This is a genomic window from Streptomyces melanosporofaciens (genome assembly GCF_900105695.1).
GTDB lineage: Bacteria > Actinomycetota > Actinomycetes > Streptomycetales > Streptomycetaceae > Streptomyces > Streptomyces antimycoticus.
Genome location: NZ_FNST01000002.1, coordinates 2,346,974 through 2,462,316, shown reverse-complemented (window position 1 = coordinate 2,462,316; position 115,343 = coordinate 2,346,974). Strand labels below are relative to the sequence as shown.

79 protein-coding genes, 3 rRNA genes and 2 pseudogenes are annotated in these 115,343 nt (G+C 70.8%); 54 read left to right on the top strand and 30 right to left on the bottom strand.

Going from position 1 to position 115,343, the window contains the following annotated elements; translation table 11 throughout:
* The first annotated feature begins 70 nt into the window (after positions 1-70).
* From hutU to hutI, 4 genes and pseudogenes are all read left to right on the top strand, one after another.
* The gene (gene hutU, locus BLV72_RS13035) at positions 71-1,729 is read left to right on the top strand and encodes a urocanate hydratase (protein WP_093462362.1); all 1,659 of its coding nucleotides are present in this window, start codon (positions 71-73) and stop codon (positions 1,727-1,729) included.
* Between the two features lie 158 nt (positions 1,730-1,887).
* On the top strand, positions 1,888-3,099 hold the full coding sequence (locus BLV72_RS13030; protein WP_093470320.1) for an allantoate amidohydrolase: 1,212 nt from the start codon (positions 1,888-1,890) through the stop codon (positions 3,097-3,099).
* Positions 3,096-4,495 (top strand): annotated as a pseudogene (locus BLV72_RS13025) (formimidoylglutamate deiminase). The gene BLV72_RS13030 and the pseudogene BLV72_RS13025 overlap by 4 nt, the downstream one beginning before the upstream one ends.
* Before the next feature lie 44 nt (positions 4,496-4,539).
* A complete protein-coding gene (hutI, locus tag BLV72_RS13020; protein ID WP_093462361.1) occupies positions 4,540-5,727 on the top strand; it encodes an imidazolonepropionase in 1,188 nt (395 codons plus the stop codon).
* A 96-nt stretch (positions 5,728-5,823) separates the two neighbouring features.
* On the opposite strand, the gene BLV72_RS13015 is transcribed toward hutI, so the two are convergent.
* Entirely contained in the window at positions 5,824-6,768 is a 945-nt protein-coding gene (locus BLV72_RS13015) for an RNA polymerase sigma factor SigF (RefSeq protein ID WP_059145144.1), read from the bottom strand.
* A gap of 252 nt (positions 6,769-7,020) precedes the next feature.
* Between BLV72_RS13015 and BLV72_RS13010 the strand changes: the two genes are divergently transcribed.
* From BLV72_RS13010 to BLV72_RS12985, 6 genes are all read left to right on the top strand, one after another.
* Positions 7,021-7,389, top strand: a complete 369-nt coding sequence (locus BLV72_RS13010; protein ID WP_069873351.1) for an STAS domain-containing protein — start codon at positions 7,021-7,023, stop codon at positions 7,387-7,389.
* 183 nt (positions 7,390-7,572) lie between these two features.
* On the top strand, positions 7,573-8,082 hold the full coding sequence (locus BLV72_RS13005) for an ATP-binding protein (protein WP_093462359.1): 510 nt from the start codon (positions 7,573-7,575) through the stop codon (positions 8,080-8,082).
* A 356-nt stretch (positions 8,083-8,438) separates the two neighbouring features.
* Positions 8,439-9,194, top strand: coding sequence for an LPXTG cell wall anchor domain-containing protein (locus tag BLV72_RS13000; protein ID WP_093462358.1), 756 nt, complete (start codon positions 8,439-8,441; stop codon positions 9,192-9,194).
* 26 nt (positions 9,195-9,220) lie between these two features.
* The gene (locus tag BLV72_RS12995; protein ID WP_093462356.1) at positions 9,221-10,201 is read left to right on the top strand and encodes a COG1470 family protein; all 981 of its coding nucleotides are present in this window, start codon (positions 9,221-9,223) and stop codon (positions 10,199-10,201) included.
* Entirely contained in the window at positions 10,198-11,256 is a 1,059-nt protein-coding gene (locus BLV72_RS12990; RefSeq protein ID WP_093462355.1) for a hypothetical protein, read from the top strand. The genes BLV72_RS12995 and BLV72_RS12990 overlap by 4 nt, the downstream gene beginning before the upstream one ends.
* Before the next feature lies 1 nt (position 11,257).
* Positions 11,258-12,652, top strand: a complete 1,395-nt coding sequence (locus BLV72_RS12985; protein ID WP_093462353.1) for a hypothetical protein — start codon at positions 11,258-11,260, stop codon at positions 12,650-12,652.
* A 94-nt stretch (positions 12,653-12,746) separates the two neighbouring features.
* Here BLV72_RS12985 and BLV72_RS12980 read toward each other — a convergent pair whose 3' ends face one another.
* On the bottom strand, positions 12,747-14,273 hold the full coding sequence (locus BLV72_RS12980; RefSeq protein ID WP_093462352.1) for a peptide MFS transporter: 1,527 nt from the start codon (positions 14,271-14,273) through the stop codon (positions 12,747-12,749).
* Between the two features lie 325 nt (positions 14,274-14,598).
* On the opposite strand from BLV72_RS12980, the gene BLV72_RS12975 reads away from it, so the two are divergent.
* Together BLV72_RS12975 and BLV72_RS12970 are read left to right on the top strand one after the other, a co-directional pair.
* Complete coding sequence (locus BLV72_RS12975; RefSeq protein WP_014061218.1) at positions 14,599-15,279, top strand: response regulator transcription factor; 681 nt, start codon at positions 14,599-14,601, stop codon at positions 15,277-15,279.
* A 31-nt stretch (positions 15,280-15,310) separates the two neighbouring features.
* Positions 15,311-16,561: an ATP-binding protein gene (locus tag BLV72_RS12970; RefSeq protein WP_093462350.1), complete on the top strand. Its 1,251-nt coding sequence runs from the start codon at positions 15,311-15,313 to the stop codon at positions 16,559-16,561.
* 24 nt (positions 16,562-16,585) lie between these two features.
* Here BLV72_RS12970 and BLV72_RS12965 read toward each other — a convergent pair whose 3' ends face one another.
* Positions 16,586-17,113: a GtrA family protein gene (locus BLV72_RS12965; protein WP_059145136.1), complete on the bottom strand. Its 528-nt coding sequence runs from the start codon at positions 17,111-17,113 to the stop codon at positions 16,586-16,588.
* Positions 17,114-17,276: 163 nt separating this feature from the next.
* Here BLV72_RS12965 and BLV72_RS12960 point away from each other — a divergent pair, with 163 nt between their 5' ends.
* From BLV72_RS12960 to BLV72_RS49775, 5 genes and pseudogenes are all read left to right on the top strand, one after another.
* Positions 17,277-18,425 (top strand): 5-(carboxyamino)imidazole ribonucleotide synthase, encoded by a 1,149-nt coding sequence (locus BLV72_RS12960; protein ID WP_093462349.1) that lies wholly within the window; start codon positions 17,277-17,279, stop codon positions 18,423-18,425.
* Positions 18,422-18,946, top strand: coding sequence for a 5-(carboxyamino)imidazole ribonucleotide mutase (purE, locus tag BLV72_RS12955; RefSeq protein WP_093462347.1), 525 nt, complete (start codon positions 18,422-18,424; stop codon positions 18,944-18,946). The genes BLV72_RS12960 and purE overlap by 4 nt, the downstream gene beginning before the upstream one ends.
* Before the next feature lie 202 nt (positions 18,947-19,148).
* Positions 19,149-20,348 (top strand): dipeptidase, encoded by a 1,200-nt coding sequence (locus tag BLV72_RS12950; RefSeq protein WP_093462346.1) that lies wholly within the window; start codon positions 19,149-19,151, stop codon positions 20,346-20,348.
* 32 nt (positions 20,349-20,380) lie between these two features.
* Positions 20,381-20,826, top strand: a pseudogene (locus BLV72_RS52005) (alkaline phosphatase family protein); the annotation flags it as partial.
* On the top strand, positions 20,826-21,068 hold the full coding sequence (locus tag BLV72_RS49775; protein WP_244320744.1) for a hypothetical protein: 243 nt from the start codon (positions 20,826-20,828) through the stop codon (positions 21,066-21,068). The pseudogene BLV72_RS52005 and the gene BLV72_RS49775, both read left to right, overlap by 1 nt.
* A gap of 61 nt (positions 21,069-21,129) precedes the next feature.
* Here BLV72_RS49775 and BLV72_RS12940 read toward each other — a convergent pair whose 3' ends face one another.
* Positions 21,130-22,470 carry a UDP-glucose dehydrogenase family protein gene (locus BLV72_RS12940; RefSeq protein ID WP_093462344.1) on the bottom strand — a complete coding sequence of 447 codons (1,341 nt, stop codon included), beginning with the start codon at positions 22,468-22,470 and terminating at the stop codon, positions 21,130-21,132.
* 164 nt (positions 22,471-22,634) lie between these two features.
* Here BLV72_RS12940 and BLV72_RS12935 point away from each other — a divergent pair, with 164 nt between their 5' ends.
* Positions 22,635-23,810, top strand: a complete 1,176-nt coding sequence (locus BLV72_RS12935) for an acyl-CoA dehydrogenase family protein (protein ID WP_280143056.1) — start codon at positions 22,635-22,637, stop codon at positions 23,808-23,810.
* 73 nt (positions 23,811-23,883) lie between these two features.
* Here BLV72_RS12935 and BLV72_RS12930 read toward each other — a convergent pair whose 3' ends face one another.
* Positions 23,884-25,203: an LCP family protein gene (locus BLV72_RS12930; RefSeq protein WP_167746346.1), complete on the bottom strand. Its 1,320-nt coding sequence runs from the start codon at positions 25,201-25,203 to the stop codon at positions 23,884-23,886.
* Between the two features lie 107 nt (positions 25,204-25,310).
* Between BLV72_RS12930 and BLV72_RS12925 the strand changes: the two genes are divergently transcribed.
* Positions 25,311-25,883 carry an acyl-CoA thioesterase gene (locus BLV72_RS12925; protein ID WP_093462341.1) on the top strand — a complete coding sequence of 191 codons (573 nt, stop codon included), beginning with the start codon at positions 25,311-25,313 and terminating at the stop codon, positions 25,881-25,883.
* Positions 25,884-25,889: 6 nt separating this feature from the next.
* On the opposite strand, the gene BLV72_RS12920 is transcribed toward BLV72_RS12925, so the two are convergent.
* Positions 25,890-27,344, bottom strand: coding sequence for an LCP family protein (locus BLV72_RS12920; protein WP_093462340.1), 1,455 nt, complete (start codon positions 27,342-27,344; stop codon positions 25,890-25,892).
* Positions 27,345-27,563: 219 nt separating this feature from the next.
* Here BLV72_RS12920 and BLV72_RS12915 point away from each other — a divergent pair, with 219 nt between their 5' ends.
* The gene (locus BLV72_RS12915; RefSeq protein WP_093462338.1) at positions 27,564-28,580 is read left to right on the top strand and encodes a glycosyltransferase family 2 protein; all 1,017 of its coding nucleotides are present in this window, start codon (positions 27,564-27,566) and stop codon (positions 28,578-28,580) included.
* Between the two features lie 89 nt (positions 28,581-28,669).
* Here the strand turns inward: BLV72_RS12915 and BLV72_RS12910 are convergent, their stop codons facing one another.
* From BLV72_RS12910 to BLV72_RS12895, 4 genes are all read right to left on the bottom strand, one after another.
* Entirely contained in the window at positions 28,670-30,325 is a 1,656-nt protein-coding gene (locus BLV72_RS12910) for an LCP family protein (protein ID WP_093462337.1), read from the bottom strand.
* 78 nt (positions 30,326-30,403) lie between these two features.
* The gene (locus BLV72_RS12905; protein ID WP_093462335.1) at positions 30,404-32,092 is read right to left on the bottom strand and encodes an LCP family protein; all 1,689 of its coding nucleotides are present in this window, start codon (positions 32,090-32,092) and stop codon (positions 30,404-30,406) included.
* Between the two features lie 227 nt (positions 32,093-32,319).
* Positions 32,320-33,438 carry an LCP family protein gene (locus BLV72_RS12900; protein ID WP_093462333.1) on the bottom strand — a complete coding sequence of 373 codons (1,119 nt, stop codon included), beginning with the start codon at positions 33,436-33,438 and terminating at the stop codon, positions 32,320-32,322.
* A 223-nt stretch (positions 33,439-33,661) separates the two neighbouring features.
* Positions 33,662-34,414, bottom strand: a complete 753-nt coding sequence (locus BLV72_RS12895; RefSeq protein ID WP_093462332.1) for a TIGR03089 family protein — start codon at positions 34,412-34,414, stop codon at positions 33,662-33,664.
* Positions 34,415-34,542: 128 nt separating this feature from the next.
* Here BLV72_RS12895 and BLV72_RS12890 point away from each other — a divergent pair, with 128 nt between their 5' ends.
* Both BLV72_RS12890 and manB read left to right on the top strand, forming a co-directional pair.
* Positions 34,543-36,213: a peptidoglycan recognition protein family protein gene (locus BLV72_RS12890; protein ID WP_093462330.1), complete on the top strand. Its 1,671-nt coding sequence runs from the start codon at positions 34,543-34,545 to the stop codon at positions 36,211-36,213.
* 72 nt (positions 36,214-36,285) lie between these two features.
* Complete coding sequence (gene manB / locus BLV72_RS12885; RefSeq protein WP_093462329.1) at positions 36,286-37,392, top strand: mannose-1-phosphate guanylyltransferase; 1,107 nt, start codon at positions 36,286-36,288, stop codon at positions 37,390-37,392.
* 388 nt (positions 37,393-37,780) lie between these two features.
* On the opposite strand, the gene BLV72_RS12880 is transcribed toward manB, so the two are convergent.
* From BLV72_RS12880 to BLV72_RS12865, 4 genes are all read right to left on the bottom strand, one after another.
* Positions 37,781-38,692, bottom strand: a complete 912-nt coding sequence (locus BLV72_RS12880; protein WP_093462327.1) for a DNA-3-methyladenine glycosylase family protein — start codon at positions 38,690-38,692, stop codon at positions 37,781-37,783.
* Positions 38,693-39,604: 912 nt separating this feature from the next.
* Entirely contained in the window at positions 39,605-41,080 is a 1,476-nt protein-coding gene (locus BLV72_RS12875) for a coenzyme F420-0:L-glutamate ligase (protein ID WP_425288372.1), read from the bottom strand.
* Positions 41,077-42,048 (bottom strand): 2-phospho-L-lactate transferase, encoded by a 972-nt coding sequence (cofD, locus tag BLV72_RS12870; protein ID WP_093462323.1) that lies wholly within the window; start codon positions 42,046-42,048, stop codon positions 41,077-41,079. The genes BLV72_RS12875 and cofD overlap by 4 nt, the downstream gene beginning before the upstream one ends.
* 49 nt (positions 42,049-42,097) lie before the next feature.
* Complete coding sequence (locus BLV72_RS12865) at positions 42,098-42,631, bottom strand: cysteine dioxygenase (protein ID WP_093462321.1); 534 nt, start codon at positions 42,629-42,631, stop codon at positions 42,098-42,100.
* A gap of 710 nt (positions 42,632-43,341) precedes the next feature.
* On the opposite strand from BLV72_RS12865, the gene BLV72_RS12860 reads away from it, so the two are divergent.
* The 3 genes from BLV72_RS12860 (at position 43,342) to BLV72_RS12850 (ending at position 49,625) form a co-directional block, all read left to right on the top strand.
* Positions 43,342-43,605: a WhiB family transcriptional regulator gene (locus BLV72_RS12860; protein ID WP_004952403.1), complete on the top strand. Its 264-nt coding sequence runs from the start codon at positions 43,342-43,344 to the stop codon at positions 43,603-43,605.
* A gap of 405 nt (positions 43,606-44,010) precedes the next feature.
* Positions 44,011-48,060 carry a glycosyltransferase gene (locus tag BLV72_RS12855; protein WP_093462319.1) on the top strand — a complete coding sequence of 1,350 codons (4,050 nt, stop codon included), beginning with the start codon at positions 44,011-44,013 and terminating at the stop codon, positions 48,058-48,060.
* On the top strand, positions 48,057-49,625 hold the full coding sequence (locus tag BLV72_RS12850) for a DUF5719 family protein (RefSeq protein ID WP_093462317.1): 1,569 nt from the start codon (positions 48,057-48,059) through the stop codon (positions 49,623-49,625). Before BLV72_RS12855 ends, BLV72_RS12850 begins: the two co-directional genes overlap by 4 nt.
* A gap of 198 nt (positions 49,626-49,823) precedes the next feature.
* On the opposite strand, the gene BLV72_RS12845 is transcribed toward BLV72_RS12850, so the two are convergent.
* The gene (locus BLV72_RS12845; RefSeq protein ID WP_059149238.1) at positions 49,824-50,243 is read right to left on the bottom strand and encodes a metallopeptidase family protein; all 420 of its coding nucleotides are present in this window, start codon (positions 50,241-50,243) and stop codon (positions 49,824-49,826) included.
* Between the two features lie 341 nt (positions 50,244-50,584).
* Between BLV72_RS12845 and BLV72_RS12840 the strand changes: the two genes are divergently transcribed.
* The 7 genes from BLV72_RS12840 (at position 50,585) to BLV72_RS12810 (ending at position 58,640) form a co-directional block, all read left to right on the top strand.
* On the top strand, positions 50,585-51,040 hold the full coding sequence (locus BLV72_RS12840) for a DUF3499 domain-containing protein (RefSeq protein ID WP_093462316.1): 456 nt from the start codon (positions 50,585-50,587) through the stop codon (positions 51,038-51,040).
* Positions 51,041-51,279: 239 nt separating this feature from the next.
* Positions 51,280-52,896 carry an L-lactate permease gene (locus BLV72_RS12835; RefSeq protein ID WP_093462314.1) on the top strand — a complete coding sequence of 539 codons (1,617 nt, stop codon included), beginning with the start codon at positions 51,280-51,282 and terminating at the stop codon, positions 52,894-52,896.
* Positions 52,897-53,082: 186 nt separating this feature from the next.
* Positions 53,083-54,441 carry a phosphomannomutase/phosphoglucomutase gene (locus tag BLV72_RS12830; RefSeq protein ID WP_093462313.1) on the top strand — a complete coding sequence of 453 codons (1,359 nt, stop codon included), beginning with the start codon at positions 53,083-53,085 and terminating at the stop codon, positions 54,439-54,441.
* A gap of 200 nt (positions 54,442-54,641) precedes the next feature.
* Positions 54,642-54,824, top strand: a complete 183-nt coding sequence (locus BLV72_RS12825) for a Trm112 family protein (protein WP_093462311.1) — start codon at positions 54,642-54,644, stop codon at positions 54,822-54,824.
* Between the two features lie 78 nt (positions 54,825-54,902).
* On the top strand, positions 54,903-56,210 hold the full coding sequence (locus BLV72_RS12820; protein WP_093462310.1) for an SIS domain-containing protein: 1,308 nt from the start codon (positions 54,903-54,905) through the stop codon (positions 56,208-56,210).
* Positions 56,211-56,414: 204 nt separating this feature from the next.
* Complete coding sequence (manA, locus tag BLV72_RS12815) at positions 56,415-57,611, top strand: mannose-6-phosphate isomerase, class I (protein ID WP_093462309.1); 1,197 nt, start codon at positions 56,415-56,417, stop codon at positions 57,609-57,611.
* A 105-nt stretch (positions 57,612-57,716) separates the two neighbouring features.
* On the top strand, positions 57,717-58,640 hold the full coding sequence (locus tag BLV72_RS12810) for a cation diffusion facilitator family transporter (RefSeq protein WP_093462307.1): 924 nt from the start codon (positions 57,717-57,719) through the stop codon (positions 58,638-58,640).
* A gap of 351 nt (positions 58,641-58,991) precedes the next feature.
* On the opposite strand, the gene BLV72_RS12805 is transcribed toward BLV72_RS12810, so the two are convergent.
* Positions 58,992-61,142, bottom strand: coding sequence for a fructose-specific PTS transporter subunit EIIC (locus BLV72_RS12805; RefSeq protein ID WP_093462306.1), 2,151 nt, complete (start codon positions 61,140-61,142; stop codon positions 58,992-58,994).
* Between the two features lie 411 nt (positions 61,143-61,553).
* On the opposite strand from BLV72_RS12805, the gene ahcY reads away from it, so the two are divergent.
* The 5 genes from ahcY to rrf all read left to right on the top strand — a co-directional run bounded on the left by ahcY (position 61,554) and on the right by rrf (position 69,557).
* Positions 61,554-63,011, top strand: a complete 1,458-nt coding sequence (gene ahcY / locus BLV72_RS12800) for an adenosylhomocysteinase (protein WP_093462304.1) — start codon at positions 61,554-61,556, stop codon at positions 63,009-63,011.
* A 135-nt stretch (positions 63,012-63,146) separates the two neighbouring features.
* Positions 63,147-63,764: a hypothetical protein gene (locus tag BLV72_RS12795; protein ID WP_093462302.1), complete on the top strand. Its 618-nt coding sequence runs from the start codon at positions 63,147-63,149 to the stop codon at positions 63,762-63,764.
* 650 nt (positions 63,765-64,414) lie between these two features.
* Positions 64,415-65,941: ribosomal RNA gene (locus tag BLV72_RS12785) — 16S ribosomal RNA — on the top strand.
* Positions 65,942-66,229: 288 nt separating this feature from the next.
* Positions 66,230-69,349, top strand: a 23S ribosomal RNA gene (locus BLV72_RS12780).
* 91 nt (positions 69,350-69,440) lie between these two features.
* A 5S ribosomal RNA gene (gene rrf, locus BLV72_RS12775) occupies positions 69,441-69,557 on the top strand.
* Together the 16S, 23S and 5S rRNA genes form the textbook arrangement of a ribosomal RNA operon.
* A 300-nt stretch (positions 69,558-69,857) precedes the next feature.
* Here the strand turns inward: rrf and BLV72_RS12770 are convergent.
* Positions 69,858-71,123 (bottom strand): DUF7544 domain-containing protein, encoded by a 1,266-nt coding sequence (locus BLV72_RS12770; RefSeq protein WP_093462299.1) that lies wholly within the window; start codon positions 71,121-71,123, stop codon positions 69,858-69,860.
* A 149-nt stretch (positions 71,124-71,272) separates the two neighbouring features.
* Here BLV72_RS12770 and mtnA point away from each other — a divergent pair, with 149 nt between their 5' ends.
* The 7 genes from mtnA to BLV72_RS12735 all read left to right on the top strand — a co-directional run bounded on the left by mtnA (position 71,273) and on the right by BLV72_RS12735 (position 79,903).
* Positions 71,273-72,430, top strand: coding sequence for an S-methyl-5-thioribose-1-phosphate isomerase (mtnA, locus tag BLV72_RS12765; protein ID WP_093462298.1), 1,158 nt, complete (start codon positions 71,273-71,275; stop codon positions 72,428-72,430).
* On the top strand, positions 72,427-73,104 hold the full coding sequence (gene mtrA / locus BLV72_RS12760; RefSeq protein ID WP_014061181.1) for a two-component system response regulator MtrA: 678 nt from the start codon (positions 72,427-72,429) through the stop codon (positions 73,102-73,104). Before mtnA ends, mtrA begins: the two co-directional genes overlap by 4 nt.
* Before the next feature lie 64 nt (positions 73,105-73,168).
* Entirely contained in the window at positions 73,169-75,142 is a 1,974-nt protein-coding gene (gene mtrB, locus BLV72_RS12755; protein WP_093462296.1) for an MtrAB system histidine kinase MtrB, read from the top strand.
* Positions 75,132-77,009 carry an LpqB family beta-propeller domain-containing protein gene (locus BLV72_RS12750; RefSeq protein ID WP_208905621.1) on the top strand — a complete coding sequence of 626 codons (1,878 nt, stop codon included), beginning with the start codon at positions 75,132-75,134 and terminating at the stop codon, positions 77,007-77,009. Before mtrB ends, BLV72_RS12750 begins: the two co-directional genes overlap by 11 nt.
* Positions 77,010-77,128: 119 nt before the next feature.
* The gene (locus BLV72_RS12745; protein WP_093470317.1) at positions 77,129-77,926 is read left to right on the top strand and encodes a ComF family protein; all 798 of its coding nucleotides are present in this window, start codon (positions 77,129-77,131) and stop codon (positions 77,924-77,926) included.
* Positions 77,927-78,241: 315 nt separating this feature from the next.
* Positions 78,242-78,931, top strand: a complete 690-nt coding sequence (gene hpf, locus BLV72_RS12740; RefSeq protein ID WP_093462295.1) for a ribosome hibernation-promoting factor, HPF/YfiA family — start codon at positions 78,242-78,244, stop codon at positions 78,929-78,931.
* Between the two features lie 222 nt (positions 78,932-79,153).
* Positions 79,154-79,903: a response regulator gene (locus BLV72_RS12735; protein WP_093462293.1), complete on the top strand. Its 750-nt coding sequence runs from the start codon at positions 79,154-79,156 to the stop codon at positions 79,901-79,903.
* Positions 79,904-79,961: 58 nt separating this feature from the next.
* Here BLV72_RS12735 and BLV72_RS12730 read toward each other — a convergent pair whose 3' ends face one another.
* Positions 79,962-81,146, bottom strand: coding sequence for a winged helix-turn-helix domain-containing protein (locus BLV72_RS12730; RefSeq protein ID WP_093462292.1), 1,185 nt, complete (start codon positions 81,144-81,146; stop codon positions 79,962-79,964).
* Positions 81,147-81,229: 83 nt separating this feature from the next.
* Entirely contained in the window at positions 81,230-81,886 is a 657-nt protein-coding gene (locus BLV72_RS12725) for a GNAT family N-acetyltransferase (protein ID WP_093470316.1), read from the bottom strand.
* 242 nt (positions 81,887-82,128) lie between these two features.
* Between BLV72_RS12725 and secA the strand changes: the two genes are divergently transcribed.
* On the top strand, positions 82,129-84,981 hold the full coding sequence (secA, locus tag BLV72_RS12720; protein WP_093462290.1) for a preprotein translocase subunit SecA: 2,853 nt from the start codon (positions 82,129-82,131) through the stop codon (positions 84,979-84,981).
* Positions 84,982-85,776: 795 nt separating this feature from the next.
* On the opposite strand, the gene BLV72_RS12715 is transcribed toward secA, so the two are convergent.
* Entirely contained in the window at positions 85,777-86,091 is a 315-nt protein-coding gene (locus tag BLV72_RS12715; RefSeq protein ID WP_244320742.1) for an Rv3235 family protein, read from the bottom strand.
* A 695-nt stretch (positions 86,092-86,786) separates the two neighbouring features.
* On the opposite strand from BLV72_RS12715, the gene BLV72_RS12710 reads away from it, so the two are divergent.
* On the top strand, positions 86,787-87,293 hold the full coding sequence (locus BLV72_RS12710) for a DUF6912 family protein (RefSeq protein WP_093462289.1): 507 nt from the start codon (positions 86,787-86,789) through the stop codon (positions 87,291-87,293).
* A 35-nt stretch (positions 87,294-87,328) separates the two neighbouring features.
* The gene (locus BLV72_RS12705) at positions 87,329-87,997 is read left to right on the top strand and encodes an HAD family hydrolase (RefSeq protein WP_093462287.1); all 669 of its coding nucleotides are present in this window, start codon (positions 87,329-87,331) and stop codon (positions 87,995-87,997) included.
* 185 nt (positions 87,998-88,182) lie between these two features.
* Here BLV72_RS12705 and BLV72_RS12700 read toward each other — a convergent pair whose 3' ends face one another.
* Positions 88,183-88,749 (bottom strand): DJ-1/PfpI family protein, encoded by a 567-nt coding sequence (locus BLV72_RS12700; protein ID WP_093470314.1) that lies wholly within the window; start codon positions 88,747-88,749, stop codon positions 88,183-88,185.
* Between the two features lie 481 nt (positions 88,750-89,230).
* Here BLV72_RS12700 and BLV72_RS12695 point away from each other — a divergent pair, with 481 nt between their 5' ends.
* The 3 genes from BLV72_RS12695 (at position 89,231) to BLV72_RS12685 (ending at position 98,692) form a co-directional block, all read left to right on the top strand.
* Positions 89,231-94,192 (top strand): NAD-glutamate dehydrogenase, encoded by a 4,962-nt coding sequence (locus BLV72_RS12695; protein ID WP_093462285.1) that lies wholly within the window; start codon positions 89,231-89,233, stop codon positions 94,190-94,192.
* Positions 94,193-94,369: 177 nt separating this feature from the next.
* A complete protein-coding gene (locus tag BLV72_RS12690) occupies positions 94,370-96,631 on the top strand; it encodes a bifunctional glycosyltransferase/CDP-glycerol:glycerophosphate glycerophosphotransferase (RefSeq protein WP_093462284.1) in 2,262 nt (753 codons plus the stop codon).
* 51 nt (positions 96,632-96,682) lie between these two features.
* Complete coding sequence (locus BLV72_RS12685) at positions 96,683-98,692, top strand: glycosyltransferase family 2 protein (protein ID WP_093462282.1); 2,010 nt, start codon at positions 96,683-96,685, stop codon at positions 98,690-98,692.
* A gap of 16 nt (positions 98,693-98,708) precedes the next feature.
* Here the strand turns inward: BLV72_RS12685 and BLV72_RS12680 are convergent, their stop codons facing one another.
* Together BLV72_RS12680 and BLV72_RS12675 are read right to left on the bottom strand one after the other, a co-directional pair.
* Positions 98,709-100,712 carry a glycosyltransferase gene (locus tag BLV72_RS12680; protein WP_093462281.1) on the bottom strand — a complete coding sequence of 668 codons (2,004 nt, stop codon included), beginning with the start codon at positions 100,710-100,712 and terminating at the stop codon, positions 98,709-98,711.
* Positions 100,713-100,943: 231 nt separating this feature from the next.
* The gene (locus BLV72_RS12675; RefSeq protein ID WP_093462279.1) at positions 100,944-103,007 is read right to left on the bottom strand and encodes a hypothetical protein; all 2,064 of its coding nucleotides are present in this window, start codon (positions 103,005-103,007) and stop codon (positions 100,944-100,946) included.
* Positions 103,008-103,163: 156 nt separating this feature from the next.
* Here BLV72_RS12675 and BLV72_RS49770 point away from each other — a divergent pair, with 156 nt between their 5' ends.
* Positions 103,164-104,876, top strand: a complete 1,713-nt coding sequence (locus BLV72_RS49770) for a glycosyltransferase family 39 protein (RefSeq protein ID WP_244321400.1) — start codon at positions 103,164-103,166, stop codon at positions 104,874-104,876.
* 352 nt (positions 104,877-105,228) lie between these two features.
* On the opposite strand, the gene BLV72_RS12665 is transcribed toward BLV72_RS49770, so the two are convergent.
* From BLV72_RS12665 to BLV72_RS12655, 3 genes are all read right to left on the bottom strand, one after another.
* Complete coding sequence (locus tag BLV72_RS12665; protein ID WP_093462278.1) at positions 105,229-106,284, bottom strand: FkbM family methyltransferase; 1,056 nt, start codon at positions 106,282-106,284, stop codon at positions 105,229-105,231.
* A complete protein-coding gene (locus tag BLV72_RS12660) occupies positions 106,257-108,098 on the bottom strand; it encodes a stealth family protein (protein WP_167746345.1) in 1,842 nt (613 codons plus the stop codon). The genes BLV72_RS12665 and BLV72_RS12660 overlap by 28 nt, the downstream gene beginning before the upstream one ends.
* A gap of 86 nt (positions 108,099-108,184) precedes the next feature.
* On the bottom strand, positions 108,185-110,650 hold the full coding sequence (locus BLV72_RS12655; protein ID WP_244320741.1) for a bifunctional glycosyltransferase/CDP-glycerol:glycerophosphate glycerophosphotransferase: 2,466 nt from the start codon (positions 110,648-110,650) through the stop codon (positions 108,185-108,187).
* Between the two features lie 296 nt (positions 110,651-110,946).
* On the opposite strand from BLV72_RS12655, the gene BLV72_RS12650 reads away from it, so the two are divergent.
* Both BLV72_RS12650 and BLV72_RS12645 read left to right on the top strand, forming a co-directional pair.
* On the top strand, positions 110,947-111,471 hold the full coding sequence (locus tag BLV72_RS12650) for a hypothetical protein (protein WP_093462275.1): 525 nt from the start codon (positions 110,947-110,949) through the stop codon (positions 111,469-111,471).
* The gene (locus BLV72_RS12645; RefSeq protein WP_093462273.1) at positions 111,458-111,778 is read left to right on the top strand and encodes a winged helix-turn-helix domain-containing protein; all 321 of its coding nucleotides are present in this window, start codon (positions 111,458-111,460) and stop codon (positions 111,776-111,778) included. Before BLV72_RS12650 ends, BLV72_RS12645 begins: the two co-directional genes overlap by 14 nt.
* Positions 111,779-111,804: 26 nt before the next feature.
* On the opposite strand, the gene BLV72_RS12640 is transcribed toward BLV72_RS12645, so the two are convergent.
* Positions 111,805-112,770 carry a DMT family transporter gene (locus tag BLV72_RS12640; protein WP_167746344.1) on the bottom strand — a complete coding sequence of 322 codons (966 nt, stop codon included), beginning with the start codon at positions 112,768-112,770 and terminating at the stop codon, positions 111,805-111,807.
* Positions 112,771-112,810: 40 nt separating this feature from the next.
* On the opposite strand from BLV72_RS12640, the gene BLV72_RS12635 reads away from it, so the two are divergent.
* The gene (locus BLV72_RS12635; protein ID WP_093462270.1) at positions 112,811-113,335 is read left to right on the top strand and encodes a MarR family winged helix-turn-helix transcriptional regulator; all 525 of its coding nucleotides are present in this window, start codon (positions 112,811-112,813) and stop codon (positions 113,333-113,335) included.
* Between the two features lie 212 nt (positions 113,336-113,547).
* Here BLV72_RS12635 and BLV72_RS12630 read toward each other — a convergent pair whose 3' ends face one another.
* From BLV72_RS12630 to BLV72_RS12620, 3 genes are all read right to left on the bottom strand, one after another.
* Positions 113,548-114,090 (bottom strand): DUF4232 domain-containing protein, encoded by a 543-nt coding sequence (locus BLV72_RS12630; protein ID WP_093462269.1) that lies wholly within the window; start codon positions 114,088-114,090, stop codon positions 113,548-113,550.
* 156 nt (positions 114,091-114,246) lie between these two features.
* Entirely contained in the window at positions 114,247-114,375 is a 129-nt protein-coding gene (locus BLV72_RS49765) for a DUF397 domain-containing protein (RefSeq protein ID WP_244321399.1), read from the bottom strand.
* A complete protein-coding gene (locus BLV72_RS12620; RefSeq protein ID WP_093462265.1) occupies positions 114,338-115,252 on the bottom strand; it encodes a helix-turn-helix domain-containing protein in 915 nt (304 codons plus the stop codon). Before BLV72_RS12620 ends, BLV72_RS49765 begins: the two co-directional genes overlap by 38 nt.
* Between the last annotated feature and the right edge of the window lie 91 nt (positions 115,253-115,343).

Here is a 115,343-nt window from a genome sequence, read left to right as displayed (position 1 = left end):
GACTAGTCATATTCATCGGCATCAAGATGTGAATAACTCGATCCAATCGATGGCAGGGAGGCTTGGCCCCATGACAGGACCGCGACCCGTACGGGCGCCGCGTGGTGCAGAGCTCAGCGCTCGGGGGTGGCAGCAGGAAGCCGCCCTGCGGATGCTGCAGAACAACCTCGATCCGGAGGTCGCCGAGCACCCCGACAAGCTCGTCGTCTACGGCGGCACCGGTAAGGCGGCCCGCGACTGGCGCTCCTTCGACGCCATGGTCCGCACCCTGCGCACGCTCAAGCAGGACGAGACGATGCTGGTCCAGTCGGGCCGCCCGGTCGGCGTCATGCAGACGCACGAATGGGCGCCGCGGGTGCTGATCGCCAACTCCAACCTGGTCGGCGACTGGGCCAACTGGGAGGAGTTCCGCCGCCTGGAGGCGCTGGGCCTGACCATGTACGGCCAGATGACCGCGGGCTCCTGGATCTACATCGGCACCCAGGGCATCCTCCAGGGCACCTACGAGACCTTCGCGGCCGTGGCGGCCAAGAAGTTCAACGGGACCCTGGCGGGAACGATCACCCTCACCGCGGGCCTCGGCGGCATGGGCGGCGCCCAGCCGCTGGCGGTCACCATGAACGACGGCGTCGCGATCTGCATCGACTGCGACCCGCGCGCCATCGAGCGCCGTATCGAGCACCGCTACCTGGACGTCCGCGCCGACAGCCTGGACCACGCGCTGCAGCTGGCCACCGAGGCGCGCGACGCCCGGCGCCCCCTGTCGATCGGCGTGCTGGGCAACGCGGCCGAGCTGGTCCCGCAGCTCCTCGCGATGAACGCCCCGATCGACATCGTCACCGACCAGACCAGCGCCCACGACCCGCTGGCGTATCTGCCGATCGGCGTGGACTTCGACGAGATGGCGTCGTACGCCGCCGAGAAGCCCGCCGACTTCACCCAGCGGGCGCGCGAGGCGATGGCCCGGCACGTGGAGGCCATGGTCGGCTTCATGGACGCGGGTGCCGAGGTCTTCGACTACGGCAACTCGATCCGCGGCGAGGCCCAGCTCGCGGGCTACGACCGCGCCTTCGCCTTCCCCGGCTTCGTGCCCGCCTACATCCGGCCGCTCTTCTGCGAGGGCAAGGGCCCCTTCCGCTGGGCCGCCCTGTCCGGCGACGCGAGGGACATCGCGGCCACGGACAAGGCGATGCTGGAGCTCTTCCCGGAGAACGAGTCGCTGGCCCGCTGGATCAAGATGGCGGGGGAGCGGGTCCACTTCCAGGGGCTGCCCGCGCGTATCTGCTGGCTCGGCTACGGCGAGCGCGACAAGGCGGGCGAGCGCTTCAACGAGATGGTCGCCGACGGCACGCTCGCCGCACCACTGGCGATCGGCCGCGACCACCTCGACTGCGGCTCGGTGGCCTCCCCGTACCGCGAGACCGAGGCCATGCTGGACGGCTCGGACGCGATCGCCGACTGGCCGCTGCTCAACGCCATGGTCAACGTGGCCTCGGGCGCGTCGTGGGTCTCCATCCACCACGGCGGCGGCGTCGGCATGGGCCGCTCGATCCACGCGGGCCAGGTCACGGTCGCCGACGGCACGGCGCTGGCGGGCGAGAAGATCCGCCGGGTGCTGACGAACGACCCCGGCATGGGCGTGATCCGGCACGTGGACGCGGGCTACGACCGCGCGGACGAGGTGGCGCAGGAGCGGAACGTGAGGATCCCGATGAGGGAAGCGCAGTGAGTGTTGTGGGCAATCGTTCCGCGGAGGGGGTACCTCCCAGCGGTAGCTGGGGGAGGGACGGGTGGGCGCAACCCACCCACCGGCCCGCACCCGCACACGAAACGGAGGCTGAGACGGGCGTGGGCGCACCCAACACGGCCGGCGCGTCGTTCCACGAGATGTGGCGCGACCTAGCCCCCATCGGCCGCAACACGACAACAAACGGCTACCGCCGCTACGCCTGGACGGAAGCCGACGCGGACTGCCGAGCCTGGTTCAAGGCACAAACGGAAACCCGCGGCCTCACCTACGAGGTGGATCGCAACGGCAACCAATGGGCCTGGCTCGGCGACCCCACCGCCGGAAACGCCGTGGTCACCGGCTCCCACCTCGACTCCGTCCCCGACGGCGGCGCCTTCGACGGCCCGCTGGGCGTCGTCTCCTCCTTCGCCGCCCTCGACGAGCTGCGAGCACGGGGGGCGCACCCCACCAAGCCGCTCGCCATCGTCAACTTCGGCGACGAGGAGGGCGCCCGCTTCGGCCTGGCCTGCGTGGGCTCCCGGCTGACCGCCGGTCAGCTCACCACGGACCAGGCGCACCGGCTGCGCGACGCGGACGGGCTGAGCCTCCCCCAGGCGATGGAGCGCGCCGGATACGATCCGGACGCCATCGGCCCCGACCCGGAGCGGCTGGCCCGCATCGGCGCGTTCGTCGAACTGCACATCGAGCAGGGGCGTGCCCTGGCGGCGCGGTCCGACAGCGGCTCCGCCGCGGGGAACGCCCCCGTGGGCGTCGCGTCCGCGATCTGGCCGCACGGCCGCTGGCGGTTCGACTTCCACGGTGAGGCCAACCACGCCGGGACGACCCGGATCGAGGACCGCCGCGATCCGATGCTCACCTACGCCAACACCGTCCTCGCGGCCCGTAAGAAGGCCAGGATCGCCGGGGCGCTGGCGACGTTCGGCAAGGTCAGCGTCGAGCCGAACGGGGTCAACGCGATCGCGAGCCTGGTCCGCGGCTGGCTGGACTCGCGTGCCGCCGACGAGGAGACCCTGGCCGCCGTGGTGGGCGAGATCGAGCGCGCCGCGCAGGAGCGCGGGGAGCGCGACGGGGTGGACGTCCGGGTCACCCGGGAGTCGTTCACCCCGGTCGTCGAGTTCGCCCACGACCTTCGGGACCGGCTGTCCGGGCTGCTGGGCGGCGTTCCGGTACTGCCGACCGGAGCCGGGCACGACGCCGGCATTTTGTCCGCGTCCGTTCCTACGGCCATGCTGTTTGTAAGGAACCCCACCGGCGTCTCGCATTCACCCGCGGAGACGGCGGGCGAGGACGATTGCCTCGCCGGTGTGGCCGCGCTCGCGGAGGTACTGGAGGGCCTGGCGTGTCACTGACGGCGCAGACGTACTGGGCGGAGCACGCCTGGGTGAACGGAAGCGTGCGGTCGGACGTGGTGATCGTGGCCGCGGCCAACGGACGGATCGCGGCGGTGGTGCCCGGCAGCCCACGGCCGCCCGCCGGATCCGTCACGCTCCGTGGTCTGACCATCCCCGGTCTGGCCAACGCCCACAGCCACGCCTTCCACCGGGCCCTGCGCGGTGTCGTACAGGCGGAGAGCGAGGCGGGGACCGAGGCGGACCGGCAGCGCGAGGGGCAGGGGAAGGGCGCGCCGGACTCGTTCTGGACCTGGCGCGAGGTGATGTACGGGGTCGCCGACCGGCTGACCCCGGACAGCTACTTCGAGCTGGCCCGCGCCGTCTACGCCGAGATGGCGATGGCCGGGATCACCTGTGTGGGGGAGTTCCACTACCTCCACCACGCGCCCGGCGGCGCCCGCTACGGCAACCCCAACGCGATGGGGAGGCCCTGATCGCGGCCGCGGCCGAGGCCGGTATCCGGATCACCCTGCTCGACACCTGCTATCTCTCCTCCGGCTTCGGGGCCCAGCCCAACGAGCACCAGCTGCGCTTCTCCGACGGCACGGCGGACGCCTGGGCCGAGCGGGTCTCCGGGCTGAAGAGCGACGGCAACACCCGCATCGGCGCGGCGATCCACTCGGTGCGGGCGGTCCCCGCCGATCAGCTCGCGACCGTGGCCGGGTGGGCCCAGGAGCGCACGGCGCCCCTGCACGTCCATCTCTCCGAGCAGACCGCCGAGAACGACGCCTGTGTGGAGGCGCACGGCTTCACCCCGACCCGGCTGCTCGCCGACCACGGTGTGCTGGGCCCGGAGACGACCGCCGTGCACGCCACCCATCTCACCCCCGGCGACATCCGGCTGCTGGGCCACGCCGCCACGGGTGTCTGCATGTGCCCGACGACCGAGCGTGACCTCGCCGACGGGATCGGCCCGGCCGCCGAGCTGCAGAGCGCGGGCTCACCGCTCTCGCTGGGCAGCGACAGCCACGCCGTGATCGACATCCTGGAGGAGGCCCGCGCCATGGAGCTGGACGAGCGGCTGCGCACCCGCGCCCGGGGCCACTGGACCGCGGCCCAGCTGCTGCGGGCCGCCACCGTGGACGGTCACGCGGCGCTCGGCTGGGGCGCGGAGGCCGGCCGGATCGAGGTGGGCGCGCTCGCCGACCTCACCACGGTCGCGCTGGACTCGGTGCGCACGGCGGGGTCGCCGCCCCGGCTGGGCGCCGAGACCGCCGTATTCGCGGCGACCAACGCGGACGTCCGGCACACCGTGGTCGGCGGCCGCCATGTCGTACGGGACGGCACCCATCAGCTCGTCCCGCGCGTCCCGCAAGCGCTGGCCGAATCCATCGAAGCCCTGCACGGACGGTGATCCGGCCGCCACCGCTACGGCCGACGAAGGAGAACACCCCCACGATGACCACCGCGACGACTGCGCCGACCACGACCGCCATCACCGACATCGCCGGTCTGGTCACCAATGACCCCTCCCTCGGTGAAGGCCCCCTCGGCCTGATCCGGGACGCGGCCGTCGTCATCGACGGCGACCGCATCGCCTGGGTCGGTGAGTCCAGCAAAGCACCCGCCACCGACAACCGGGTCGACGCCGGTGGCCGGGCGGCCATTCCGGGCTTTGTGGACTCCCACTCCCATCTGGTCTTCGCGGGCGACCGGACCGAGGAGTTCAACGCCCGGATGTCCGGCCGCCCGTACAGCGCGGGCGGGATCCGCACGACCGTCGCCGCCACCCGGGCCGCGTCGAACAACGTGCTGCACGCCAACGTCGGCCGCTATGTGGCCGAGGCGCGCCGCCAGGGCACCACGACCGTCGAGATCAAGTCCGGCTACGGGCTGACCTCGCAGGACGAGGCCCGCGCGCTGACCATCGCCGGTGCCCACACCGACGAGGTGACCTTCCTCGGGGCGCATATCGTCGCCCCCGAGTTCGCCGACGACCCGGCCGGGTACGTGGATCTGGTGACCGGCCCGATGCTGGACGCCTGCGCCCCGTACGCCCGCTGGATCGACGTCTTCTGCGAGCAGGGCGCCTTCGACGGCGACCAGGCCCGCACCATCCTGACCGCGGGCAAGGAGCGCGGGCTGATCCCGCGGGTCCACGCCAACCAGCTCTCCCACGGCCCCGGGGTGCAGCTCGCGGTGGAGCTGGGCGCCGCCTCAGCCGACCACTGCACGCATCTGACCGACGGGGACGTGGACGCGCTGGCCCAGGGGGAGACGGTCGCCACGCTGCTCCCCGGGGCGGAGTTCTCCACCCGCTCGACCTATCCGGACGCGCGCCGGCTGCTCGACGCGGGCGCCACGGTCGCGCTGTCCCCGGACTGCAATCCGGGCTCGTCCTTCACCAGCTCCATGCCGTTCTGTGTCGCTCTGGCCGTACGGGAGATGGGGATGACTCCCGACGAGGCGGTGTGGGCCGCCACGGCCGGTGGGGCGCGGGCCCTGCGCCGTACCGACGTGGGCCGGGTGAGCCCGGGCGCCCGCGCCGATCTGGCGCTGCTGGACGCCCCGTCCCATGTGCACCTCGCCTACCGCCCCGGTGTCCCGCTGGTCTCGGCGGTGTGGCACAACGGCACCCTGATCTGACGCGTGACGTGATGTGAGCTGACGGAACGGCAGCGCGCACGGATAAGGGCCCGTCCCGGTCGGCCGGGGGCGGGCCCTTACCCGTCTGCGGAGGCGTCACTCCTCGATCATCAGACCCTTACGGAGCCGACGGAGGGTGCGCGACAGCAGCCGCGAGACATGCATCTGGGAGATGCCCAGCTCCTCACCGATCTCCGACTGCGTCATATTGGCCACGAAGCGCAGGGAGAGGATCTTCCGGTCGCGCGCGGACAGATCGGCGATCAGGGGCTTCAGGGACTCGACGTACTCGATGCCTTCGAGTCCGTGGTCCTCGTAGCCGATCCGGTCCGCCAGCGCTCCCTCGGAGTCGTCCTCCTCCGGCTGGGCGTCCAGCGAGCTCGCGGTGTACGCGTTGCTCGCGGCCATGCCCTCGACGACCTCGGCCTGGCTGATGTCCAGCCGCTCGGCCAGCTCGCTGACGGTGGGGGCGCGGTCCAGCCGCTGGGCGAGTTCGTCGCCGGCCTTGGCCAGGTCGAGACGGAGCTCCTGCAGCCGCCGCGGTACGCGCACCGACCAGCTGGTGTCGCGGAAGAAGCGCTTGATCTCACCGACGATCGTCGGCATCGCGAAGGTCGGGAACTCGACGCCCCGGCCGGTCTCGAAGCGGTCGATGGCCTTGATCAGGCCGATGGTGCCGACCTGGACGATGTCCTCCATCGGCTCGCTGCGGGAGCGGAACCGGGAGGCGGCGAACTTGACCAGCGCCAAGTTGAGCTCGACCAGGGTGTTACGCACATAGGCGTATTCGTGGGTGCCTTCCTCCAGCACCTCGAGACGTTCGAAAAGGGTCTTCGACAGAGCCCTCGCGTCTACCGGTGCTACCGTGTCATAAGGAGGTATTTCCGGCAGATCGGACAATTCCGGCAGCTCATCGAAGAAGCCAACGGTCGCCTGGGCGTCCGCGTCGGGGGTGAACTGCTCGGGCAGGGGGGCCGACGAAACGGTGGTCCGAGTACTCCCCGAGGGTTCGGTACGCGTGTCGTCGAGGCGGGGTGACATAGTCTCCTCCATCGTTCTCGGCATATGGCTGCCGGTGCCATAACGTGCTGCTCCGGTGAGCGGCGCCTCCAAAGCCGGGCCGTAAGCGAATGTGACCCTCTACGCCTACCTGCATCAGCCACCAAGTGGCAAGTCCACGTTGTCCATATTTGCCGAACTATGCGAAATGTTCAGCTACCAGAGGACCGGGTAGAAGGCGTAGGGTTCAATGCGCGCAATCGAAAGCAACGAGACGCCAGAAGAGGTGCGCAGATGGACCGCGGGATGGTCGGCAGCGCCAGCAAAGGCCGGCTCCAGGTCGAGGTTCGGCACCACGGGGCGAGCGCGGTCGTGACACCGGCGGGTGAGTTGGATCACCACACCGCCGAAGTGCTGCGCGAGCCGCTCGAGAAGTGCGTAGAGGGGGGACGTGTCCGGCTGGTGGTGGACTGCTCGAAGCTGGAGTTCTGCGACTCCACCGGGCTCAATGTCCTTCTCGGTGCACGACTCAAGGCCGAGGCCGAAGGCGGCGGCGTCCATCTGGCCGGGATGCTGCCGATCGTTGCCCGAGTGTTCGAGATCACGGGCGCGGACGCCGTCTTTACGGTGCATGAGTCGCTCGACGCAGCGCTTGTCGAGTGACATAGATCACTCCTGTTCCCGGCGTGTCATCGATGGGTCATCGACGCGTTGCCCGCGTCACATCAGTGGGGCGGAAGTAGTGGGTGTTCTCACGCTTTGGCCGGGCAGGAGACAGGCTGAAACTGTTGAAGAGATCAGGTATCCCTTGACCCTGAATCGGTGAATCGGTGAGGTGAAGCGCTGATGAGCACCACCCGGCCGTACCCGCCGGGCGACCGCGGCCCGGACCCGGACGGCCCCGCGGCTTCGGCCTCCCCACCGGCCCCCCCGACCGCCGGTCCCATCCGCCAGACCCGCAGGCTCGCTCTGATCGGGGCCAGCGGGGCCGTTCCGCGCGCCCGCGACTTCACGCGCGAGGCGCTGCGCGACTGGGGGTGGCTTCCGGCCGCGACCGCCGACCACCGGGCCGCCGCCGAGGACGTCCTGCTCGTCGTCTCCGAACTGGTCACCAACGCCTGTCTGCATGCCGAGGGCCCCGAGGAGCTGCGCGTCAGCTGTAACGCCAAAGTGCTCCGCCTCGAGGTCGTGGACCTCGGCACCGGTACGCCCGCGCCGCGCACCCCGCACCGCGCCGGCCGGCCCGGCGGCCACGGCATGTTCATCGTCCAGCGGCTGTGCCTCGACTGGGGGGTCGTGCGGAACGTGGAGGGATCCGGCAAGACGGTCTGGGCCGAGCTCGCCGCGCCGGGCTGAAGAGCGCGGCTCCGGCCCCACCACGATGCCACCGTCCACCCGCAGGCCCGGCTGATCCGCCGCGCCGACCCGGCCGTGCCCACCACGACCGGGGTCTCCTCCGGCATGTCCGGCCCCGGGCCCGTCTGATCGTCGCCGTATTTCCGGCCGCGGGCCCGCCTGATTCTCGTCGCATCTCCGGCCCCGGGCCCGTCTGATCCCGCCGCCGCGGCGGCCACTTCACCCCTCTTCTCCGCTTCGCGCCGATCCGGCGTGCTTTTTGTCTTCCCTTGGCAAGGTCCCCGGCGTACCGTCAGCGCCCAATCTGATGTGCCGTCAGTTACATTCGGCTGCGGCGCTTGACGAGAGGGGATCTCGTGGTGTCCCACAACCAACGGCGCCCGGCCGGCCGTGGCGGCGCCCTCACGCTCGCGGCGGCCCTGGCCGGCTCCGTGGTGCTCCTCACCGCCCCGGCCGCGCACGCCGACACCGTGGACGTCGACTACCAGTGCAAGACGCCGATCGGCGACAAGAGCGCCGTATCGCCCATCGACATCAAGAGCGTCGCGAGCGGCGGCTCCTACAAGCTCACGATGTCCTTCGAGAAGGGCGTCTCCTCCAGCCCCGTCGAGCTCGGCAAGGGCGCCATGCACCCCAGCGCGCTCATCAAGCTGGGCGGAGCGGAGAGCGGCACGGTCTCGGTGTCGGGGCCCGCCAACGACAAGGCCATCCCGGCGAACACCCCCATCAAGATCAGTGACCTGTCGGGCACCTATACGCCCAAGAAGAGCGGGAAGGTCACCTTCACCGCCTCGACCCTCACCATCAAGGCGCTGGGAACGACCACGACCTGCACCCCCGGCAACAACCCCAAGCCCTCGCTGACGCTGGACGTCAAGGGCGCGGGCGGCGGCGGGGACTCCGGCTCCACCGGCGGTACGGGCAGCACGGGCGGTACGAGTACGGGCGGCACGGGCGGATCCGGCGGTGCGCAGGGCGGCTCCGGCAACGACCAGCTACCCCAGACCGGACCAGCGGACTCCGCCGTCGCGCTCGGCACCCTCGGCGGCACGGTGCTGCTCGCCGGAGTGGCCGGGGCGCTCTGGCTGACCCGCCGTCAGCGCACGCCCTGACGCTCGCGGCATCCGAGGAGCCGCCGATGCCGTCGCGTATCCGTGCAATGAGCCGTGCAGTGAGCCGAGCGGTCCGCCGTGCGGCCGGGCATGCCGTCATGCGTCCAGCCGCCCGCCTTTATGCCCCGGCCCTTTTGGCCGCGTTCCTGGTGACCCCGGCGACCCCGGCGCCCGGGGCCTCCCCGGCTGCCGCCGCCGGACCCGACTGGTCGGCGGCTCCCGCCGCCGGGGGCGGCAGCGCACCGGGCGCGGGCGACCGGCCGTACATCTACCTCGAAGGCGGGCCCGGCGCCGTCCTGGAGGACAAGCTGTCGGTCACCAACAAGGGCGAGCGCCCCCGCACCGTCCGGCTGCGCGGCACCGACGGCGCCCGTATCGCGCTCGCCGAACAGCGGGTGACGGTGCCGCCCCGCACCCGTGCCGACATCCCCTTCACCCTCACCGTCCCCTCCGACGCGGTGCCCGGCGAACGCCCCGGCGCGGTCATGGTCTCCTCCGGCGGCCGCGAGATCGCGGTCCGGCTGCGGCTGCGGATCAGCGGCGCGACGCTGTCCGCCCTCGCCGTGGAGGACGTGACGATCCAGGGCCGCGGCGACCGGGCGGCCATCCGCTACGCCCTCGTCAACCGCGGCAACACCGTGCTCACCCCGCGGCTGGCCGTACGGGCCGACGGGCTCTTCGGCCAGGTGCTGCGCCGGGGCCCGCGCACCCTGCCGGTCGAGCTGCCGCCGGGCAAGCGGGTGCGGCTCACCGAGAGCTGGCCGCACCCGCCCGCCCTCGACTCGGTGGACGTGCGGCTCACGGTCACCGCGGACGGGGGCGCGCACGCCACGGCGACCGCCGGATACACGGCCGCCCCCTGGTGGCTGCTCGCCCCCGCGGCGGCCGCCCTGGTGGGCGCGGGCGTCGGCGGAGGCGTCCGGCTGCGGCGAAGACGACGGCGCCGACGCCACACCCCGGGACCGCAGCCGCAACCGCAGAGCACAGGGGCAGGAGCCACCACGTGAACCGATGCCGATGCGCAGGCACCCCGGCCCGGCCCTCCGCCGTGGTCACCGTGCTCGCCCTGGTCCTCCTCACCCTCGGCGCGCCCCTTACCGGCGGCGCCGAGGCGGCTGAGGGCCCGACCGCGAAGGTCTCCCAAACCGAGGCGGGCACGGGCGGCACGGTCACCGTGACCGGCGCCCGATGGCGGCCGCGTGCCCTGCTCACCCTGCTCATCTGCGGACAGAACATGATCGGCGGCACCAACTCCTGCGCCAACGGCGACGGCAGGGCGGTCACCGTCGGCACGGACGGCACCTTCACCAAGAAGCTGCCGGTCGCCGAGCCGCCCAAGCCCTGTCCCTGTGTCATCCATATAGCGACCGCCACCGGTGAAGCCGCCGCCGCGGACGTGGCGTTCAAGGTCGCCGGGCATCCGGTCGCGCCGCTGCCGAAGGAGCGGAGCGGAGGCGAGCGGCTGAGCGTGCTCTCGGCCCGGCTCGACGGCTCCAGCGGGCTGCTGACCTGGTTCGGCGCACCGCCGAGCCGACGGCTCGTCGTCACCGTCGGCAATCTCGGCTCGACCCCGGCCCGCGATCCGGTCTTCGAAGTGGGCACCTCGCATGGCGTCTTCGCCCCCTCCTGGGAGGAGCAGCGATGGCGGGGGACGATCCAGCCGGGGAAGAAGGCGCAGGTCAAGCTGAACGTCGAACTGTCGGCCGGGGCCCATGGCGACTATCTGGTCTCGCTGCGCTACGGATCCAAGCTGCTCGTCGAACAGCCGTGGGCGGTGGGACGGCCCTGGGGCGTCACGCTCTTCTGGGTCCTGCTGTGCGTGGTGGTCGCGGCGACGGTCTTCCGGATCGGCATGGCCGTCGTGGACAAGGTACGGCCCCGTACGTCCCGGGCCGCGCCGCCGCCCGCATCCCCGCCCCCCTCCACCGGACCGGCCGGGCCGAACGGCGCGCATCCGGCGCTGCCCTGGTTCACCCCCGACACGGCGCCGGAGGCACCGCCGCACCACCAGATTTCCGCACCGTCCGAGGAGATCCGATCGACTCCGAAAGGAACCACCTGAGATGCGACGAAGAGTGAGTGCGGCCACCGTCGCGCTGCTGCTCGGCGGTGCGGGCGTGCTGCTCGGCGCGGGCAGCGCGGCGGGCGCCGAGGTCTCGTACAAGACCGAGTGTCTACCGCCTCCGATCTCCGGTATGCCGCCGGTGGAGGGCACCACGACCGTGGCCGTCACGGCACCGGCGACGGCCAAGGTCGGGGAGGAGGTCGAGGTGGTGTGGAAGACGGTGCAGGCCGCCTCCAAGAACCCGCCGATCCTCGACCTGGAGGCCAACACCATCCTGCCGACCGGCACCATCACGGTGGGCGGCGCACAGACCGGTGACCTGTCCCTGGAGGGGCCGCGGGAGAACCCGGCGATCCCCAAGGGCGGTGAGATGAAGCTCTCCGACATGAAGGGGACGCTGAAGCTCACGAAGGCGGGCGAGGTGACGCTGACGCCCGGCGGCTACAACATCAACGTCAGCAAGCCGCTGCCCACGGACACCAAGTGCTCGGCGAAGGAGGCCGTCAAGGCCGCCGCGACCATCAAGGTGACGGACGGCGGCAGCGGTCCGGGCGGCACGACCAGCGGCACGACGAGCGGGACGACCAGCGGCACGACGAGTGGCACCACGAGCGGCACGACGAGTGGCACCACCAGTGGAACCACGAGCGGCACCACCAGTGGCACGACCAGCGGGACCACCGGTGGCGGGGGCGGCGGAGACGATTCGTACACCGGTAAGGAGGTTGAGGTCGCCTACGCCTGCAAGACCCCCATCGGCGACAAGAACGCGACCTCCCCGGTCCAGATCAACGCCACCAAGAGCGGCGGGAGCTTCGCGCTGACCGTGAAGTTCGGCAAGTCCGTGATGGACAGCCCGGCCGATATCCCCGCCGATTCGGTCAAGCCGTCGATGGCCGTCAAGGTCGGCGGTGCCGACAAGGGCACCGTCGCCGTGGCGGGGCCGACCAACAAGGAGCCCATCAAGTCCGGCGATCCGATCGAGATCCCCGACCTCACCGGCACCTACAAGCCGGGCGCGAGCGGCAAGTCGACGCTCACCCCCGGGGTGCTGACGGTCAAGGCGCTCGGTACGACCACCACGTGCACCCCGTCCAAGGACCCCGGCGTCTCGCTCGAACTGGACACCACCGGCCAGCCCGGCGGCACCACCGGCGGTGACACGACCGGCGGTGGCACGAGCGGGGGCAGCGGCTCCGGGGGCGGCACCTCCGGCGGCAGCGGCACCTCGGGCAGCGGCGGTTCGGCCACCAGCGGCGGGCTCGCCGACACCGGTGCGAACGACCACGGCGGGCTGAAGGCGCTCGCCCTGATCGCCGGCACCACCGTTCTGCTCGGCGGCGCCATCTTCACCCTCACCCCGTGGCGCAAGCTGCGCGGCACCACCCGCTGAACCGCGTAGCCACACCGAACGGCGAAGGGCCCGGCGCGGTCTTCCCGCGCCGGGCCCCTCGTATGCTACGCAGTACCGCGTACCGCTGCGGACGTCAGTGGACGTCGGCCATCAGGGCCACGACCTTCTTCCGGTACATGAAGACCGCGAAGCCCGCGAGCGCCGCCATGGCCGCCTCCAGCGTGATCACCCCGACCCCGCTCAGGTCGACCCCGGCGATGGACAGCAGTCCCGTGATGCAGTCGCCCGCGGTCACGGCCAGGAACCACACGCCCATCATCTGGCTGGCGTACTTCGCCGGCGCCATCTTGGTGGTCACCGACAGGCCGACCGGCGACAGGCACAGCTCGCCCATCGTCTGGACCATGTAGATCGACACCAGCCACAGCGGGCTGACCTTGGTCCCGTCCTGGGCCATCCCCATCGGCACGACGAAGACGAAGAACGAGGCGCCGATCAGGACCAGGGCCATCGCGAACTTCAGCGTGGTGTTCGGCTCCCGGTCACGCCGCGCCAGCCACAGCCACAGCCAGGCGAAGACCGGGGCCAGCGCCATGATCATCAGCGGGTTGACCGACTGGAACCACGAGGACGGGAAGTGCAGCCCGAAGATCGTGTCCGCGGTCTTGGCCTCGGCGAAGGCGGACAGCGTCGAGCCGCCCTGGTCGTAGATCATCCAGAACACCGCGGCGGCCACGAAGAACCAGATGTAGCCGCTCACCTTGGTCTGCTCGACCGTCGAGAGCTCCCGGTCGCGCTTGATCCGGATGAGCACCCCGGTCGGGATGATCAGGCCCAGGATGGTGATCGGGATCAGCACCCAGTTGAGGGTCCAGCTGCCGCTGAGCACCACGCCGGTGTAGAAGACCGCGGCGACGATCAGCCAGATCATCGCCTTGCGCAGCCAGGAGCGGCGCTCCTCGGTCGCCAGCGGGGTGGGGACGACGTTGCTCTCCGGGCTCAGATGGCGGGTGCCGATCAGGAACTGGACCAGGCCCAGCGCCATGCCCAGCGCGGCGAGCGCGAAGCCCAGGTGCCAGTTGTACGACTGGCCGACGGTGCCGATCACCAACGGAGCGGCGAAGGCACCGAGGTTGATGCCGATGTAGAAGAGGGTGAAGCCGCCGTCCCGGCGCGGGTCCTGCGGGCCGTCGTAGAGCTGGCCCACCATCGTCGAGATGTTGGCCTTGATCAGACCGGAGCCGAGCGCCACCAGGGCGAGTCCGGCGAAGAAGGTCGCCTGGCCGGGGACGGAGAGCGCCAGATGTCCGGCCATGACGATCCCGGACGCGATGACCACCGTCTTGCGCGGGCCCCAGACCCGGTCGCCGAACCAGCCGCCCGGCATGGCCAGCAGATAGACCATGGCCAGGTAGACCGAGTAGATGGCCACCGCGTTGCCCTCGGTCAGCCCGAGCCCGCCGCCCTGCCCGCCGTCCTTGGCGTCGGGGCCGCCGGAGATCAGATAGACCACGAGGAGGGCCCGCATGCCGTAGAAGCTGAACCGCTCCCACATCTCGATCATGAAGAGAGTGGCCAGGCCGCGGGGGTGGCCGAAGAAGGTTTTGCCGCCGGCAGGGGTCCCCTGCGCGGTGGCGCCCTTCGTCAGGCTGGACGCCATGGTGGTTTCCTTGCGTGCTCAGAGAGCGCTGCCGAGCGGGCCAGCGCCCATGGGGGGATGGCTGAGCGACTGAGCGCCGGACGTGGTCCGGGCCGGTCGTGCCGACCCCTTCCCCGCTCCGGACATGACAGAGACCTTTGGGTGCGTCGTCGTCACCAAAGGCCCCGGAGAAGTGCTACAGACGTTGTTTCACCATACGACACGTACTTGACACTCTTGGAGACCGTGAGAGATAGCTCACGGCGGAGGCGTGCAACCGTCCGTGCACCGTCCGTCGCGCCGTACGCGCCCCGTGCCCCGACCTCAGCGGACTACCATCACCCCCATGACCCGAGTACTGCTCGCCGAGGATGACGCATCCATCTCGGAGCCGCTCGCCCGCGCCCTGCGCCGCGAGGGGTACGAGGTCGAGGTGCGCGAGGACGGACCCACCGCGCTCGACGCCGGTCTGCAAGGAGGCGTCGACCTGCTCGTCCTCGACCTCGGCCTGCCCGGGATGGACGGGCTCGAGGTCTGCCGTCGGCTCCGTACGGAGGGCCACGGCTTTCCGGTGCTGGTGCTCACGGCCCGCGCGGACGAGGTGGACACGGTGGTCGGCCTGGACGCCGGCGCCGACGACTACGTCACCAAGCCGTTCCGGCTCGCCGAACTGCTCGCCCGGGTCCGGGCGCTGCTGCGGCGCGGTGCCGTCGAGACACAGCAACAGCAGCCGGCCACCCACGGGGTGCGGATCGACGTCGAGTCGCACCGCGCCTGGATGGGCGACGAGGAGCTGCAGCTGACCGCCAAGGAGTTCGACCTGCTGCGCGTCCTGGTGCGGGACGCCGGGCGGGTCGTCACCCGCGATCAGCTGATGCGCGAGGTGTGGGACACCACCTGGTGGTCCTCCACCAAGACCCTCGACATGCACATCTCCTGGCTGCGCAAGAAGCTCGGTGACGATGCGGCCAATCCCCGCTATATCGCCACCGTTCGTGGTGTCGGCTTCCGATTCGAGAAAAGCTGAAGAAGCTGACCAGTACTGACACGGTAGGGCAATGCGCCGTCGCTTGATCAACTCCACGCTGGCCGTGGTGCTCGTCGTCATCGCGGTCTTCGGCCTGTCGCTGGTCATCGTCGAGACGCGGACCATCGAGAACAGCGCCCAGGAGAGCGTGAGCTCCGATGCGGTGCGCCTGGTCAGCATCGTCGACAGCAGGCTGCTGGGGGGCGAGGGGGTCACCCCCAGAGTGCTGCGCGAGCAGATCGAGCCCGGCCGCTATGCCGTGATCAGGATGCCCGACCACCGCAATGTGGAGATCGGCAAGCGCCCCGAGGGCAGCGTCATCTCCGCCGAGGAGCCGGGTGAGCAGGGTGAGGTCGTACGGGTCGAGGCGTCCCGGACCACGGTGAGCCGCGAGGTCGGCCGCACCATGCTGATCATCCTCGCGGTCGCGCTGCTCGCCGTGCTCGCCGCCGTCGCCCTCGCCGTACGCCAGGCGCACCGGCTCTCCGCCCCGCTCACCGACCTGGCGGAGACGGCCGAGCGGCTGGGCTCCGGCGACCCCCGGCCGCGCCACCGGCGCTACGGGGTGCCGGAGCTGGACCGGGTCGCCGATGTGCTGGACGGGAGTGCCGAGCGGATCGCCCGGATGCTCACCGCGGAGCGGCGGCTGGCCGCCGACGCCTCGCATCAGCTCCGTACGCCGCTGACCGCGCTGTCGATGCGGCTGGAGGAGATCACGCTCACCGACGACCCGGAGACGGTCAAGGAGGAGGCGACGATCGCGCTGGGCCAGGTGGAGCGGCTCACCGACGTCGTCCAGCGGCTGCTGACCAATTCGCGCGATCCGCGCAGCGGCTCCGCGGTCGCCTTCGACCTGGACGAGGTCGTCAAGCAGCAGATCGAGGAGTGGCGCCCGGCCTCGCGCAGCGAGGGCCGCGCCATCGTGCGCTCGGGCAAGAAGGGGCTGCGCGCGGTGGGCACTCCGGGCGCGGTCGCCCAGGTGCTGGCGACGCTGATCGAGAACTCGCTGATGCACGGTGACGGTACGGTCGCGCTGCGTACCCGGGTCACCGGCAACCAGGCCGTGGTGGAGGTCTCCGACGAAGGTCCGGGGGTCTCGCCGGACCTGGGGGCGCGGGTCTTCGAGCGGACGGTCAGCGGACGGAACTCCACCGGGCTCGGGCTCGCCGTCGCACGGGATCTGGCGGAGGCGGACGGCGGCCGGCTGGAGCTGCTGCAGCAGCATCCGCCGGTGTTCGCGCTCTTCCTCAGCCGGGAGGCCGAGGACGCCTCGGGCTCCTGAGCGGCGCCCGAGGGCCCCTCGGGCTTACTTGCGGACCGGCTGCTTACGGGTGGCCTGGGCGGGCGGCGCGTCGGACAGGAAGGCTTCCGCGCGTACGACGGCGTCCCGTGCGGGCAGCGTCCGGAACACCCAGGTCCGGTAGGACCAGAAGCGGAAGAGGGTGCCCAGGCCGATGCCGAGGAACTTGAACACATTGCTCTGGAGTGAGCTGTCCCACCCGAAGCCATAGGTGGCGGCGTAGAGCACACCGTTCTCGATGATCAGGCCGATAGCGCTGAACAGCAGAAAGAGGCTGAGCTCCTTGGTGCGGCCCTGCTTGTCGCGGTCCCGGTAGGTGAAGTAGCGGTATCCCACGTAGTTGAAGCCGGTGGCGACCACTGTGGCCACGATGCTGGCCCGCACCACCGGCAGTTCGGTGACGCTGCGGACCAGGTTGAACACCGCGAGATTGACGAAGACGCCGGCACCGCCGACCACCCCGAACTTCGCGATCTCGCGAGCCAGTTGCCCCATCTGGGCGCGCAGCCCGCCGAGTGTGCTCCGTTCACTCATGGTGATCGTTCAGCCCCGTCCCGTCGGTGTCGTCCATCCCCCCATGCTAACCAGCGGCCGTGCCCCGTGCCCTTCAGGCCGCGGTCAAGTGTCCGGTGGGTATGTCTGGAGGTTCCTCCAACGCAGGTCAGGGCCGGTCGGAGGGGGAAGTTACCCTGGGAGGGTGACATTCCCGGTAGTCGGCATGGTCGGCGGCGGCCAGCTCGCCCGTATGACCCACGAGGCGGGCATCCCCCTCGGCATCAGGTTCAAGCTGCTCAGTGACACCCCCCAGGACTCGGCGGCCCAGGTGGTCAGCGATGTCGTCATCGGCGACTACCGCGACCTGGACGTTCTTCGTGCGTTCGCACAAGGCTGTGATGTGGTCACTTTCGACCACGAGCATGTCCCGGCGGAGCATCTGCGCGCCCTGGAAGCGGATGGCGTGGTCATCCGCCCCGGAGTCGAGGCGCTGCTGCACGCCCAGGACAAGGGTGTGATGCGCGAGCGGCTGAGCGAGGCCGGTGTGCCGTGCCCGCGCCACCGCATCGTGGCCGACCCCGAGGACGTCGCGCGGTTCGCGGCGGAAGCGGGGGAGGGCGATGGATTTCCGGTCGTCCTCAAGACGGTGCGCGGCGGTTACGACGGCAAGGGCGTCTGGGTCGTCCGCGGTGTGGAGGAGGCGGCCGAGCCGTTCCGCGCGGGGGTGCCCGTCCTCGCCGAGGAGATGGTCGACTTCGCCCGTGAGCTCGCCGCCAATGTCGTACGGTCCCCGCACGGCCAGGCCGTGGCCTACCCCGTCGTGGAGTCGATCCAGGTCGACGGGGTCTGCGACACCGTGATCGCCCCGGCCCCCGGTCTCTCCGAGGAGCTGTCCGGTACGGCGCAGGAGATGGCACTGAAGATCGCGGCGGAGCTCGGGGTGGTCGGCCATCTCGCGGTCGAGCTGTTCGAGACCCGCGACGGCCGGCTGCTGGTCAACGAGCTGGCGATGCGCCCCCACAACTCCGGTCACTGGACCCAGGACGGCGCCGTCACCTCCCAGTTCGCCAACCATGTGCGGGCCGTGCTCGACCTCCCGCTCGGCGATCCGCGGCCGCGCGCCCCGTGGACCGTGATGACCAATGTGCTCGGCGGCGACTATCCCGATATGTACGGGGCGTATCTGCACTGCATGGCGCGCGACCCGGCGCTCAAGATCCATATGTATGGCAAGGACGTGAAGCCCGGGCGCAAGGTCGGCCACGTCAACACCTATGGCGACGACCTGGCCGATGTGCGCGAGCGCGGCCGGCACGCTGCCGACTACCTCCGAGGGACCATCACCGAATGAGCGCTCCTGTGATCGGCATCGTCATGGGCTCCGACTCCGACTGGCCCGTCATGGAAGAAGCGGCCAAGGCCCTCGACGAGTTCGAGGTCCCGTATGAGGTGGATGTCGTCTCGGCCCACCGCATGCCGCGCGAGATGGTCGCCTACGGGGAGAACGCGGCATCCCGCGGCCTCAAGGCCATCATCGCGGGCGCGGGCGGCGCCGCCCACCTCCCGGGCATGCTCGCGTCCGTCACCCCGCTGCCGGTGATCGGGGTGCCCGTACCGCTGAAGTACCTCGACGGCATGGACTCCCTGCTGTCGATCGTCCAGATGCCCGCGGGCGTCCCGGTGGCCACCGTCTCCATCGGCGGCGCCCGCAACGCGGGCCTGCTCGCCGCCCGGATCCTGGCCGCACACGACCCCGGACTCCAGGCGCGGATGTGCGAGTTCCAGGACGAACTCAACGCCCAGGCCACGGAAAAGGGCAAGCGCCTGCGGGCGAAGGTGGACGGGGCGGATGCGTTCGGCTTCGGTCGCTGAGCCACACTCAAGCCCCTCCGGAGTAACTCTCCAGCCCTCCGGCGATTGAGGAGCGGGGTCCGGGGCGGAGCCCCGGCGGGGGCCCGGCGGAGCCCCCGGTTCGGGAAGGGGCGGGGTGGGGCACAGCCCGCCGCAGGCGCCCCCACCGCCCGCACCCCCCCCAACACGTGACTTCGACCCACCCGCGTACCAAAATGCCAGGATGACCGATCACCTCGCGCAAGCCCACGACCTGCTGGCCGCCCACCCCGTCGTGGACGGCCACAACGACTTCCCCTGGGCCCTGCGCGAGCAGGTCCGCTACGACCTCGACCAGCGCGACATGGCCGCCGACCTCACCCCGCACACCCACACCGACATCCCCCGCCTCCGCGCCGGCGGCGTAGGCGCCCAATTCTGGTCGGTGTACGTGCGCTCGGACTTCAGCGGTGACACCGCGGTCAGCGCCACCCTCGAACAGATCGATGTCGTCCGCCGTTTCACCGAGCGCTACGCCACCGACCTGCGCCCGGCCTTCACCGCCGACGACATGGAGGCGGCGCGGGCCGAGGGCCGGATCGCCTCCCTCATGGGCGCCGAGGGCGGCCACAGCATCAACTGCTCCCTGGCCACCCTCCGCACCCTGTACGACCTGGGCGTGCGGTACATGACGCTGACCCACAACGACAACGTCCCGTGGGCCGACTCGGCGACCGACGAGCCGAAGGCGCACGGCCTCACCCGCTTCGGCGAGGAGGTGGTGCGCGAGATGAACCGCCTTGGCATGCTCGTCGACCTCTCCCATGTCTCGGCCGACACCATGCGGGACGCGCTCCGGGTGACCGAGGCCCCCGTGGTCTTCTCGCACTCCTCCGCCCGCGCCGTCTGCGACCATCCGCGCAACATCCCCGACGATGTGCTGGCGCTGCTGCCCGGCAACGGGGGCGTGGCGATGGCCACCTTCGTCCCCAAGTTCGTCCTGCCCGAGGCGGTCGCCTGGACCAAGGCGGCGGACGAGAACATGCGCGCCCACGGAATGCATCCGCTGGAGATGACGTCCGCCGGGATGAAGGTCCAGCGCGCCTTCGAGGAGGCCAACCCGCGTCCCCTGGCGACCGTGTCGACCGTCGCCGACCATCTCGACCACATGCGCGAGGTGGCGGGCATCGACCACATCGGCATCGGCGGCGACTTCGACGGCACCGCCTTCACCCCCGAGGGCCTCGCCGATGTCGCGGGCTATCCGAACCTGATCGCCGAGCTTCTCGACCGCCGCTGGTCACCGGCCGACCTCGCCAAGCTGACCTGGCAGAACGCGGTCCGTACGCTACGCGGCGCCGAGAACGCGGCACGCGCCGCGCAGAGCACCCGCGGCCCGTCCCTCGCGACCATCGACCAACTGGACGGCGCGGCCACCGCATAACACCCCACCGGCCCGGCGCACCGAGCCGACCGATGCCCGACTTCACCCGCCGTAGACTTCCCGGTGCCGCCGGCTCGCTCGGCGTGGGCGCGGCGGCGTCGCTGTTGCCGCCCAGTGTGCAGCAGGCGATAGCCGCCGGCCCGGCCAAGGGCGGCTCTACCAGCCGGACGAGGAGAACCCGGACGGCTATCTGCTCCCGTTCCATCTGGACACCCACTCCACCAGCGCCCAGGCGATCCCCTCCACCAGCCACGCCTGGTCGGTGCAGCACGAGGCGTGGAACAACGGTGCCATGGACAAGTGGCTGCCCGCGCACCGTAAGGCCGACGGCAAGGGCGGCCCGTACGTCATGGGCTACCGCACCCGTGAGGACATCCCGTTCCAGTTCGCGCTCGCCGAGGCGTTCACGATCTGCGACGACCACTTCTGCTCGGTCTTCGGCCCCAACTGGCCCAACCGGCTGTACTGGATGACGGGGTGGCGGTCAGCCCCGGCGGACGTTCGAGGACGACGCCCGCAACGATCGAGGCCATCGCGGCCAACCCGGAGGTCTGGCGCAAGGGCGGCTGGGCCGCGGGTCAGGCGTTCGACCACACCTCGGTGCCGCAGTTCCTGGAGCGGAGCCGACCCTGCCGGGCGCCGACCAGACGCCCCCGCGGCAGGAACCCGGCCACCGCCCTCGCCGCTGAAACCGGCCCGACGCGACCCGCCCCGACATAACCGTCGCCCCCGCCGGAGCTCGTCCGGCGGGGGCGACGGTTACGTCGGGGGAGGGCGACGGCTACGCCAGCGGGCGCCCCAGCGCGCGGTAGGTCCAGCCGGCCTCGCGCCAGTGGTCGGGGTCCAGGGCGTTGCGCCCATCCAGGATGCGGCGCTCGGCGACGACGCCGCCGAGGGCGGCCGGGTCCAGCTCGCGGAACTCGCGCCACTCGGTGAGGTGCAGCACCGCATGCGCGCCCTGCGCCGCCTCGGCCGCGGTCGCCGCGTAGGCGAGGGTCGGGAAGAGGGCTCGGGCGTTCTCCATGCCCTTGGGGTCGAAGACGGTGACCTGGGCGCCCTGGAGCTGTATCTGACCGGCCACGTTGAGTGCGGGGGAGTCCCGGACGTCGTCGGAGTCCGGCTTGAAGGTCGCGCCCAGCACGGCGACCCGCTTGCCCAGGAAGCTACCGCCGACGGCCTCGCGGGCCAGCTCGACCATATGGCCGCGGCGCCGCATATTGATCGAGTCGACCTCGCGGAGGAAGGTCAGCGCCTGGTCGGCGCCGAGCTCACCGGCGCGCGCCATGAAGGCCCGGATGTCCTTGGGCAGACAGCCGCCGCCGAAGCCGATCCCGGCCCGCAGGAACTTACTTCCGATGCGCTCGTCGTAGCCGATGGCCTCGGCCAGCTTGACCACATCGCCGCCCGCCGCCTCGCAGACCTCGGCCATGGCGTTGATGAAGGAGATCTTCGTCGCCAGGAAGGAGTTGGCGGCGACCTTCACCAGCTCGGCGGTGGGGAAGTCGGTCACCACGAAGGGCGAGCCCTCGGTGATGGGCGTCTCGTACACCTCGCGGAGCAGCTTCTCGGCCCGGTCGCCGGCGACGCCGACCACGATCCGGTCCGGGTGCAGGGTGTCCTGGACGGCGAACCCCTCGCGCAGGAACTCCGGGTTCCAGGCGAGCTCCGCGTCCGCCCCCACCGGGGCCAGCTCGGCCAGCCGGGCCGCGAGCAGGTCGGCGCTGCCGACCGGCACCGTGGACTTGCCCACGACCAGCGCGGGGCGGCGCAGATGCGGGGCGAGCGAGTCCACCGCGGCGTTCACGTAACTCATGTCACAGGCGTACTCGCCGTGCTTCTGCGGGGTGTTCACACAGATGAAGTGGATGTCGCCGAACTCCCCGGCCTCCTCGTAGGAGGTGGTGAAGCGCAGCCGCCCGGTGGCGCCCTCGAACCCCGCGACATGGCGCCGCAGCAGGTCCTCGAGGCCGGGCTCGTACATCGGCACCCGGCCCTCGGTGAGCATCGCGATCTTCTCGGGCACGATGTCGAGGCCGAGCACCTCGAAGCCCAGTTCCGCCATGGCCGCTGCGTGGGTGGCGCCGAGGTAGCCGGTGCCGATCACAGTGATCTTGAGGGCCATGCAGTGCTCCAGAACGGTCGATCGCAGATGCGGTGCCTGAGCATAGTCGGGACCACGGGACGGGCTCAGCCGACTCTGTCAGGTAACTCACGTATACCTACCGGGGCGTCGCCCCTAGAATTCAGTTACTTAACGGTAGTTAGCACTCTTGGGGAGTGAGAGGCTTGGCGTCCTCGGTGAACGACTTCGACCTGTACCGGCCGTCCGAGGAGCATGACATGCTCCGGGACGCCGTCCGCTCTCTCGCCGAGGCGAAGATAGCCCCCTTCGCCGCAGAGGTCGACGAGGGGGCCCGGTTCCCCCAGGAGGCGCTCGACGCCCTGGTCGCGAACGATCTGCACGCGGTGCACGTCCCCGAGTCCTACGGCGGCTCCGGCGCGGACGCGCTGGCGACCGTGATCGTCATCGAGGAGGTCGCCCGGGTCTGCGCGTCCTCGTCCCTGATCCCCGCGGTCAACAAGCTGGGCTCGCTGCCGGTCATCCTCTCGGCCTCCGAGGAGCTGAAGAAGAGGTATCTGGCCCCGCTGGCCAAGGGCGACGCGATGTTCTCGTACTGCCTCTCCGAGCCGGACGCGGGCTCGGACGCGGCGGGGATGAAGACCAAGGCGGTACGCGACGGCGACTTCTACGTCCTCAACGGCGTCAAGCGCTGGATCACCAACGCCGGGGTCTCCGAGTACTACACGGTGATGGCCGTCACCGACCCCGAGAAGCGCTCCAAGGGCATCTCCGCCTTCGTCGTCGAGAAGGGCGACCCGGGCGTCTCCTTCGGCGCCCCGGAGAAGAAGCTCGGCATCAAGGGCTCGCCGACCCGTGAGGTCTATCTCGACAACGTCCGCATCCCCGCGGACCGGATGATCGGCGCCGAGGGCACCGGCTTCGCCACCGCCATGAAGACCCTGGACCACACCCGGATCACCATCGCCGCCCAGGCCCTCGGCATCGCCCAGGGCGCCCTGGACTACGCCAAGGGGTATGTCCAGGAGCGCAAGCAGTTCGGCAAGCCGATCGGCGACTTCCAGGGCGTCCAGTTCATGCTCGCCGACATGGCCATGAAGCTGGAGGCCGCCCGGCAGCTCACCTACGCGGCGGCGGCCAAGTCCGAGCGGGTCTTTGCCGGAGGCGGCAAGGAGGACCTGACGTTCTTCGGCGCCGCGGCCAAGTGCTACGCCTCGGATGCCGCGATGGAGATCACCACGGATGCCGTCCAGCTCCTCGGCGGCTACGGCTACACCCGTGACTACCCGCTCGAGCGGATGATGCGCGACGCCAAGATCACGCAGATCTACGAGGGCACCAACCAGGTCCAGCGCATCGTGATGGCGCGCAACCTGCCGTAACCCTTCACGACAACCCTTCACGACAGAAAAGACCGCTGCCGGGTCCGGCAGCGGTCTTTTCTGTTTGTCCCGATCAGTTGCCGGAGACCGTGACCGTCTCGTCGTTCTTCAGCTCGCCCATCAGCTGCTTGACCTTGGCCATGTCCCACTGCACCGCGCTGCCCTTGGACGTGGACAGGCCGGGGTTGGAGATCGGCATGTTCATCTGCTTGCCGTCACCGCCGGAGACGCTCTTCATCGCGAAGAACATGTCCTTCACGTCCCACAGGCTCATGTCCTTGTCGACGACCAGGTTGTCCAGGCCGGCGCCCATCGTCGGGTAGAGCTTGAAGGGGTTCATGACCGTGCCGGGCGAGGCCGCCTTGTTCGCCAGCGCGGAAAGGAACTTCTGCTGGTTCTTGGTGCGGTCCAGGTCGCCGCCCGCGAGGCCGTAGCGCTGCCGGACGAAGGCGAGCGCCTGCTGGCCGTTCAGCGTCTGCTTGCCCTTCTTCAGGTCATTGCCGGACTTCTTGTCCTTCATGTCCTGCGGGATGTCGATGTCGACGCCGCCGACCCCGTCCACGAGACTGGCGAAGCCGTCGAAGCCGATCTCCGCGTAGTGGTCGATCTTCAGGCCGGTGTTGTACTCGATCGTGCGGACGAGCAGCGAGGGGCCCTCGGAGGAGAACGACGCGTTGAGCTTGTTCTGGCCCGCCGGGATCCGCCGGCCGCTCTCCGAGCCGGTGAAGGCCGGGATGGTGACCCAGGAGTCACGCGGGAGGCTGACCATGGTGTTGCCGTTCTCACCGACGTGGAGAAGGATCATGGAGTCGGTGCGGCGGCCCTCGGCCGAGCCGGTGTGCAGCTTCTTCTTGTCCTCGTCGGACATGCCCTCGCGGCTGTCCGAACCCACGATCAGGTAGTTGGTGCCCTTGCCGCCGCCCGGCCGGTCCTCGACCTTGCTGAGGTCGACCTCGCGGCGGAGCTTGGAGTCGGCCCAGATGTAGGTGCCGATGCCGACGGCGAGCAGCAGGACGATCAGGGTGACCAGGCCGATGGTTATCCGGCGCTTCCAGTTCTTCGGCCTCACCGGACGCGGGCCGGGGCCGCCCGGACCGCCGGGGCCGTAGGGGTCGCCGCCGCCGGGCCCGCCGTTGCCGCGACCGTAGACCTGCCCGGTGTTGTAGCCGTCGTCATCGTCATAGCCCTGGGACGCCTGCTGCCGCGGAATGGTGCCGTGCGGCGAGAGGTCGGGGGGCAGGGGCGGCTCGTTGTACGGCGGTGGGCCGCCGGCGCCGGGTGCCGCACGTCTCACTTGTGGCATGGCGCGTGCCCCTTCCGGGTCGGGGCTGCCGCTACCACGTCCGTACCGGCCGCTGCGGTCGCCGGTCGATCCCTGGGGCCATTCGCTCATGCAAGGCAGTGTGCCTGGTCGGGTGGGTCGCCTTACAGGGCGGGTGCCGGATCGGGGCACGGCTGTTGCAGACCTGATAAGAATCCGGTCCGCATAAGGTGGACGGCATGACCAATCAGGCCCACGGTGCGGAACCGGAGCTTCCGGGAAAGCCCACCTCCGCCTCCCGCACCACGCTGTCACACATCATGACGGGCAGTGACACCAATCTGCTCGGGACCGTCCACGGCGGCGTGATCATGAAACTGGTGGACGACGCGGCCGGAGCGGTCGCCGGACGCCACTCCGAGGGGCCCGCGGTCACCGCGTCGATGGACGAGATGGTCTTCCTCGAACCGGTCAGAGTCGGCGACCTCGTCCATGTGAAGGCCCAGGTCAACTGGACCGGCCGGTCCTCCATGGAGATCGGGGTGCGGGTGCTGGCCGAGCGGTGGAACGAGTCCACGCCCGCCACCCAGGTCGGCAGCGCCTATCTGGTCTTCGCCGCCGTCGACGCCGACGGCAAGCCCCGGCCGGTGCCCGCGGTCATCCCGGGGACCGAGCGGGACAAGCGGCGCTACCAGGAGGCCGAGATCCGCCGGACCCACCGGCTGGCCCGCCGTCGCGCGATCAAGGAACTCCGCGCCCGGCGCGTCGCCCCGCGCGCCGACGACGACACCGAGGACGCCGGCCCGCGGTGACCCCGGTCAGAGGGAGCGGGTGGCGCCCTCGGGGCAGACGACCTCGTCGCCGGTGACGGCCCCGAACCCGGCTGCGTCGGTCCGCGGCTTCTCGACCCGGACCCGCCGCACACCCGCGTAGTCCGCGCCGATGGTGATCTGCATCACCGCGCCCTGCCCGACCACCGGCTTCAGCCGGGCCCCGGGCAGCGCGGCCGCCAGCGAGCGCACCGAGCGGTCCCAGACCGGGTCGTACGCGATCACCGTGCGCCGGACGTCGGGGGTCGCGGCGTCGGCGGGGGAGCCGGTGGTGGCGAAGCCGGTGGCATGCAGCGCGCGGTCCGCGCGGCGGGCGAGCCCCGCCGTATTGGTGCCGTTGAGCACATGGACCCGCACCCGGCCCGGGTCCACCTCGACCGGGGTGGCGCCGGAACGCTTCGGGCGGTCGGCGACCAGCGGCCGGTCCTCGCGGAGGGTGGCGAAGAGCCGCTCGGCCTTGGGCTGGTCCCAGCGGAGCGTGGAGCCGGACCCCTTGACCGGGACGCCGGGCAGGATCACCGGGACCGAGGCGAACTCCGAGGACGCGGGGGTGACACCGCTCATCGCCCGCCCCAGGGCGACCATGTCCGCCGCCCCGAAGCCGTGGTCGGCGCGGACCGAGCCCAGCAGGGCCCCGGCCACCCGGTTGAACCGCACCGGGTTGAGCAGGATGCCACCGGCCGTGGTCTGGTGGACCACGGCGGCCAGGAAGCGCTGCTGGCGCTGGATCCGGCCCAGGTCGGAGGTGCCGTCGACATGCCGGGAGCGGACGTACTGCAGCGCCTGGCCGCCGTTCAGCACATGGGTGCCGGCCGCCAGGTCAAGACCGGTGTGGTCGTCCTTGAGCGGCCGCGCGGTGCAGATCTTGACCCCGCCGAGCACATCGACGGTCTTCATGAAGCTGGTGAAGTCCACCTCGAGGTAGTGGTCGATATGGACGCCGGTCAGATGCTCCACGGTGCGCACGGTCAGGCTCGGCCCACCCTCGGCGTACGCGGCGTTCAGCTTCCGCGGATGGTGCGGATGGCGCTTGCCGGTGGCGTCGGTGTACGTGGGGATCCGGGCGTACGAGTCGCGGGGCAGGCTGACCGCGCTGACCCGGCGGTGGTCGGCCGACAGATGCATCAGCATGATCGTGTCGGTGCAGCGGCAGGGGGCTCCGCCCAGCCGGTACAGCGCCTTCGCCCGAGGCGTGATCTTCTCCCGTCCGTCCGTGCCGACCACGAGGAAGTTGACGCCCCCGCCGGTGTTCTTCGGCCGGTTGTCCAGGCCGCCGAAGGCATCCACCCGGTGGATCCCGGATTCGAGCTCACTGACCAGCAGATGCCCGATGCCGCTGACCGCCAGCACCAGAGCGGCGCCGCCCGTGGCGAGCCGCAGCCCCCAGCGAGGGCGGCGGGAGCGGGGGCGCGGCGGGCGCGGCGATCGGGCCGGTGCACTCACTCCGGGGACCTCCGTGAACGGGTGGGCTGGGTGGAACCGCCTCACCGTAGGCCCATACGACGATCGCTTTGACGGCCCCACGCCGCCCGTGTGGCGCGCTGCCACCCGGGCGGCGCGTTCCGGTGTCCACCATTCGCGGTAACGTGGGCGCGATATCGCAGTCCTTTTGGGGCCCCACCCCCAGTCTCCTGGGGCCCGGCCCCCGAACCCCGAGGTGCCATGCCCCCGCATCAGCTCCCGGCCGTCTCCGTGATCATGCCGGTGCTCAATGAGGAACGCCATCTGCGCAATGCCGTGCGGCACATCCTGGAGCAGGAGTACGACGGCGAGATGGAGGTGGTGATCGCGCTCGGCCCGTCCGCGGACCGTACCGACGAGATCGCCGCCGAACTGGTGGCGGAGGACCCCCGGGTGCATACGGTCCCCAACCCCACGGGCCGCACCCCCGCCGCCCTGAACGCGGCGATCAAGGCATCCCGCCACCCGGTGGTGGTGCGGGTCGACGGCCACGGCATGCTCTCGCCGAACTACATCGCGACCGCCGTCCGGCTCCTGGAGGAGACCGGCGCGCAGAACGTCGGCGGGATCATGCACGCCGAGGGCGAGAACGACTGGGAGAAGGCCGTCGCCGCCGCCATGACCTCCAAGATCGGCGTGGGCAACGCGGCCTTCCACACCGGCGGCGACGCGGCCCCCGCCGAAACCGTCTATCTGGGCGTCTTCCGGCGCGAGGCGCTGGAACAGCAGGGCGGCTACAACGAGGAGTTCATCCGCGCCCAGGACTGGGAGCTGAACTTCCGGATCCGCGAGGCCGGCGGGCTGATCTGGTTCTCGCCCGAGCTGAAGGTCTCCTACCGGCCGCGGCCGAGCGTGCGGGCCCTGGCCAAGCAGTACAAGGACTACGGGCGCTGGCGCCATGTCGTCGCCCGCTTCCACCAGGGCTCGATCAATCTGCGCTATCTCGCCCCGCCGACCGCCGTCGTCGCCATCGCGGCGGGCATCGTGGTGGGCGCGGCCGTCACCCCATGGGCCTTCGTGATCCCCGGCGGCTATCTGGCCGCGATCGTCGCGGGCTCGATCCCGGCGGGCAAGGGACTTCCGGTGGCCGCCCGGCTGCGGGTCCCGGTGGCGCTCGCGACCATGCACATGTCCTGGGGCTGGGGCTTTCTGACCAGCCCGCGGGCGCTCGCCAAGCGGGTCATCGCCAGCCGCCGCCCGGCGGTCATGGCCCCGTAGCCCTACGCGCAGGGGCCGGACCCGCCGCGGGTCCGGCCCCTTTGTCGTGCCGTCACGGGGCGCGCTTTCGTCGTGCCGTCACGGGAGCGTCAGAAGCTGTAGCCCGGGTTGACCTTCATACAGCCCTTCTCCTCGCCGTTGAGCGCGTCCGCGCTCTCGGGCGCCTTGCCGTCGTCGTCCGTCGCCGGCTTCGGATAGGCGGTGCCCTCGCGCCAGTCGTTGCCGACCACCACGGTGATGTCCTGGACCGACGTGGACGACTTCGCCGCGGACTTCGGCAGCTTCAGCGCCTTGGCCACGGCCAGGCCGTCGCCCTGCCGGTCCTCGCCCGGGTAGAGGACGGTGGTGTCGGCCTGCGAGATGAGCTCCGTGTTCGCGGTGGCCTTGGCGTAGCCCAGCCGCACCAGCTCGGAGGTGATGACCGAGGCCCGGCCGGAGACCGGCCCCAGGACGGTGCTGGCGGTCCCGTTCTGCACCACCACCGGGATCTGCTCCTTGGGCGCGGTGGGCGCCGGGGTGGCGTCGGGCTTCTTCTTGTCCTTGCCGTCCAGCGCGATGTCGTTGCGCAGCAGCGAGAAGGTCTGCTCGGCGTCGCCCGGCTTGGGCAGCACATACTCCCCGCCGCCGCCGTACTCCCAGGGCATGGTGCTCATGGTGGTGCGCTTGGTCGGCACCCGCTTGAGGTCATTGCCCAGGTCGTACAGGTTCTTGACGGTGCCGAGGCCATGGTCGACGGTCAGCGCCTCGGTGGCGGCCTCCGCGAGGTCCATCAGCTTGCCCGGGTCGCTGAGCTTGGTGCCCGACTTCAGCTGGCGGATCATCGAGGTCATATACATGTGCTGGGCCTTGGCCCGGCCGATGTCGGTGTTGTCCTCGAAGCCGTAGCGGGTGCGCAGCCACTGGAGGGCCTGGACGCCCTTGACGTTGTGGGTGCCCTTGGTCAGCTTCAGCCCGGAGCCATGGCCCTTGCTGTCATGGGAGTAGACGTTGTCGTCCACGCACACCGGGACACCGCCGATGGCGTCCGCCATGGAGACCACCCCGGAGAAGTCGATCATCATGAAGTGATCGATGTAGAGGCCGGTGAGCTCCTTCCAGGTGGCGACCGTGCAGCCCGGACCGCCGTGCTGGAGCGATTCGTTGATGGCCCCCTCGGTCTTCGGATACACCGTTCCGTCGTGTGGATCGGTGCACTGGGGGATGGTCACCCGGGTGTCGCGCGGGATGCTGACCACCGACATATTGCTGCGGTCGGCCGAGACATGGACCAGCATCTGCACATCGCCCAGCGGCTTGCGGTCCGCGTCCTGCTTGGCCCCGCCGAGCTTGACGTTCTCCGCGGTGTTCCGGCTGTCGGAGCCTATGAGCAGGATGTTGAGGGGGGTCTGGCCGGCGGCGTTCGGCTCGGGTTTGCCGATCTTGCTGTCGCCGAGGTCCAGAGCTTCCTTCTTCAGATTGCCGTTCAGGTGTTCGTAGTAGAAGTATCCGGCGCCGGCCGCGCCGAGTACCAGCACGGCCAGCGTCAGGGCGGTCCAGCGCAGGATCCGCACCCCGCGACTCCGCTGCGGCCGCTCCTTGCCGCGCCGCCCGTTGCCGCTCGGCCGCCCTTCACCGCTCGAGCGGCGCCCCGCGTCCGATGACGCGGGGCGCTTTCCTTCCTGCGGGCCGCCGTCCTCACCGGGCTCGCGGGGCTCGGGGACGGCGGCTCTGCGCCCTCTTTCCCCCCGCACACTGCTCTGCCCCATCGGGCCCTCCCCGCACTCTCTAGGTCGTCCGGCCCGAAGGACCCTGATGGACGCGATGGGTCCGCCGGCCGGCGACGGTCACTTGGCGCAGACGTTCTTGTCGTCGGCCTCGACCCTCTGAATGTCCTTCGGCGCCTTCGTCGGAGCGGAGATCGGTGTGCCGGCGCCCTTGAAGTCGGCGCCCAGCGTCAGGCTCATCTCCGCCTTCGGTTCGGCGTCCTTGGTGCCTTCCTTCATGGCGGAGGCGGGCAGCCCCATGCTGTCGGCCAGCCGACGCGCCTGGTCGGCCTGGTTGGGAGCGTACTCCAGCGTCGTCTTCTTCAGCTCTGACGGAGCGTTTCCGCCGTTGCTGGTGAGGAGCATCCCCTCGGTGTTCTGCATCCAGTCGACGGTCTCCTGGGCGGCGCCGAACTGCCCGCTGCCGTTGAGCACCTTGACCCGGACCTCGGCGGGATCGGACTTCGGCCCCTTCAGCCGCGCCGCCTGCTCGTCCTTGGCCGCCTTCTCCTTCTTCTTGACCTCGGTCAGGGACACGTCCTGACGGACCATGGAGAACAGCGGCTCGGCCTTGGTCTTGTCGAGCAGCACGGTCGCACCGTCGGTGTTGTCGACGACCGGGATGGTCGCGAAGGTGACGTTCTTGAGGTCGACCTTGCTCAGGTTCTTCCCCAGGGAGGCCAGCTTGGAGACGGTGCCGATCCCGGTGTCCACGGTGAGCGCCTTGGTGGCGGTCTGGGCCAGGTCCCACATCTTGCCCGGGCTGGTGAGCGTCCCGCTGTCCTTCATCTTGCGCATCAGCGAGCTCAGGAACTGCTGCTGCAGCTTGATGCGGTCCAGGTCGCCGCCGAAGCCGACGGCGTGCCGGGTCCGGACGAACGCCAGGGCCTGCTCGCCCTTGACCGTGTGCCGCCCCTTCTTCAGGTTCAGGTGCGACTTGGGGTCGTTGATGTCCTTGCCGAGGCAGATGTCCACCCCGCCGACCGCCGTGGACATCTCCTTGACCGCGTTGAAGTCGGCCATCATGAAGTGGCTGATGTTCAGGCCGGTGATCTTCTCCACCGTCTGCCAGGTGCAGTAGGGGTTGCGGCCCTCCTGGCCCAGGCTGGTGTTGAACCGCACCTCGTCCTCGCCCGGGATGGTCTTCTCCTGGCCGTCTTCCTTCACGGTGCAGTCCGGGACGTCGGTGATCATGTCGCGCGGGAAGCTCAGCACCGTCGCGTTCGACCGGTCCTCGGAGACATGGAAGAGCAGCGTGGTGTCGGCGTGACCGACGCTCCCCGCGTCGCCGTACCCCTCGTTGCCCTTGCCGTCGCGCCGGTCGGTGCCGATCAGCAAAATGTTCATCGGGCCGTCGGAGACCGCGGCGTTGTTCTCGCCGACGTCGATCTTGCTGATGTTGTTGTTGAGGTGCTGATAGACGAAGTACGCCGCGGCCGAACCGCCCACCAGCAGGAAGGCCAGGGTGCCACTGCCCCAGTACAGCGCCTTCTTCGTCTTCGACTTCTTCGGCTTCGGCTTGCGACGGCTGACCGGGCCGGTCTCCTTCTCCTTCTCCGACTCCCGTTTGGCCGCGCGGCGGCGTCCCCTCGGCTCGGAGTCGCCGGCGCCGTCACCGCTCGACGATCTGGTGACCCGTCGCAGCTCGGTGGTGTCCTCCGATGTCTCGGCGGGATTCAGCCGCAGCTCGTAATTGCCCGTATTCGGGTCGAACACCCACTGATCGGCTGGGTCGAAGTCACCCGCCCCGCCAGGGCCTTGCGCGTCCACGGTCGTCTGTGTCCTCCGTCGGTGCCACGCGGCGCCTCCCCCTCAAGGCGCTCCATCTGTCTTCGTGCAGTGCGCGGCCACCTCGTAGAGCGCACCGGATCGCTCACACTATCCGCCCGGATCAGCGTCAAGCGACGCCGGTGACAAATTCCACTTCCCTACAACTGGGCAATCTGCCCAATCCTTATCTCATCCTTCACGATTCGCGGGCCGCCCTTAACGTGCTTTTACTCGCAGATGCCGCGCGCGGCCGTCGTCCCTTGGTACGGGCTGAGGTTGCCGGCCTTCTGGTCGCCGCCCGTCGAGGCGGTGACGGTGTGGGCCACCGGCACCGGACGATCGAGCCGCAACTGCCGGAACAAGCGGTCCGCGTCGGGCTGCACGAGCTCATCCCGGTTCTTGTTGTACGTGTAGGGCTGCCGCGGAATCGTGAGGAACCGGATCTTCTCCCGCGGGATGTCCCGCACCCCGCGCACCAGCGCGTACAAATCCTTGAGCGAATCCAGCCCCGGATCCGTGGTCAGCGAGGACGTCGCCGCGTTGAGCACCGGGTACAGCTTGGCCGGATTGAGCAGCACACCATTGCTCTGCACTTTCTTCACAAGCGAGCCCATGAACTCCTGTTGTCTGCCGATACGCTCCGTGTCGCTGCCGTCGCCGATGCTGTACCGGGCGCGCACATAGCCCAGCGCCTGCTCCCCGTGGAGGACCTGACGGCCCGCGGGCAGCTTCAGATGTGCGTCATCGTCGTCCACGGGCTCCTTCAGGCACATCTCCACCCCGCCGACCGCGTTCACCAGCCGCTTGAAGCCGCTGAAGTCCACGATCAGATGGTGGTCGACGCGGATCCCGGTCAGCTTCTCGACGGTGCGGATCGAACAGGCCGCGCCACCGGCCTCGAACGCCGAGTTGAACTGGGCGAACCGGGCCTGGGTCCGCTTCCCGTCCGGCTGGTCGCAGGCCGGGATGTCCACCATCAGATCGCGGGGGATGGAGACGGCGGTGGCGCTCTTTCCGCCGGCCTGCAGATGCAGCAGGATCGTGGTGTCCGAGCGCTGGGTGCCGGTGTCCTTGCCGTACTTGCCGTTGCCCTTGCCGCCCCGGTTGTCGGAGCCGATCAGCAGGATGTTCTGCGCGTCCCGCACCACCGACACCGGCCGCTCGGCCTCGTACTTTTTCAGCTCGTCCGCGGTCCGGGTATCGGTGCGGATATTGCCGTCGAGGCGCTCGTAGAACCACCACCCCGCCCCGGCGACCGACAGCACCAGCATGGCCACGCCCAGCGCGAGAACACGCGGCCAGCGGCGCCTGCGTCTCGGCGCAGGCTCAGAGCTGTCGGTCGTCACGTCCGCGTCCTCCCACCCGTCTTCCGCCCGGGGGCGGAGCGGCATCGCATGCCGGGATACCGATTAACGGAACAGACATGCGAAGCCCGTACATGGTTGTACGTATCCGTAGATCATCGCGCGGGGTGGGCGGGCACGGCCCGTGGACTCGGCCCGCGGTCCGCCGGACGGGTCAGGGGCGGGAATGTCCCAGGTGGAGGGCGCTGTGGCTGTGGCCGTGGCCTCAGGGCGTGGTCGCGGTGACGCGCTCGCTCTCCTTGCGCCCGGCCAGCCCCTTCTCGTCCAGCCGGTCCAGATGGCGGCAGAGCACCACCGAACCGCCGGTGGCCAGCGGTGCGTACAACCCATACGACAGTCCCTCCCAGCTGTCGTACGCAAGCCCCGAGAGGATCCGCGAACCGGGCCCGAGCCCCTGCGCGGCGGCGTCGGCGTGCGCCCGCTCCACCACCTCCGCGCTCGTCAGCTCCACACCGCCGACGGTCAGCGCGGGCGCCTCCGGGTCCACGGGGGAGTACGGGGCGAAGCGGTCGCCCTGGCTGGGCACCTCCACGGCGTAGTCGGCGAACCCCTCCGGCAGCTGGGGGAACCGGCCGCCCAGCGGCTGCAGCGACAGCGCCACCCGCTCACCGGAGCACTCCCGTGCCTCCTTGAGGGTGTCCGGGCCGCTGACGACGAGATCGGCGGAAGCCGGGTCGCCCCCGATGTCCACGAGGACCCCGACCGAGGAACAGGCCACCAGCCACACGGCGGTCTGCCAGTGGGCGGGCAGCAGCAGTGCGCATCGGTCGCCCGGCGCGGCGGCCAGATCGTCCTGGAGCAGATTGGCGGTCTTCGCCACCCAATTGGCGAAGGTGGCCACGGAGAGTTCGACACGTTCGCCCGTGGCATCGTCGTAGAAGGTCACGAGCGGGCGGGGCGGGTCCGCGGCGAGCGCGGATCCCAGCAGGTCGGCGGGGGTGCGATCGGTGGCGTTCACGCGCGCAAGACTACGCGCCGAAGATGCGGAGCGGACGGGGTCGGTGGGGCTCGGCTCAGCGAACGGTCCACGACGTGGCCGCTCTTCCGAATGGACAGGTTTGTCCCCTTATGTAGACGATTTCAATCATGCGTGCATACCTGGCATCCTCGATCGGCGTCGCGTGCACCGCCGCCCTCGCCCTGCCCCTCGCCATCTACCCCGGCCCCGCCCACGCCCGGGCCGAGCGGATCGCCGCCCCCGGCTCCACGCAGTCGCTGCCGCTGCTTCCCCTCGCGGCGGACGGACTCGACCGGAGCGTGACCGCACCCGGCGGCGACGCACCCGGCGGCGACGCTTCCGCTCCGGCTCCGGCCCCGGCCGACCGGGGTGTCGCCGCGCCGCACGTACGGCCGTTCTCGCTCGTCGGCGTCGTCTGGGACCAGCCCTCCGCCGACCTCCGCGGCCGGGTACAGGTCCGCACCCGTGCGGCGGGCGGGGCGTGGTCGCCATGGCGCGAGCTGCTGCCGTACGGGGACGAGGCCCCCGATCCCGACTCGCCCGAACTCCGCGGCGTACGGGCCCACGGCGGCACCGCGCCGCTGTGGGTCGGCGAATCGGACGGCGTCCAGGCGCGGGTTCGGCCGGAAGGCGCGGTGGCGGCGGATGGGAGCGCGGGCGGGGGCGCCGGTGCGGACCCGGGTGCGAGTGCGGGTGCGGGCGCGAGTGCGGATGCGGACGGGGGCGCGGTCGCGGACGCGGGCGCCGGTGCCCGGGCGGCGGCTCTGCCGTCCGGGCTGCGGCTGGAGCTGATCGACCCCGGCGAGGCCCCGGCGCCGCCCCCGGACCGGGCCGTATTGCGCGCCCTTCCGGCGCATCCGGTGCCGACGGCGGGGGGTGCCGCGCCGGGCGCGAGGCCGTCGGCGAGGCCGTCGGCGGGGTCGTCCGGGAAGCCGTCCTGGGGGCCCTCCGGGCCCTCGAGGTGGTCCGCGAGGCCGTCTCCCGGGCCGTCCAGGCCATCCATCAGGCCCTCCAAGCCATCCGTCAGGCCGTCCTGGCCCTCCAGGTGGTCCGCGAAGCCGTCGGCCCCCAGACCCTCCAGGTCATCCGCCGAGCCACTGCCGTACCCCTCCGCCCACGCCACGCACGCCACCCCCTCCACGCCGCCGCCCGACGTACTCGCCGAGGAGGCGACCAAGGCGAACGCAGCCCGCTACAGCGCGCCGCGGCCCAGCATCGTCACCCGCGCGGGCTGGGGCGCCGACGAGAAGATCCGTGAAACGGGCCACGTCTACAGCAAGACCGTGAAGGTCGCCTTCATCCACCACACCGTGACGGGCAATAAGTACAGCTGCTCCCAGGCGCCCTCCGTTTTGCGCAGTATCTACCGCTACCACGTGAAGAGCCTGGGATGGCGCGATTACGGCTACAACTTCACCATCGACAAGTGCGGAAAAATCTACGAAGGCCGCTCCGGCGGTGTGACCAAAGCCGTACGCGGAGCGCACACGCTGGGCTTCAACACCAACAGCATGGGCGTCGCTGTCCTCGGTACTTTCTCCACCAAGAAGCCCTCCGCCAAGGCCGTGAAGGCCATCGCCAAGCTCACCGCGTGGAAACTGGGTCTCTTCAAGCGAAATCCGCGTGGCACCACGCATCTGGTGTCCGGCGGCGGCAACAAGTACAAAAAGGGCGCCAACGTAAAGCTCCATGTGATCGCAGGTCACCGCGACGGCTTCGCCACCGAGTGCCCCGGCAAGGACCTCTACAAGAAGCTCGGTTCGGTACGGAAGACAGCCGCCCGCCTCCAGGGGCGCTGATCAGGCGCGGTCCGGGGATCTGCATACACTGGCCGCCGACCGGCGAGCCCCAGCAGGAAGCAGAGACGTTACGTGACCATTGCGCCAGCAACGCCATCGCCAGAGGCGATCCTCCTGGTCGGCGGCAAGGGAACCCGGTTGCGCCCGATGACGGTGCACACTCCCAAGCCGATGGTCCCGGCGGCCGGCGTTCCGTTTCTGACCCACCAACTCGCCCGCGCCCGCGCCGCCGGGGTCGAGCACATCGTGCTCGCCACCTCCTATCTGGCGGAGGTCTTCGAGCCGTACTTCGGTGACGGCTCCGCGCTCGGTCTGCATCTGGAGTACGTCACGGAGGAGGAACCCCTCGGCACCGGCGGCGCCATCCGCAACGTCGCCTCCCGGCTGCGCTCGGGCCCCGACGACCCGGTGCTGATCTTCAACGGCGACATCCTCACCGGCCTCGACATCCGCGCCCTCGTCGACAACCACCGCACGACGGGCGCCGATGTCTCCCTGCACCTCACCCGGGTCCCCGACCCCCGCGCGTACGGGCTGGTGCCCACCGACGAACAGGGCAGGGTCACCGCCTTCCTGGAGAAGCCGCAGACCCCCGAGGAGATCGTCACCGACCAGATCAACGCGGGCGCGTACGTCTTCAACCGCTCGGTCATCGACACCATCCCCGCCGACCGCCCCGTCTCCGTCGAACGCGAGACCTTCCCCGGTCTGCTGGCCGCGGGCGCGCATCTGCAGGGCATGGTCGACTCCACGTACTGGCTCGACCTCGGCACCCCCCAGGCCTTCGTCCGCGGCTCCGCGGACCTGGTGCTCGGCCGGGCCCCCTCCCCGGCCGTCCCGGGGCGCTGCGGCGACCGCCTCGTCCTGGACAGCGCCTCCGTCGCGGGCGACGCCAAGCTGACCGGCGGCACGGTCATCGGCCCACAGGCCCGGGTGGGCGCGGGCGCGCGCATCGACGGCAGCACGGTGCTGGAGGGCGCCGTCGTGGAGGAGGGCGCCCAGGTGTGCGACTCGCTCGTCGGCGCGGGCGCGCGCATCGGCGCCCGTACGGTGCTGCAGGGCGCGGTGGTCGGCGACGGCGCGCTGGTCGGCCCGGACAACGAGCTGCGGGACGGCGTACGGGTGTGGTGCGGCGCGGACATCCCGGCGGGGGCGGTCCGCTTCTCGTCCGACCAGTGACGGGGGGCGCCGTAGGGCGGGTTGCCCTGAGGGCTCCGCTGTGTGCGGGTTCCGCTGTGTGCGGGTGCGGGTGCGGTGGTGGTTGCTGGGGTGCGCTTGCTGTTTGTGGTGGGTGGCGGGTGCGGGGCCTCCGGGGCGGCGCCCTGGACCGTATATTTACGGCGCCGTTGGCCGGGGGCGTTGGGTTGGTCGGGGATTGGCGCCACAAATACACGTAAGCGTCCAGGACACCACCCCTGCGGCCCCGCCCCCTCCCGTCTCGTCGGCGGCTCCCCGTCGGTGGCGTGAATTCGGCCTCTCCGGCGTTTGAGGAGCGGGGTCCGGGGCGGAGCCCCTCGTTTCGCAAGGGGTGTGGGGGCCCTTGCCCGAACCGAGGCCCTCCGAGGGCCTACATCGTCCGGAAGTCCCTGACCGCGAAGCGCGGCGCGCGGCGGGGCGGAGTGCGGCCGGACAGAAGGATCAGCCGGGTCGCACGGTAGCGCTGCCCCGCGTAGGGAGCCAGGAGTTCGAGCATCGCCTCGTCGTCCGCACCCCGCTCTCCGGTGAGCGCGTAGCCGACGATCTGCGGCAGATGCAGATCCCCGACCGTGATCGCGTCCGGGGTGCCATTGCTGCGCTGCAGGGTCTCCGCCGCCGTCCAGGGCCCGATGCCCGGGATCAGTTGCAGCCGGGCGGAGGCGGTGGCGAGGTCCATGGATGTGGCCTCCTCCAGTCGTCGGGCGACCCGGACGGCCCGCAGGATCGTCGAGGAGCGCTTGGTGTCCACGCCCGCGCGGTGCCACTCCCACGACGGGATCAGCGCCCAGGTACGCGGATCGGGCATGACCCGCATCCGCATCCCCTCGGCCGGGCCGGGCGCGGGCTCGCCATGGCGCTGGAGCAGCAGCCGCCAGGCGCGGTACGCCTCGACGCCGGTGACCTTCTGCTCGAGGATCGAGGGAATCAGGGATTCCAGGACCAGCCCGGTGCGGATGAGCCGGAGACCGGGGTGGCGGCGGTGCGCCTCGTGGACGAGCCGATGGCGGGGTACGAACGTGGAGGGGTCGTCGTCCGCCCCGAGGAGGGCGGGCAGGCCGTCCAGCAGCCACTCCGCACCCGGCCCCCAGGCCCTGCCCTCGACCTCCGCACCCTTGCGCGCGATCCGTATGGTCCCGGGCCCGGCCGGCGTCCGGCTCGCCCGCCAGAAGGCGCCGTCCGCGCCGACCTGAAACGCGGGATCCCCTGGGCCTCGCTGCAGCACGCCGAGGTTACGCGCGAGGTCGCAGGGCCCTGAAGGGCTCCAGGTACGTCTCACACACACCCCGCCACCCTACGACCCACGCGGGCCGGACAGGCGCCCGGTGTCACCGGGGGTGGGGGCCGCTCCCACGGGCTGAACGCACGACGGACAAACGGCCTGTGCCACCGGGGCGCGGACGCCGACGAGACGGAAGAGGGCGGGGTCGCGCCCACCACCACCCCCTCCCGGGCTGGATGTGGGAGGGGCAGGCGCCCGGTGCCACCGACGGGTGGCCGCGGGACGGCGGGAGGGGGCGGGGTCGCTCCCACCTCCGTCCAGCACCCGGCCTCCGGGCTGGATGTGGGAGGGGCAGGCGCCTGGTGCCACCGGTGGGGAGCCGCCGGTGAGACGGGAGGGGGCGGGGTCGCTCCCACCTCCGTCCAGCACCCGGCCTACGGGCTGGAGGTGGGAGGGGCAGGCGCTCTGTGCCACCGACGGGTGGCCGCGGGACGGCGGGAGGGGGCGGGGCCGCAGGGGTGGTGTCCTGGACGCTTACGTGTATTTGTGGCGCCAATCCCCGACCAACACAACGCCCCCGGCCAACGGCGCCGTAAATATACGGTCCAGGGCGCCGCCCCGGAGGCCCCGCACCCGGCACTCACCACACGCCCCACCGCGCCCCAAGTGCGCCCCGTCCCGAGGGCAACCCCGCGGCGCACCCCAGCAAACGCTCTCGCACCCGTGCCCCCACCCCGCACAACGCGCGCCCCCCTGCCCCCGCGCACACGACCCCACCGCACAACCGGCACGCGCAACCGGCACGCGCAACCGGCACGCGCAACCGCCACGCACGACCAGCCCGCACAACCGCTCCGCTCAGCTCACCCGCGGCATCGGCAACCTCGGACCCGCTCCCCGTACCCGCCCCCGTACCCGCCCCCGGACCCGCCCCCCGGACCCGCCCCCCGGACCCGAACCCCCCGCCCCGACGCCCTACCGCACCACCACGAACCCCTCGACCCCCCGCTCCGCCCGCGCCGCCGGCGGAACTGCCGCCTGGCCCACCGCGACCGTGCCCATCGGGTCCCAGTCGTCCGGCAGGCCCAGTACCTCACGCACCACCGGGCGGCAGAACATCGTGGACGACACCCACGCCGACCCCAGCCCCTCACCCGCCAGCGCGACCAGCAGGTTCTGCACCCCGGCGCCCGCCGCGACCACGAACATCTCGCGCTCCGCCGTGTTCCGCCGCGGGTCGGGGTAGGTGTGGGCGCCATCCGCGACCAGGCACGGGACCACCAGGTACGGCGCCTTGCGCAGCACATCGCCGCGCCGCACCCGCTTGGCGATGCTCTCCTCCGAGAAGCCGTCCCCCCGCAGGTCGGCGATCCAGGCATCCCGCATCGCGTCCAGCAGTCGCGTCCGCGACTCCTCCGACTCCAGCAGGACAAAGCGCCACGGCGTCGTATGGTGCGGCGCCGGCGCCGTGACGGCGGCGGCGACCGCGCGCCGCACCGCCGCGCCGTCCACCGGCTCGTCGGTGAACTCCCGGACCGTACGGCGCAGCGTCACGGCCTCCCGTACGGCCTCGGAGGTGCCCAGCCGGAACATGTCGTCCGCGGCGCCGCGCACCAACGCCCGCGCACCTTCATCGACCCCTTGCCCGTCAGACCCGCCAAGCCCATCCGGTCCACCAAACCCACCGAACCCATCAGACCCGCCCGCCCCATCAGACCCGCCCGCCCCATCAGACCCGTCGACCAGCCCCTCGAACGCCACCACCTGCGGAAGCCCCCGCAGCACCGCCACCGGCAACCCATCGGCCTTGCCCTTGACCAGGTCACCCGCCGCGGCCAGCTCATCGGCGGTGGCGACGATGGTCGCGCTCAGCGCGTTTCCGTACGCGTCGACGCCGCCGCGCAGATCGTCCAGGACCCGCACCCCCGCGGCCCCGATGGCGACGTCGGTGACCCCGGTCCGCCAGGGCCGCCCGAAGGTGTCGGTGACGATGACGCCGACCTCCACGCCGAGCACTTCCCGCAGCCCGGCCCGGATCGCCCGCGCCGAGGCGTCGGGGTCCTCGGGGAGCAACAGGACCGTCCCGGACGGGGTGTTGGAGGCATCGACCCCGGCGGCGGCCATGACCAACCCGTGCCGGGTCTCGACGATCCGGGTGCGGCCGCGCCGCGCCACGACCCGCACCGTCTCGGCGTCTATGGCCGCCTCGCGGTCGGTCGCCTCGACGACGCGCCCCTCCGCCTTGCTGACGATCTTGGAGGTGACCAACAGCACATCCCCGTGCGCGAGCCCGGGCAGCCCACCGGAGGTCGCGGCGTCGGCGATGAGCTTGGCGAGGTCGTCACCGGGCCGCACCTCGGGCATACCGGGCAGGGCCCACACCTGATACGACGGCAGCTCCCGCGCCGCGTCCCCCGACATGCCACCCGCCCCGTCCCGCAACGCGCTCATCCCCGCACCTCTTCCGCCAGCATCAGCGCCTCGGCCGCCATCGCCGCCGTGGCCTTGAGGTCCGTCATCATCAGCGGGATCGCCCGGCAGCGGATCCCGGCGGCCTCGACCTCATCGACCGCGCCCGCGTCCACGGTGTCGACGAGCCAGCCGTCCAGCAGCCCGGAGCCGTAGTGCTTGGCGACGGCGGCGGCGGTGGACTCGACGCCGACGGCGGCGAGCACCTTGTCGGCCATGCCGCGCACGGGCGCGTCGCCCACGATGGGGGACAGGCCCACGACCGGGATCCCGGCGTCGGCGATGGCCTCGCGCACACCGGGCACGGCGAGGATCGTGCCGACGCTGACGACCGGGTTGGACGGCGGGAAGAGGACGACGTCGGCGTCGGCGATGGCCTCCAGGACGCCGGGCGCCGGTTTGGCCTGGTCGGCGCCGACGGGAACGACGGCGTGGGCGGGCACGGAGGCGCGCAGCCGCACCCAGTACTCCTGGAAGTGGACGGCCTTACGGCTCTCGCCGTCCGGGGCGTCCGGGTCGTCGATCAGGACGTGGGTCTCGACGCGGTCGTCCGTCATGGGCAGCAGCCGCACCCCTGGCTGCCACCGGGCGCACAGCGCCTCGGTGACGGCGCTCAGCGGATAGCCCGCGCCGATCATCTGCGTACGGACTATGTGCGTGGCGAAGTCGCGGTCGCCGAGGCCGAACCACTCGGGCCCCACCCCGTACGCCGCCAGCTCCTCCTTGACGGTGAAGGTCTCGTCGGCCCGGCCCCACCCCTGCTCCTCGTGGATGCCACCGCCGAGGGTGTACATCACGGTGTCGAGGTCGGGACAGACCTTGAGACCGAAGAGGTGGATGTCGTCGCCGGTGTTCCCGATGACGGTGATGTCGGCGTCCGGAGCCGCCGACATCAGACCGCGAAGGAAACGGGCGCCGCCGATACCGCCTGCCAGAACCACAATGCGCATGGGAGACAGTCTGGCAGCAGCCCCGGACATCGCGGGCGTTCGGGGCGGCTCAGCGACCCGGGGCGCCCAGCGTGCCGGGGGCCGCGACAGGGGCGGCGGGGGCGGACAACTCGGCGCTTTGGGTGGGGTGCAGCGGCATCTCGGTCAGCCCGGGGAAGTAGATGTGCAGGCTGACGGCCGGTTCGAGGGCGTCGTTGACGACGTCGTGCACATAACCGGGCGCGAAGACGCGCTGTGCGCCGGCGCGCAGCGCATGCCGCACGCCGCGCGTTCCCACCCGTTCGGTGAGCTCGCCCTGGAGCACGGTCAGCACCCCGGAGGAGCGGCCGTGGTCATGGGCTCCGCTGCCCTGTCCGGGCACCCAGCTGAGCAGCCACACCTCATAGCCGGGGCCGGTGCGCAGCCGGTGGTACCAGCGGCTGGTGGCGTCGTACTGGACGAGGGATGCCCAGCCGTCGCGGTCGGCCGCGATGGTGCGGGCCAGGCCCGCGAAGGCGGAGACGGTGGAGGGGTGCGCGGGTACGGGCGGCAGCAGATGCGGGATGGCGAGCGGGTCACCGGCGATCTGGACGTCGCTGTTCATGGCGGGGGTTCCTCGGCGGGAAGGGCGCGGAGAGGTGCGCCTTGGGGAGGCGGTAAGGGCGCGAAGTGCGGTGCGAACGTGGTCTCAGGACGAGACGCCGTAGGCGAAGCGAGGGAAACGCGGAGAAAGCTGGAGCTCGGAGGGCATCAACAGCTCGAACAGCGACAGCGAGCCTGCACGGCGCAGCGGAACCCGTGGTCACGGGTCGGCAGGGGCGCGTGGGTCACTGACATGCGACCAAGGAGACCCGGATCGCCGCGCGCTGTCAACTTGATCTCACGTTTCAGCTCAAGGTTCACCTCATCCGGTCGCTATGGAGGCAGAAAGGTTTGTGCGCGCGTTGTACCGGTGAGACGGCGCATCAACGCGCATCAACGCGCACCACCCCCGCACGACCCCTGCACGATCCCCGCACGACCCCTGCGCCACCCCGCCCCATCTCCCGTGCGATGCAACGGGACCGGCGTCGGTGGCGTCCTCCTCGGTGAGCGTGAGAGGAGGGACTCGGGCGTCGGATGGGGAAGGTGTCGCGTTTAGGCCGATTTGAACACTTTCCGCGCAGCCTTGGTTCCGCAGAGTGAATAAGAGGCCCAATAGCAGATCTCGGCTTGACTGGCCCGGATCGGCACACTTGTAATTTCACTCGTGTCGTTCTGCCGCTTCATCGACGGCATCAGGCACGGGGACGCAAAGACAGACGAGGGGCGCACATGACCGAGTTGTTCCAGCAACTGCTGGTCGAAGAGGCGGACGAGGAGCTCGGTTGGCAGGAGCGCGCGCTGTGCGCCCAGACCGATCCGGAATCGTTCTTCCCGGAAAAGGGCGGATCCACCCGTGAGGCGAAGAAAGTCTGCCTCGCCTGTGAGGTCCGTTCCGAGTGCCTCGAGTACGCCCTCGCCAACGATGAGCGGTTCGGCATCTGGGGTGGTCTGTCCGAGCGCGAGCGCCGCCGACTGAAGAAGGCCGCCGTCTGACACCCGCCGCGGGACCCGTCCGACTCGCCGGACCCGTCGGTCCCGTCGACCCGTCGGTCCCGTCGACCCGTCGGACCTGTCCGAGCGGTCGGCCCCGGCGGCTTGTGGGCCCCGTCGACCCGTCGGCGCATGGGCCCCGCCGGCCGCGCCGACTCGTGGCGCCCGTCGGCCCCGTCCGGCTTGAGGGCCCGTCAGCCCTGCCGGAACCGTATGACCCGCGCTGCCATATCCGCACAGTTCGCGGCGGAGTGAGCCACCGCGACCGGTCCGCCCCCCGCCCGCATGGTGACGGGAGGCGGACCGGTCGCATACACAGCCGTTAGTGTGGGGCCCCGTCCGAGACGCTCCAACGCCCCCAGGGGGCGCGCGTCCACCGCAGTCCAGCGAACCGGGGCCCGTACCTCGATGTCCGTGCACAGCCACCAGGCGGCCCAATATCCGGCCGCCAACGCCGCGTTTGCGCCCGCTCAAGAACCGGTTCAGACACCGGCCTATCCGCGTCATGTCGTCACCGCCGTCCTGGTCGCCCACGACGGCGCCCGCTGGCTGCCCGACGCGCTGTCCGGTCTGCTCGGCCAGGAGCGCCCAGTCCAGAGCGTCGTCGCGGCCGACACCGGCAGCGCCGACGACTCCGCCCGGCTGCTCACCGAGGCCCTCGGCGACGAGCGGGTGCTGCATATGGCGCGCCGCAGCGGCTTCGGCACGGCCGTCGCCGAGGCGGTCCGTACGGCGCCGGTGCTCGGCCCCGAGGAGCTCACCTACCTCAAGCGCCCCAGCGGCTGGGACCCCGTCAACCGGACCTGGCGCGACGACGCGTACGACCTGCCGGAGCTGCCGCACGGCGAGCCCGTCCAGTGGCTGTGGCTGCTGCACGACGACTGCGCGCCCGAGCCCGACGCGCTGGCCGAGCTGCTGCGGGTCGTCGACGCCGAGCTCACCGCCAACCGCGAGCCCGCGATCGTCGGCCCCAAGCTGCGCGGCTGGTACGACCGCCGGCAGCTGCTCGAAGTCGGCGTCAGTATCGCTCGCAGCGGCCGCCGCTGGACCGGACTGGAGCGGCGCGAGCAGGACCAGGGCCAGCACGACCAGGTGCGCCCCGTGCTGTCGGTGTCCAGCGCGGGCATGCTGGTGCGCCGCGATGTGTGGGAGGAGCTGGGCGGTTTCGACGCCCGGCTGCCCCTGATGCGGGACGACGTCGATCTGTGCTGGCGTGCCCAGGCGGCCGGCCACCAGGTGCTGATCGCTCCGGACGCCGTGCTGCGGCACGCGGAGGCGTCCGCGCGCGAGCGGCGGCCCATCGACTGCGTGGGGCGCTCCGTGGCGAACCCCCATCGCGTGGACAAGGCCGGCGCCGTCTACACCCTGCTGGTCAACACCCGTGGCGCGCTGCTGCCCTATGTGATGCTGCGGCTTCTGTTCGGCACGCTGCTGCGCACCCTGGCCTATCTCGTGGGCAAGGTGCCGGGGCAGGCCCTGGACGAGGTCGCCGGTCTCTTCGGCATCCTGTTGCGGCCGGGGCGGATCCTCGCCGCGCGCAAGCGCAGAGGCCGCCCCGCGGCGGAGCCGAGCGAGCTGAGGCCGCTGTTCCCACCGCCCGGCGCGACCGTAAGGGCGACGGTCGAGCAGGTCGCCAGCAATATAGGCGGCCGTTCCGAGCCCGAACTGTCCTCCGGCGGGCGGCACGGCGCGGTCGAGTCCGGGCCCGGCGGCGATGACGCCGACTTCCTGGAGATCGAGCAGTTCGCCCGGCTCAAGCGGATCGCGCGCAAGCCCGGTCCGATGCTCTTCCTCGTCCTGCTGGTGGTCTCGCTGGTCGCCTGCCGGGATCTGCTCGGCGCGGGCGCGCTCGCGGGCGGCGCCCTGCTGCCCGCGCCCGCTCATGTCTCCGAGCTGTGGTCGAGCTATGTGGACGGCTGGCATCCGGTCGGCACCGGCGGAACGCAGTCCGCGCCGCCGTATCTGGCCGCCCTCGCCGCGCTGGGCACGGTCTTCCTGGGCTCCACGGGCTTCACGCTGACCCTGCTGCTGGTCTGTTCGGTGCCGCTGGCCGGGTTCATCGCGTACTTCGCGTCCCGGCCGCTGGTCGAGTCCCGGCTGCTGCGCGCCTGGGGAAGCGTCGCGTACGCCTTCCTCCCGGCCGCGACCGGGGCGCTCGCGGGCGGGCGGCTCGGCACCGCCGTGCTCGCCATACTGCTGCCGCTGATGGCCCGGGCCGCGGCCGCCGCGAGCGGGTTCACCAGCAATGGGACGCGGCTGCCGAGCTGGCGGGCGGCGTGGGCCTACGCGCTGCTGCTGACGTTCACCATGGCCTTCACCCCGGTCGTCTGGCCGATGGCGCTCCTCCTGGGCGCCGGCGTGCTCGTCCTGCGCCACCGGCAGAGCGGCACCGAGCAGCTCATGGGGTACGGGCTGCGGTTCCTGACCGTGGTCGTCACCCCGCTCGTCGTGCTCGCCCCCTGGTCGCTGGATCTCCTTACCGACCCCGCCCGCTTCCTCGAGGAGGCCGGGCTGGACCGCGGCGCCGGTTCGGCGTCCGCCCTGGATCTGCTCGCGCTCAGCCCCGGCGGCCCCAAGGGCGGCGGCACGCTGGCGCTGCTCGGTTTCGTCCTGGCCGCCCTCGCCGCCCTGATGCGCGGGGAGCGGCAGACGGTGGTGCGCACCGCGTGGGTCGTGGCGCTCACCGGCTTCCTCTTCGCGGCGTTCACGGGCGGCTCCGGCTGGGCCGGGCCCGCGACCCTCGTCTACGGCCTGGCGCTGCTGACCGCCGGTGTGGTCGGCGCCGAGAACGCGCGCGAGCGGGTCGCGGCGCAGAGCTTCGGCTGGCGCCAGCCGGTGGCGCTGCTGATCGCGGTCGCCACGGTCGCCGCGCCGCTGTACGCCGCCGTCAGCTGGATGGTGAGCGGCGCGGACGGCCCGGTGGGGCGGCGCGACCCCTCGCAGGTTCCGGCGTTCGTGGCGGCGGAGAGCGCCACCGAGGACCAGGCCCGCACTCTGGTGCTCGGCGGCGGCAGCAGCGCCGCCCATGCCGACTACGCCCTGGTGCGCGGCTCCGGCGCCCGGCTGGGCGAGGGCGAACTCGCGGCGGCGGGCGGCGCCGACACCCGGCTCGACGGTGTCGTGGCCAATCTGATCGCGGGCTCCGGCGCCGACCAGACCCGGCAGCTCGGCGGCTACGCGGTGCGCTATGTGTACGTCCAGAAGGGCGCGCCGTCCGAGATGGAGCGGGTGCTGAACGCGACCCCGGGCCTCACCCAGCTCAGCCGGGAGCACGGCGGGGTGCTGTGGCGGGTCGACCAGCGGGTCTCGCGGGTCTCCATCGTCCCGGCGGAGTCCTCGGGCCGCCCGGCGGGCGGGGCGGCGGCCAAGCCGGTGCATGTGGCGTCCGGCCCGGTCGAGGCGCACACCACGGTGCCGGACGGCGCGGCCGGGCGGGTGCTGCGGATCGCCGACCGGTCCGCGCCCGACTGGCAGGCCACGCTCGACGGCAAGCCGCTGAAGGCGACGACGGTCGACGGCTGGGCGCAGGGCTTCGAACTCCCGGCGACCGGCGGCCGGTTGGACCTCACCTACGACACGCCCATCACGCATACCGCGTGGGTGTGGGCGCAGGGGCTGCTCGCGGTCGTGCTGCTGGTGCTCGCACTGCCGGGCCGCCGGCGGAACGTCGACGACGACCTGCCGGACGCGGAGGCCGCGGCCGCCGTCATCACCGCCGAGGACCTGGCGGGCGACGGACGCCGGGCGCGGCGGCTGCGGGCCGCCGCGGAGGCGCAGGCCGTACAGGCCGAGGCCACCCAGGGGCGGCCCGAGCCGGATCCGGCCGCCGCGGACGCCGTGCCCCCGCGGCCGGACGAGATCCCCCCGCAGCCGGGCGAGCCACCGCTGCGGCCGCTCGCCGAACCGGCCGCCATGGGCGACCCTTACGGCGACCGGGCGGCGGCGAACGACCCTTACGGCGACCAGGCGGTGGCGAACGATCCGTACGGCGACCGGACGGCCGCCGGTGACCCGTACGCGGCGGTGCCGCATCAGCAGCAGGCCGTACCGCACCAGCAGCAGTACGGGCAGCAGTGGGACGCCCAGACGTACGCCGACGCCGGATACGGCCAGTACCCGGCCGATCAGTACCAGGGGGAGCAGTACCAAGGCGAGCAGTACCAGGGCGAGGGCTACCCGGGTCAGTACCCCGGCGGCCAGTACCCGGCCGGTGACTACCAGGGCGGCTATCAGGACACCGGCTACCCGGCGGGCTATCAGGAGGGCCAGTACCAGGAGGGTCAGTTCCAAGAGGGCCAGTACCCGGCGGACCCGTACGCGGGCGGCCAGTACACCGACCCTTACGGCTACGACCAGCAGCAGCCCTACCCCGACGGCGGCCACCCCCCGCAGGGCGATACGACGTACGGCGGCGCCGACCCCGAGGACCGCCGCGACGGGAGCGAGCAGCAGCGATGAACCGCACCACCCTGTCCCTGATCGGCGCCGCCACGGCCCTGGCCGCCGTCACCGGCGTCGCGGCCCTCACCGGGGGCTCCTCCGATGACACGGACTCCGCCGCGAAGGCCGCCACCCGGCTGCCCGTGCAGCGCTCGACGCTGCTGTGCCCGACGCCCTCCTCCTCGGAGGTGAGCGGCACCACCTACACCGCCTACACGCCCAAGCGGGACGGCGTGGACGCCAAGGACGGCACCGCCGAACTGCTGCCCGCCCAGAACCCCGCTGATGACGTGGCGGATCCCGGCGGCGATGACGGCGGTAAGGACGACGAGAACGGCAAGGACGACAAGAAGGGCGGCCAGGCGTCCCCGGGCGGCGGCAAGCCCGTACTGCCCCTGAAGGAGCCCGGGAAGCCCGTCACCACCGACGTGGACAGCGAGGGCGCCCCCGCGCTCATCGGCACCGCCGACGGCCGCTTCGCGCCCGGCTGGACCGTCCAGCAGACCACCACGATCGACGCGGGCAGCGGACGCGGCATCCTGGGCACCGCGTGCACCGCCCCCGACACGGACTTCTGGTTCCCCGGCGTCAGCACCGACAAGAACCGCCAGGACTTCGTCCACCTGACGAACCCGGACGACGCCGCCGCCGAGGTGGATCTGAAGCTCTACGGACCGAGCGGTCGGCTGAAGCCCTCGACCGACGAGTCGATCACGGTCCCGCCGCGCTCCACCGTGCCGGTCCTGCTCTCGACCCTCACCGAGCAGCGGGCGGCCAGTGCCTCGCTCCGCGTGACGGCCCGCACCGGCCGGCTCGGCGCGGCCGTACAGGCCGTGGACCAGAAGGCGGGGAGCGACTGGCTCCCGGCCTCCGCCGTGCCCTCGACGAGCGTGGCGATCCCCGGCATCCCCAAGGACGCCACCTCGGCGCGCCTGGTCGTCTTCGCGCCCGGGGCCGACGACGCCGACCTCAAGGTGCGGCTGGCCGGGCCGAACAACTCGATCACCCCCGCCGGCCATGAGTCACTGCACGTCAAGAGCGGGATGACGACCGCGATCGACCTCGGCGACGTGACCAAGGGCGAGCCCGGCTCGCTGCTGCTCACCCCCGAGGGCGGCGACGGTCCGGCGACGCCGGTGGTGGCCGGGCTCCAGGTGACCCGGGGCAAGGGGAGCGACCAGGAGACGGCGTTCATCCCGGCGACCGGCGCGATCGAGCGCAGCGCCACCGCGGCCGACAACCGCACCAAGGGCTCGACGCTCTCCCTGGTGGCGCCGGGAGCGACCGCCAAGGTGCGGATCACCGCCTCGGCGGGTGCCGGCGGCGGCAGCCCGGTCAGCAAGACCTACGAGGTCAAGGGCGGCACCACCCAGGCGCTGGAACCGCCGCACCCGGCCTCGGGCAAGGGCCCGTACGCGGTGACGGTCGAGCGGCTCTCCGGCGGCCCGGTGCACGCCTCGCGGATGCTGGCGCTGCCGCAGGGCGGGGTGCCGATGTTCACGATCCAGCCGCTGCCGGACGACCGGGGCATGGTCGCGGTGCCCGAGGCGGGCCAGGACCTGTCCCTGCTCAACGACGACTAGAGCCGCGCCTGGGGACGGCTAGGGCCGCACTCGGGGGCGTCTGGGGGCCGCTCCTGCGCCCTGGGGCCCTGCGGCCCGCGCCGGGGCCTGCCACGGGGGTTCGCGGCCCGCGCCGGAGCCTGCCAGGGGGCTCGCGGCCCGTCCCCGGGGCAGCCCGCGCCTCGGGGCGCGTCGTGCCTCGGGAGGGGCCGCGGCCCGCTACTCCTGTCCGTACCGAGGGTCCACGGACTCCGGGGCCAGCCCCAGCAGCTCCGCCACCTGCTCGACCACGACCTCATGCACCAGCAGCGCCCGCTCGTCCCGGTTCTTCGCCCGGATCTCGACCGGGCGGCGGTAGATCACGATCCGGTCCGGCGTGTCCCCGCGGGCCGCGATGAAGCGCCCGAGCGGCACGGACTCGCCGTCCCAGCCGTCCGGCCCGCCGTGCCCGTCCGGACCCCCGCCCGACCCCGGGCCGCCCAGTCCCGACGTGGGCACCTCCAGCACCGTGAAGTCGACTCCGGAGAGCTGTGGCCAGCGTCTCTCCAGCCGCTCGGCCGAGTCCTGCACCAGATCGACGAAGGACTCCGCGCGGCTGACCGAGAGCGGCACCTGGGGCGGCGCGATAGGGCCGCGCATACCTCGTCCGTGGCGGTCGCGACGGCGAGGGCGCGGCTCGGACTGATGGGGATGTACGGGCCTGGTCATCACTCACGAGGGTAGCCGTCGCCTGCCCGCCCCCGTGCGCTTACCGGACAGCCGTGCCGGATGTCGCCAAATGAGCATTCCAGCCATGCTTGGGTCCAAAAACGGACGTCTCTTGCGTCGCTTCTCTGGCCCAGGATGACCCCTCTCGGTTCGAGTGCTGACCGGATTCGTTGTCGGCGGTTTTTGCCGCGCCTGAAGTCCGTGCTGGTCAACCGGTAAGTTCACGTTTCGGGTGCACGGGGCGAACCAGGACGACACGGCGGAGTGAGCTGGTGGAGAGTCGTCGCGGCCCGCTCAAGAGTGCGGTACCGTCCAACGTCGTGAGCCCTGTACGTCGCTGTTCGCGCACCGCCTGCGGCCGCCCCGCCGTCGCGACGCTGACGTACGTCTATGCGGACTCGACCGCCGTTCTCGGGCCGCTCGCCACCTACGCGGAGCCCCACTGCTACGACCTGTGCTCGGAGCACTCGGAGCGGCTGACCGCCCCGCGTGGCTGGGAGGTCGTCCGGCTCGCCGTCGACACCGGTCCGACGCGGCCCAGCGGTGACGATCTGGAGGCGCTGGCCAACGCGGTCCGCGAGGCCGCCCGCCCGCATGAGCGCGCTGCTGGGGCGGCGTCCGGTTCGGGAGGCCCCGGAGCCGGGAGCGGACACGGCGGCCGGGAGGGCGACCCGCGCGAGGTCGCGCGCCGCGGCCATCTGCGGGTCCTGCGGTCGCCCGAGTCCTGATCGGCTCCTCCCCGCGCTTCCCCCGCGATCTCCCCGCACTTTCCCCGTGATCTTCCCGCACCTCCCCGCGATCTTCTCGCGAGCGTCTCGCGGTCCTCTCCGGCCCCTTGTTCGGATCACTTGCTGACGGAGCATTGACTGTGACTTGGCGCGGACACGACCATGCGTGCACCCCAGGGTCCTCCGTTTCCGCATTACGGATGTGACCTTCCAGGGATGGCCCATGCCGGGAGGCCCGTGTGTTCGTGCAGCAGTTGGACCCCGTCGCCGATTCACTCTCCCTGTCCGCCCTCGTCGCCGCCCTGCCCCTCGTCACCGTCCTCGTCCTGCTCGGCGGGGTGCGGATGCGCGCCCACTACGCGGGCCCCATCGGGCTCGTCGTCGCCGCGCTCGTCGCCTGCCTCCCGTACGGGATGCCCGTCGGCCAGGCCCTCTCCAGCGCCGTCCAGGGAGCGCTCTTCGGTCTCTTCCCCATCATGTGGATCGTCGTCAACGCCCTGTGGGTGTACCGGATGACCGTCCGCACCGACCACTTCGATGTGCTGCGCCGCTCCTTCGGCCGGCTCTCGGACGATCCCCGCGTCCAGGCCCTCGTCATCGCCTTCTGCTTCGGTGCGCTCCTGGAGGCGCTCGCCGGGTTCGGCGCACCCGTGGCGATCTGCTCCGTCATGCTCGTGGCGCTCGGCTTCGACCCGGTGCGCGCCGCCGTTGTCGCGCTCGTCGCCAACACCGCACCGGTCGCCTTCGGCGCCATGGCCACCCCCGTGGTGACGCTGGCTCAGGTCACCGGGCTGCCGCTGGACTCCGTCGCCTCCGTCGTGGGCCGGCAGACCCCGCTGCTCGCCCTTGTCGTCCCGCTGCTGCTGGTCGCGCTCGTGGACGGCCGGCGCGGGCTGCGTGAGACCTGGGCGCCCGCGCTGGCCTGCGGGTTCGCCTTCGCCGTCGCCCAGTTCACCGTCTCCAACTACCTCTCCGTCCAGCTCGCCGACATCGCGGCGGCGCTGGTCGGCGCGGCCGTGCTGGTGGCCATGCCCGCCGCCCGGCGCCCCGCAGAGGAGCCGGTGCGCGCCGCCGTGCTCACCGGCGTACGCAGCGACGACCTGGACCGCGAGGACGCGCGCCCCGAGGTGCTGCGTGCCTACGCCCCGTACGCGCTCATCGTGGCGATCTTCTCCATCGCCCAGATCGGCCCGGTCAAGGACCTCCTGGCCAAGGCCACCCGCACCTTCGACTGGCCCTTCCTGGACGTCGCCGCACCCGACGGAAAGCCGGTCGGCGCCAATGTCTTCTCGCTGCCCCTGATCGCCACCGGCGGCACCCTGGTGCTGGTGGCCGGGGTGGCCACCGTCGCCGTGCTGGGGGTGACCGCCCGCGACGCCGTGCGGGAGTGGACGGCCACGGTGCACGAACTGCGTCATGCGATCCTTACGGTCACCTCGGTGCTCGCGCTCGCCTATGTCATGAATCTTTCCGGGCAGGCCGCCAGCATCGGGCACTTCGTCGCGGCCGCCGGGGCCGGGCTGGCCTTCCTCTCCCCGGTGCTCGGCTGGTTCGGCGTCGCCGTCTCCGGCTCGGACACCTCCGCGAACGCCCTCTTCGGCGCCCTCCAGGTGACCGCAGCCCATGAGTCCGGGCTCTCCCCGGATCTGCTCGCCGCCGCCAACAGCTCGGGCGGGGTGCTCGGCAAGATGATCTCCCCGCAGAACCTCACCATCGCCTGTGCGGCGGTCGGGCTGAAGGGGCGGGAGGGGGATCTGCTCCGTAAGGTCCTGCCGTGGAGCCTCGCGCTGCTACTGGTGATGTGCCTCATCGTCGTCGCGCAGTCGTCGTTCCTGCTGAGCTGGATGCTGCCGTGACCCGGCCGGGGACGCCCGGCAGCACGCCACGCCGCCGTGACCCGGCCCGGGGCGCCCGGCAGCACGCCGCGCGACGGGGCTCACAGTTCCGGCCCAGGTCCTGCGGGTAGGTTTTGAGGTCCGCAGGGACGTCCCCAGAGACGTCCGCAGAGACATCTTCACCAGGACCTCCAGAAGGGGTTGGCTGTGCCCGACTTGTCGCAGATCGTGAAGGCGTACGACGTGCGCGGTGTGGTCCCGGACCAGTGGGACGAGTCGCTCTCGGAACTCTTCGGCGCCGCCTTCGCCCGGGTGACCGGCGCGGACGCGATCGTCGTCGGCCATGACATGCGCCCCTCCTCGCCCGGTCTGGCGCGGGCCTTCGCGCGCGGTGCCGCCTCGCTCGGGGTGGATGTGACCGAGATCGGGCTGTGCTCGACCGATCAGCTCTACTTCGCGAGCGGACATCTCGACCTGCCCGGCGCGATGTTCACCGCCAGCCACAACCCCGCGCAGTACAACGGCATCAAGATGTGCCGCGCGGGCGCCGCCCCCATCGGCCAGGACAGCGGGCTCGCCGACATCCGCGCCCTGGTCGAGGAATGGGCCGACAGCGGCGCGCCCGAGCCCGCCGCCGAGGCCGGCACCATCACCCAGCGGGACGTCCTGGCCGACTACGCCGCCCATCTGCGCTCGCTGGTGGACCTGACCGCCATCCGGCCGCTGAAGGTCGTCGTGGACGCGGGCAACGGCATGGGCGGCCACACCGTCCCGACCGTCTTCGAGGGGCTCCCGCTCGAGCTCGACGCCCTCTACTTCGAGCTGGACGGCACCTTCCCCAACCACGAGGCCAACCCGCTCGACGCCAAGAACATCGTCGATCTGCAGGCCCGGGTCCTGGAGACCGGCGCCGACCTCGGGCTCGCCTTCGACGGCGACGCCGACCGCTGCTTCGTCGTGGACGGGAGCGGCGAGCCGGTGTCGCCCTCCGCCATCACCGCCCTGGTCGCCGCCCGCGAGCTGGGCAAGCACCCGGGCGGGACGGTCATCCACAACTGCATCACCTCGTGGTCGGTCCCGGAGGTCGTCAAGGAGAACGGCGGCGCCCCCGTCCGCACCCGCGTGGGCCACTCCTTCATCAAGGCCGAGATGGCCCGCACCGGCGCGATCTTCGGCGGTGAGCACTCCGCGCACTACTACTTCCGCGACTTCTGGAACGCCGACACCGGCATGCTGGCCGCCCTGCACGTCCTGGCCGCGCTCGGCGGCCAGGAGGGCCCGCTGTCGGAGCTGGTCGCGCAGTACGACCGGTACGCGGCCTCCGGGGAGATCAACAGCACTGTCGACGACCAGACCGGGCGCATGGAGGCGGTCAAGGCGGCGTACGAGGGCCGCGAGGACGTCGAGCTCGATGAACTCGACGGCCTTACGGTCACCGCCGCCGACTGGTGGTTCAACCTCCGCCCCTCCAACACCGAGCCGCTGCTGCGGCTGAACGTGGAGGCGCGGGACGCGGAGCGGGTGGCCGGGGTCCGCGACGAGGTCCTCTCCATCGTCCGCGCGTAAGCCTTACGGCGCCCCGCGCGCGGACCCCGCGGACGTCCGCGTCCTTACGGCGGTCCGCACGCGGGGGCGCACGGCGTCGCCGGAGCCCGGGGCGAGCCCCCGGGCTCCGCCGCCCACCGGCCGCGCCCCGCCCCTGCCCGGCGGTACGCTGACCACGCCGGGCCGATGTCCGGCTGGACCCATACCCGAAGGGACGCCCCATGCCGCTCGAAGCCGGTCTTCTGGAGATCCTCGCCTGCCCGGCGTGCCACGCCCCGCTGCGCGAGGAGCAGTCCCCAAAGACCCCCGAGCTGGTGTGCACGGGCGCGGGGTGCGGTCTCGCGTACCCCGTCCGGGACGGCATCCCCGTGCTGCTCGTCGACGAGGCCCGCCGCCCGGCCTGACCCGGCGGTCCGCCGGAGCCCCAGCCCCGCGCGGTCCCGCGCGTACCGCCCGCCACGGCGATCGGAGGCCGAAGCACGATGCTCGACGAATCCCTCCTCGACGCCCCAGAGGCCCTGGCCCGCGCCGATAGCCGCGGGCTGCTGCGCGGAGCCGCCGAATCCGGCGCCCGCATCCGCACCGCCGCCCGGCACGCCACCGAGGCGGGGATCGGCGACCTCAAGCCGGACGGGCGGCCGCGCGCCGTCATGGTCGCGGGCCCGGGTGCGGCCGGAACCTGCACCGCCGATCTCCTCGGCGCGCTCAGCGGGGGCAACTGCCCGGTCAGCCTGATCGGGCCCACCGGCGTGGCCCCCGCGCCGGGCGCGCTGCGCTGGACGCTGCCCGGCTGGGCGGGCCCGCTCGACCTGCTGGTCGTCGCGACGCCGGACGGTACGGAACCGGGCCTTCCGCGCCTGGTCGAGCAGGCGTACCGCCGCGGCTGCGCGATCGTCGCGGTCGCCCCGGCACAGTCCCCGCTGGCCGACGCGGTCGCGCAGGCGCGCGGCCTGATGGTGCCGCTGGCCAGGGCGCCGTACGCCTCGGCCCCGTACGCCACGGGCGGGTACAGCACCGATCCGTACCGCAGGGACCCGCATGCGCCCGGCGCGGCCGAGGACGACGACGCCGCCCGCGCCGAGGGCGCCCTGGGGGATGCCCCCGGCTCGTACGGGACGCCGTCCGTCCCGCACCCCGTCGAGCCGCCCGGCACCGCCCCCGACGAGATGGCCGGCCCCGCGCTGCCCGGCACGCTGTGGGCCCTGCTCACCCCGCTGCTCCTGCTGGTCGACCGGATCGGCCTGGTGTCCGCGTCGTCCGCCGCGCTGCTGCAGGTGGCCGACCGGCTCGACCAGGTCGCCGAGCGCTGCGGTCCGGCCATCGCCACCTACACCAACCCCGCCAAGACGCTCGCGGCCGAGCTCGCCGGGGCGCTTCCGCTGCTGTGGACCGAGGGCCCGGTCGCCGCCGCGACGGGACGGCGCTTCGCGCGGCTGCTCGCGTCGCTCGCCGGGCGGCCCGCGCTCGTCGCCGAGCTCCCGGGGGCGCTCGCCGCGCATGGCGCGATGCTGACCGGGGCGTTCGCGGGCGGGGCCGACCCGGACGACTTCTTCCGCGACCGGGTGGAGGAGGCCGAGGCGCTTCGCGCCCGGATCGTGCTGCTCCACGAGGAGCCGGTGGGCCCGGTCTCGGCGGTGCCGACCGCCCGGGAGCTCGCACTGGCGCATGACACCGCCTTCAGCGAGCTGGAACCGGCCGAGGGCACCCCGCTGGAGCGCGCCGCGGAACTTCTCGCCATCACGGATTTCGCCGCCGTTTACCTGGCGCTCGCTTCGGCCGATAGAACTTGACGCCGTCGGAGCACTGACGTCGTGGACCACGGCAACGTGCACGCCGTAGACCTCGGCAACGTGCACGCCGCAGACCTCGACAACGTGACGCCGCAGACCTCTGGAACAGACCTCCGGAACGTGACGCCGTAAGACCACGCAACGCCGTAAGACCACGCACCACCCGCCCCACGTCCCTCACTGCACAGTCAGGAACCGCACCGCATGGACCGCCTCGTCAACACCGTGCGCCCCTACGCCTGGGGCTCCACCACCGCCATCCCCGAGCTGCTGGGCGTCCGGCCGACCGGGGAGCCGCAGGCCGAGATGTGGATGGGAGCACACCCCGGGGCGCCGTCCCGGGTCGACCGGGGCACGGGCCCCGTCGCGCTCTCCGAGGTGATCGCCGCGGACCCCGAGGGCGAGCTCGGCGCGGACGCCGTAAGCCTCTTCGGGCCGCAGTTGCCGTTCCTGCTGAAGGTGCTGGCCGCCGCCTCGCCGCTGTCGCTCCAGGTCCACCCCGACCTCGAGCAGGCCAAGGAGGGCTACGCGGACGAGGAGGAGCGCGGCGTTCCGGCCGATGCCCCGCATCGCAACTACAAGGACGCCAACCACAAGCCCGAGTTGATATGCGCGCTCACGCCGTTCAACGGGCTGTGCGGCTTCCGCGACCCGAACGAGGCGGCCGAACTGCTCGCCGTCCTGGAGGTCGACTCGCTCAAGCCGTACGTCGACATCCTGCACGCCCACCCGGAGTCGCACGCCCTGCGCGAGGTGCTGACCGCCGTGCTGACGGCCGACCCGGAGGCGATGACGGAGACCGTAAGGCAGGCAGCGGCCGCCGCCGAGCGGCTCGGCGCGCTGGACGGGCCGCACGCCCCGGCGTACGCGGCGTACGCCTCCATCGCGCAGCACTACCCGGGCGACCCCGGGGTTATCGCCGCGATACTGCTCAACTTCGTGACCCTCCAGCCCGGCGAGGCGCTCTACCTCGGCGCCGGCGTACCGCACGCCTATCTCGACGGCCTGGGCGTCGAGATCATGGCCAACTCCGACAATGTGCTGCGCTGCGGGCTGACGCCCAAGCATGTGGACGTCCCCGAGCTGCTGCGCATCGTCCGCTTCGAAAGCGCCGCCCCCGCCGTGCTGCGGCCCGAGGCGGACCCCTCCGGTGAGGAGCTCTACACCACCCCGATCGGCGAGTTCCGGCTCTCCCGCCATGTCCTGGCCGACGGCGCCGCCGCGCGCCCGCTGCCGGGGATCGGCCCGCAGATCCTGCTGTGCGCCTCGGGCGAGGTCGCCCTGCGCGGTGCGCAGGGCGAACTCCCGCTGAAGCGTGGGGAGTCGGCCTTCGTACCGGCCGGCGAGGAGGTCGTATTGGGCGGCGATGGCACTGTGTTCAGGGCCACAGTGACCGCCTGACGTTCGGCCCGTTCGAGGGGCTGGAACAATGGCCCGCCGTGAGGCGGTAAAGCGCTGGCAAAGCCGCCATGAGCTGTAACGAAGCGGAAGGGACATTCGGCACATATGAGTGCATCAGGCGGAACCAAGGCGATTGTTGCCGCGCTGGGCGCGAACCTGGCTATCGCCGCAGCCAAGTTCGTGGCGTTCGCCTTCAGCGGCTCGTCGTCGATGCTCGCCGAAGGCGTGCACTCGCTCGCCGACTCGGGCAACCAGGGGCTGCTGCTCCTCGGCGGGAAGAAGGCCAAGCGCGAGGCCACCCCGGAGCACCCCTTCGGCTACGGCCGCGAGCGCTATATCTACGGCTTCCTCGTCTCCATCGTGCTGTTCACCATCGGCGGTGTCTTCGCGCTGTACGAGGGCTACGAGAAGATCAAGCACCCCCATGAGGTGGAGCACTGGTACTGGCCGGTCGGGGTGCTCGTCTTCGCGATCATCGCCGAGGGCTTCTCCTTCCGTACGGCCATCAACGAGTCCAACGAGATCCGGGGCAAGCTGAGCTGGGCGCAGTTCGTGCGCCGGGCCAAGGCCCCCGAGCTGCCCGTCGTCCTCCTGGAGGACTTCGGCGCCCTCGTCGGCCTGGTCCTCGCGCTCGGCGGCGTCGGGATCGCGCTGCTGACCGGCGACGGCGTCTGGGACGGCATCGGCACCCTCTGCATCGGCGTCCTGCTGGTGCTGATCGCGCTGGTGCTCGCGGCCGAGACCAAGTCGCTGCTGCTGGGTGAGGCGGCCGACGTCAACGAGGTCGCCAAGATCCGCGAAGCGGTGGTGGACGGCGAGACCGTCACCAGGGTGATCCACATGCGCACGCTCCACCTCGGCCCCGAGGAGCTACTGGTGGCCGCCAAGATCGCGGTGCAGCACGACGACACGGCGGCGGAGGTCGCCCGCGCGATCGACGCCGCGGAGGCACGCATCCGCGAGGCGGTGCCCATCGCCCGCGTCATCTACCTGGAACCGGACATCTTCCGGACATCCCCGACCACCTGAGCTCATACGGCGCAGCCGCCCCGCCGCCGGCCCTTCGAACCTGACAACCACGGGCACGAGGGGCCGGCCCCGAACCACCGGTTTGTGGGCATTCGTTCCTCCCCCAGTCACCGCTGGGAGGTGCCCCCTGGCGGAACGGGTGGCACAAACCGGCCACCGGTCCGCACCCGGCAACGCACCCTGACTGCCGACAGGGGCGCCGCACAAGCAACGGGGCCGCACCCGGAAGCACACCTTGGCCGCAGACGAGGCGCCCCGTACGGACAACCGGGCCACACCCAAAAGCGCGCCCCGGCCGCCGACGGCATACACCGCACACGCGACCGGGGCGCGCCTGCCCCAAAGGGGCGCCTACTCGATCTCCCCGAGCACCCGCAGAATCGCCCCCACATCCGCCGCCCCCAGCAACCGCTCCCGGAACTCGGCGCCCATCAACTTGCGCGACAGCAGCGCCAGGATCCGCAGATGCTCATCGCCCGCGGCCGCCTCGGGCACCGCGATCATGAACACCAGCCGGGCCTTCGTGCCGTCCGGCGCGCCCCACTCGATGCCCTCGGGGGAGCGCGCGAAGCCGACGACCGGAGCGGTCACCGCGTCCGTCTTGGCATGCGGAATCGCGATCTCCTCGCCGAGGCCGGTGGTGCCCTGGTCCTCCCGGGCGAACGCGGCCCGGACCAGCTCCGCCGTATCCGCCACCTTGCCGGTCGCGGCCAGCAGTTCGGCCATCTCGCGGATCGCGGCGTCCTTACCGTCCGCCGCCAGGCGCTCCTTCACGGTCTGCTCGGTGAGATAGCCGGACAGCACCTGGCCCCCGGCCTCGGGAGCGGCATCGACTGCCTCGGGAGCGGCCTCGGCATCGGCCTTACCGCCGTCCCGCGGCTCAGCGGCCGAGACGGACACGGCCTTAGGCGCAGTCGCGTCAGAGGCAGCCACGGCACCGCTCGCCACTCCCGTACCGCCCCCGCTGCCCACCCCGGCCAGCACCGGCGCGCCCGCCGGCGACGGAACCAAGGAGACGGCTTCCGCGGCCCCCGCCGCGTCTGCACCCCGCCCGCCGCCACCCACAGACATCAGCGCAATCGTGACCAGCGCCGTGACCGCCGTACCGACGACAACCGCGACGAAGAACATCGGCACCCCGCCGACCGCGCCGAGCACCGCGACGATCGGCCCGCCGTGCGGCACGTTGTCCTCGACCGATGCCACCCCGGCTATCGCCCCGGCGACCGCGCCGCCCAGCATGTTCGCCGGGATGACCCGCGCCGGACGCGCCGCGGCGAACGGAATCGCGCCCTCGGTGATGCCGAAGAACCCCATGAAGAGCGCCGCGAGCCCGGTTTCCCGCTCCTGGTCGTCGAACATCCGGCGGCGCAGCAGCGTGGCCAGCCCCTGGCCCAGCGGCGGAACCGGAATGGCCGCCGCACACGCCCCCATGACCTCGGGGTTCTTGGACACCAGCCCGGCGCCGAAGAGGAACGCGGTCTTGTTGACCGGACCACCCATGTCGAACGCGATCATCAGCCCGAGGATGATGCCGAGCAGCGCCGCGCTGGTGCCGGTCAGCCCGCCGAGCCAGTCGGTCAGGCGCTCGAAGACCCAGGAGATCGGTTCGCCGAGGACATAGATGAAGAAGAGGCCGAGCGCCGAGGTCGCCACGATCGGGATCACGATGATCGGCATGATCGGCTGGACGAACTTCGGAACCTTGACCCGCTTGATCCACAGCACCAGATAGCCGGCCAGGAAGCCGGTGACGATCGCCCCGATGAAGCCGGCGCCCGCCTCGCTGTCGTACAGCTCGCCGTGGGCCGCGATCCAGCCGCCCACCATGCCCGGCACCAGCGCGGGCCGGTCCGCGATGGCGTAGGCGATATAGCCGGACAGGGCCGGGATCATCAGCTCGAAGCCGATGCTCCCGATGTCGTTGACCGTCTTCCAGAAGGAGTCGTCGGGTATGACGATGCCCTTGGACGTCGTATCACCGCCCAGGGCGAGCGAGACCGCGATCAGCAGCCCGCCGACCACGACGAACGGGATCATGTACGAGACGCCGTTCATGAGCGCCTTATAGGTGACGCTGCGCCCCTTACCGCCGCCGGAAGCCGCCGAGGCGGCGCCGCGCTGGGCCTCATGGCCGTCGCCCTGGTACACCGGCGCGCTACGCACCTGCTCGATCAGCCGCTCCGGGCGGTGGATGCCGTCGGCGACCCCGACGACGAGCACTCTCTTACCGATGAAACGGCTGCGGTCGACGTCCTTGTCGGCGGCGATGATGATGCCGTCGGCCTGACTGACATCGTTGTCAGACAGAACGTTCTCGGCCCCGATCGAGCCCTGGGTCTCCACCTTCATGCTGTGGCCGAGCGACTCCGCCGCCTGAGCCAGCTTCTCAGCGGCCATATAGGTGTGGGCGATACCCGTGGGACAGGCGGTCACCGCGAGCAGCTTGAGCCCCGGTCCGCTGGCCCCCGCACCGTTGGGGGGATCGGCTGGACTGGTCACGTGGTTCTCCTTAACAACGCATTGAGCGGGCGCGGAAGGCTGCCAGCGTCCCCGCGCTCGCGGCATCGTGCAATACATCCGGCCAGGATCAAAGCGACGGGCGAGCCACCGGGGCTCCCCGAGCGGCGTGGCCGTCGGCGCAGGTCATGGCCTTACGGCCGAAGATGGCCCATGGGGGCTGGGGTTCGCTGCGCCGATCGGTGTAGATTCGTGACCGAGCCAGACGTCGCTGCTGATGGCGGTCGGGCGGCCCGTACACCGGGTCGGCCGAGGGAGAGAGGGCCTCCGACGGACTGCGCACTGTGAGGTAGAAGGGGACAGGTGTGCCCGCTGTGCGGGGCCCTGCCCAGCGCCTCACATGCCCAGCCGAAACCACTCTCGCTCGCACACGATCGAGGAGGAGCAGCACTCATGACGACAGCCGTCTCCGGTCAGGACTTCAAGGTCGCAGACCTCTCCTTGGCTGCCTTCGGCCGTAAGGAGATCACCCTCGCCGAGCATGAGATGCCCGGCCTGATGGCGATCCGTAAGGAGTACGCCGAGCAGCAGCCCCTGGCCGGCGCCCGTGTCACCGGCTCCCTGCACATGACCGTGCAGACCGCCGTGCTGATCGAGACCCTGGTCGCCCTCGGCGCCGAGGTCCGGTGGGCCTCCTGCAACATCTTCTCCACCCAGGACCACGCCGCGGCCGCGATCGCCGTCGGTCCGAACGGCACTGTGGAGAACCCGCAGGGCATCCCGGTCTTCGCCTGGAAGGGCGAGACCCTGGAGGAGTACTGGTGGTGCACGGAGCAGGCCCTGACCTGGCCCGGCACCCCCACCGGCGGACCCAACATGATCCTGGACGACGGTGGCGACGCCACCCTCCTCGTCCACAAGGGCGTCGAGTACGAGAAGGCCGGCGCCGCCCCTGACGTCGCCACCGCCGAGAACGACGAGCACCGCGTCATCCTCGAGCTGCTGAACCGCACCATCGCCGAGAACCCGCAGAAGTGGACGCAGCTGGCCTCCGAGATCCGTGGGGTCACCGAGGAGACCACCACCGGCGTCCACCGCCTCTACGAGATGCAGCGGGACGGCTTGCTGCTCTTCCCGGCGATCAACGTCAACGACGCGGTGACCAAGTCCAAGTTCGACAACAAGTACGGCTGCCGCCACTCCCTGGTCGACGGCATCAACCGTGCGACCGACGTGCTGATCGGCGGCAAGGTCGCGGTCATCTGCGGTTACGGCGATGTGGGCAAGGGCTGCGCCGAGTCGCTGCGCGGCCAGGGCGCCCGGGTGATCATCACCGAGATCGACCCGATCTGCGCGCTGCAGGCCGCGATGGACGGCTACCAGGTCGCCACCCTGGACGACGTGGTGGAGACCGCCGATATCTTCATCACCACGACCGGCAACAAGGACATCATCATGGCCGCGGACATGGCCAAGATGAAGCACCAGGCGATCGTCGGGAACATCGGCCACTTCGACAACGAGATCGACATGGCCGGCCTCGCCGCCCTCCCGGGCGTTGTGAAGGACGAGGTCAAGCCGCAGGTCCACACCTGGACCTTCCCCGACGGCAAGACGCTCATCGTGCTCTCCGAGGGCCGTCTGCTGAACCTCGGCAACGCGACCGGTCACCCGTCGTTCGTGATGTCCAACTCGTTCGCGAACCAGACCATCGCCCAGATCGAGCTCTTCACCAAGCCGGAGTCGTACCCGACCGATGTCTATGTGCTCCCCAAGCACCTGGACGAGAAGGTCGCCCGCCTCCACCTGGACGCGCTCGGGGCGAAGCTGACCACGCTCCGGCCCGATCAGGCCGCCTACATCGGCGTTCCGGTCGAGGGCCCGTACAAGCCCGAGCACTACCGTTACTGATCGCATCCGCTGATCGCACCGGCGCCGCCGACCACACGGTCGGCGGCCGCTGATCCGGCCCCCGCCCCGGCGGGGGCCCCAGGGCCCGTCCGCGCCGTCCGGCCGGGCGGGCCCGACGCTCGTCAAGGACCTCATATGCCCCGCGGCCGCTACTCCCTCCACGACCCGCATGACCACACCCCGCTGGGTGAGGAGCACTTCCAGTGCGCGCCCGGCCCCAGCGGATGGCGCTATGTCGCACAGCGGACCTCACCTTCGGGCGATCACGCCGGGTCCGTGGACCTCACCGTCGACGAACTGGGCCGGCCGCTCAGGGTCGAGCTGCACGCGGCGAGCTGGCAGGTCAAGGGCGCCGCACTGGACGGGGTCACCTGGGTCCGCACGGATCCCACGGGGGAGCACGCGACCGAGGGCAATGTCGGTGCCCACGCCTTCACTGGCGCTTCCCCCGCCTTCCTGGTCGCCATCTCCCGCCTGCTGCGGCTGGAGCCGGGCGCCGGGGCCGTCCGCCTCCGCCTCGTGGCCTTCACCGATCCGGTCCTCGCGCCCCTGACCCTGGACCAGTCCTGGGCACTTCGCGACCGAGCCGGACACACCACGGACACGGGCCCACTCGTGGTGGACGAATACGAGGTCAGCGAGCTGGGCACCGGAGAGGTCCGGACGATCCATATCGCCGGCGACGTGGTGCTCGCCGCCCCCGGCATCGAGCTGGAGGAGCTGGAGAGCCCGCCGTCGTCCTTCGCGGCCTGACCGCAGCACCCCCTCTGACCTGCGGCGTTAGGAATCTTCTGGGATTCCCTTGACGCAGGGAGTGCGGATGCGTACGTTGGAATGTTGCGGCGGACGGAGAGCCCAGGCCCTCCGGTGACGCCACACAAAGAATCTTCCCCGGATCCTTGACGAGGTTCACCCGGGGAGGTAGGTTTAAACGGTTGTGGTGAGCAGTGTCTGCCCACTCATAGACGCTTGATCTGAACTCGCTCCGCAGACGGATGGAAATCCAACGGAGCACCTTTGACACCCGCGGACATCATCCGAAGCCGATTAGGTTCGGCGGATGCGTGTCTGCTAAAGTCGAAAACACGCCGAAAGGCAAAGGCCCCTCCAACGGCCACCGGAATCAGAATTCGGACCGGAAACGGACCGAAAAAGAATCTGGTAAGGTTGGAAACACCGAAGGGAAGCGCCCGGAGGAACCGGTGAAACGGTTTCGAAGGAAGCGTCCGTTCCTTGAGAACTCAACAGCGTGCTAAAAGTCAACGCCAGATATGTTGATACCCCGTCCATCTCGGACGAGGTTCCTTTGGAAAAATACACAGCGAGGACGCTGTGAGCGGACTGGATTATTCCTCCGGTCTGCTCCGCTCTCGTGACTGTGTGACCGGGATATCCCGGAAGCATTCACGGAGAGTTTGATCCTGGCTCAGGACGAACGCTGGCGGCGTGCTTAACACATGCAAGTCGAACGATGAACCGGTTTCGGCCGGGGATTAGTGGCGAACGGGTGAGTAACACGTGGGCAATCTGCCCTGCACTCTGGGACAAGCCCTGGAAACGGGGTCTAATACCGGATATGACACGCTCCCGCATGGGATGTGTGTGGAAAGCTCCGGCGGTGCAGGATGAGCCCGCGGCCTATCAGCTTGTTGGTGGGGTGATGGCCTACCAAGGCGACGACGGGTAGCCGGCCTGAGAGGGCGACCGGCCACACTGGGACTGAGACACGGCCCAGACTCCTACGGGAGGCAGCAGTGGGGAATATTGCACAATGGGCGAAAGCCTGATGCAGCGACGCCGCGTGAGGGATGACGGCCTTCGGGTTGTAAACCTCTTTCAGCAGGGAAGAAGCGAGAGTGACGGTACCTGCAGAAGAAGCGCCGGCTAACTACGTGCCAGCAGCCGCGGTAATACGTAGGGCGCAAGCGTTGTCCGGAATTATTGGGCGTAAAGAGCTCGTAGGCGGCTTGTCGCGTCGGATGTGAAAGCCCGGGGCTTAACTCCGGGTCTGCATTCGATACGGGCAGGCTAGAGTTCGGTAGGGGAGATCGGAATTCCTGGTGTAGCGGTGAAATGCGCAGATATCAGGAGGAACACCGGTGGCGAAGGCGGATCTCTGGGCCGATACTGACGCTGAGGAGCGAAAGCGTGGGGAGCGAACAGGATTAGATACCCTGGTAGTCCACGCCGTAAACGTTGGGAACTAGGTGTGGGCGACATTCCACGTCGTCCGCGCCGCAGCTAACGCATTAAGTTCCCCGCCTGGGGAGTACGGCCGCAAGGCTAAAACTCAAAGGAATTGACGGGGGCCCGCACAAGCGGCGGAGCATGTGGCTTAATTCGACGCAACGCGAAGAACCTTACCAAGGCTTGACATACACCGGAAACCTCTGGAGACAGGGGCCCCCTTGTGGTCGGTGTACAGGTGGTGCATGGCTGTCGTCAGCTCGTGTCGTGAGATGTTGGGTTAAGTCCCGCAACGAGCGCAACCCTTGTTCTGTGTTGCCAGCATGCCTTTCGGGGTGATGGGGACTCACAGGAGACTGCCGGGGTCAACTCGGAGGAAGGTGGGGACGACGTCAAGTCATCATGCCCCTTATGTCTTGGGCTGCACACGTGCTACAATGGCCGGTACAATGAGCTGCGAAGCCGTGAGGTGGAGCGAATCTCAAAAAGCCGGTCTCAGTTCGGATTGGGGTCTGCAACTCGACCCCATGAAGTCGGAGTCGCTAGTAATCGCAGATCAGCATTGCTGCGGTGAATACGTTCCCGGGCCTTGTACACACCGCCCGTCACGTCACGAAAGTCGGTAACACCCGAAGCCGGTGGCCCAACCCTTGTGGGGGGAGCCGTCGAAGGTGGGACTGGCGATTGGGACGAAGTCGTAACAAGGTAGCCGTACCGGAAGGTGCGGCTGGATCACCTCCTTTCTAAGGAGCGCATAGCCGACTGCGAGCGCATGTCTCGCACGGTTTGCTCATGGGTGGAACGTTGACTATTCGGCACGGCCGTCTGGTCCGCTGTCTCTAGTACTGCCCCTTTTGGGGCGTGGAACGAGACTGGTGGATTTGAGGGTCGGGCCGGGCACGCTGTTGGGTGTCTGAGGGCACGGGCTATCACGCTCGTCCTTCGGCCGGTCCCGGTGAACCATGCGGTGAGTGTGGGTGACGGGGTACGGGTCGTTGTTTGAGAACTGCACAGTGGACGCGAGCATCTGTGGCCAAGTTTATAAGGGCGCACGGTGGATGCCTTGGCACCAGGAACCGATGAAGGACGTGGGAGGCCGCGATAGGCCCCGGGGAGCTGTCAACCGAGCTTTGATCCGGGGGTGTCCGAATGGGGAAACCCGGCAGTCGTCATGGGCTGTCACCCATACCTGAACACATAGGGTATGTGGAGGGAACGCGGGGAAGTGAAACATCTCAGTACCCGCAGGAAGAGAAAACAACCGTGATTCCGGGAGTAGTGGCGAGCGAAACTGGATGAGGCTAAACCGTATGTGTGTGATACCCGGCAGGGGTTGCGCATACGGGGTTGTGGGAGTGCTTTTGATCGGTCTGCCGGCCGGTCGGTGAGTCAGAAATTGTTGATGTAGGCGAAGGGCATGCGAAAGGCCCGGCGTAGAGGGTAAGACCCCCGTAGCTGAAATGTCAGCAACTTGCTTGAGTATTTCCCAAGTAGCACGGGGCCCGAGAAATCCCGTGTGAATCTGGCGGGACCACCCGCTAAGCCTAAATATTCCCTGGTGACCGATAGCGGATAGTACCGTGAGGGAATGGTGAAAAGTACCGCGGGAGCGGAGTGAAATAGTACCTGAAACCGTGTGCCTACAAGCCGTGGGAGCGTCGCCGTGTTCTTCGGAGCACGGTCGTGACTGCGTGCCTTTTGAAGAATGAGCCTGCGAGTTTGCGGTGTGTTGCGAGGTTAACCCGTGTGGGGAAGCCGTAGCGAAAGCGAGTCCGAATAGGGCGGTTTAGTAGCGCGCTCAAGACCCGAAGCGGAGTGATCTAGCCATGGGCAGGTTGAAGCGGAGGTAAGACTTCGTGGAGGACCGAACCCACCAGGGTTGAAAACCTGGGGGATGACCTGTGGTTAGGGGTGAAAGGCCAATCAAACTCCGTGATAGCTGGTTCTCCCCGAAATGCATTTAGGTGCAGCGTCGTGTGTTTCTTGCCGGAGGTAGAGCACTGGATAGGCGATGGGCCCTACCGGGTTACTGACCTTAGCCAAACTCCGAATGCCGGTAAGTGAGAGCGCGGCAGTGAGACTGTGGGGGATAAGCTCCATGGTCGAGAGGGAAACAGCCCAGAGCATCGACTAAGGCCCCTAAGCGTACGCTAAGTGGGAAAGGATGTGGAGTCGCAGAGACAACCAGGAGGTTGGCTTAGAAGCAGCCATCCTTGAAAGAGTGCGTAATAGCTCACTGGTCAAGTGATTCCGCGCCGACAATGTAGCGGGGCTCAAGCGTACCGCCGAAGTCGTGTCATTGCAGCATGTGGTCCAACGATCGCTGTGATGGGTAGGGGAGCGTCGTGTGCCGGGTGAAGCAGCCGTGTAAGCGAGTTGTGGATGGTTCACGAGTGAGAATGCAGGCATGAGTAGCGATACACACGTGGGAAACGTGTGCGCCGATTGACTAAGGGTTCCTGGGTCAAGCTGATCTGCCCAGGGTAAGTCGGGACCTAAGGCGAGGCCGACAGGCGTAGTCGATGGACAACCGGTTGATATTCCGGTACCCGCTTTGAAGCGCCAACGTCGAACCAGGCGATGCTAAGTCCGTGAAGCCGCCCTGGAGCCTTCGGGTGAAGGGGAGTGGTGGAGCCGACGGACCAGACCTGTAGTAGGTGAGTGATGGGGTGACGCAGGAAGGTAGTCCAGCCCGGGCGGTGGTTGTCCCGGGGTAAGGGTGTAGCCCGAGGAGTAGGTAAATCCGTTCCTCATGAGGGGTGAGACCTGATGCCGAGCCGATTGTGGTGAAGTGGATGATCCTATGCTGTCGAGAAAAGCCTCTAGCGAGTTTCATGGCGGCCCGTACCCTAAACCGACTCAGGTGGTCAGGTAGAGAATACCGAGGCGTTCGGGTGAACTATGGTTAAGGAACTCGGCAAAATGCCCCCGTAACTTCGGGAGAAGGGGGGCCATTGCTGGTGATCCGATTTTCTTGGTGAGCTGGTGGTGGCCGCAGAGACCAGCGAGAAGCGACTGTTTACTAAAAACACAGGTCCGTGCGAAGCCGTAAGGCGATGTATACGGACTGACGCCTGCCCGGTGCTGGAACGTTAAGGGGACCGGTTAGTCACATTTCGGTGTGGCGAAGCTGAGAACTTAAGCGCCAGTAAACGGCGGTGGTAACTATAACCATCCTAAGGTAGCGAAATTCCTTGTCGGGTAAGTTCCGACCTGCACGAATGGCGTAACGACTTCTCGACTGTCTCAACCATAGGCCCGGTGAAATTGCACTACGAGTAAAGATGCTCGTTTCGCGCAGCAGGACGGAAAGACCCCGGGACCTTTACTATAGCTTGATATTGGTGTTCGGTTCGGCTTGTGTAGGATAGGTGGGAGACTGTGAAGCATTGACGCCAGTCAGTGTGGAGTCATTGTTGAAATACCACTCTGGTCGTGCTGGATGTCTAACCTGGGTCCGTGATCCGGATCAGGGACAGTGTCTGGTGGGTAGTTTAACTGGGGCGGTTGCCTCCTAAAGGGTAACGGAGGCGCCCAAAGGTTCCCTCAGCCTGGTTGGCAATCAGGTGTTGAGTGTAAGTGCACAAGGGAGCTTGACTGTGAGACCGACGGGTCGAGCAGGGACGAAAGTCGGGACTAGTGATCCGGCGGTGGCTTGTGGAAGCGCCGTCGCTCAACGGATAAAAGGTACCCCGGGGATAACAGGCTGATCTTCCCCAAGAGTCCATATCGACGGGATGGTTTGGCACCTCGATGTCGGCTCGTCGCATCCTGGGGCTGGAGTCGGTCCCAAGGGTTGGGCTGTTCGCCCATTAAAGCGGTACGCGAGCTGGGTTTAGAACGTCGTGAGACAGTTCGGTCCCTATCCGCTGTGCGCGTAGGAGTCTTGAGAAGGGCTGTCCCTAGTACGAGAGGACCGGGACGGACGAACCTCTGGTGTGCCAGTTGTTCTGCCAAGGGCATGGCTGGTTGGCTACGTTCGGGAGGGATAACCGCTGAAAGCATCTAAGCGGGAAGCCTGCTTCGAGATGAGGACTCCCACCCACTTGATGGGTTAAGGCTCCCAGTAGACGACTGGGTTGATAGGCCAGATATGGAAGCCGGGTAACCGGTGGAGTTGACTGGTACTAATAGGCCGAGGGCTTGTCCTCAGGTGCTCGCGTCCACTGTGTTGGTTCTGAAGCAATGAACCGTATTGAGCCCCCCTTTTGGGGTGTGGTTCCGGTTCTAGTTTCATAGTGTTTCGGTGGTCATAGCGTTAGGGAAACGCCCGGTTACATTTCGAACCCGGAAGCTAAGCCTTTCAGCGCCGATGGTACTGCAGGGGGGACCCTGTGGGAGAGTAGGACACCGCCGAACAATCTTTAGCCTCGGTCCCGAGTACATGTACTCGGGACCGAGGCTTTTTTGCGTTCCCATTCGATCGGATGTTCCACCGGATCGAGTGAAAAGCCCTCAGTGTCCTGGCGTGGCGCGGTTGATGGCACGCAGAGTTGTCCGTGAGGCCGGGGTCCGACGAGTCCGTTGACGACCGGTCAGCAGGCCGCGGGCACTACGCCGAGCGGGCGGACGGGGGAGAGGTGAGGGCCTGTGAGCGTGACGACCTGTGCAGTGAAGGGGCGTCGGGTGACGCCCCGTTCGTGCCCGCCTGTGAGGCAGTCAGTTCCCGGGCGTGGAGGCGACGGTCGGCTGGTCCTTGCCATGGCCTTCCGGGGGGCCGCCCGGCATCCCCGCGGCGCGTGCGAGCTCGCGGTCGAGCGCCTCGCGCCGGATGCGCTGGTCCATGTAGAGAAGGGCCGTCACACCCGCGCTGAGCGGGAAGGTGATGGTCGAGCTGAGCACCCCGCCAACGCCGACCACGACCAGGAAGGTCCAGCTGACGGAGACGGATTCACCGGAGAGCCAGTCCATGGCGTTGTCCCCGCCGATGACCATGGCGATCAGGCTGGTGGGGATCTCGACGATGGCGCCGACGATGAAGACCAGGATGACGGCCAGCAGTTGGATGCCGAAGACGCGCCCCCACGCACCGCGCACCAGCTTGAAGGAGCGTCGCAGGGCCTTGATGATGCCCTGCTTCTCCAGCATCAGCGCGGGAGGGGCGAGGCTGAAGCGGACCCAGAGCCAGGCGGCGACGCCGGCCGCGGCGAACCCGCCCAGAGAGGCGAGTGCGGCGCCCTCGCTGTGCACGCCCGCGAAGGCCAGCAGCAGACCCGGCGTCATACCGGCGGCGATGACGCCCACGGCGATGGTGGGGATCAAAAGGAGCAGTCCGAACAGCTGAAGGAGGTGCGGGCGGGCACCGCTCCATGCCTCCTTGGTGGACACGGACCGGCCCAGCACCGCTCGGGCGGTGACCACGGTCAGCAGGGCGGTGGTGACGATCGTTCCGAGGACGCCGAGCAGCAGGGTGACTCCGCTGTCCCCGAGCGCGGCGCCGACGGCGCGCAACGCCTGGCCGACGGTGGCGTCCGGATCGTCGAGGACATTGCTCTCGTTGCCGCGGGCGTCGTTGAACCAGAGCCCAGTGGCGGCCGTGATCAGACCTTGGGTGACGATCGAGACGATCAGCGAGATGCCGAGGACCGTGCGCCAGTGGGCGCGCATGATGGCCACCGCGCCGTCCAGGATCTCGCTGACGGCCAGCGGTCGCAGCGGAATGACACCGGGGCGGGGAGCGGGCGGCTGACGCCGGCTGGTGCCCCATCCGCCGGCCGGCGTGGGAGCGGGCACCGGCGGTGGCGTGGGGCCTCTTCCCGATGCGGTCCAGCGGCCGGGCGGCGGCTGGCGCCGGGCCCACTGGCGGCCCCAGGTGGGCTGCTCCGGGGCGGGCTGGTCGGCGGGCTCGTCCTGCTGCTGAGCGCCGTGGTCCGGTTCGTCGGAAGGGGACGATCCGGGCGGGGCCCAGCCCGGAGTGTCATTCATCGTCGCTCCGTAGGTCGTTCGTTGACCGGCCGCGGCGTCCGCGGCGGCCGTATGCCAGCCATCGTGCCACGGCGTATTGCGCCTCGTACCGGTCACTGGGGGCGGTCCGGCACTTCAATAGTCGGTGGCGCACAGGGCAGACTGGGCGGATGGCTGATCAGCGTCCGGTGTCCCCGGAAGCCCCCATACCTCCCACCGCCTTGGCGCTGCGCTGGGAGGAGCCCCCGGAGGGGCCCGTACTGGTACTTCTCGACCAGACCCGGCTGCCCGCCGAAGAGGTCGATCTGGTGTGCACCGATGTGCCGGCGCTGGTGGAGGCGATCCGCTCCCTCGCCGTGCGCGGCGCCCCGCTGCTCGGCCTCGCCGGGGCATACGGGATCGCGCTCGCCGCGGCCCGGGGTTTCGATGTGGACGAGGCCGCCGAATCGCTCGCCCATGCCCGTCCCACGGCCGTCAACCTCGGCTATGGCGTTCGCCGGGCCGTCGCCGCGTATCACGCGGCGATCCGGGACGACGCGGACGATGGTCAGGCCGCCGCGGCCGCCCTCGCCGAGGCCCGGGCCCTGCACCGGGAGGATGCCGAGGCCAGCGACCGCATGGCGGCCCATGGTCAAGCGCTCCTCGATGAGCTGTTGCCGGCCGGTGGTCATCGGATCCTCACGCACTGCAACACCGGCGCCCTGGTCTCCGGAGGCGAGGGGACCGCCCTCGCCGTGGTCAAGGCGGTGCACCGGGCGGGGCAGCTCCGGCGGCTGTGGGTGGACGAGACCCGGCCCCTGCTCCAGGGGGCGCGGTTGACCGCGTACGAGGCGGCGCGGGCCGGTATGGCGTACACGCTGCTCGCCGACAACGCGGCGGGTTCGCTGTTCGCGGCCGGTGAGGTGGACGCGGTGCTGATCGGGGCGGATCGGATCGCCGCGGACGGCTCGGTGGCCAACAAGGTGGGCAGCTATCCGCTCGCGGTGCTGGCCCGCTACCACCATGTGCCGTTTGTGGTGGTCGCCCCGACCACCACGGTGGACCCGGCCACTCCCGACGGAGCCTCGATCGAGGTTGAGCAGCGTCCTGGACATGAGGTGACAGACATCACAATTCCTTACGCCCCCACCGCCGGGCACGAGGCGGGCACCGGAGTGCCGGTTGCTCCACTGGGGACACAGGCCCACAATCCGGCTTTCGACGTCACACCACCGGAGTTGGTGACAGCGATCGTGACCGAGGACGGTGTGATCTCTCCGGTCACAGCGGACGGTATCGCCGAGCTGTGGGCCAGGTCACGATCGGGTAATGGGATGATGTCGATATGAAGGGACGCGTCCTTGTCGTCGACGACGACACCGCACTGGCAGAGATGCTTGGCATCGTGCTGCGCGGCGAAGGCTTTGAACCGTCGTTCGTGTCGGACGGCGACAAGGCTCTTGCCGCCTTCCGCGAGACCAAGCCCGATCTGGTGCTGCTCGATCTGATGCTGCCCGGCCGGGACGGCATTGAGGTCTGTCGGCTGATCCGGGCCGAGTCAGGGGTGCCGATCGTGATGCTCACGGCCAAGAGCGACACGGTCGATGTGGTGGTCGGGCTCGAGTCCGGGGCGGATGACTACATCGTCAAGCCGTTCAAGCCGAAGGAGCTGGTGGCCCGGATCCGGGCCCGGCTGCGGCGTTCCGAGGAGCCGGCGCCGGAGCAGCTGGCCATAGGCGATCTGGTGATCGACGTGGCGGGGCATTCGGTGAAGCGGGACGGTCAGTCGATAGCGCTGACTCCGCTGGAGTTCGATCTTCTGGTGGCGCTGGCCCGTAAGCCGTGGCAGGTGTTCACCCGTGAGGTGCTGCTGGAGCAGGTCTGGGGCTATCGGCATGCCGCCGACACCCGGCTGGTGAATGTGCATGTGCAGCGGCTGCGGTCCAAGGTCGAGAAGGACCCGGAGCGGCCGGAGATCGTGGTGACCGTGCGCGGTGTCGGCTACAAGGCCGGGCCAAGCTGAGATGACGGGTGGTACGGCGCCGCAGCCCGGAGGACCGGGAGGCGGGGCTCCGGAGGGTGCCCGGATGGGGCGGCCCGACCCGGCGGGTGAGATACCGCTGCTGCGGAGGTTGTGGAGCGGTGGACATCTGCTGCCCGACGGGGCCTCCGGAGGGCCGGCCCATCCGGTGATCCGGTTGTTCGGACGGTGGGTGCGCCGTCCGCTGCTGCCCGCTGCCCGGTTGTGGCGGCGGAACATCCAGCTGCGGGTGGTCGCCACCACGCTGCTGATGTCGCTCGGTGTGGTGCTGTTGCTGGGCCTGGTGGTCATCGGACAGGTGCGCAACGGCCTGCTGGACGCCAAGCGCCATGCGGCGCAGGGCCAGGCCGTCGGCGGGTTCGAGGTGGCCGAGCAGATGGCCGACCGCAAGAGCGATTCCCGTGGCCAGGACGGGCCGGGGGCCGGTCCCGAGGATTCCGGCGCCTGGCTGAACGCGCTGGTGGAGCAGCTCTCCAGTGGCGGCAAGGGCGCGTATTCGGTGGTGGCGCTCAGCTCCGACTCCGGTGAGACGCCCTATGTGGCCAGCCGGGGGCCGCGGGCCTCCGGCGATGTCCAGCCGGACAGCGTGCCCGCCGATCTGCGCCGTCGGGTGGACGAGGGCCGGACGGCGCCGTATGAGCGTTACGGAAAGATCGTGCACGCGGGCTCCGGGGACTCCGAGCCCGCGCTGATTATCGGCAAGCGTCTGGACGACAACAACGGCGACGCCTACCAGCTCTACTACCTCTTCCCGTTCAGCCAGGAGGAGAAGTCGCTGAGCCTGGTCAAGGGCACCCTGGCCACCGCCGGGGTGTTCGTGGTGGTGCTGCTCGGGGCCATCGCCTGGGTGGTGGTCCGGCAGGTCGTGACGCCCGTGAGGATGGCGGCGGGGATCTCCGAGCGGCTGGCGGCCGGTCTGCTCCAGGAGCGGATGAAGGTCACCGGGGAGGACGACATCGCCCGCCTGGGGGAGTCGTTCAACAAGATGGCGCAGAACCTCCAGCTCAAGATTCAGCAGCTGGAGGAGCTCTCCCGGATGCAGCGCCGCTTCGTCTCCGATGTCTCCCATGAGCTGCGCACCCCGCTGACGACCGTAAGGATGGCGGCGGACGTCATTTACGAGGCGCGTGAGGACTTCGACCCGATCACCGCGCGCTCCGCCGAGCTGCTGTGGGGCCAGGTCGACCGTTTCGAGTCACTGCTCAGCGATCTGCTGGAGATCAGCCGGTTCGACGCGGGCGCGGCCGCGCTGGAGGCCGAGCCGATCGATCTGCGCGATGTGGTGCACCGGGTGGTGGACGGGGCCGAGCCGCTCGCCGAGGCCAAGGGCACCCGGATTCTGGTGCGGGGCGCCGAGGCGCCGGTGATCGCGGAGGCGGACACCCGCCGTGTCGAGCGGGTCCTGCGCAATCTGGTGGTCAACGCCGTGGAGCACGGTGAGGGCCGCGATGTGGTCGTGCGGCTCGCGACGGCGGGCGGTGCGGTGGCCGTCGCGGTGCGGGACTACGGCGTCGGGCTCAAGCCCGGCGAGGCGACTCGGGTGTTCAACCGCTTCTGGCGGGCCGATCCGGCCCGTGCGCGCACCACCGGCGGCACCGGTCTCGGCCTGTCGATCGCGGTGGAGGACGCGCGGCTGCACGGCGGCTGGCTGCAGGCGTGGGGTGAGCCCGGCGGCGGTTCGCAGTTCCGGCTGACGGTGCCGCGCACCGCGGGCGATGTGCTGCGCGGCTCGCCGATCCCGCTGGAGCCCGAGGACTCCCGGCGCAACCGCCGTACGGATGACGCCGGGGCCCCGCAGCCCGCGGCGGAGCGGCTGGCGGCGGTGCCCGCGCAGCCGCGGTCCGCGCTGCCCGCCGAAGCCGCGGCGCCGTCGGCCGATCCCACGGCCCTGCCGGGCAATGGGTCGCGGGTGGTGCGCGGCGCCCCGGAGACGCCGTCCGACGGGTCCCGGGGCGGCAGAGCGCCGGCCGCCCGGCCGACGACATCGAACGAAGGGGAGGGCCGCCCTCGTGGGCGCTGACCGTGCCGACCGTCGCCGCTTCCGCCGCCGTGGGCGCCGCCCGGACGGCCGGGTCCTGAGCACGCCCGTGCTGCTGGCCTGTGGTGCCCTGCTGCTGTCCGGCTGTGCCTCGATGCCCGACAGCGGCGATGTGCGGCGGGTGGACTCCTCACCGCGCTCCGACGTCGATTCGCAGGTCCGGGTGTACGGGGTGAGCCCGGGCAAGGGCGAGCAGCCCGCGGAGCTGGTCTCCGGCTTCCTGGAGGCCACGACGAGCGACGAGGAGAACTTCGGCACCGCGAAGGAGTACCTGACCAAGAGCGCGGTCAAGCGGTGGCAGCCGTTCGCGGCCACCACCGTGCTGGAGCAGGCTCCGGATGTGCGGGTGGAGACGGACCCGGGGGACCGGGACGGCAGCGGTAAGACGGTCGTGCTGTCGGGCAAGCGGATCGCCGTCGTGGACGAGACGCACGCCTACAAGCCCGATGAGCAGCCGTACGAGGAGCGCATCCATCTCACGCTGAGCGGTTCGGAGTGGCGGATCGACGGGCCGCCGCGAGGGCTGATCCTCGGCGAGTCGGACTTCCAGCGCATCTACCGTTCGGTCAACAAGTACTACTTCGCCGATCTGGGGCCGGACGCGGAGGAGTCGACGGCCGGGGACAACGTGCTGGTGGCCGATCCGGTCTATGTGCGGCGCCGTATCGATCCGGTGACCGCGACCGTCAAGGCGCTGCTGGGCGGTCCCACGGAGTGGCTGGAGCCGGTGGTCAGCAGCTCCTTCCCACGCGGTTCGGCGCTCGGCCGCCGGGACGAGCGGCTGTCGCTGGACGACTCGAACACGCTGAAGGTCCGGCTGAGTGACCGGGCGGCACAGGTCAGCGCGGCGCGGTGTGCCCGGATGGCGGCGCAGACGCTGTTCACCGTCCAGGATCTGGGCGAGGGATCGTCCGAGGTCAGCGGGGTGCGGCTGGAGCGGCAGAACGGTGCGGAGCTGTGTGCCCTCTCCAGTGACGGGGCGCGTGCCTACGCCCCGGACGGGGTCGAGGGCCATCCGCGCCACCAGTACTTCGTGGACTCCGATCACCGGATGGTCCGGCTGTCCGACGACGAGGACCAGCCACAGCCGGTTCCGGGGCCGTTCGGCTCCGATGACGCGGGCCTGGGCACGGTGGCGGTCTCGCGCGACGAGCGGGACGCGGCGGGGGTCACCGCCGACGGCCAGGCGCTGTATGTCACCCAGATGGCCCCAGGCGCCGAGCGCGGCAAGGTGCGGCTGCGCAGCCAGGGCGGCAGCGTGGAGCACGGTCTGACGGCGCCGAGCTGGGACGGGCTGGGCGGTCTGTGGGTGGCCGACCGCAATCCGCAGCGGCCGAGGCTGCTGCGGCTGCGGGGCGGCACCGGACCGGCGGACGAGGTGGAGCTGCCGCAGCTGGACGACGGCCGGATCACGGCGCTGCGGGTCTCCGCGGACGGCTCCAGGATCGCGATGCTGGTCAAGCGGTCCGGCCACACCACGCTGCGGCTCGGCCGGATCGAGCGGCGGGGCACCGAGGCGGCCCCGAAGCTGTCGGTGGGGGCGCTGCAGGCGGTCGCGCCGAAGCTGGAGGACGTGGACACCTTCTCCTGGGCGGGCGACAGCCGGCTGGTGGTCGCGGGCCGGGAGTCGGACGGGGTGCAGCAGCTCCAGTACGTGGAGACGGACGGCTCTCCGGCGAACATCCCGGAGGTGCCGGGGCCGAACGGTGTGCAGTCGATCGGTGCGTCGGAGGACCAGACCCGGCCGCTGATCGCCGAGACCAGGGAGAACGGCATTGTGCGGCTGCTGCCGAACACCGACTGGAAGACCGTGGACCAGGACGGTTCGGCTCCGGTCTACCCCGGCTAGGCGGGGCGTAGCGGCGGCTTCTAGGCCAGGACACCGGTCGGGGGTGGCTGGTTGTCCACATGTGCGCGGTTGTCCACAAGGGGTGGCGCGCGGGCTTGGCCGCCGGGACAGTGGTGTTCATGCGGGGCTGGTGGCAGGAGATCGCCGATCTGGTGCTGCCGGCCGACTGTGCCGGATGCGGTCGGCCGGGCGGCGCGTTGTGTGAGCGCTGTCGTGGGGCGCTGCGCGGGTCCGGGGCGCGCCGGGTGAAGCCGAGCCCGGTGCCGCCGGGGCTGCCGGTGGTCCATGCGGCGGTGGATTATGTGGACGAGGCGCGGGCGGTGCTGCTCGCGCACAAGGAGCGCGGAGCGCTCCGGCTGGCGCGGCCGCTGGGCGAGGCGCTGGCGGGGGCGGTGCGGGCGGCCTGTCCTGGGCCGGGGCCCGGCCCAGGGCCCGGTGTGGGGTCCCGAAGGCGGGCGGGCGCGGAATTGGACCGGGTATTCGAAGCGAGACCGGGGTACGGATCCGGGGCGAGACCCCGCGGCGGTCCGCTGCTGCTGGTGCCGGTGCCATCGGCCCGGCGTGCGGTGGGCGCCCGGGGGCATGACCCGGCCCGGCGAATCGCGCTCGCCGCCGCGGGCGTGCTGCGCGGTGGCGGGCGCCCGGCGAGGGTCCCGGCGGTGCTGCGCCAGCGGCGCCGGGTGAGCGACCAGTCGGGGCTGGACGCACGGCAGCGGCGGGCGAATGTGATGGGGGCGCTGGGAGCGGTCCCCGGCAGCGGCCGGCTGCTGGCGGCGGGCCCGGTCGTCCTGGTGGACGACCTGATGACGACGGGGGCCTCGCTGGCGGAGGCGGCGCGGGCGGTGACGGCGGCCGGTGGGCTGGTCATCGGCGCGGCCGTGGTGGCCGCACCCCTGATGCGTATCAACCGGAACTGAATACGAAGCCGCGTCGTTGCAGGTGGTAACCGCGGCAAAGCACCTGATCGGAGGTACGTGCCGGTAGGGGGTGCCGACTTCCGACTGGCCGAGCTATGTTCGGTTGTGAGGAAAGGCGGGTGCTATGACTCGCTCATCCGCTTGGCGTGTTTTGCCTGCATTCTGGTGAGGCTTGGAACAAACGGGGTTGAGATCCTCTCCGTGGGAAGGAGGAGCTGAAAGCGCCAAGCCGATGGCTCCGGAGGACACCGGAGCCAAGTGCACAAGGGATGACGCTCCGATACTGACTGGAGCTACCCGGGAACGGAGTTCTGCGTGGACATCGTCGTCAAGGGCCGTAAAACTGAGGTGCCCGAGCGGTTCCGGAAGCACGTGGCCGAGAAGCTGAAGCTGGATAAGATCCAGAAGCTCGACGGCAAGGTGATCAGCCTCGACGTCGAGGTGTCCAAGGAGCACAACCCGCGGCAGTCCGACCGCGCCGACCGAGTGGAGATCACGCTCCGCTCGCGCGGCCCGGTGATCAGGGCGGAGGCCTCCGCGGCCGATCCGTACGCAGCGCTGGACCTGGCGGCCAGCAAGCTGGAAGCACGGATGCGCAAGCAGCACGACAAGCGCCATACGCGCCGTGGAAACGGTCGTATTCCGGCCAGCGACGTGGCTGTCACCGTGCCCAACGCGGCCCGTATCAACGGGCATGGCGACATCGCCCCCCAGCGCACGACGGAGACCGTCCCCACCACCCGGATGGGCCCCCTGGAAGTCCAGGGCGAGGGCCCCCTGGTGGTCCGGGAGAAGACCCACGCCGCGGCTCCGATGACCCTCGACCAGGCTCTCTACGAGATGGAGCTGGTCGGGCACGACTTCTATTTGTTCGTCGACTCCGACACCAACCAGCCCAGCGTCGTCTACCGGCGGCATGGTTATGACTACGGGGTGATTCATCTTCAGCCGGAGGCGTTCGTCGGAGAGGCACCCGGCGGCGCCGGTGGCGCACTCGGCGGCTGACCGAGAAATTCAGCCGAATCCAGCCTGACACGTAAGTGGTGCCCCGGAGCGCCTGCGCGCCCCCCGGGGCACCGCCGTGCGACCAAGGTAGGAACATTCCGCCGCCCGGGCATGAAATCATGGCCGGGCGGCCAACCGGTGTGGCGAATGCACCGGTTGACGCCAGACCGAGTGCACCCAGGGTGCGGACCGCAAGGGCCATGGCCTTCAGGGGGAGGAACGATGGCGGACAGCTTCGGGCCCGTGTCCGACGCCGGGGAACACCATGGCGTCGGTCCGGACGGGGGCGAGCCGCGCGGCGAAGCGCGCAAGGAGCCGATTCGGGTCCTCGTCGTGGACGACCACGCGCTCTTCCGGCGTGGGTTGGAGATCGTCTTGGCCCAGGAGGAGGACATCCAGGTCATCGGCGAGGCGGGGGACGGGGCCGAGGCCGTGGACAAGGCGGCGGATCTGCTGCCGGACATCGTCCTGATGGATGTGCGGATGCCCAAGCGCGGGGGGATCGAGGCCTGCACCGCCATCAAGGAGGTGGCACCCAGCGCCAAGATCATCATGCTGACGATCAGCGATGAGGAAGCCGACCTCTACGACGCGATCAAGGCCGGTGCCACCGGCTATCTGCTGAAGGAGATCTCGACCGACGAGGTCTCGACCGCCATCCGGGCGGTGGCGGACGGCCAGTCGCAGATCAGCCCGTCGATGGCGGCCAAGCTGCTGACCGAGTTCAAGTCGATGATCCAGCGCACCGATGAGCGGCGGCTGGTGCCCGCGCCCCGGCTCACCGACCGGGAGCTGGAGGTGCTCAAGCTGGTGGCGACCGGAATGAACAACCGGGATATCGCCAAGGAGCTGTTCATCAGCGAGAACACCGTGAAGAACCACGTGCGCAACATTCTGGAGAAATTGCAGCTGCACTCCAGGATGGAGGCCGTGGTCTATGCGATGCGGGAGAAGATCCTCGAGATCAGGTGAAGGGTGAGCCGGAGCCCCGGATGAGCCGGAGCCCCGGCCGGGCGTCCGCCCGGGCGGTTCAGGCGACGGCCGCCGCGAGTGGTGCGGCGAGCTCCGGGCGGTCGACACGCTCGATCCGGACGGAGTCACAGCCCACCCATTCGGCCGCCTCTCGCAGTGCCTGTGCCATGGGGGCCACGGCCTTCGGCGAGTCCAGGGACACCTGCCGGGCGACCAGGGTCGTCCCCTCCCGGGCCGGGTCCACCCGGCCCAGCAGCCGCCCGCCCGACAGCAGCGGCATGGCGAAGTAGCCGTAGATCCGCTTGGGCCTGGGCACATACGCCTCCAGCCGATGGGTGAAGCCGAAGATCCGCTCGGTGCGCGCCCGATCCCATATCAGCGAGTCGAAGGGCGACAGCAGCGTGGTGCGGTGCCGGCCGCGCGGCGCGGCGGCCAGCGCCTCGGGGTCCGCCCAGGCCGGCTTGTCCCAGCCCTCGACCGCCACCGGCACCAGCCCGGAGTCCGCGATCACCGCGTCCACCTGCTCGCCCTTGAGCCGGTGGTAGTCGGCGATATCCGCCCGCGTGCCCACGCCCAGGGACTGCCCGGCCAGCCGGACCAGCCGGCGCAGACACTCCCGGTCGTCCAGGTCGTCATGGAGCAGCGCGTCCGGCACGGCGCGCTCCGCCAGGTCGTACACCCGCTTCCAGCCGCGCCGCTCGACGCACACCACCTCGCCGAACATCAGCGCCCGCTCGACCGCGATCTTCGCCGCCGACCAGTCCCACCACGGCCCGCCGTTCTTGGCCCCGCCCAGCTCGGTCGCGGTCAGCGGGCCCTCCGCGCGCAGCTGCTTCACCACCGTCTCGTACACCCCGTCCGGCAGCTCGTGGTGCCAGTGCGGACGGAGGCGGTAGGCGCGGCGCCGGAAGGCGAAGTGCGGCCACTCCTCGATCGGCAGCACACAGGCGGCATGCGACCAGTACTCGAAGGCGTGGGTGTCGCTCCAATAGGCCGACTCGACTGTCTTACGGCCGACCGCGCCCAGCCGTGCGTACGGAATCAGCTCATGCGAGCGGGCCAGCACCGAGATCGTGTCGAGCTGCACCGCGCCCAGATGGCGCAGCACGCCCCGCACCCCGCCCCGCCGGTCGGGCACGCCCAGCAGCCCCTGGGCGCGCAGCGCGATCCGGCGCGCCTCGTCGGCGGAGAGCGTGGCCTCGGGTGTGCGGTCCACGGCGGACCCGGTGGCGGCGTTCGTCATGCGCGCCACCGTAGTAGCACCCACTGACAACGCCGCCGATCCCCGCCCGCGCCCGCCCGACACCCCCGGGCCGACGGCCTCTCTCAGACCGCTGACGGCGCCGTGGACGCCCGGCCGGACGCCTCGGAGACCTGAGGTGCGTTGGACGTCTCCGGCGCCTTGGAGGGCAGATAGGGCGTCGTCGACGGCAGCCCCCAGTCGGAGGGCAGCAGCGCGCCCCGCCAGGCGTCCCGCCGCGTCCCCTGGTGGACGATCCGGGCGCGGTCCGTCCCCTCCATCCGGAAGCCCACCCCGAGGGCGACCGCCCGCGAGCCCTCGTTCCCGGCCTCGCTGCTCCACTCCAGGCGCTCCACCCCGAGCCGGGTGAACGCCCATTCGATGACGGCCCGCGCCGCCTCGTCCGTATAGCCGCGCCGCCGGTGCTCCCGTACCGTCCAGTAGCCGAGCTCGGCCTGGTGCCTGAGGGTGCGCAGATGGGCCAGCCGCACCAGGCCCATGGCGCCCACGAGGGTGCCGTCACTCTTGGTGACCACCGCGAAGTCGTAGGTCACGTCGTCGCGCCAGTTCTCCGGGCAGATCCGGCCGGTGAAGTCCTCCGCGTGCGCGCGTTCGTACGGGGAGGGCACAGTGGTCCATCGCTGGATGTCCGGGTCCTGACAAGCTGCGAAGACCGCGTCCGCGTCGATGGGCCGGAAGGGGCGCAGGACCAGACGCTCGGTGGTGAGGGTGACAGGCTCCATGCGTCCCGAGTCTGCGCCGCCGTCGTCACTCACCGCGAGCGGTTTCCGTGAATTCGAGGGCACCTGGGGGAGCTCTCGGGCGTTGACACGGTGAGGTGACATCCGGTCCTCGTGGTGACGGACCTCCCGGCGTGCCGGGGTCTGTCTTACGATGGCCGTTGCGGCGGGGCCTGCGCCCCTTGACAATGCCGCGCCAGCGCACCCCGACCGTGCCAGGCCCGACCGGCAAGGAGCCAGCCTACGTGTCCGTCCTCAACAAGCTCATGCGTGCAGGCGAAGGAAAGATCCTGCGCAAGCTGCACCGCATCGCGGACCAGGTCAATTCCATCGAAGAGGACTTCCTGTCCCTCTCCGACGCCGAGCTGCGCGCCCTCACCGACGAGTACAAGCAGCGGTACGCCGACGGTGAGAGCCTCGACGACCTCATGCCCGAAGCGTTCGCCACGGTGCGCGAGGCGGCCAAGCGGGTGCTCGGCCAGCGTCACTACGACGTCCAGCTGATGGGCGGCGCGGCGCTGCACCTCGGCTATGTCGCCGAGATGAAGACCGGTGAGGGCAAGACCCTGGTCGGCACCCTCCCGGCGTATCTGAACGCGCTGTCGGACAAGGGCGTCCACCTCATCACGGTCAACGACTACCTGGCCGAGCGCGACTCCGAGTGGATGGGCCGGGTGCACCGGTTCCTCGGCCTGGAGGTCGGCTGCATCCTCGCCAACATGACCCCGGCGCAGCGCCGCGAGCAGTACGCGTGCGACATCACCTACGGCACCAACAACGAGTTCGGCTTCGACTATCTGCGCGACAACATGGCGTGGTCGCAGGACGAGCTGGTGCAGCGCGGCCACAACTTCGCGATCGTCGACGAGGTCGACTCGATCCTGGTGGACGAGGCCCGTACGCCGCTGATCATCTCCGGCCCGGCCGACCAGGCCACCAAGTGGTACGGCGACTTCGCCAAGCTGGTCACCCGGCTCAGCAGGGGCCAGGCCGCCGAGCCGCAGAAGGGCGTGGAGGAGACCGGGGACTACGAGGTCGACGAGAAGAAGCGCACCGTCGGCATCCATGAGTCCGGTGTCACCAAGGTCGAGGACTGGCTGGGGATCGACAACCTCTACGAGTCGGTCAACACCCCGCTGGTCGGCTACCTCAACAACGCGATCAAGGCCAAGGAGCTCTTCAAGAAGGACAAGGACTACGTCGTCATGGACGGCGAAGTCATGATCGTCGACGAGCACACCGGCCGTATCCTCGCGGGCCGCCGCTACAACGAGGGCATGCACCAGGCCATCGAGGCGAAGGAAGCGGTGGAGATCAAGGACGAGAACCAGACGCTCGCCACGATCACCCTGCAGAACTTCTTCCGCCTCTACGACAAGCTCTCCGGCATGACCGGTACGGCGATGACCGAGGCCGCCGAGTTCCACCAGATCTACAAGCTCGGCGTGGTCCCGATCCCGACCCACCGCCCCCTGGCCCGGATCGACCAGTCCGACCTGATCTACCGCACCGAGGTCGCGAAGTTCGACGCGGTGGTCGACGACATCGCCGAGAAGCACACCAAGGGCCAGCCGGTCCTGGTCGGCACCACCTCCGTGGAGAAGTCCGAGTACCTCTCCCAGCAGCTCGCCAAGCGCGGGGTGCCGCATGAGGTGCTCAACGCCAAGCAGCACGACCGGGAGGCGACGATCGTCGCCCAGGCCGGCCGTAAGGGCGCCGTGACGGTCGCGACCAACATGGCGGGCCGCGGTACCGACATCAAGCTCGGCGGCAACCCGGACGACCTCGCCGAGGCCGAGCTGCGCCAGCGCGGCCTGGACCCGGTGGAGCACTCCGAGGAGTGGGCCGCCGCGCTGCCCGCCGCCCTGGAGAAGGCCGAGGCCGCGGTCAAGGCCGAGTTCGAAGAGGTCAAGGAGCTCGGCGGACTGTATGTGCTGGGCACCGAGCGCCATGAGTCGCGCCGGATCGACAACCAGCTCCGCGGCCGCTCCGGCCGTCAGGGCGACCCTGGCGAGTCCCGCTTCTACCTCTCGCTCGGCGACGATCTGATGCGGCTGTTCAAGGCGCAGATGGTCGAGCGCGTCATGGCGATGGCGAACGTCCCGGACGACGTCCCGATCGAGAACAAGATGGTCACGCGGGCCATCGCCTCCGCCCAGTCGCAGGTCGAGCAGCAGAACTTCGAGACCCGTAAGAACGTCCTGAAGTACGACGAGGTCCTGAACCGGCAGCGTGAGGTCATCTACGGCGAGCGCCGCCGCGTCCTGGAGGGCGAGGACCTGCAGGACCAGATCGGCCACTTCATGGACGACACGATCGAGGCCTATGTGCGGGCGGAGACGGTCGAGGGCTTCGCCGAGGAGTGGGACCTGGACCGGCTGTGGAGCGCCTTCAAGCAGCTCTACCCGGTCAGCGTGACGGTCGAGGAGCTGGAGGACACGGCCGGCGACCGCGCCGGGATCACCGCCGAATTCATCGAAGAGTCCATCAGGGACGACATCCACCAGCAGTACGAATCGCGCGAGGAGCAGCTCGGCTCCGAGATCATGCGTGAGCTGGAGCGGCGGGTCGTGCTCTCCGTCCTGGACCGCAAGTGGCGCGAGCACCTCTACGAGATGGACTACCTCCAGGAGGGCATCGGGCTGCGCGCGATGGCCCAGAAGGACCCGCTGGTCGAGTACCAGCGCGAGGGCTTCGACATGTTCCAGGCCATGATGGAGGGCATCAAGGAGGAGTCCGTCGGCTACCTGTTCAACCTGGAGGTCCAGGTGGAGCAGCAGGTCGAGGAGGTCCCGGTCGAGGCGGCGGACGAGAAGGTCGCGCTCGCGAAGGATGTGGAGGACGCGGTGCCGGCGGGCGCGCCCGCCGCGCCGGCCGCGGGTTCCTCGGGCCGTCCCGAGATCCGCGCCAAGGGCCTGGAGGCCCCGCAGCGGCCGGACCGGCTGCACTTCTCCGCCCCGACGGTGGACGGTGAGGGCGGTGTCGTCGAGGGCGACTTCCCGAACGGTGAGACGCCGCCGGCGCCTCGGTCGGAGTCCGACGGGTTGACGCGGGCGGAGCGGCGTAAGGCGCAGAAGGGGCGTCGCCGCAAGAAGTAGTCCGGCGGGGTTTTGGTTTGACGGGTCGGGGTGCCGCGTGGGAGCGGGGCGCCGCGGCCCGTTGCGCTGTGGCTGTGGCTGTGGCTGTGGCTGTGGGTCTATGGCGTGTCCGGCGGGTCTTTCCCCTACCCGCCCCTTCCCGCAACCGGGGCCCGGCCCCCGGCCCCCGCCGGGGCTCCGCCCCCGGCCCCGGCCGGGGCTCCGCCCCAGGGCCCCGCTCCTCAAACGCCGGAGGGGCTGGAATGGCCCCGCCTCGAAACCGGTGCTTGGCCCCCGGCCCCAGCCGGGGGCTCCGCCCCAGGGTCCCGTTCCTCGAACGCCGGAGGGGCTGGAATGGCCCCGCCTCGAAACCGGTGCTTGGCCCCCGGCCCCAGCCGGGGGCTCCGCCCCAGGGTCCCGTTCCTCGAACGCCGGAGGGGCTGGAATGGCCCCGCCTCGAAACCGGTGCTTGGCCCCCGGCCCCAGCCGGGGGCTCCGCCCCAAGGTCCCGTTCCTCGAACGCCGGAGGGGCTGGAATGGCCCCGCCTCGAAACCGGTGCCTGGCCCCCGGCCCCGGCGGGGCTCCGCCCCTGGACCCCGCTCCTCAAACGCCGGAGGGGCTGGAAAACCGGTGCTTGGCCCCCGGCCCCGGCCGGGGCTCCGCCCCTGGGCCCCGCTTCTCTTACGCCGGAGGGGCTGGGTTGGCGCTCCGCCCCTGGACCCCGGAGCCTGGGGTGAAGTCCCGGTTTCGGGAAGGCGCCCTGGGCGCCGGGGCCGCATCGATGCTGCGGGGTGGGGAGCAGCCTGACGCGGGCGTCACGATCCGTCGGACACCGCCTGGGCGAGTGGGCCGAGGTCGATGGCGGCGCAGCGCCAGCGGGCGTCGGCGCCGAGCTCCAGCCGGAATGCGAGCGCGCTGAGCCGGTCTCCGGAGGCGATCCGGGCGAACGCCTCGATAACCCCGTGCCGGGGCTGGTACTCGCCACAGCGCCGCACGACGGGCGCTGTGGCACGCCCTCCGGCGGGGCGCAGCGGGGCGCGCGGGGCGAGTTCGATCAGCCGGTCGTAGGCGGCCGGGAGGGCGTGCCCGAGGAGGGTGTGCACGGGGCGCTGACCGCTGAGGGTGAGCACCAGCCGGTTGGCGAACCAGTAGCGCGGCAGCCGGTCCCGCTGCCGACACGCCGCGGCGGCGGCCGCAGTGCGCGATACGGCGGCGGCGGCGCGGGTGACGGTGAGGGGCGTGGGCGTTGTGGGGGATGTGGTAATGGACCGTGCGGTTACGTCGTGCGGTGTGGAGGTGTCGTTGGTGGTGGTCGGGGTGGGTGGTGCTGCTGTTGTGGTGGGTGGTGCTGCCGTTGTTGGGGGTGGTGCTGCCGTTGTTGGGGTGGTGCGGGGGCGGCGGGGGTCCTTGCGGGGTGGGGGGCCGCTTCGGCCTGGTCCGCTGCCGGCGCGCCGTCGTACGTCCTCCCCGGTCGTGGTCCGATCTGTTGCCCGGACGCCCTCGCGCATGCTTCTGGCCCCGTTCTCTCCGGCCCGGTCGTATACCGGGCGGTAGCTTTCGTCGGAGAGTCTTCTACCGGGGGGTTTTCGGCCTCCGCAATGAAGGCGGGCACGGGTCGCGGTCGATGCCGCGGTTCACCTATTTGGGGCATACGGGCGCTCATCGCCCCTGGTCGCGGGGGCGGGCCGGGTTTGTTCCGGGCTCTGTGCGGCGCCGTCGCAGCCCGTCGCCCGAAAGGGGACCAGCGGACCGTGAAGAAGGCTCGGGACTGGGTACGGGCGATCGTATGCTGGGGGCCTATTGGTCTCTGATGAAAGCGGCAGACATGCGCGTCTACGTCCCCCTGACCCTCTCCGCTCTCGCCGAGGCGCACAAGGAGGGCCAACTGGGGCCGACGCCGTTGACGGCCTACGCGGTCACGCCCGCGCTCCGCGAGTGGTACGTCTCCGACGACATCGAGGAGCTGGAGTACGCGGCGCTGAGCCGGGCCGCGCAGGCCTCGCTGCGGCTGCTCGCCGTCGATCCTCAAGCGCCGCGCCGTCGGGTCGTGGTGGCCGTGGACGTGCCCGACGGGCAGGCGGTCGCCGATCCGGATCGGGGGCTGGACCAGTCCGCGCTGGGCGAGGTGCGGATCAAGGCCGCCGTACCGCTGGCGAAGGCCGCCGCCGTGCACCTGGACGCCGATGACGCCGAGCGGGACATCGCCGCGGCCGCCGACGCGCTGGGCGCGGCGGACCTCGGTGACGACGACGCGCAGTTCACCGTGGACGGCGCCGAGGACCATGAGCTGCTCTGGTACGCCACCCAGGAGATCCCCAATCTCATCGAGTGATGCCCGCTGTCGGACCCGGCAGGTACGGTCGTGGGATGGGGAAGAACCACGTGACGCACCTCGTGTGGGACTGGAACGGCACACTGTTCCACGACATCGACGCCGTGATCTCGGCGACGAACGCGTCGTTCGGAGAGGTCGGCCTGCCGCCGATCACCCTCGAGCGCTATCGCGACCTGTACTGCGTCCCGGTCCCGCGCTTCTATGAGCGGCTGATGGGGCGGCTGCCCACCGACGAGGAGTGGGCGGTCATGGACGAGGCGTTCCACCGGCACTATTGGACGCTGGCCGAGAGCGCCGGGCTGGCGATCGGCGCCCGGCAGCTGCTCGTGGAGTGGCAGGAGGCGGGTCTCACCCAGTCGCTGTGCTCACTGGCCCCGCATGAGCATCTGGTCCCGCTGGTGCGGACGCATGGCATCGAGCGCCATTTCATCCGGGTGGACGGCCGCGTCGGCCAGAGCAACACCGGCAAGGCCGAGCAGATGATGCGCCATATCGCCGAGCTCGAAGGGGTGCCCCCGCAGCGGATGGTGGTGATCGGCGACGCCGTGGACGACGCGCTGGCGGCACGCCATGTGGGGGCGCGGGCCGTGCTCTACACGGGCGGTTCGCACAGCCGGGTCAGTCTGGAGGCGGCCGGGGTGCCGGTCGTGGACACGCTCGAGGAGGCCGTACGGGAGGCCGAGCGCATGGCCGACGAGTAGGCCGGAGGTAGGCCAAGTAGGCCGGAGGCCACCGGGAGCGGCTCGTCCTGGGCTCCTCGGGGTCCGTCCTGGGCTTCCTCGGCGTCCGTCCTGAACTTCCTCGGCGTCCGTCTCGGGCTCTTCACCACCTCGTGCGCCCCCTCTTGCCTCCATGCGCCCCCGCGTCGCCACGGCCCCCACCACCCTCACCCCACCGGCGCCTTCGTCCGCAGCACCGCCAGGAACTCCCGCATCCACGCCGGATGGTCCGGCCAGGCGCGTGAGGAGACCAGCGAGCCGTCGACCACGACCTCCGCGTCCTGGTACTCCGCGCCCGCCGCCTGCATGTCCGGCTCCAGCGCCGGATACGCGGTGACCCGCCGCCCGCTCAGGCCGCCCACGGCCGCCGTCAGCAGCGGGCCGTGGCAGATCTGGGCGACCGGCTTGTCCGCGTCGAAGAACGCCTTGCAGATCTTGCGCAGCTCGGGGTCGTTGCGCAGGTACTCCGGGGCCCGGCCGCCCGGGATCACGAGGGCTCCGTACTGACCTGGGTCGACCTCGGAGAAGGCGAGGTCGGCGGGGAGTGTGTAGCCCGGCTTCTCGGTGTAGGTGTCGAAGCCCTCCTCGAAGTCATGGACCACGAGGCGCAGCGTCTTGCGGGTCGGGGCCGCGATATGGACCTCGTATCCCTCTTCGCGCAGCCGCTGGTAGGGGTAGAGCACCTCCAGCGATTCGGCCGCGTCGCCGGTCACCACAAGGATTTTCGCAGTCATGCCGCCCGCCTCCACCTTCATGTCCACGCTTACCACCGTCTGACTACCACCGTCCCGATCACGGTGCATCCGCGACGGCGCGTTGCCAAGAGGGCGCCGGAGGCCGCCAGGGAACGTGGGCCGCACATCATCGGTTCGCGCGCGTCCGTGGTCGCTGTCCATTTCGTCAAACTTCAGGGCTCGGTTTTGTACACGAACGGCTCATGACGACCCCCTGGGGAGGAGCGATAGCCTTACTGCGTGATCAGCGCGATAGTCCGTGAGGGCAACGAGGCCCTCGCTCCGCGCCCGGAGCCTCACCGGCCCCGGGCCCGAGCCGCCGCTGACCCGTGGCGCGTGGGTTCTTGGTCACTTACGGCCCAGTACACCCCGGCCATTCCCCGATCCGGCATACCGTCGTCAACGACCGGATTTTTCGCGTCGCGGCGTCATGCCACCGCCATCGATGTCACGCAACGGCGCGCGACAGGAGCCAGAGGACATGCAGACCAAGCTGGACGAAGCCAAGGCCGAGTTGCTCGAACGGGCCGCCCGGGTCGCCGAGAACAGCCCTGCCGGGGGAAAACCGGTTCAGGGCCCAGGACCGGAGACCCTGACCGCATACCTCCAGCACTACTACCTGCACACGCCTCCGGAGGACCTCGCCGACCGCGACCCGGTCGACGTCTTCGGGGCGGCGCTCTCCCACTACCGGCTCGCCGAGGTGCGTCCGCAGGGCACGGCGAACGTCCGTGTGCACACCCCGACCGTCGAGGAGCACGGCTGGACCTGCAGCCACTCCGTGGTCGAGGTGGTCACCGACGACATGCCCTTCCTGGTCGACTCGGTCACCAATGAGCTCACCCGCCAGGGGCGCGGCATCCATGTCGTGATCCACCCGCAGGTGATCGTGCGCCGTGACATCACCGGCAAGCTGATCGAGCTGCTCGATGTCTCCCCGGACGGCCCGGCCAGGAAGAAGAAGCTGCCGCATGACGCGGTCGTGGAGTCCTGGATCCATGTCGAGACCGACCGTGAGACCGACCGCGGCGATCTGAAGCAGATCACCGCCGATCTCCTGCGCGTCCTGTCCGATGTCCGCGAGGCGGTCGAGGACTGGGAGAAGATGCGCGAGTCCGCGCTGCGCCTCGCCGAGGGCCTGCCGGACGAGCCCAAGGCCGCCGAGGTCCGCGAGGAGGAGGTCGAGGAGGCGCGTGAGCTGCTGCGCTGGCTCGCCGACGACCACTTCACCTTCATCGGCTTCCGCGAGTACGAGCTGGCGCAGGTCCCCACCGAGGCCGGTGGCGAGGAGGACGTGCTGACCGCCGTGCCCGGCACGGGCCTGGGCATCCTCCGCTCCGATCCGCAGCACAAGGACAGCGACGAGAGCACCCACGGGAGCCCGGGGTCGCCGTCCTTCAACCGGCTTCCGGCCGACGCCCGCGCCAAGGCGCGGGAGCGCAAGCTGCTGGTGCTCACCAAGGCGAACAGCCGCGCCACCGTCCACCGGCCCTCGTACCTCGACTACATCGGCGTGAAGAAGTTCGACGCCGAGGGCAATGTGATCGGCGAGCGCCGCTTCCTGGGGCTGTTCTCCTCCGCCGCGTACACCGAGTCGGTGCGCCGGGTCCCGGTCATCCGCCGCAAGGTCGTCGAGGTGCTCGCGGGCGCGGGCTTCGCGCCCAACAGCCACGACGGCCGGGATCTGCTGCAGATCCTGGAGACGTACCCGCGCGATGAGCTCTTCCAGACCCCGGTCGACCAGCTCCGCTCGATCGTCACCAGCGTGCTCTACCTCCAGGAGCGCCGCCGGCTGCGGCTGTTCCTCCGCCAGGACGAGTACGGGCGCTACTACTCCGCGCTGGTCTACCTTCCGCGTGATCGTTTCACCACCGATGTGCGGCTGCGGCTGACCGACATCCTGCTGGAGGAGCTGAGCGGCCGCCCGCCGGTCGACTTCACCGCCCTGCACACCGAGTCGGTGCTCTCGCGGCTGCACTTCGTGGTCCGCCTCCAGCCCGGCACCGAGCTGCCCGACCTCACCGACGCCGATGTGGAGCGGATCGAGAGCCGGCTGATCGAGGCCGCCCGCTCCTGGGCCGACGGCTTCGCCGAGGCGCTGGTCTCCGAGGTCGGCGAGGAGCGCGCGGCCGAGCTGCTGCGCCGCTATCAGACCGCCTTCCCCGAGGGGTACAAGGCGGACCACACCCCGCGCGGTGCCGTCGCCGACCTCCAGCACCTGGAGCGGCTGAAGGACCGGGGCAAGGAGTTCGGGCTCAGCCTCTACGAGCCGGTGGGCGCGGCCCACGCCGAGCGCCGCTTCAAGATCTACCGGGCCGGGGCCCAGATCTCGCTGTCCGCGGTGCTCCCGGTGCTCAACACCCTCGGTGTCGAGGTGGTCGACGAGCGCCCGTACGAGCTGCGCTGCTCGGACAAGACCACCGCCTGGGTCTACGACTTCGGGCTGCGGCTGCCCCTGCGCGAGGGCGAGGCGCTGGCCGACGACGCCCGCGAGCGCTTCCAGAACGCGTTCGCCGCGGTGTGGACCGGCCGGGCCGAGAGCGACAACTTCAACCAGCTGGTGCTGGGCGCCGGGCTGGACTGGCGGCAGGCGATGGTGCTGCGGGCCTACGCCAAGTACCTGCGGCAGGCCGGCTCCACGTTCAGCCAGTCGTACATGGAGGACACCCTCCGCAACAATGTGCACACCACCCGGCTGCTGGTCTCGCTCTTCGAGGCGCGGATGTCGCCGGAGCGGCAGCGGGCGGGCGTGGAGCTGACCGACGCCCTGCTGGAGGAGCTGGACGCGGCGCTGGACCAGGTGGCCTCGCTGGACGAGGACCGCATCCTGCGCTCGTTCCTCACCTTGATCAAGGCCACCCTCCGCACCAATCACTTCCAGAGCAACGGGGACGGCAAGCCCCATGAGTATCTGTCGATCAAGCTGGACCCGCAGGCCGTGCCCGATCTGCCCGCGCCCCGCCCGGCGTACGAGATCTGGGTGTACTCGCCGCGGGTCGAGGGTGTGCATCTGCGGTTCGGCAAGGTCGCGCGCGGTGGTCTGCGCTGGTCCGACCGGCGTGAGGACTTCCGTACCGAGATCCTCGGCCTGGTCAAGGCGCAGATGGTGAAGAACACCGTCATCGTGCCGGTGGGCGCCAAGGGCGGCTTCGTCGGCAAGCGGCTGCCGGATCCGTCCGTCGACCGCGACGCCTGGATGGCCGAGGGCATCGACTGCTACAAGACCTTCATCTCCGGTCTGCTCGACATCACCGACAACCTGGTCGCGGGCCAGGTCGAGCCGCCCAAGGACGTGGTCCGCCACGACGGGGACGACACCTATCTCGTCGTCGCCGCCGACAAGGGCACCGCGACCTTCTCCGACATCGCCAATGACGTGGCCCAGTCGTACGGCTTCTGGCTCGGCGACGCCTTCGCCTCCGGCGGCTCCGCCGGATACGACCACAAGGGCATGGGCATCACCGCCCGCGGCGCCTGGGAGTCGGTCAAGCGCCACTTCCGCGAGCTGGGCCATGACACCCAGACCGAGGACTTCACGGTCGTGGGCGTCGGCGACATGTCGGGCGACGTGTTCGGCAACGGCATGCTGCTGAGCGAGAACATCCGGCTGATCGCCGCCTTCGACCACCGGCATATCTTCCTGGACCCCAACCCGGACGCGGCCACCTCCTACGCCGAGCGCCGCCGCCTGTTCGAGCTGCCGCGCTCCTCGTGGGAGGACTACAACACCGAGCTGCTGTCGGCGGGCGGTGGCATCCACCCCCGTACCGCCAAGGCCATCCCGATCACCCCGCAGGTGCGGGCCGCGCTCGGCATCGAGAAGCGGGTCGCCAAGATGACCCCGGCCGATCTGATGAAGACGATCCTCAAGGCCCCGGTCGACCTGCTGTGGAACGGCGGCATCGGCACCTACGTCAAGGCGTCCACCGAATCCCACGGCGATGTCGGCGACAAGGCCAATGACGCGATCCGGGTGGACGGCCAGGATCTGCGGGTCAAGGTCGTCGGCGAGGGCGGCAACCTGGGCCTGACCCAGCTGGGCCGGATCGAGTTCGCCGCCAAGGGCGGCCGGATCAACACCGACGCGATCGACAACAGCGCCGGTGTGGACACCTCCGACCACGAGGTGAACATCAAGATCCTGCTCAACGCCCTGGTCACCGAGGGCGACCTCACCCTCAAGCAGCGCAACAAGCTGCTCGCCGAGATGACCGACGAGGTCGGCGCGCTGGTGCTGCGCAACAACTACGCGCAGAACGTGGCCCTGGCCAACTCCGTCGCCCAGGCCCCCAGCCTGCTCCACGCCCACCAGCGGCTGATGCGCCGCCTGGGCCGCGAGGGGCGGCTGGACCGGGCGCTGGAGTTCCTGCCCACCGACCGCCAGATCCGCGAGCGGCTCTCCGCCGGGCGCGGTCTGAGCCAGCCCGAGCTGGCCGTGCTGCTCGCCTACGTCAAGATCACGGTGGCCGATGAGCTGATCACCACCGGGCTGCCCGACGACCCGTATCTGCAGCGGCTGCTGCACGCCTACTTCCCGCAGGCGCTGCGCGAGCGGTTCCCCGAGTACATCGACGGCCATGCCCTGCGGCGCGAGATCATCACCACGGTGCTGGTCAACGACACGCTCAACACCGCCGGGACGACCTTCCTGCACCGGATGCGGGAGGAGAGCGGGGCCTCCACCGAGGAGGTCGTGCGCGCCCAGACCGCGGCCCGCGCGATCTTCGAGCTGAACCAGGTGTGGGACGAGGTCGAGGCGCTGGACACGGTCGTCGACGCCGACATCCAGACCAGGATGCGGCTGCACTCGCGGCGGCTGGTCGAGCGCGGCACCCGCTGGCTGCTCAACAACCGGCCGCAGCCGCTGGAGCTCGCCGAGACCATCGACTTCTTCGGCGAGCGGGTCGCCGCGGTCCGGGCGCAGATGCCCAAGCTGCTGCGCGGCTCCGACATCGAGTGGTACCAGCGGATCTACGACGAGATCACCGCGGCGGGCGTCCCGGAGGACCTGGCCACCCGGGTGGCGGGCTTCTCCTCGGCCTTCCCGACGCTGGACATCGTCGCCATCGCGGACCGCACCGGCAAGGAGCCGCTGGCGGTCGCCGAGGTCTACTACGACCTGGCCGACCGGCTGCGGATCAGCCAGCTGATGGACCGGATCATCGAGCTGCCGCGCGCCGACCGGTGGCAGTCCATGGCCCGGGTCTCCATCCGCGAGGACCTGTACGCGGCCCAGGCCGCCCTGACCTCCGATGTGCTTTCGGTGGGCAACGGCGGCTCCACGCCCGAGCAGCGCTTCAAGGCGTGGGAGGAGAAGAACGCCGCGATCCTGCAGCGTGCGCGCACCACGCTCGATGAGATCCAGTCGTCGGAGACCTTCGACCTGGCCAATCTGTCGGTCGCGATGCGGACGATGCGGACGCTGCTGCGCACGCATAGCTGACGCTCCACAGAAGGCAGCACCGGCGCCCCCGGCGGACTTCATGTCCGCCGGGGGCGTTTGTCACCCGCTTGGGCGCCCGTCCAACGACCGAGCGGGCATACCGGGACGAACCCACCTAGCGTGGGTGGTCAGTGAGTGCTTCGCACCTCGAACCGCCATCGCGTCCCGAGGAGCCTTATGCCCCGCTTCACCATCGTCATCGCCGCCTATCGCGTCCAGGGCTATCTGAGCGCCTGCCTGGATTCCGTGCTGAGCCAGTCGTGTCAGGACGTGGAGGTGGTCGCCGTCGACGACTGCTCACCGGACCACTGCGGCGCGATCATCGACGCGTACGCGGCGCGCGACAGCCGGGTCGTGCCCGTGCACCAGCGGGTCAATTCCGGGCCGGGCCAGGCCCGGAACGCCGGTGTCGAGCGGGCCTGCGGGGACTATCTGCTCTTCCTGGACGGGGACGACACCCTCGCCCCGGGCACCCTCCAGGGCCTCGCCGACCGGCTGGCCCTCACCCATGACCCGGACATCCTCTACTTCAACCATGTGCGCACCTACTGGTCGGAGCGGAGGGCCCCGAGCCTCTTCGGGAATCTGCTGGCCTCGGCGGGCACCGATGTCTTCTCCGTCGTCGAACGCCCGGAATTCCTGCGGCTGTTCGCGATGTCGTCCAACCGCGTCTACCACCGGGATTTCTACACCCGCCATGGCTTCGCGTTCAGCGAGGGCATCTATGAGGACGCCCTGCTCTCGTACAAGACGATGCTCACCGCGCGGCGAATAGCGTGTGTCGATCTGGTGGGTCTGGAATACCGGCAGCGACGGGTCGGGGCCAGTACGGCAAGCCCCGGCGAGAAGCACTTCGTCATCTTCCAGCAGTACGCCCGGCTCTTCGACTTCCTCGACGAGCACCCGCGTCTGGACCCTTTGCGCCCGCTGCTCTTCGAACGGGCCATCTCGCATTTCCTGTTCTGCCTGGACCGGACGTCCCGGGTGGAGACGGCGGACCGGCCGCGCTTCTTCGGACGGGCCGCCGCGTGGTATCGCCGCCGTCTGCCCGCCGGGTTCACCCCGCCGGTCGAGGGCCGCTGGCGCTTCGAGGCGCTGGCGTCCGGCTCCTTCCTCCGCTACCGGGAGCGCGAGCTGGGCGTACGGGCCGCGGCCGGGGCCCGCAAGCTGCGCCGGACCGTCCGGCCGCCCCTGGCCGCACGCGCCAAGCGGGGCCTGTACCGGCTGCACCGCCAGCGCCCGGTCGACCCCCACCTGGCCGTCTACTCCGCGTACTGGGGCCGTGGGGTGCTGTGCAATCCGGGGGCGATCTACTACAAGGCGCGGGAGCTGGCACCGGAGATCCACGGGGTGTGGGCGGTCAAGAAGTCGGAGATCGAGTCCCTCCCGGAAGGCGTCGACTATGTCGTCACCGGCACCCGCGACTTCTACCGCACCGTGGCCCGCGCGAAATACCTCATCAACAACGTCAACTTCCCCAATGAGGTGGTGAAACGGCCGGGCACGGTGCATCTGCAGACCTTCCATGGCACTCCGCTCAAATGCATGGGGCTGGACCAGCAGCACTATCCGGCCGCCGCGGGCGGCATGAGTTTCGGCAATCTGCTCAAGCGCATCGACCGCTGGGACGTCGCCCTCTCCTCCAATCCGCACTCCAGCCAGATCTGGGAGCGGGTCTACCCCGCCGCGTACCGGCTGCTGGAATACGGATATCCGCGCAATGACGTCTTCTTCACGGCGTCGGAGGAGGACATCCGCCGGATCCGCGGGGAGTTGGGCATCCCGGCCGGGAACACCGCCCTCCTCTACGCGCCCACCCTCCGCGACTACCAGAAGGGGTTCACCCCCCGGCTGGACCTGGAGCGGCTCAGCCGCGAACTCGGCCCGCGGATCACGCTGCTGGTGCGGGCCCACTACTCCTACCGGCCGCAGGACCATCTCTCCCGGCTCCAGGAGGCCGGGCTGGTGATCGACGTCTCGCAGCACCCGTCGGCGGAGCAGCTGTGCCTGGCGGCCGACGCGCTGATCACCGACTACTCGTCGATGATGTTCGACTACGCGCTCCTGGACCGCCCCATCGTCATCTACGCCGACGACTGGGACATCTACCGGTCCTCCCGCGGGGTCTACTTCGACCTCCTCTCGGGATCCCCCGGCGATACCCCGGGAGCCGTCGCCCGCACCGGGCGGGAGCTGGTCAAGGTCTTCCGCGAGGGCCGCTGGTGCGATGCGGACGCGACCGCGCTGCGCACCGCCTTCCGGGCCCGCTTCTGCCCGTTCGACGACGGCCACGCGGCCGAACGGGTGGTACGGACCCTGATGCTGGGCCAGGACGACACGGCGCTCCCTCTCGCGCCCGCGCCACGGACGCGGCCCCTGCCGGCCGGTGGCGACAGCGCCCCGGCGGGGCCGCGCGGCGGCGTCCTCACCGCCGAGTGACCCCGACCCCCGACCCCCGACCCGTCGAGAGCCCGGAGTCAGGAGGCCGTCATGCCCTCTCCATCCCGACCTCGTGTCAGCGTGATCATCCCCGCCTACAACGCCCTGCCGGAGCTGACCCGCGCCGTCACCTCCGCGATGGACCAGACCCTGGGCCCGGACCGGGTCGAGATCATCGCGGTGGACGACGGTTCGACCGACGGCACCGGCGAGGAGCTGGAGCGGCTCGCCCGCACCTGCTCCGCGCTCCGCGTCATCCACCAGGAGAACTCCGGCTGCGCGGGCATACCCCGCAACACCGGACTGGACCACGCCCGCGGCGACTTCGTCTTCTTCCTCGACTCCGACGACTATCTGGGGCCGGACGCGCTGCGCCGCATGGTCGCCATGGCCGACGCCCACGGCACCGACATCGTGCTGGGCAAGATCGCCTCCGTGGGGGGACGGGCCGTGCCCCGGGCGGTCTTCCAGCACAACCAGCCCCGTACCGACGTCTTCTCCTCCCACGCCTATCTGACCCTGGGCCCGTGGAAGCTGTTCCGGCGCTCCCTCATCGAGCGGCTGCACCTGCGCTTCCCGCCCTACCGCAACTGCGAGGACAAGCCGTTCACCGCGGCCGCCTACCTCAACGCCTCCGGCATCTCGGTGGTCGCCGACTACGACTGCTACTACGTCCGCTACCGCGAGAACCGCAACAACCTCACCCTCACCGCCGCCGACCTCGCCCACCGCATGGACGGCACCCGGCTGTGCTTCGAGACCGTGGCCCGCTATCTGGAACCGGGCCCGCGCCGGGACCAGATCATGCGCCGCCATGTGGAGTGGGAGCTGTGCGGTCCGCTGCGCGCCCTGCTGCCCCGCGAGAGCGAACAGGAGGCGCGGGAGCGGTTCTTCCCGGAGTTCCGGCACTGGGCGAGGACCTGGGTGAGCGACGCCCTCTTCCAGCGGCTCGACGCCCCCGACCGGCTGCTGATCCAGCTCCTGCGCGCCGACCGCTTCGAGGAGGTGCTGACCGTGGCCCGGAACGCGGGGCGGGACGGGCGGCGCGGCCACCTCGTCGAGAAGGGCCGGGTCTACTGGCTCCATCCGTTCTTCCGGGACCATGCCGCCGCCGTCCCCGACGTCTGCTTCGACGTCACCGACCGGCTGCCGGTCCAGCACCACCTGGAGGCGGCGAGCTGGCACGGCGGGGCGCTGCGGCTGACCGGCCACGCCTATATCGAGGACGTCGACGCCCTGGAGCCGGCCACCGAGATCGTGCTGCGCAAGTACCGGGCCGACCGCCCCGAGGTGCGGCTGCCCACCACGCCGTGCCTCTCCGCCAACTCGCTGCCGGGGGAGGGGCGGCGGTACGAGATGGCGGGCTTCGCCGCCGAGATCGACCCGGCCACCGCCGACGGCGGGGCCCCGCTGGAGCGCGGGCTGTGGAACATCTACCTCGACGTCCGCGCCCAGGGCGTCAGCCGTACGGTGCGGTTCGGCAACCGCCGCGAGGGCGGTGAGGTCACCCAGCCGTCCCGGCGCCGCGTCACCACGTCCCGGGGGGCGGAGGTGGTGGTGCCGTACTACACCCCGTACGGCAATCTCTCGCTCGACGTCGGCGAGGTCGCCCATCCCCTCGACCCGCCCTGCCAGGTGCTCCGGACCCTCTGGCGCACCCGGAGCACCCTGCTGGTGGGCGGACGGCTGACCGAGGAGGCCGCGCGGGACGGCGGGACGCTGCTGCTGCGCGCCGAGGGCGGGACGGGCACGGTGCACGAACTGCCGGTGCGCTGTGAGCCCGGCGGCTCCTCGTCCGTCTTCACCGCCCGGCTGCCGGTCGGCAGGCTGGGCACGGACCGCTGGACCCTGACGTTGATCATGGACGGACCCGGCGAGGACGCGCCGCGCCGTGCCGCGGCCGTGCCGTACTTCGACCGGCTGGCCGCGACCCGCTGGCTCCGCTTCGGCTACCGTCCGTACTACGCCAAGCCGGTGGCTCTGGGCCCGGCCCGGGCCCTCGGCCTGGAGGTGGCTCCGATCAAGGTCGCCACGGGGGTGCGGCGACGGCTGCGGGGGTGAGCGGGGCCACGGCTCGTCACCACCGCAGCCGGTTGCGTACGGCGGCGAGCAGCCGGACCGGCGCCACCCGCAGCTCCAGCGTCACCTCGCCGCGCCCCATCAGCGGCTTGGCGTAGTACGGACGGCCGCGGCGCACCCAGCGGGTGCTGGGCAGCCGGGCGGGCGGCGGTACGGGCGCGGCGGGCGCGGGGCGCCCCGGGGCCTGGTCGCCCGGGCAGATGACGGCCAGCGTCACCGTCCAGCGGCCGCGGCCCAGGTCCCGCACCGGCAGCCGGGCGGTGAAGGCACCTGCCGGATGCCCCGCGGCGAACCGCACCGGATGGTCGAAGACCCGTCCGTCGGCGTGCTCGGCGCGCAGCCGCAGCAGCCGCCCGCGCGCCGGGGTGCCGGGCGGCAGCAGCCGTCCCGCGACGACCAGCGTGCCCTTGTCCGACGGATGCCATACGGCCTCGGTCACCTCGCAGGGCGCGCCGCGCGGGGCCGGGCCGATGTCGAGGGAGAGATTGCGGTACGGGCTGGTGAAGTACGGCGTGACCCGGGCGCGCAGCCCGGGCCCGGCGGCCACCACCCGGCGCGCGGTGCCGATGTCGAGGGTGTCGTCATGGCGGTTGCCGAACCGCACGGTGCGGCTGATGCCCTGGGCGCGGACGTCGAGGAAGACGTCCCAGACGCCGGGGCGCAGCGGTGCGCCGCCGTCGGCGGCGGCGATGTTCACATCGGCCGCGAACTCCGCCGGATCGTCCTCCGCCGTGGCCACCGCCGGGATCCGCACCTCGTCCCGTGCCTCGCGGCGGCGCAGCACCAGCTCGGCGCGGTCCTCCTCGGGGTCGGTCTCCAGCCCGTCGATGGCCGCCCGGCCGCGCACCCGCAGGGTGCTGCGGCCGTGCCAGCCGGCGCCCGCGAGGTGGTGGCGGACCGGCAGCCGGTCGGTGACGTCGAAGCAAGTGTCGGGGACCTCGGCGTCGGGGTCGCGGAAGAAGGGGTGGAGCCAGTAGACGTGGCCCTTCTCGACCAGATGGCCGCACCGGGCGTCCCGTTTGGCGTTGCGCACGACGGACAGCAGATCCTCGAAGCGGCCGGTGCGCAGCAGATGGACCATCAGCCGCTCGGGGGCGGTGAGGATGGGGAACAGCGTGTCGGAGCAGTGCGCCAGCGCCCACCGGCGCAGCTCGGGCAGGAACCGCTCGCGGGCCTCGGCCTCGTCCTCGCGCGGCAGCGCGCGCAGCGCCGGGCACAGCTCCCGCCGGATGTGGTGGAGCATGACCGTGTCGCGGCGGGCGCCGGGGCGGGTGTGCCGGGCGGCGGTCTCGAACAGCGGCCGCATGGCGTCGACGCGGTCGGCGAGACCGGCGGCACCGCGGCCCCGGCCCGGGCCCAGGTGGTAGCAGTCGTAGTCGGCGACGACGGAGATGCCGGAGGCGTTGAGATAGGCGGCCGCGGTGAAGGGCTTGCCCTCGCCGTGGTGGAGGTGGGCGGGGAAGCGCAGCCGGAGCCGTTCGATCAGGGAGCGGCGGAAGAGCTTGCAGGGCTCCAGGGTGGCGTAGGCGTGGGAGCTGTGGGCGTCGGTGCGCAGCTGGTTGTGGCGGAAGACCGCCTTGGGGACGCCGCGTCCGTCCGGGGAGACCATCTTGCCCAGGACCACGTCGGTGCCGTTCTGGTCGGCCATCGCGACCATGCGGCGCAGCGCGTCGGGCGCCAGCCGGGCGTCGGAGTCGAGGAAGAAGACGAAGTCGCCGCGGGCGCGGGCCAGTCCGGTGTTGCGGGGGCCGCCGGCGCCGCCGCGGCAGGGGTGGGGGTTGCGGACGACATGGAGCGAGGGGCAGCCGGCGGCGAGCCGTTCCAGCTCCTCCGCGGTGCCGTCGGCCGATCCGTCGTCGACGGCGATGATGTCGAGTCGGCTGAGCCCGAGGGTCTGCTCCATGGCGGAGGTGACGGCCCGGGTGATCCCGGGCATGGCGTCACGGGCGGGGACGATCACGCTGACACGGGGAGGCGGGCCGGGGCGGTGATTGCGCGGCATGCTGGCTCCGGAGGGGATGCGGGGGGCTCAGGAGACGTGGGAGGGGGGCTCCTGGGGGCGGGGCCTGGGGTGGAAGCTCATGGTGAGGGCCTGGGGTGAGGTCCGGGTGTGGGATGTGCTGCTACCGGGTGACGTACCTGTGGTGCGGCGTACATGTCGGGCGATGTACCTGTGGGGTGACCTACACGTGGGGTGTCGTGCTCTCGGATGACGTACCTGTGGGATGTCTTGTTATCGGATGACGGACCAGCGTCCGGCGCCGGGGGTCGGGGCCGTGTGGAGGTCACGCAGCCGGACGACCGTCTCGCCCTTCTCGGCGAGCGCGTCCACGGCGTCGGTGAAGCGCTGGATGGACGGTGGGGTGGTGGGACCGAGCAGAAACTCCTTCACCTCGTGGCGGGCGGTGCGCAGCTCGTCGAGGCACGGATCGAAGAGGCGGCGCAGGAGGTCCTCCATACCGGGTGCCCCGGGACCGAGCAGATAGGCCGCCCTGGCCACGACGTTCTGCCGCCGGAATTCCTCCTCGCCGAGCCCCGCCGGGACGGTGAGCGCGTACGGCTTGAGGGTGGCGAGGAAGTCGCCGACCACGTCGGAGGGATCGCCGATCAGCAGATCGGCCTGGTCGAAGCAGGAGTGGAGGGTGGGCACATCCCCCTCGATCACCTGGTGGAGCCAGGGCGGTGAGGCCGCCCAGTGGGCCTGGTGCCACTGCCGGCGCAGCCCCTCGGCCTCGGTGAGCAGGGCCGGATCGGGGGCGGCCCGGTCCCGCGTGAGCATGGCCTCGTCGGCGTCGGCCCGGCGCAGCCGCGCGTCCAGCGCCGCGATCCGCTTGGCCAGTTCGGCGCGGCGGCGGGCGTCCTCGGTGCGCTGCGCCTCGGTGCGCTGCGCCTCGGCGTCCTCGGGCGCCTCGCCGAGGGCGTCCGCGGTGCGCCGCTCGTTCGCGGCGTCGATCAGGGCGACGATGCGGCGGTGGGCGGCGCGGGCCTCGGGGGTGCGGTGGCCGGTGGGGGGCTGCGGCCGGTAGAGCAGCCGCAGGGGGCGTTCGCTGTCCAGCAGCGCCCGTACGATCGACTCGCCCGCCGTGCCCGGCTCGCCCGCCGCGCCGTCCCCGGTGGGCGCGTACAGCACGGTGGGCAGGGGCGCGGGGGTGTGGCCGGTTCCGGCGACGCGCAGTCCGTCGAGCTGGGGGCGGCCGATCTCCACGATGTCGGCGTCCTCGACGCCGACCGCGGCCTGGACATGGCGCCGCCGCCCCGCCTCGCCCGCGACCCACACCTGGTCGTAGACCTTGCTGTACGGATCGACGGCGGCGGCCTCGTCGCCGTCGCCGCCGGGGGCCAGGAAGACGTGCTGCATGGTGGGGATCCGCAGGAGGTGGATGTTCCGGCCGGTGTTGGCGGGGTAGAGCGCGACCCGTACCCCGCCCAGGTCGAGCTGCGACAGATGCGCGGCGCTCGGCACGCACAGCACCGGCAGCGGGGTCGGCTCCAGGGCCTCCAGCAGCTCCCGTTCGCGCACGATGACCAGGGACGGGGTGGGCAGCGCGGCCACCGGCCCCAGCCAGCGGGTGAGCTGGTCGGCGCGGTCGCGCGGACCGGAGAAGTACAGCACCGTACGGGGACGGCGATGGATCAGCCAGGCGTCGACCTCGGCCAGCACCTGGGCGGCGCCGGGCAGCCGGCGAATGGCCCGGACGAGGTACGGGACGAGGGCCACCACCGTGATCAGGCAGGATCCGGCGGCCAGCGTGAGCGCCGCCACCACCCAGCGGGCGTCGCCGGTCATCAGCGACGCGGTCAGCCCGAGCAGGGCCGACAGCTCGTAGACCAGCATCCGCTGACCGGGCCATTCGGTGAGCCGGCGGGGCGGCCGGTCGCTGATGTCCAGTCGGCGCAGATCGATGTTGCGGGCCGCGACCGCGAGGGCGCGGCGCCGCCGGATCAGCGTGATGAGCGCGGCGTGCAGGGCCTGCCCGGCCAGCAGACACAGCACCAGCGTCATGGCCGCGGCCAGCCCGATCGGGCCGGTGACATGCAGTCGGCCGAGCAGCAGGAGCAGCAGGACGCAGCGGATCTCGAAACGGGACGTGGCACCCATGTGCAGCCGCCCCAGACGGGCCATCAGCCCCGGTTCGGTGCGGTGCAGCAGCAGCTCACAGCCGCAGCCGACCAGCCCCGCCGCGGCGAAGACCCCTCCGGCCCCGGTGAGCGCCGCCACCGCCAGGGTCACCAGACACCCGGTCAGCGCGGCGAAGGCCACGAGACCGCGGGGGTTTTCGATACCGAGGCGGTTCATGACGCGTGCCCTTCGCGGCGGATGTGTCGTCCTGACTGCACACTGTAGGCGAATAGTCGTATTTATGCCTTTTGTTGTCGTATGGGGTGGATGAGGGCGAGGGTGCGGAAGCGGAGGCGGGTTGGAATCTCCGTGCCGACGGCGATCGTGCTCCCGATGGCCGTCATGCTCGGGCTGGGGCTGTGGGGTCTGGACCGGGGCACGATGTGGCGCGATGAGTCCGCGACGTACCAGATGGCACGGCGGACCCTCCCTCAGATCCGCGACGCGCTAGGCACCGTGGACGCCGTCCACGGCCTCTACTACCTCCTGATGCACCCGCTGCTGGCGCTGCACCCCTCCGAGGTGACCATGCGTCTCCCCTCGGTCCTGGCCGCCGTGGCCGCCACCGCCCTGGTAGCCGCCCTGGGCTGCCGCCTGGCCCGCCCCCGGGTGGGCCTGTGGGCCGGCCTGCTCTACGCGACCACGCCCGTGGTCACCCACTACGCCCAGGAGGGCCGCTCCTACGCCCTGGTCGCGGCGGGCGCGGCGTGGGCGACGTACCTGCTGGTGGGCGCGGCGGGGCTGGCCGTGGGGGCGGCGACGGGGGGTGCCTCGGCGGACCGGGTCGCGCCGGGGCGGACACCCACGCCCGGGTTCGGGGCGGTGTCCCGAACGGCTGGGGCTGCCGGAGCGGGCGGGACAGCGCCGAGCGCACGCGTCCGTTCGGCCGTACTGGTCCGCGGCGGCGTGCCTCGCGTCGCGCGGGCCGCCTCGGCGCCGGGGCGGGAGCGGGCGGTGTCGGGAGCGGGGTGGCGGTGGGCGGCGTACGGAGGTGTCGTGGCCGTGACCGCGTTGCTGCACGTCTTCGCGATGCTCATGCTCGCCGCGCACGCCCTGACGCTGCTCGTCTCGCGCGCCCCGCGCCGCGTGTGGTGGGGCTGGGGGAGCGCGGCGGCGGGGGCGGCGGTCGCGGTGGTGCCGCTGGCGGCGCCGGCCCGACGGCAGAGCGCGCAGATCGCCTGGATCCGCCATCCGACGCCGGGTCGGCTGTGGGCGGTGGTCGAGGAGTTCGCGGGCCCCAGCGCGCTCGTCCTGGCCCTCAGCCTCCTGCTGATCGCGGTCGCTGTGGTCCGCCCCAGGTGGCGTTCGCTGACCGCGGTGGCCTTGCCCCTGTTCTGCGTCCCACCCGTCCTCCTCTTCGCCCTCGCCCTCCACCGCCCCTGCTTCCACGAGCGCTATCTCCTCTTCGCCCTCGCGGGCATCCCCCTGCTGGCAGCGGCGGGGGTGGACCGGCTCGCGGGGGTGGTGACCGACCAGGGCCGCGCCGTGTTGGGCGGGCGTCGCGCCGTGGTGGGCCGGCGTCGGGCCGTGGCGGCGGCCGGGGTTCTTGCGGTCGGCTGCGGCTTCGTCTGGCAGCTTCCGCTGCATCAGCGGGAGCGGGAGCCATTGAGCCGTCAGGATGACTTGGCGGCGCTGGCCGTCGCGGTGGGCCGGCTCACCCGGCCGGGTGAGCCGGTGCTGTACGACCCGCCCAAGGAACGGCGGATCGCGATCGCCTATCCGCGCCCCCTCGCCGGGCTGCGCGACATCGCGCTGGGCACGCCCGGCCCCGCCTCCGGCACGCTCTACGGGGTCGACGTCGGCCCCGCCGAGCTGCTGCGGCGGCTCGGCGGGGCGCGGTCGGCATGGGTGATCGCCGCCGATGAGCCGGAGACACGCCGGGCGAAGGCGACCGTGCTGACCGGGCGCTTCCAACTGGCGTACTCGCTGTGCCTGCCCGGCATCCGGCTGGAGCACTATGTGCGGGGCGGCCCGCAGGCTGAGACCGCGGGCCCAGATGGTTCCGAGGGCCCGGGCCCCCGGCCCCGGGGTGTCACCGCTGGCTGAGGGCCTCCGGAGTCACGCCGCTGCCCGAAGCGAAGCTCCGAGGGCACACCGCTGACGGGGTCCCGAGGGTTAATGCCGTCACCCGCACGGCGAGCCGCTGTTGCGGGCCCCGCCGGTTACCCCACGGCGAACCGTTCCCCGAAGACCCCGGCCGCTCGCCCGCCCGGTGAACCACTCCCGAGGGCTCCGCTGATGCCCCGCACAGCGGATCACCCCGGGGTTCGGGGCGGAGCCCCGGCCGGGGGGCAGGGGCGGAGCCCCCTGTTTCGGGAAGGGGCGGGGTGGGGAAAACCACGGCCCGCCCGCGACCGGCGAACCCCCACCGCAAGCCCCACCCCCCACCCCCACCCCCTCACCCCCGCAACGACCCACTGCCCGTCGCCTGGGCACCAGGCGCCCGCCGCGCCGGGACCACCGCCCGACGGGCCAGCGCGGCCGCACCCGCCAGCCGCAGCAGCCCCGTCCGGGGCACCCGCGTCGCACCCCGCGGCGAGCGGTACGGCGCGTTCCAGCCGTAAGGGAACGACGCCTTGTCGGTGCTGATGATGTTCGTCGTCTCGTCGCACGCCAGAATCGCGATCAGCCACCGCCGCACCGCCCGGTGGAAGGCGGGGGTCAGCGGCCGCGGGGCCAGCAGCCAGTCACGGCACTGCCCGCTCACCGCGGACCGGTAGGTCGTCTCGTCGTAGCGGTGCCAGGGCGACTCCGGGGTGATCGGGTGGAGCCCGTAGTCCATGGCGGTCAGCGGCACGAGGGCGGTGCGCAGCGCGTTGTGGTCGGCCCCGGGCAGGAGTTCGCAGACGATCCAGGGCCGGTGGCGCCGGATCGTCTCGTACGACCCGCGCAACACGGCCGCCTCGAACGTCTCCACATCGATCTTGATCAGATGCGGAGCGATACCGCGCTCCCCGGTGAACGCGTCGACCGTCGTGACCGGCACCGTCACCGACTCGGTGTGCCGGCGGTGGGCCGGGTTGAGCGAGTTGGAGGACTCCGACTTATGGGAGAAGTACAGCTCGGCGGTGCCCGGTTCGGCGGCCAGCGCGGTCTGCTGCACCTCGAAGCCGAGGCGGTTGCAGTCCCGGATCCGGCGGCACAGCGCGGCCGTCTCCGGGGTCGGCTCGAACGCGATGGCCCGCGGCCCGCCGCTCCCGTACACCGCGCTGATCAGCGCCGAGTACAGCCCGATGTGCGCGCCGATGTCGTACACCACGCTGTTCTCGGGCGCCTGCTGGGCCAGGGCCAGCAAGGTGGCCTGGGTGGTCGGCTCGTAGCCCGCGAGCCCGGCGCGCCGCAACTGCCGCTGGACTGCGGTCTGTTTGCGGCTGAGCACATTGAGCGCCCGCGGATACGTCCGGCCCGCCTCGAGGACGTCCGGGTTCAGGGGAAGGGTGATCGCGAGGGGCATGGCTGCCGCGTCTCCTGTCGGGTGACGGCCCGCTCCAGCGGGCTGGGGAGGGGGAAGTAGGCGTCGAGGAAGGGGCGGACCAGAGCCAGCTGGTCCTCGAGGTCGTGCTCGGAGGAGACCGTGTCGTTGAGGCAGAACGCCTGGCAGTGGCGCGCCCGCAGCAGTTTGGCCAGCCGGGCGCGGATGGTGGGCTGGGCCAGGTCGAAGTAGTCGTAGTGGAGCTGGCCGGGGACCGCGCGTCCGGTCAGGAAGGCGTAGTAGTGGTGGAGCGAGGACGGTACGGAGATGTCCGACGTCGACCGCACCCGGCTGGCCATGGTCGCGCGGACCGCGTCGGGGAACTCCTTCTCGATCTCGGTGAGGACGCTGGTGCGCAGGGCGTGCGGGGTGTGCTTCATCTTCTGGGTGACGGCCGGGCCGAACCGTCTCTCCAGCAGCGCCCGGTTGTTCTTGCCCGCCGCCGATACGGGGACGTCGCCGGGGCCCACCGGGGTCAGCGGGATCAGCGCGCGGGACGGGAAGAACTTGGAAACGCCGTTGGCCAGGAAGAAGTCCTGCGGGGTGACCGGTGAGCCGAGGAAGACGTCGTCGTTGAAGTACAGGAAGTGCTCGGCGAGTCCGTCGATGTGGTGCAGCCGGGTCTCGATGGCGTGGGAGTTGAAGGTGGGCAGCACACTGGCGTCGTCGAAGATGTCGTGGTGGTCCACGACGGTGATCCCCGGGTGCGAGACGGCGAGCCAGTCGGGCACCTGACGGTCGGTCACCAGATAGATGTGGCGCACCCAGGGGGCGTACATATAGAGCGAGCGCAGGGAGTAGCGCAGCTCGTCGCGGTTGGCGTAGCGCGCGGCGTTGGCGGCCTGGGTGTGATAGCCCGCGCCCGCCAGGGCCGCCCGCCGCCGCTGCCACTGCGGATCCGAGCCGTCGACCCAGGTGTAGACGACGTCGATGGGGAAGCGGACCTCGTCCGGCAGCCGGGTGAGGAACTCCGGGCGGGTGCGCACCAGCGGCCCCGGCTGCCAGCCGATGGCCGGGGCGAGCCGGGTGAACAGCTGGTCGGGGGCGCGGACCGGCTCACCCACCAGCGGCACCGACGCGGTGGTGCGGTTGAAGCGTGGCGCGATCAGCACCCGCTCCTCGCCCTGCCCGCCGGGCTCCCAGAACTCGATGTCGCAGCCGTGTGCCGGGCCGAGGACCAGCCGTCCGCCCGGCCCGGTGTGGAAGCGGGTGAAGCGGACCACGGGGGCGGCGGCCAGCCGTCGCCAGGCCCGTCGCGTACCGCCGAGCCGGGGCGGGGCCGTCGCCCGGCCCCGCCGCGGGGGCAGGGAGACATATCCGGCCTCCTCGGCGCACAGCGCGGACAGCGCCTTGACCACCTCCGCCCGCTGATCGGCCCGGACGCCCACGGCCGAGCCGACGTTGCTGTGGCAGCGGACCACGAAGTGGTCGATCCGCGCCCGGTCCAGCGCCTCGCACACCAGCCGCAGATTCTCTCCGCGCGCGAACAGCGGGGTGGGGGAGGGGGCCAGGGTCGCCACCAGGGCGCCCCGCCGGCTCGCGATCACCATCCGGTCGCCCCCCGCCAGCAGCCCGGCCCGGCGCATCCGCCGCCGCGCCCGGCGCATCCGCAGCACGCCGGAGGCGGCCGACAGCCCGCCGAGGCCCCGCATGGCCGCCCGGCGCAGCCCGGGGCCGGTCACGGCGACGACCGCGCGGCGCAGTGGCAGCGGGACCGTACGCCGGTATCCGCGCACCAGCGGCGGCGGGTCGGCGAGCCAGGGGCGGGGGGTGGCGGGTGGTGCGGTGAGGGGCATCGTGCGTCCTGGGTCGGGGCGTCGGGACGGCGGGTGCGGGGTCCTCGCGGCGGGTGGGGCGCGGGGGCCGGTGGGGTTGGCGGGGGCTAGTGGGGGCGGCTCCGGTGGGGGAGTGAGGTGATGGGAGCGGTGGCGGGAGTGGCGACCTGTGAGGACGTGGGCGGGGCGGCCGGTGCGGCGCACACCACCCCGGCCCGCCGCGCCGTCCGGGGCTCGGCGGGCCGGTCGGGACCGGTAGGGCTGGCAGGGCTGGCAGGGCTGGCAGGGCTGGCAGGACCGGCGAGACCGGCGGGAACGTTCGGGAGGGTGCGGACGGCGGCGGGGGCGGGGCGGCGCTCGGCGAGCGGGACGACGGGCGGCAGCAGCGCGTGGCACTCGCCGAGGAACACCCGGCGCACCACGCGTTCGGCCGCCCGCCCGTCGTCGTACGGGCAGAAGCGGGCCCGGAACGCGGCGCGCAGCGCGGCCGAGCGCGCACCGCACCAGGCGCCTCCGGCGAAGAGGGCGATCAGCTCGTCCTCGGTGCGCGAGACCGGGCCGGGCGGGGCGGCGGTGATGTCGAAATAGGCGCCGCGGGCGGCCCGATAGGCGTCCCAGTCGTCGGCATGGATGACGATGGGGCGGTCGAGGTTGGCGTAGTCGAACATGAGGGACGAGTAGTCGGTGAGCAGCGCGTCGGCCGCCAGGCACAGCTCCTCCACCCGGCCGTGCCCGGAGACGTCGAGCACCCGCCCGTGCCCCGAGGCGTCGGGCCCCCGCCCGGTGGGGCTTGCCACGCCCGTGGCCGGGACATGGAAGTAGTGCGTCCTGACCAGCAGGGTGAACCCGGGACCCAGCGCCCGGGCCACCCGCTCCAGATCCAGCCGTGGCACATAGCGGCGCTGGTAGTCGCGGTGGGTCGGCGCGTACAGCACGGCGACGGTACCCGCGGGGATGCCCAGCCGGGCGCGCAGACGGGCCACCTCGTCCTCGGTGGCGTGCTGGAAGACGTCGTTGCGCGGGGCGCCGTAGGGGAGCGTGGTGTAGCCGGAAGGGTAGACCCGCTCCCAGACCAGGGTGGTGTGGCGGTTGGCGGAGAGGCTGTAGTCCCAGCGGTCCACCCGCTCCATCAGCTTGCCGAAGTCCATGCCGCGGGCGGCGGCCGGGCGGTCCCGCAGATCCAGGCCCATGTGCTTGAGCGGGGTGCCGTGATGGGTCTGGAGATGGATCTGACCGGGCCGTTTGCGCATCCCCTGGGTGAAGTTGACGTTGTTGACGAGAAAGCGGGCGCGGGCCAGCGCCGTCCAGTACGCGGCCGAGCCGGGATGCAGCCGCAGCACGCCGGGCGGCAGGGTGTGCGCGTACTCGGGGGTGGTGATCCAGGCGGTGCGCACCCCCGGCGCCAGTTCACGCACCTTCGCCTCGATGGCCGCCGGATGGCAGGCGTAGCCCCGATGCCAGTACGCGGCGAAGACGGCGAGCCCGGGATCGACGGGGCGGCACCGCTGCACCCTGTAGTGCAGCCACAGCGCCGCCCGGCGGGCCCTCGCATACGCCGTACGGCCGCGGTCGGCGGCGCGGCGGCGCAGCCGGTCGGCGCCGCGCAGCAGCTCGTACGCCCGGCGGGCGCCCAGCCGCAGCAGCAGACCCCGCCACCGGGCGCGGCCGGGCGGGGCCGCCGCGCCGAGCGGCCGGTAGCGGCGGTGGTGCGCGCCCGCCCGGCGGAAGAACTCGGCCCGGGCCCGCACCGGCAGCCGCCCCGGCGCGGCGGCGATCACACCGAAGTGGTCGACCATCCGCTGGAACAGCGCCGGGCGCCAATGGGCCAGCCCGGGCCGGGCGTCGAGAAACCGGAACACCCGGTCGTACTGCTCGAACACATCGAGGTGGCGACGGCTGGTGGTGCGCAGGATCCCGCCGCGCCGCCGCTGCCGGTAGTGGACGCACACCCGGTCCAGGACGGCGATGGACTCGGCGGTGAGCAGCACCGGGAAGGTCCAGGGGGTGTCCTCGTAGAAGCCGGGCGGAAAGGCGAAGCCCTCCTTACGGACGAAGTCCCGGCGGTAGGCCTTGTTCCAGGCGACCATCAGCAGCCGCAGCAGCTCGGGCCGCTGGTCGAGCCGGAAGACCTGAAGGACGCTTTCGGGATCCCCCTGCCGGAGCAGCTCGGCCCGGACGTTCCGCACGGCCTCGCCCGTCCAGTCCACGCGCGCGTAGTCGAAGACCAGCACCTGCGGCTCGCCGGTCCGCGCCAGCCGGTCGGCGATGGCGCGCAGCGAGCCGGGGGCGAGGGTGTCATCACCGTCGAGGAAGAGCAGATAGTCGCCGGTGGCCCGGCGGATCCCGGCGTTCCGGGCCCGGCCGAGCCCCGCGTTCTCCGGCAGGTGCACGGGCCGCACCCGGGGGTCGCACGCCGCCGCCTCGTCGATGATCGCGCCGCAGGCGTCCGGCGAGTGATCGTCGACCGCGATCAGCTCGAGGTCCGTGAAGTCCTGCTCCAGCACGGACCGCAGACAGTCGTTCAGATACGGCTGGACCTCGTATGCGGGCACGATGACGCTGAACCGGGGCACGGCGCATCCCATCGGTCGACGCGGCAATGATGATTTCTCACACCATCATCTGAACGCCTGTCAGATGGGGCGGCGACGTGGCGGACCGCCCCGCAAAAGCCCCCCGTTCGGCCCAACGCCCGGCCGCTCCCGTGGGCGCGCCCGGCTCCGTGCGCCCTTCCCGGACGCGGCATTCCCGCCACCTCCTGCCCTCGGGACGCGACTGTCCCGTCGGTTGACTATTCCACCAGAGGGAACTAGTTTCCACTCAGGAAACTGGTTCGGTTGAAGCATGCGCAAGCTCCAGGAGGTACCCCATGTCCGACCGTGTGACCCCGCCCGCCGAGGCCGCCCGCGCACTGCGCGACATCGAGCGGCTCCGAGCCCAGGGCCGCGCCTCGGAGCAGGAATCCCGCTGGGTCAGCGTCGTGTTCGGCGTCACGATCTTCGCCGAGCTGGCGGCACCCGACTTCTTCGGTGACGACGTGCGCCCCTGGATCTCGCTGGCGGTCACAGCGCTGATCCTGGTGTACGCGATGATGTTGCGAACCCCTCGCGGCGGCGCCCTCCTGGGGCGGCCCACCCGCGTGCGCAGGAGCGAGATCTCCCCGCGTTTCGCGCGGCTGGCCCAGCTCACGATCGTCGCCGTCGTGCTGCTCGGCTTCGTCGGCGCACTCTTCCTGCCGGACCACCTCTTCCCGTACGCGGGGACGGTGGCGGGCGCGGTGCTCGGTGCCACCCTCATCATCTTCGGCCGCAGTCTGCAGCGGGGGCTGAACTCCCTGGCGATGCGCGGCGACGGTAAGGACGGCATGAACGGTGTCGCCGATGGATCCCGCTGACTTCGACGCCGCCCTGCTCGACCCGACACGGCTGTCGATCGTGTCGCTGCTGGTGAGTGTGGAGTGGGCCGAGTTCGGATGGGTGCGCGAGACGGTGGGAATGTCGCCCTCCGCGCTCTCCAAGCAGGCCGGCACGCTCGAGGCCCGGGGGTATGTCGAGGTGAAGAAGGGCTACGTGGGCAAGCGCCCCCGAACCTGGCTTGCCCTCACCCCGACCGGACGGGCCGCACTCGAAAGACATGTGGCGGCGCTGCACCGCGTCGTGGAGGAGTCGCAGCGGGCGGCCGCGGAGCGCCCCGACGCCTGACGGGCGTCCCGGCCGTGGCCATCGGATCAGCCATGGGTGGGCTGTTCGGCGGATGGATCGCATGCGTGCGCCGCCAAGGCGGGCTTCCGGTTCGGGCCGGGCAAGCTGTGGTTCCCGTCGGTGGCTGCCCGACCATCGGCGCGTCGGCCGGCGCGCGTGGGGCGGCCCAGGGCGACGCCCGCCAGGACCATGGCCAGCCCGCATATTTGCTGAACGGTCAGCGCCTCTCCGGCGAGCGCCGTGCCGAGCAGCACGCCCGTCACGGGGTTGAGGAGTCCGATCAGCCCCACGGTGCCCGCGGGCAGATGTCGCAGTCCGGTGAACCAGGCGGTGAAGGCCAAGGCGGTGGCCACCAGGGCGACGTAGCAGAACGCGGCGAGGACGGATGGCGAGAGCGCGGGCGGGGCGCCCTCCACGGCCGCGGCCACCGGAAGCAGGAACAGCCCTCCGGCGGTGAGCTGCCAGGCGGTCGAGGCGAGCAGGTCGGCGTTGCCGCTCCACCGCTTGGTGAGGACGTGGCCGAAGGACGACACCAGTACGGCCGTCGCCGAGGCAAGGATCCCCGGCACGCTCGCCCCTGCCCCCATGAGCAACATGAGACATACACCGGCGAGCCCGATCACCGCACCGGACAGATGCGCGGCCCGGGGCCGCTCGGCCACCAGGGGCCATGCGATGAACATCATCGTCAGCGGGGACACCGCCATGACCGTCGAGGCGACGCTCGTCGGCAGCAGTTGCGAGGCGGCGTAGACCAGGACGAAGAACACGCTCACATTGAGCAGCCCCAGCACGGCGGACCGCCACCACCACACGCCACGAGGCCGTCGCCGCCGCACGGCCAGCAGCGCGAGCCCGGCGGGCAGCGCCCGCAGAGCGGCCCCGTACAGCGGGTGGTCCGCCGGGAGGAACTCACGGGTGACGTAGTAGTTGGCCCCCCAGGCCACCGGCGCGACCGCGGTCAGCGCCACCCAACGCACGTTAGCTTCCATGGAAGGCAATATAGCTTCCCGGGAAGCTATATTGCCTTCCATGGAGGACCGACAACCGATGGACCATGTGGCCCGGATCCAGGCGGAGTGGCGCCGCGAGCGACCCGAGATCGACGTCACCCCGCAAGGAGTGATCGGCCGACTGCACCGCCTGGCCGACCGGCTCAGCGAAGAACTCCGCCTCGTCTACAGCCGCTACGGCTTGAGCGAGGGCGAGTTCGACGTGCTGTGCGCCATCCGCCGCGCGGGCGAGCCGTACGAACGCGCACCCGGCGAACTCGCCGTGCACACCATGGTCACCACCGGCGCGATGACCAAGAGAATCGATCGCCTGGAGCGCGCCGGCCTCGTCACCCGCCGCCGCTCCACCGGCGACCAACGAGGCCGGATCGTCGCCCTGACCGGCCCCGGACTGGAGCTGATCGACCGAGCCTTCGCCGACCACATGCGCAACGAACGCCGCCTACTGGATCTCCTGACGCCCACCGACGCCTCGGCACTGGAAACGCTGCTGACGACGTGGCTCTCCTCCGTGGAGCACCCCCACACGTCCGACAGCGACTGACCCACCACCCCCGGACTGCGGCCGGCGCTTCGCCCGGCCGCCCTGGACTAACGATCGGGGAGGGTGGGTGGGCGGGAGTTCTTTATCCCGGTTCTTTGGGGGAGTTCGCGGCCCGCCGGACCCCGCGTACGAGGGTCCGGCGGGCCCGGAGTGGCGACGCGGACCGGCCCCTGGCCGACTCGGGGACGGCGATGAGGGGCTGCTCGGCTTGGTTACAGGCCGACCGGGTTGAGGTAGGTGCCGGGGTGGGTGGCGCCGTCCTGCTTGAGGATCTGACCGCCGAACGGCCACTTCAGGGTGAAGTGCTCCGTCTCGTTCGGCGGGGTGACCAGGAACTTCGCCGGAACGAACTTCTCCTTGTGCGGCGTGGACTCGGCCACCGGGAGCAGGTTGACGCTGAAGTCCGTCGTGTCTCCCGGCCCCAGGACCATCTTTTCGTGCGTCTTGGAGGAGCGTGCCAGCGACCAGGTGCCGTCGGTCCCCTGGGCGCCGATCATGTCGACACCGGCGAAGCCGGACAGGGTGCAGGTGCGCGTGCTCTGGTTGGTGAACCAGATGTGCGCCTGCGTTTGTTTCTCGGTCTGTTCCATCTCCGGCCTCGCGTCCTCCCCCATGGCGAAACCGGCCTTCAGGTCGGCGGTGTGGCAGCGGGTCGGCGCGGCCTTGGCGGTGGCGGCCGAGGCCGGGATGGCCGTGGCGGCGGTGCCGGCGACGACGAGGGCCGCAAGGGCCACGGTGGTCAGCTTGTTCTTCATGAAGTTTTTGGTTCCCCTCGCATACGAATCGGCGCCCGATGTCAGTTGGCGCCTGCGCACCGGAAGATGTGCGGTGCCCGGGGGAGGTTCCGAATGTCGGAGAGCCGATTTCGGACAGTCAGGCGCCCAACTGCCGCCGCATTGCGAGGACTTACATCAGAGGCTGCGGCCGGTCGTCAGTTCATCAACGAAGGCAGTCCAGGAGGCCGCTGGGAAGACCAGCGCGGGGCTATCGGGCCGCTTGCTGTCACGGACGGGGACGACGCCGGGTATGCCGTCGGCCACCTCCACGCAGTCGCCACCCGCCTGATTGCTGTAGCTGCTCTTGCGCCACGCGGCGCCGTTCAGATCGGGACGGGACACTCGCTCCACGGTGGTTGCCCTCCATCACGGATCGGATCATGTCGAGCGACATGAGCGGGGGCAGGGATCCTGCCCGCAGCCGATCGTAGGACAGCGCGTAGTGCTTCACATCCTTTGGTTCCTCGACGAGTTGACCGAAGTCGGCTCCTTCCTTGTAGGCGACTTCGTTGCCGTCCGGCAGCGTCAGCACGGTCAGGGATCCGCCCATTGCCTCATGCCCGCCCTGGTCGAATGGCAGGACCTGCACGGTGATGTGGCGTTCAACGGCTGCCTCCAGCAATCGGTACAACTGCGCTCGCATGACCGAGTGGCTGCCGATCGGGCGCCGTAACACCGCCTCGTCCAGGACCACCCATAGCTCCGGCCGGTCCGGTGAACGGAGCCGTTCTTGCCGTCCGAGGCGAGCGGTGACCCGCTCCTCCAGCTGCTGCTCGCCGCTGAGCAGGGGGTCGAGACTCAGTACCGCCCGCGCGTAGTCCTCGGTCTGTAACAGACCGGGCACCACATGTGCCGCGTACTGCCTAATGGACACCGCCCGCTCCGAGCGCGCCATGAACGCCCGCGACCAGTCCGGGAACGCCTCCCGATAGACATACGGCCACATGTCCACGAGCAGGTTGTCCGCCTCCAGGACGGTGTCGAGCGTCCGCGCCAGCTCGAACGTCGGCTTCGCTCCCGACGCGCGCTCGATCTGGGTGATCCGGGTGCTGACCACATGCGTGCGCTCGCCCAGCTCGGCCTGGGTCAGACCGGCGGCCGTGCGGAGTCTGCGGACCCGCGAACCGAATAACGCCGCCATGGACGAGCGGGGATCAACTTCTCTGGCCAAAACATCACTTCCGTTCCTTACGACCTGAAAGGTAAGGCGTTACGGCCTTTCGAGCGTAGAC

Bases quoted from the DNA above. Each gene is read 5' to 3' on its own strand.
- BLV72_RS12950 (WP_093462346.1), top strand. From the start codon at position 19,149: ATGACCGATCACCTCGCGCAAGCCCACGACCTGCTGGCCGCCCACCCC.
- cofD (WP_093462323.1), bottom strand. From the start codon at position 42,048: ATGCGCATTGTGGTTCTGGCAGGCGGTATCGGCGGCGCCCGTTTCCTT.
- BLV72_RS12860 (WP_004952403.1), top strand. From the start codon at position 43,342: ATGACCGAGTTGTTCCAGCAACTGCTGGTCGAAGAGGCGGACGAGGAG.
- mtrB (WP_093462296.1), top strand. From the start codon at position 73,169: ATGGGGCGGCCCGACCCGGCGGGTGAGATACCGCTGCTGCGGAGGTTG.
- BLV72_RS12915 (WP_093462338.1), top strand. From the start codon at position 27,564: ATGCCCCCGCATCAGCTCCCGGCCGTCTCCGTGATCATGCCGGTGCTC.
- BLV72_RS12825 (WP_093462311.1), top strand. From the start codon at position 54,642: ATGCCGCTCGAAGCCGGTCTTCTGGAGATCCTCGCCTGCCCGGCGTGC.
- BLV72_RS13015 (WP_059145144.1), bottom strand. From the start codon at position 6,768: ATGTCACCCCGCCTCGACGACACGCGTACCGAACCCTCGGGGAGTACT.
- BLV72_RS12645 (WP_093462273.1), top strand. From the start codon at position 111,458: ATGGATCCCGCTGACTTCGACGCCGCCCTGCTCGACCCGACACGGCTG.
- BLV72_RS12770 (WP_093462299.1), bottom strand. From the start codon at position 71,123: ATGAATGACACTCCGGGCTGGGCCCCGCCCGGATCGTCCCCTTCCGAC.
- BLV72_RS12620 (WP_093462265.1), bottom strand. From the start codon at position 115,252: ATGGCGGCGTTATTCGGTTCGCGGGTCCGCAGACTCCGCACGGCCGCC.
- BLV72_RS49770 (WP_244321400.1), top strand. From the start codon at position 103,164: ATGGCCGTCATGCTCGGGCTGGGGCTGTGGGGTCTGGACCGGGGCACG.
- BLV72_RS12735 (WP_093462293.1), top strand. From the start codon at position 79,154: ATGGCGGACAGCTTCGGGCCCGTGTCCGACGCCGGGGAACACCATGGC.
- BLV72_RS12970 (WP_093462350.1), top strand. From the start codon at position 15,311: ATGCGCCGTCGCTTGATCAACTCCACGCTGGCCGTGGTGCTCGTCGTC.
- BLV72_RS12995 (WP_093462356.1), top strand. From the start codon at position 9,221: ATGCCGTCGCGTATCCGTGCAATGAGCCGTGCAGTGAGCCGAGCGGTC.
- BLV72_RS12665 (WP_093462278.1), bottom strand. From the start codon at position 106,284: ATGCCCCTCGCGATCACCCTTCCCCTGAACCCGGACGTCCTCGAGGCG.
- BLV72_RS12630 (WP_093462269.1), bottom strand. From the start codon at position 114,090: ATGAAGAACAAGCTGACCACCGTGGCCCTTGCGGCCCTCGTCGTCGCC.
- BLV72_RS12685 (WP_093462282.1), top strand. From the start codon at position 96,683: ATGCCCTCTCCATCCCGACCTCGTGTCAGCGTGATCATCCCCGCCTAC.
- mtnA (WP_093462298.1), top strand. From the start codon at position 71,273: ATGGCTGATCAGCGTCCGGTGTCCCCGGAAGCCCCCATACCTCCCACC.
- manA (WP_093462309.1), top strand. From the start codon at position 56,415: ATGGACCGCCTCGTCAACACCGTGCGCCCCTACGCCTGGGGCTCCACC.
- BLV72_RS12910 (WP_093462337.1), bottom strand. From the start codon at position 30,325: ATGGGGCAGAGCAGTGTGCGGGGGGAAAGAGGGCGCAGAGCCGCCGTC.
- BLV72_RS12965 (WP_059145136.1), bottom strand. From the start codon at position 17,113: ATGAGTGAACGGAGCACACTCGGCGGGCTGCGCGCCCAGATGGGGCAA.
- BLV72_RS13030 (WP_093470320.1), top strand. From the start codon at position 1,888: ATGTGGCGCGACCTAGCCCCCATCGGCCGCAACACGACAACAAACGGC.
- BLV72_RS12710 (WP_093462289.1), top strand. From the start codon at position 86,787: ATGCGCGTCTACGTCCCCCTGACCCTCTCCGCTCTCGCCGAGGCGCAC.
- BLV72_RS12855 (WP_093462319.1), top strand. From the start codon at position 44,011: ATGTCCGTGCACAGCCACCAGGCGGCCCAATATCCGGCCGCCAACGCC.
- BLV72_RS12745 (WP_093470317.1), top strand. From the start codon at position 77,129: ATGCGGGGCTGGTGGCAGGAGATCGCCGATCTGGTGCTGCCGGCCGAC.
- BLV72_RS12650 (WP_093462275.1), top strand. From the start codon at position 110,947: ATGTCCGACCGTGTGACCCCGCCCGCCGAGGCCGCCCGCGCACTGCGC.
- purE (WP_093462347.1), top strand. From the start codon at position 18,422: ATGAGCGCTCCTGTGATCGGCATCGTCATGGGCTCCGACTCCGACTGG.
- hutI (WP_093462361.1), top strand. From the start codon at position 4,540: ATGACCACCGCGACGACTGCGCCGACCACGACCGCCATCACCGACATC.
- BLV72_RS13005 (WP_093462359.1), top strand. From the start codon at position 7,573: ATGAGCACCACCCGGCCGTACCCGCCGGGCGACCGCGGCCCGGACCCG.
- BLV72_RS12635 (WP_093462270.1), top strand. From the start codon at position 112,811: ATGGAGGACCGACAACCGATGGACCATGTGGCCCGGATCCAGGCGGAG.
- BLV72_RS12890 (WP_093462330.1), top strand. From the start codon at position 34,543: ATGCGTGCATACCTGGCATCCTCGATCGGCGTCGCGTGCACCGCCGCC.
- BLV72_RS12690 (WP_093462284.1), top strand. From the start codon at position 94,370: ATGCCCCGCTTCACCATCGTCATCGCCGCCTATCGCGTCCAGGGCTAT.
- BLV72_RS12820 (WP_093462310.1), top strand. From the start codon at position 54,903: ATGCTCGACGAATCCCTCCTCGACGCCCCAGAGGCCCTGGCCCGCGCC.
- BLV72_RS12845 (WP_059149238.1), bottom strand. From the start codon at position 50,243: ATGCGCGGCCCTATCGCGCCGCCCCAGGTGCCGCTCTCGGTCAGCCGC.
- BLV72_RS12930 (WP_167746346.1), bottom strand. From the start codon at position 25,203: ATGAGCGAATGGCCCCAGGGATCGACCGGCGACCGCAGCGGCCGGTAC.
- BLV72_RS12865 (WP_093462321.1), bottom strand. From the start codon at position 42,631: ATGAACAGCGACGTCCAGATCGCCGGTGACCCGCTCGCCATCCCGCAT.
- BLV72_RS12730 (WP_093462292.1), bottom strand. From the start codon at position 81,146: ATGACGAACGCCGCCACCGGGTCCGCCGTGGACCGCACACCCGAGGCC.
- BLV72_RS12980 (WP_093462352.1), bottom strand. From the start codon at position 14,273: ATGGCGTCCAGCCTGACGAAGGGCGCCACCGCGCAGGGGACCCCTGCC.
- BLV72_RS12875 (WP_425288372.1), bottom strand. From the start codon at position 41,080: ATGAGCGCGTTGCGGGACGGGGCGGGTGGCATGTCGGGGGACGCGGCG.
- BLV72_RS12975 (WP_014061218.1), top strand. From the start codon at position 14,599: ATGACCCGAGTACTGCTCGCCGAGGATGACGCATCCATCTCGGAGCCG.
- BLV72_RS12985 (WP_093462353.1), top strand. From the start codon at position 11,258: ATGCGACGAAGAGTGAGTGCGGCCACCGTCGCGCTGCTGCTCGGCGGT.
- BLV72_RS12675 (WP_093462279.1), bottom strand. From the start codon at position 103,007: ATGAACCGCCTCGGTATCGAAAACCCCCGCGGTCTCGTGGCCTTCGCC.
- ahcY (WP_093462304.1), top strand. From the start codon at position 61,554: ATGACGACAGCCGTCTCCGGTCAGGACTTCAAGGTCGCAGACCTCTCC.
- BLV72_RS12810 (WP_093462307.1), top strand. From the start codon at position 57,717: ATGAGTGCATCAGGCGGAACCAAGGCGATTGTTGCCGCGCTGGGCGCG.
- BLV72_RS12940 (WP_093462344.1), bottom strand. From the start codon at position 22,470: ATGGCCCTCAAGATCACTGTGATCGGCACCGGCTACCTCGGCGCCACC.
- BLV72_RS12705 (WP_093462287.1), top strand. From the start codon at position 87,329: ATGGGGAAGAACCACGTGACGCACCTCGTGTGGGACTGGAACGGCACA.
- BLV72_RS12925 (WP_093462341.1), top strand. From the start codon at position 25,311: ATGACCAATCAGGCCCACGGTGCGGAACCGGAGCTTCCGGGAAAGCCC.
- BLV72_RS12680 (WP_093462281.1), bottom strand. From the start codon at position 100,712: ATGCCGCGCAATCACCGCCCCGGCCCGCCTCCCCGTGTCAGCGTGATC.
- BLV72_RS13010 (WP_069873351.1), top strand. From the start codon at position 7,021: ATGGACCGCGGGATGGTCGGCAGCGCCAGCAAAGGCCGGCTCCAGGTC.
- BLV72_RS12850 (WP_093462317.1), top strand. From the start codon at position 48,057: ATGAACCGCACCACCCTGTCCCTGATCGGCGCCGCCACGGCCCTGGCC.
- BLV72_RS12640 (WP_167746344.1), bottom strand. From the start codon at position 112,770: ATGGAAGCTAACGTGCGTTGGGTGGCGCTGACCGCGGTCGCGCCGGTG.
- BLV72_RS12795 (WP_093462302.1), top strand. From the start codon at position 63,147: ATGCCCCGCGGCCGCTACTCCCTCCACGACCCGCATGACCACACCCCG.
- BLV72_RS12700 (WP_093470314.1), bottom strand. From the start codon at position 88,749: ATGACTGCGAAAATCCTTGTGGTGACCGGCGACGCGGCCGAATCGCTG.
- BLV72_RS12725 (WP_093470316.1), bottom strand. From the start codon at position 81,886: ATGGAGCCTGTCACCCTCACCACCGAGCGTCTGGTCCTGCGCCCCTTC.
- BLV72_RS12660 (WP_167746345.1), bottom strand. From the start codon at position 108,098: ATGCCCCTCACCGCACCACCCGCCACCCCCCGCCCCTGGCTCGCCGAC.
- hutU (WP_093462362.1), top strand. From the start codon at position 71: ATGACAGGACCGCGACCCGTACGGGCGCCGCGTGGTGCAGAGCTCAGC.
- BLV72_RS12695 (WP_093462285.1), top strand. From the start codon at position 89,231: ATGCAGACCAAGCTGGACGAAGCCAAGGCCGAGTTGCTCGAACGGGCC.
- mtrA (WP_014061181.1), top strand. From the start codon at position 72,427: ATGAAGGGACGCGTCCTTGTCGTCGACGACGACACCGCACTGGCAGAG.